Below are 115343 nucleotides of genomic sequence, written 5' to 3'. Positions count from 1 at the left end.
ATAATGCAAGGATTGGGTTACCAGTAGCGTGTTGTACTGGAGTTGTGTGTTGTACAGCTGCTTTAACAGTAGCATTGGTTGCGTTTGTTGTGTTTGTTGCGTTAGGGTTGAATGGGTGTTGTTCGTCATGGTTTGCATCTGGTGGGATGATGTATTTTGATGGAGCTACGTCGGTGTCGTTGGTTACGTTGGTTGTGTTGTTTACATCTGTTGCGTTTACGTCAGTTACTGGGGTTGCGTCGTCTACTTGTGCTACATGTTCAGCAGCGCATACTGATCCTGCTGAAATGAGAACTAAAAATATTGCCATTATTGATAAAATTTTGCTGTTGAGTTTCATTTTTGATTCCTCCGATATTATTAATGTAAGTTTAATTTGAGTTCAAAAAACCGGAAAACAAATTCAATTTTTTTCCGAATTAATTGTCCTCGTACAGTTTAATTATATAAACAAGATAGTATATAAAGTTTTTCGAGTGTAAGTGCCCACTTGCATCGATAAATACAAAAAAACAAATAAATAACAAATATTATCAAAAAATAAATAACATAAAAGAGCTATTAAATATTTAAAAAGTTTTAAAGAAATTTAACTTTCAAAATTATGAATTCAAAAACATGAATTTTAACAAATTAACATGGAATCTCACAGACTTCAAAGATCACTAGCAAAAAATCCCCCATTTTTTTAAGAGAGTACAAGTTTTAATCGCAAGCCATAATCATTATTGTTTCAGAAATTATTAATGTCAAAAAAAAAGTTAAATCGTTTTAAAAAAAAAAATGTAAAAAAAAGAATAAAAAAAAAGATAGGTAGGATGAATCTACCTAACTTCTTTTAATGCTGTATGCACCGATGATAGCAGATACTGCTAATAATGCAAGGATTGGGTTACCAGTAGCGTGTTGTACAGAGATTGTGTGTTGTACAGCTGCTTTAACAGTAGCATTGGTTGCGTTTGTTGTGTTTGTTGCGTTAGGGTTGAATGGGTGTTGTTCATCATGGTTTGCGTCAGGTGGGATGATGTATTTTGATGGAGCTACATCGGTGTCGTTGGTTACATTGGTTGTGTTGTTTACATCTGTTGCGTTTACGTCAGTTACTGGGGTTGCGTCATTTACTTCTGCTACATGTTCAGCAGCGCATACTGATCCTGCTGAAATGAGAACTAAAAATATTGCCATTATTGATAAGATTTTGCTGTTGAGTTTCATTTTTGATTCCTCCGATATTATTAATGTAAGTTTAATTTGAGTCCGAATAACTCGGAAAACAAATTCAATTTTTTTCCGAATTAATTGTCCTCGTACAGTTTAATTATATAAACAAGGCAGTATATAAAGTTTTTCGAGTGTAAGTGCCCACTTGCATCGTAAAAAATTAAAAAACGAATTATTAATAAGTTAAATTGAAAAATAAATATTTTAAAAGATTTATAAAATAAAATATAACTTTTAAAGGATTAGACAACAATCAGATCCAAAGCCCATTTAACAATTACCGACAATCAGCAACCCTCCAATTTTTTTAACAAGATGCAGTTTTAAATTTTTATAAAATGATTAATTTTACGGGAAAATGTCAAAAAAAGCAAAGCTTTAAATGTAATGATAAAATAATATATAATTGTTAGATGCCGGGGTGGCTCAGCTGGTTAGAGCGCACGGCTCATAGGGTAATAAAGCAGTGCTCTGACTTATTCCTGGGATACCGTGAGATCGCGGGTTCGAATCCCGCCCCCGGCATCCATATCCCAGGAATTTTCCATCTAAACTATTTTTTAAAGATATTTTTTTCAAAACATAATTATTTTATACTCGTTTTTAATAATATATCATTTGTTAAGCAATTGAGGTTTGAAAATGTTATATAACACACTTGGAAAAACAGGTCTTGAAGTATCAAGGCTCGGCTTTGGAACAATGAGGCTTCCAACAGTTAATTCCAACTCACAGATTAATGAAAAAGAAGCATCAGAAATGCTTAAATATGGAATTGAAAATGGAATTAATCTTATCGATACTGCATATCCCTACCATAACGATACATTGGAAGGCAGCGGAAACAGTGAAAGGTTCGTTGGAAAATTCTTAAAAGAAAATTCCCTAAGGGATGAAGTTCTGATTTCAACAAAATCCCCCTCATGGGCGATTGAAACCAAACAGGATTTCAACATGTATCTGGACGAGCAATTAGAAAAACTCCAGACAGACTATATCGATATTTACTTATTGCATTCACTTACCGTGCCCGATTGGGAAAAGGTGAAAAATCTTGATGTCCTGGACTTTTTAGATGATTGCCTTTCAAGCGGAAAGGTTAAGCATGTTGGATTTTCATCACATATTGAAGTGGACTACTTAATTGAGATTTTGGACGAATATTCTAAATGGGAAGTTGTTTTAACCCAAATGAATTATCTTGATGAGTATTACCAGTCAGGAGTGATGGGACTTAATTATCTAAAAGAAGTGAATGTCGGTAGCATGATTATGGAACCTCTCCGTGGAGGAAGATTGGTTCAAAACATACCGAAAGAGGTTCAGGAAATATGGGACATGGCTGAAACCAAAAGAACCCCTGTTGAATGGGCTTTGCAATATTTATGGAACCGGGATGATGTTGACTGTGTTTTAAGTGGGATGACAAGCCTGGAACAGGTAAAAGACAATGTCAGAATAGCTTCAACCGAAGACATCATTAGCGACTACGATCAGGAAATAATTAGGGAAGTTGCAAGAACCTATAGAACATTTATGGGAAATAGATGTACCAGATGCGGCTATTGTATGCCTTGTCCTCATGGCGTGGACATCATTAATTGCTTGACAGAATACAATATAGCGCATATGATGGGTGACCCTAAAGCCAGCGCAATGCAATATTTCACTCTGATTGATGATGATTCAAGAGCGGATAGCTGCATAGACTGTAAAGAGTGTCTTCCATTCTGTACTCAAATGTTGAACATACCGGAAGAACTTGTTAAAGTTCATGAATACTTTGGCAGTGAATTTGACCACTTTTAGGTGATGAAATGACAAACAACTTCGATGAAGAAACATATTGGCAAATAGCAACAAGACAAATGAGCATAGTAACAAAAGAAGAGCAGGAAAAATTCAGAAACGGGAAAATTACTGTCATCGGATGTGGCGGAATAGGTGGCCAGACCATCGAAATGCTTGCAAGAATGGGAATCGGCGAGCTGATTCTGGTTGATGAAGATGTGTTTGACTTGACCAACCTCAATAGGCAAAGCCTATCCTCTACAGAAACATTGGGCCTTGAAAAAAGTGAAGTCGCAAAGCAGAAAGTCGAATTGATCAATCCCCATGTTAAGGTAACCAATTATAATGCGCATGTTGATGAATCAAACATTGATGAAATAATCGGAGATTCCAATATCGTTATTGACGCTTTGGACAATATCCTGACAAGGGTTATCGTTTCAAGAAAGGCTAATGAGAAAAGAATCCCATACATTCACGGAGCAGTCCATGGAACTTTAGGCCAGGTTACCGTATTTTTGCCCAACACCAAAAGCTATGAAGAAATGTTCAACTTGCCTTCACTTGGAAAAGAGCTAACTGACGAGGTAATCGGTGAGCTTAAAAATGTGACTTCAGGCAAGCCTCCGGTTATTGGTCCTACTCCAAATATTGTATCATGTCTTGAAGCCATGGAAGCCTTTAAAATATTAACAGGCATTGGAAGAGTGACTGTTGCGCCGAAAATTTTAACATTCGATTTGTTGGATTTCAATTCATTTACAATAGAAGAAATTTAAACAACAAATCATTTATCTATTCTTTTTTTATAATCAATTGAACAAATTAATACTCTTTTTTTAATATATCCTCCAAAAATCAAACAAATATGCTAAAACATAGACATAAATCCAGTAAAATCAAAAGAATAGCTATATCTAACTATTTTTTCAAAATCTTTATATACTACAAAATTAAGATATAATTCTCATAGGAAACGCATTTCCGACTGTGTTTTAAACTCAATTTTATAATTAATGGAGCTTGATTTTAATGGGCGATATTCCTGAAGAAAAAATTAGAAGTATAGAAGAAAGAATGAAAGAGGATAATATCAAATTTATCCGTTTACAATTTGTTGATATAAATGGAACCGTAAAAAATATTGTCATCCCATTTAACGGTGAAGACATGGATGAGCTATTCAACGAAGGAATGTTATTCGATGGTTCATCAATCGCCGGATTTGTTGGAGTAAATGACAGTGACTTATTATTAAAACCGGATATCAACACTTACTCAAGACTTTCCTGGAGACCTGAAGAATCCGCAACCTGCAGATTCATTTGTGACATATGGACACATGAAAACAAACCGTTCATAGGAGACCCAAGAGGAGTGCTTAAAAAATCATTAGCTAAAATTGCTAAGATGGGCTTACAATATAATATTGGTCCAGAACCAGAATTCTTTATTGTAGATATTGATGAAAATGGATATCCTATGCCTTACGATGAAGCAGGATACTTTGATGTGGAACCTCTCGATAAGGGACCTGACTTTAGAAGAGAATTAACCTTAAACCTAGAGGATTTGGACTTTGAAGTAGAAGCTTCCCACCACGAAGTAGCTCCGGGTCAAAATGAAATCGCATTCAAATTTAAAGATGCATTAAAAACTGCAGATGCAGTAATTACATTTAAACAAGCTATCAAAGCAATCGTAGACAATATGGCTACCTTTGACCAATTGGATTATAGGGTAACATTCATGCCAAAACCATTCTTCGGCGTGAACGGTAGTGGAATGCACTGTCACCAGTCCGTATTTAAAGGAGATAAAAACCTATTTTACGACCCTGATTCCGAAACTGGACTTTCAAAAGATGCAATCTACTTCATAGGCGGATTGTTAAAACATGCCCCTGCACTTACAGCAATCACCAATCCTATTGTAAACTCATACAAACGTTTAGTGCCTGGCTATGAAGCACCTGTTTACAAGGCATATGGTCTTAGAAACAGAACCGCATTAATCAGAGTGCCTTCAGCCCGTGGTAAAGCAACCCGTATTGAATACAGATCACCTGACTCTGCATGTAACCCATATTTGGCATTTACCGTAATGCTTGAAGCAGGTATTGACGGTATTGTAAATAAAATTGATCCTGGTGACCCTGTTGAACTCGATATTTTCAAAATGAGTGAAGAAGAAAGAAAAGAACGTGGAATTGAAGTTTTACCTGCAAGTTTATGGGAAGCTTACCATTCCCTTGAAAAAGACCCACTCATATTAAATGCCCTAGGACCTCACGTAAGTGAAAAATTCCTTGAATTGAAATATCAGGAATGGGACGAATACAGAGTTCAAGTATTCGGATACGAACAAAGAAAATATTTAGATATCTAATCTAAATATTAATTTTTTATTTTTAAGTCTGTATTAATAGTGCGGAGATTTTTCATGCCAGAATCCGAACATAGAATGATTGAAATTCTAAGAATATTAAGTGAGCAAGATAAGCCTATAGGATCCAAATTAATAGCTGATGAGCTAAAAAACAAAGGTTTCAATTTAGGTGAGCGTGCAGTCAGATATCACATGCAAATTTTAGATGAAAAGGGTTATACCGAAAGGATGGGATATTCTGGAAGATGCATTACAACTCTTGGTCGCGAAAAATTAGAAAAGGGACTGATATATGACCAGGTCGATTTCATCTATTCAAAATTTGAAGAAATGATTTATTTGACTGACTTCAACTATATGAAACAAAATGGGAATGTAGTTGTCAATACATCAACCATTTATAATGAAGAATCGATTGATATAATTAAAAAGATTATTGAAAGTGGCTTTTCTGTTAGTCCTTATGTTAATTTAAATAGGGTTGGAAACGGAGACGAAATAGAAGTTACAACTTTATGCGGTACAACAATAGATGGAGTGCTGCTCAATGAGGGAATACCATCACAACCGCAATATGGAGGACTTCTGAAAATTGAAGATTCACAGCCGATTAAATTTACAGAATTGATATCATATAAAAAGACATCTATGACTCCCCTAGATGCATTTTCCACCCCAGGATTGACATCAATAATGGATGTTGTGGACACCGGAAGCGGAATAATCCCTGCAAACTTCAGATTGATACCTGGAATCGGAAGAGAAAAGGCAATAAGCATTATTAATAATCTTGACAAAATCGGAATTGGCGGAGTAATAGCCGTTTCTGATGAAGGTAAAGATATCTTAGGAATACCTGTCCCTAAAGGAATGGTTGGAATAGTCATTGTCGGTGGAACAAGCCCATTTTGTGCAGTTCAAGAAAAAGGACAAAAAATCGACATAAAAATAGCTGAAGAAATAAGAGACTTTAAAACATTGGCCCCAATAACTTCAAAGGTAAGGAACTCATTAAAACCTGTAACACATGACATTCAACCGAAAATATCATTTTTACTTTCAAAAACATGGAATCTGATACAGCAAGTTGACTTCAACATAGAAACCAGAAAAGGAGACATCATTTCTAACGTGTCCTATATAGACAAGGATGATTTGGATTCCGCATTAAACATAATGGAAGAAACATATATCTCAAGCCCTAAATACATCAATCCATACTATAAAATTATAAAACACCCAGATGACGATGATAAAATTGGAATTGCAACTATATGCAGCCTGAGTATTGATGGAATTTTAATAGACAATGGAATCATGAGCAATCCGAAATATGGAGGACTGCTTGAACTTACAGAACCTCCCCTATTTATTGAGCTGATTTCATACAACGGTTCAACAGAAGATCCTCACAACATATTCCTATCAAAAAACATGACATCAATAAGCAAAACAGGCAAGCCGCAAAAAATATTAGCTAGTTTTAAAGAAATTCCATACATATCCCGCGATTACAGCGTTCATCTTTTAGATATATTGAAGAATATTGGATTTTCAATTTATAAAATAGGAAAGCCAAGGGAATTGACCTACAATGCAAAAGCAGACAACTATAATTTTGGCGTTGTTACAGGAAGTGGTTTGAATTCAATTGGTGCTCTAAAAGAAAAAGGAATGGACGTGGAAATAAAGGCTATTGAAAAATTATTGCCTTTTGAAAAAATGGATAGACTGTAATTAAATTACAGTAACATCCACGCTTTCACCATTTTTCGGATAGTGGACAAATTCTATAATGTCCTCTTCAAACTCGTAGATATCGATTTCGACGGTTGAGCCAATTTGGCTTTCATCAAGGGAAACAAGCATCTTGAAACCTGGTTCTCCGAAATATTCTGAAAAATCAACGTTAAGAACTTCACCTTCAGCAAAAATCCTGTTGTATGAGATTTCGATTTTATCATGAATTTTTACATTTTCCTTTAAGTAACTTACTGCATCTTTGGTTGTTAATTCTAATTCTTTCATGATAATCAACTCCGATACATAATAATTAACTTCATCATATATAATTGTTTGTATTTTTACGAACAAATTTAATGATTTGTGGAAAATCCTAAAAAAAATAAATATGAAAAAAAGAGAGAAATTACAAAATTTCTATAATAATTTCTTTATCATCAGTAATATGGCGCATTTCAATTAAATCATCTGCAATTTCTTTGAAATCAACTTCAATAGCTTGATTTAAAATTTCACCATTCAACTGAAGACCAACCCTATAACCTTCTCCGGTCTGTTCATCTTCTTCAGTAAAACCTAGAACTTCACCTGGAGCAAAAATACGATTATAGGAAATTTCTAAAGTATCTCCAACTTCAACAACGTCCTTGACATAATCCAATGCTTCGTCAAATGTCATCTGAACTTCTTCTATCATATTACCACATCAAAATATTAAAAAAAAGAAAAGAGAGAGGAATTATAAATTCCTGTATTCTCTGATTGAAGTATATTCGTCGTCTAATTCGCCATATTCAGCTAATTTTTCTTTGTTAGCTTCAGCACCTAAGTAAAGGTTACCTTTACCGTTAAGACCAATATCTCCAGTATATTTAATATATTTACCTTCGAAAGTGATACCGTCTACTTCAGGATCTACAACAATACCGTCGAGAACGAATCCTTCGAGTAATCTTCCAAGGAATCCGTGGATAATGATGTTACCGTTTTTCATTTGTCCACCAGGCCAACGGTTTACGTCACCGTCGATTTCAATGATACCTTTAGTCATGTGAATACCAGCTAAGATATCACAGTTACCTTTAACGTGGATTTTACCACCGGTTAAACATTCACCACATTGTTTACCTGCGTTACCGCCGACAACAATTTCTCCACCGGTCATACCTCTCCATTCACCAATGTAAGAAGCACCAGTGAATTCTTTGGTATTTCCTTCAATTTCAAGGTATCCACCGGACATTTCTCTTCCAGCGTGAGCAGCTGCATCACCTTTAACAAGGATAGAACCGCCAGACATTTCTGCACCAACGTGTAAATCTACACTGCTGTTACATAAAATTTTACCGCCGCTCATTTTACAACCGATGTATTTAACTCTGTTTAAATCACCGTTGAGAATCATTTCAACGTCATCAGGTCCATTAGCTTCTCCTACTACAGTAATGTCGAAGAAATCTGTAATTGGGAATCTGGAGTTTCCGATAGGAACTTGATATTTTGCAAAATCTGCTTCAGTCCATGAATAAATTTCATCAGGAATTAATTCATCAAATTCTAAAGCGATTGAAGAAGTTTTTATTTGATCAAAAGTTATAGTTTTCAAATTAAACACCCCTATTTACCATCAACATCTATTCTAATTGGGTTAGATACGTAGTGGTCGTGTACTGGGTAATTTTCCCATTTAACTGAGTAGTATTGAGTAAAGAACGGCATGATGTTGTTGATAACTTTTTGTTCGTTTTGTTCCCATCCTTTTACGTTAACCCAAATGTTTTGACTTTCTTTAACTTTTACGATTTCTTTATCTTTCACTAAGATTTGACCATCTTTAATAGTGTATTCAGCAACATTGAAACCTTTTTCGATTTCAGCAGCTTGTCTGGATGGATCAATTTCATTAGGATTTATGTCATATACTGCAATGTCTGCTCTGTAACCAGGGGTGAGTGCACCTCTGTCAGTGAATCCGTAGATTCTAGCAGGAGCAGCTCTGGAAATAGTTGCAATTTCGTAGAAATCGTATTCTCTGTCGAGAGTTGGGAGAGTAGTTCTTCTTTGTGCCCATTTGTGGACTTCTCCGTTTTCCATCATTTCCATCCTTCTTTGGTTACTCATCAACCAGGAGATGATTCTAGGATATCTAGTGTATGGTCCTGCGTTAGGGTGGTCAGTAGTTAAACATACTTGCCATGGGTTTTCAATGCCTAAGAACAATTCAAGACCGATAGCCCATTGTAATGTGTTAACTGGGTTTTTACCTGAGTAAATACATGGAATGATACCTGCTGCGGTTTCACATTCAATATCTTTGTTGGTCCATTTGAGACCGGATAATTTGAATAAGTCGTATTCCATTGGAGCATCTGCAGTCATGGTTGTGGTTTCATCTAAGGTTACTTGACCTACGTCACAGGTTACATGTTTGTTTTTGTTAATGTAATCAGCGAGTTCTGGTGCTGCAGATCCTGCGTCTTTCCAGCTGTTACCAGTGTATGCGTGGAATTGTAAGTGACAAACGTGCATAACTTGGTCTCTTATTTCAGCTGCTTTGGAACCTTTTTTAACATCTTTAACAGCATCCATGGTTTCGAGAGTGGTAGTGTAGTTACCAGGGTGTCCTAAATCGTTAGGGTGAATGTGAATAGAGTGAGGTAAGTTCAACATTTCGTTAGCTTTTGCTAAAGCGATAACGACTTCTTTGGAAGTTACGTCAAAGTATGGTGCTTTATCATTTACACCGTGTACGTTCATACCCCATCCCCATGCTTCACTTCCACATGGGTTTACGATTTTAATTCCGTAACCTTTTGAGATTTTTAACCATGCAGATACAAATGCTGCAATGTCTTCAATATTGTTATCTTTTGCGTATTCCATTACAAACCAGTTGTTACCGAATAACGGCATAGCTGGAATATCAATCATTGGAATAGTTGCAATTTCTTCGTGAGTGTGTTTTGCTTCAAGAGGAGGCATAGCTGCTTCTACAACAGTACCGTAACCTAATCTTGAGTATCTGTAACCAGTTGCAGGACAACTTGGGATGGAGAAACCAGATTCAGACCTTAATACTTTGGTCTTTTGAGTAACACCTCTTCTGGAATCTTCAGGTCTGTATAATCTTCCTACTACTAATTTAGGACCTGCAACGTGTGCGTGAGGGTCAATACCTGCTGGCATGACTATTTTATCGGTAACGTCTAATACTTCAGCATCTGCAGAAACATCATCTACAATAATACCGTCTTTGAACATTACGTCCATCTTTTCCCCATTGACTTCATTAGCTGGGTCGTAGACAATACCATTTTTAAGAATATATTCCATTATATCACCTTTAGAGTGCGTTTGGATTTGGCACATATTTTGGAGCTACGTTTGGCTCTTCTCTGAGTTTCATTACTCTTTCTTTCAATTCACGGACAATCCATTCGTCGTCACGACAGGTTTCTGGTTTGTCGATAGCTTTCTTCATGTAGATAGGAACTCCATCCATACGATAACTGGTACCGGCACATTCTACACCGATGAATGAACCTGGCAATACTACGTCAGCAAGTTCGGTAGATGGACCCCAGTGGATATCGATTTGAATAACAGGAATGTTAGCTAAGTGTTGGTTTGCTCCGTTAGGGAAGTGAGCACCAGGGTCAGCTGCAATAACCATGAAACAGTCTGGTTCTTTCCTTACTAATAAATCGATAGTGTTGGTTTCACCCATCATATATCTTGGGTAACCTCTTGCATAGTCAACACCAAATGCAAATCCACATTCGAATGCCATGAAAATGTTGAAACCGTTTACGTTGAAGTGACCTCTCATTGGAGTAAGACCCCATTTACTGTATTTGTTTAAGTCTTGTACCATTTTAATTGCAATATCAATGTTTCTTTGTTTTGATAATGTGTGGGTTAAACCTAAACCGAAGAAGAGAACACCGAATTCAGCGTTTTTCATTTCTTCTGCTAATTCGTAAATGTCTTCTTTAGGAATTCCAGAAATTACGTCTTGGTATAATTCTTTTCCTCTTAATACAGCTCTAATAGCGTTGTAGAAACCGTAGTCACCGTTTTGTTCGAATCCAATCCATTTGTCAGAACATCTTGCAGTGTCTGAGAATTTTGGATCCATGGTAATAACGGTTCTGTCGAATCTTCCTCTTTGTCTGAAGTATCCACGGCAGAATACAGCGTATCTTGCCATGTGTCTTGGGTGAGAGTTCATAGCGTTACTTCCAGAGTATGCAATAACGTCAGCTCTGTTTTGAACTTCTCCTAAGGTTTGAATAGGGTAACCTGCGTTTTGTACAGCTTGGAGAGAAGGACCGTGACAGATAGTAGCTTGGTTGTCTAATACTGCACCGATGTATTCACCTAATGCTACTCCTTCTTTCATACATTCAGTAGAAGTTTCTGACCAACCGTAGAATACTGGTCTGATGGAATTAGCAATGTATTCAGCAGCTTTGTCTAAAGCGGTATCCCAGTCAACTTCTTTGAGTTCTCCGTTTTCATCCCTAATCATTGGAACAATTAATCTTTGATCCATATCTTCCATAATTTTACTTGCACCTAATCTGCATGCGTGTCTTACAGCAACTACATGACCGTTTTTGACTAAGTAGTCTAAGTCGTCACAGTTACAACCACAGAATGCACAGGTACAGTTTTCAACAATGTAATCATAATCAGTTACAGGTGGTTCATAAGTCATGGTCAATCAACTCCTCCCATTTACGTCCGTGATAAACAGGCAATTCACCTAAAGATTCCATGTTTTCAACAACATCGTCATCTTCTTCATCAACGTATTTTTTGTATACCCATCTCATTAAGTCAGCCATGAGTAATACTTTTCTATCAGTTTTTTCAACAGTACATCTAATACCTTTGTAAGTAGGGTCAGAGCAGCAGTAGGTATCGTGGCTTACGATAGTGTTAGCCCATGGACCTTTACAAATGAATACTGTTCCTTCGTGAGGTGCGTCTCTTGATACAGCACAGTTTACTACTACTTCACCGAAATCGGTTTTAACAAGTACGGTATCCCAGTTGTTTACACCTAATTTTGCCATGTCTCTAGGATCCATGTAACAAGTACCTGAAGCGTTTTTGTATTCTTCTTTTAAGGTGGATCCTCTTTTTTTACAAGCACCTTGATAGATGTCAGATCCGGTGTTTAACATACATTTGAGAACATCGGTTGTTCCTTCACCAGTGATTTTTACATCAGGTACTACAGGTTTTTCTAAATAAGTATTAGCATAATGCATATTGTAATCCCCCTATTCTAACCATATAGCATTTACTGGGCAGAACATTTGGCATGTTCCACATTTTTCACATTTTTCCGGACTGAAAAGTTTGATAAATCCGTTTTCTACCATCATAATAACTTCTTCAGTCTTTGCACCATTACCACCAGCATTTTCAGGACTGATAGCTGCATTAACAGGACATGCGATTACACAAATCCCGCATCCTAAACAATTATCTTGATTAACTTTAAGTTCCATCCAATCACCTAGTCTTTAATAGCGTCTAAAGCTTCTTTCCAAGTAGCGGAGTTAATAGGAGTGTGGTCAACTTCAGTTCTTGTTACGGTAATAGCTCCGTTAGGACATGCTTTTGCACATGCTTTACATTTTACACAGTAATCGCTGTTTGCAATAACGTGTTCCATTCTTGAACCAGGACCAGAAGATACAGGGAATGCTAAAGCGTTACATCCACAAATATCTACACAAGCTCCACAAGCTTGACATTTTTCGTCATCGATTTCAATAGAACCTTCAAATGGTTTTTTGTGTTTAGCTGCATCGGTTGGACAAACTCCTTCACACCATCCACAGAATACGCAGAGACTTGAGTCAATTACAGAGTTTCCAGTTACGACAGCTTTAGCAGGATCTAAATCATATTCACCATAACTGCATGCTCTACAAAGTGCTTTAATAGCGTTAGTAGGACAGGATTTTTTACATACTAAACAGTATACACATTTATCTTTGTCAATGACAATAGATTCTTCTCCGGTTTCTTTGTCCACGACGATTGCTTCTGCAGGACATAATTCTTCACAAATGCCACAGTAAATACATTCATTATCATCTACTTCGATTTCACCAGTCACTAAATCAGCACGGTCTGGTAAAATTCTTTCAATGACAATTGCATCACGAGGACATGCGATTTCACATCTTTTACAGTAAATACATTCATCATCATCAATTTCTGAGAAAGCGTTATAATGAGGATATGCTTCAATTTCTTTGATTGGTACGCCGTCAATAGTTAATACTAACGCATCAACAGGACATAAACCACTGCACATACCACATAATACACATTTACTTTCGTCAATGCTTACTCTTTGAACATCAAATTCGTCTTTGAAGTTTTGAGCAATCTTTTCATGACCACTGAAGTAGATGTCGTTTGAGATTCTGTGACGTGCGTCTACAGCAATTGCGTTTAAGGTAATTGCTTCGACAGGACAAGTTGATTCACAAATCCCACAACCTAAACAAGTAGGGTCATTGAAAGACAATTTTCTAACTTCTTCAGCATCTCTTGTGATGTCAAAGTTGTTGTCTTGAACCTCTTTTAAATTTCTAATCATATTCAATCTCCAAAATTTTTATAGAACTTGTTGGGCAGTCTTCACTACATAGCTCACAACCACAACATTGTATGGAGTCTGCATGGGCTTTCAATGATTCTAATTCAATAGCTTTCATTGTACATGCATTTACACATAAGCCGCAACCAATACAAGAATCTTCTATAATTACTTCGAAATCTCTTTCTCTGCAAATATTCACAATTTTTCGACTCTGTTCTGGTTCGTCAAATATCGCCTCGGTCATTCTTAAGAAATCTCTGGGAGATAAGTCAATGATAGTCCTTGCAACATCAATTGAATTCCATGAAAGGTTTCTGCCATTCAAATAATGTGATATTGTGGATCTATCAACGCCCAACTCGTCAGCAATTGCTTGATGACTTTTCCCAGCATCCTTCAACTTGACCGCAGCCAAATATTTAAGACCAGATGCAATATGTTTCGGCATTTTAACCACCAATGTGTAATGATATCACATATGTTTACTTATATAAATATAGTTGCCTACTAGAATTAAATAGAAAGATTTATATACTACTGTGGGAATACTACACAAAAAATTTTTTAAAAATCAATTAAAATTATTTAATTTTAAAAATAATGTTAAATATTAATTGAATCAAATAAAATAACCTTAAATAAAAATATTTTATTCAATAAATCATTTTTATATCTTAAATCATTGAAAAAATGAAAATTTTACTTAAAATTTTTAATACGAATTTAGTCAAAAAGTATTACAAAATCTCAAAAAATTTGTTTTATTTTTTTGGTTAACCTAAAATGTGTAGTAACTACACATAAATTTGAGAAAAATTTCCGAAAAAATGAAAAAAAGTGGTTATATGGTGACAGTTATTATTGGTGAACTTGAAATACTATTTTCCAACAAGAAGTGAATCCAAAATTTCACTCCAGGCTCTGGAATTAATATTGTTTAATTTCATAGCTGTTCTTGAAACAACTCTGATATTTTGTGGACATGCAGTTACACAAGCCCCGCATAAATTACAGAAGTCCAAATTAGTAAATGCTTTTCCGTCAACGATTTCAACGGCATTACATGGACATACATCCTGACATGCATGGCAAGATTCGCCTTTACAGATTTTTTCCTCTTCTTCAATTTCATTTAGTTCTAATGTACCTTCAAATGGTTTGGTAATTGTAATCGCATCTTTAGGACAAATTTCAGAACACCATGAACAGCTTACGCATGAATTTTCAATGATGAATGTTTCACCAGTGACTTCCGGAACTTCAATATCATCTGCATACATACATGTTGAACAGACTTCTCTGATTGCATTTTCAGGACATACCCTTTTACAGATTCCGCAGAAAATACATTTGGATAAATCCACTTCAATTGAATTATTTAAAACATCATTGCTTGCTGTAGGAACATTTTTAACAGTTATAGCTCCTGCAGGACATAAATCAGCACAGAATGAACAGAAGATACATTTTTCATCATCAATGCTTATTTCTCCTCTTACTAATGCAGAACGTTCAGGAAGTTCTCTTTTGAAAATAATTGAATCTTGAGGACAAACCTCATAGCATCTGCCACAGTAAATACAATCTTCATCATCAACAGTTGATTCAACATCCCATTCAGGATAAATATCCAATTCTTTAATGTTTACATCATCAATTGATAAATCTAAGGCATTGAATGGACATGCTACAGAACATAAACCGCAAAATGCACATGAATTTTCATTAACGGATACCAAATCCATTTCTATTAATCCTCGTGCAATAGGTACGGTAGGTCCCAATCTCAATGAATCGGTTGGACAGACTTCGGTACAGATCCCACAACCAACACAATTTTGATCTTTGTAGGACAATACCCTGTGTTCACTACCATCTCTTTCTATATTAAACATAATACTCCTCTCTTACGCTTTTGAAATTGCTTGATTTGGACAATTCTGAATGCATAAATCGCAATCATCACATTTTTCAGGGACAATAGTCACATCACCATTTTCCTCAATAAGTGCTCCTTGTTCGCAAATTTTTACGCATAATCCTTGTACTGGACAATTTTCAATGTGTCCACAAGCTTCTGAATCAATTTTTACTGCCATATTTACTACCTCTCAAAATATTTATAGCTAAGCCAATTAAGATTTTTATCGAATTGTACATATAAACATATCGATTATTTTTTCCTAATTTCGAAAAATTGGCGATTTTTAAGATTTAGGATAACCTAATTTAAGTTTTCCACAATCTATATTAAAAATAAGTAGGTTTAAAGATTTTTTTAAAAAAATTAAATTTATACATATTTATTTGACATGATTCATACCCTATGAAAATTATATTTTAATAACTGGCAGCAAGGCTTCAAGTTAAAATAAAATCCATAAAATACGCATAGTATTGAAAGAAATGAAGAAATTTAAACAGATAAAAAAACGTTATTTTATGTGTAGTAACTACACATAAATGTAAAGAATATAAGACATTTCCAAAATGAGTGTAGTGACAACACCATACATCAAAAAAATATAATTAATACAAAAACCTATATTAAAGTATAAGGGGATTTGAAATGAAAATAGTTTCTATAGTCGGGAGAAAAAATACTGGAAAAACTTCACTGACAGTAAAAATCATTGAAGAGTTAACAAAAAGAGGTTATAACGTAGCCTCCATCAAGCATTCGCACCACTCAATTGAGATGGATAAAGAAAATACTGATACCTGGAAACATAAGCAGGCCGGTGCGAACTTGGTAGTGGGTGTCGGATCAACCACATTCTTCAATGTCCGACAGGAAATGGATCTGAACAGGATACTATTTTTGATAAAGCACATGGATGAATTTGACTTTGTAATTGTCGAAGGCTACAAAAAATACAACTATCCGAAAATCATTACCTCCCCTAATGTAAGAGATGAATACACAATAAAAGAAGTTGATTCATTTACAATTGATGAGCAAGGCGTTAGCGAACTGGCAGACCTCATCGAAGAGAGAGGCCACGACATTGTAGACACCTTATTTGCAAAGAACTGCGGATTCAATAATGGTGAGGCAATAGCCAAGGAAATTCGTCAAGGAAATCTAAGTGTGGGTGATCTGGATAATGTGCATAGCTATCTGTCAATAGACGGCAAGGTAGTCGGAATGAACAGGTTTGTAAGCGATTATCTAAAACAGAGCGTAATTGGAGTAATCAGCACACTAAACCTCGAAGACTATGGTGTTGAAGATATCGGAAAAATAGAGCTGGTAATTCCTAACGATGAAACAGCGAAAAATCCAAGTGATGCAGAATGCAGCATTCTAATCAATGATGAGGACCTTGAAATCAACGAATTTACAAAAACCATTGTTGCAAATTCAATTAAAGGAATGGTTAACTCAATCAAGACCGAAGATGATGTTAAAACCATAGCCATTGAAATAACAGACATTGAAGATGAATTGACTAATGCAAATATCATGCTTAAAACCAATAATCATGACGTTAAACTGAATGAGTTTACCCAAGGAATCCTGAAAGAGACAATTTATGCAATTGTCAATTCCCTGAAAATCGACTCAGAGATTAAAAAAATTACAATCAAAGTGGAAGAATGATACTATGATGGAAAATGTTGTTAAGGATAAATACGAAAGACCGATTCTTTCACTGAGAATCACACTGACAAACAGATGTAATGTTAATTGTCTATACTGCCATCACGACGGAATGGTCAAATCCAAAGATGAAATGACCGCTGATGAGGTGTATACAATCTGTAAAGTGGCCAAAAAGATTGGTGTTAGAAAAATCAGGCTTTCAGGTGGAGAACCATTGCTTAAAAAGGATATTGTCGAAACCGTGAGAAAAATCAGCAGCCTCGACTTTAAGGATATTTCCATGACCACCAACGGAACACTTTTGGAAAAATACGCGCAGGATTTAAAGGATGCTGGTCTTGACCGTGTAAATGTAAGCCTTGATACCCTCAACCGCGAAACATTCGAATTCATCACAAAAAAGGACTATCTTGAAGATGCCAAAAGAGGAATTTTGAAGGCCGTTGAAGTTGGACTGTACCCTGTTAAAATCAATATGGTCATCATGAAGGACATCAATCAGGATGAAATCGATGAGATGTTCAAATTCTGCAAAAAGCACGACATTGTCCTTCAGCTCATCGAACTTATTGAAAGCGAAAACTGTGACGACGACAAATTCAGCGCAGACTATCATTATAAGCTAGATGACATTGAAAAAGAGTTGGCTGATATAGCTGATGACGTGCGTGAACGTGAATTTATGCAAGGACGTAAAAAATATTACATAGACGGTGGAGAAATCGAGGTAGTTAAGCCAGTTGATAACTCTACCTTTTGCGCAAATTGCTCCAGATTAAGGATAACTCCTGATGGTAAAATCAAACCATGCCTTCTAAGAAACGACAATCTGGTTGAATTGATTTCACATGTCAGAAACGGTGCAAGCGAAGATGAACTGGAAGAGATTTTCATAACCGGCATCAACAACCGCGAACCGTTCAACAAATAATTTATTCTTTTAGGAATTTTCATTTTGGGAATTCAATGTATTATAATAATACCCTTTTTTAGCTAGCAGCTCTTCATGGTTTCCCTGCTCAATCACACCGCCTCGTCCGAGCACAATGATTTTATCTGCATTTCTGATGGTTGATAACCTATGCGCTATGATAAAGCTGGTCTTATTTTCCATCAATTTGTCCAGGGATTGCTGAATCAATAACTCTGTCCTTGTATCAACATTGGATGTGGCTTCGTCAAGAACCAAAATCTCCTTTTGAGAAATAATTGCCCTTGCAATTGTCAGAAGTTGTCTTTGACCTTGAGAAAGACTATCCCCCGCCTCATTCAATAGAGTTTTATACCCGTCAGGGAACTTTCTGATAAAATCATCTGTGTTGGCCTGCTTTGATGCAGTTATAATCTCATCATCTGATGCATCCAAATTGCCGTATCGGATGTTTTCTTCAATGGTATCTGAAAATAGCCAAGACTCCTGCAATACCATTCCCATAAATGACCTTAACGAGTGTTTATCATATTCGTTGATGTTTACTCCATCAATCGTTATTTCACCGGAATCGATGTCATAAAGCCTCATAAGCAATTTGATAAGGGTTGTTTTTCCGGATCCTGTCTCGCCGATGATGCTTATCTTTTCACCTTTTTTAACTGTTAAATTGAAATTGTCTATGATTTTTTTGTCTTCAGTGTAACCGAAACTGACATTTTCGAATTTTATCTCGTCATTGAAAGATTTAAGCTCCTTACCGGATGGATTTTCCTCTTCTTCCATCTCTAAAAAGGTAAAAATTCTATCTGCAGCCACCATGCCTGCTTGAAGTTGAGGTAACAGTTTTGTAACATCTTTAAGAGGAGTGTTGAAATTTTTTAAATATTCAATGAATGTCAAGATTCTGCCAACGGACATTGCACCTTGAATAACTAGGATTCCTCCGATAATTGCAACCAAAACATATCCTAAATTAGAACTTAGATCCATGATTGGATAGTTTGTGGCAGAAATGAATTTAAATTTCCATTCCTGATTATTCCATTCTCCTACATTACCAATAAATTCTTCTAATGCCTGTTCTTCATAATTTAGTGAGCGTATCACTTCCTGCCCACTGAATATTTCTTCAATCTGTTCCGTTGCAGTGGTCTGAACAGCTATTTGTTTATTGAAATATCTTTTGGAAAATCTTTGCAGTATTAGAATAACGACCAAAGTCAATAGAACTACAAGAATGATGACCCCGGTCATCGAAATGTTAATGGTTAACATGACTACCAATGTGAATATTACTGTAATGAGAGAAGATGTGAGTTTTGAAAATGATGAGACAAATGCCTCTCTTAGAAAGTCCATTTCATTTGAAAATAGTGATATTACACTTCCTTTTTCTTTTTCATCAATGGAACTCATTGGCAGGGATAAAATCTTAGTAATTATCCTTTCTCTTAATGTATAAAGAATGTCTGTTGTTACTTTACTTGTATAATATTCATATAAGTATGAAAATACGTTGCCGATGAAATATAAAGTTCCTATAATAAATAAAGTATAGTATAATTTAGGAAAATCGATTGTTCCGCTGTGGTCAATTATTCTGGCTGAACCTTCAATGACTATGTTGATTGCATCCCCTAACAGTATAGGAGCTATAACGGCGCAAATAATGGATAATATTGCACAAATGCCTGTAAAAATGAATGCTGCAGTATGCATTCTCATTAAACGAAAGATAATTTTATTAATTTTTCTAAGCCCTAATTTATTTTCTTGTGAACCCATCATATCCCCTCGTTTAATGTTTCGGTTTGGCTTTTTACTATTTCCCTATAGATTTCACAACTTTCGGTTAATCTGTTGTGGGTTCCCCTATCGATTATCTGTCCGTTGTCCAGCACCAGTATCTCATCAGCATCTTTTATGGTTGAAATTCTTTGGGATACTATTAGAATTGAAGAGTCTCCCATTTCTTTCAGATTGTCCCTTATTGCTTTTTCGGTACTCATATCCAAAGCTGAAAATGGATCATCGAATATGTAGAAATCAGCATCCTTTAAAATTGATCTGGCAATGGATAAACGTTGTTTCTGTCCGCCAGAGAAGTTTGAACCTTCGTGCAACACTTCATCCTCTAAACTGTCTATAAAGTTCACATTAGCCCTGCTTAATGCATGTTTAATATTTTCGTCACTTGCATCTGCGTCAATAATTGTCATGTTGGACCTCACTGTTCCTTTGAACAAGTGGGCCTTTTGTGGAGTTAAGCTTATCCTTTCCCTTAAAGTTTTCAGTTTAAGGTTTTTTATGTTTTCTCCATTTATCAGTATTTCACCCGCAGAAGGGTCCTGAAGACGAGGTATTAGATTTAGGATTGTGGATTTGCCACTGCCAATACCTCCAATTATTGCCACGGTTTTTCCCGGCTCTAATTTAAAATTAATATTTGTCAATACGTCCTTTTCACTTTTAGGATATTGAAAAGAAACATTCTTAAATTCGATTGTGGACCTTCCTTCATCAATTGTCTCAATTTCCCCATCAACAATGTTTAATTCTGTATTCAGTATTTCTTTCACACGATTGATGGAAACAAGTAAATCTGGAAGATATGTAAAGAATGTTGCAACCATTAGAACAGCAGCTACAATTTGGCTTGCATATTGAATAAATGCAAGCAAATCACCAGTTAGAATTGTTCCGGATCCTATTTGATGGGATCCGAAGTAAAGTATTGAGACAATCATGATTGATGAATGCAATGCCATTGCCGGATTCATTAATAGAGTTGTTTTCTTAATGAAATATCTTGTCTCTTTGAATTCGTCATTTATATCTTTAAATTTTTTTGATTCATAGTCCTGTCTGACAAATGTTTTAATAACCGCCATGCCCGTAATGATTTCACTAACCCTTTTATTGATATCGTCGAGCAGTTCTTGCATCCTACCCATTTTAGGCAGGGCTTTCCTTAAAAGCATATACATGAAAAAGAGAATAATAATCAATATCATTACTATAATCCAGTATAAGTCTGTTCCCAGTTGGATTGTTTTTATAACGCCCCCAATTGCCATGACCGGCGCGAATACAATCACATCCAATATCCACCATAAAATCGATTGGATATATGACACATCATTTGTTGTTCGAGTAATCAATGAAGCTTTTGGTATGTCATTGAGCTCATGGTTTGAAAATTTCAAAATTTTTGAAAAAAGGATTATTCTTAAGTCTTGTGCAAATTCTGATGCGACCCTATTTGAAAAAAAGTAAACAATTATCCCAAGACTTGTAACAAGAATAGTAAGTGTTATCATTGCTGTTCCTGCACTGTAAATGTATGCCATGTCCGCATTTGCAATACCAATATCCACAATGTTTGCAGTATATTCCGGCAACCTTAATGTGAAGTATGCTTCAAGAACCAGCAATATTATTATAAGGATTATCGTTTTAATATTCTTTCTCAATGGCGACAATAAACTGACCATATTATTTAATTTTTATTTTTTCATTAATAAATATTTAATAAAAAAATAATTAACAACTTATTTTCTATCCAATTAACAAGTATATTATTAGTTATATCTGTAAATGTTCAAAAAATGTTACATTCTTATTTTGAATATAACACTGTTAAGTTAAGAGGGATAAAAAAAAGAAAAAATTGGATATAAGGATAAAACCTTATAACCATTTAGCTTTGGATACGTGATCAGTGAATGGAATTGGATCGTCAGTGACCATACCTGGGATGTATCCGTAGATTTCTCTTACTTTGTTGTTTACGGTACTCCATACTTTAGCTACAGGGATTTCACATGGACATACATCGGAACATTGACCACAGTTAGTACATGCGTCAACCATGTGCACCATACGTGTTAAGTGGAAGAATGGAGCAGCAGGAGTGTATCCACCAGGAACCCATTCAGGACCTTCAGCTTCGAGACAGCAGTCTTCACAGAAACATAATGGACATGCTTCACGACATCCGTAACATTTCATACATTTGGAGAATTCATCTTCGTATTGGTAGAATACATCAATGATGTCTCCGGTAGTGCCTGCGTAATCAACATCTTTTTTAGCTTGGGATTCTTTAAGCATAAAGTTGTTGATGTTTTCCCTGATTTTGATACCTTTTTCGATAGGTTCTTCGGTTGCGATTAAGCCAGCTTCAATAACTTTATCCAATATTTCAGCACCTTTGTCTGAAAATACTTCAACGAAAGTAGCTTTTCCTGCTAAAGGACCGATAACTCCCCAGTTACCTAAAGCTAAGTCGGCATTGGATGGGATTTTGAGGTTACATCTTTGACAGTTTTCTCTTCTTCCCATACCTTGTTCTTCTAATTCATCGATTTTGAAACCTTTTTCACCATCAGCTGTTTCCATGATGAGTTTTCCTTTTGAGATTTCTTCTTTGATAACGTCTTTAGGATCTAATTCGTATACATCTCTAATCATGTTCATAGTTGGAACAGGTGACATTGTTCCACCACAGTTAACACCGATCATAATTACGTTTTCTTCGATGATTTTGCCTTTTTTCATTAATTCTCTGATGGTCATTGCATCACATGGTTTACATGCGACAGCAAGTTTCATGTATCTTGCACCATCTAAGTATTTGGATACAAATTTAGCTATGTTTAAAGTACCACAGTGAATTGAACCAGCGGTTTTGATTACATCAGCTGGGTCAGTTACAAGAGTTGGAACACCATCGTAAATATCGTGACCTTCGGTTACACCTACAACACCGTCAACGATACCTTCTTCTAATAAGTATTTCATGATAGTAGTTACTACTCCACCGTATTCACCTTTTTCTTTGATATCTTCAATAGCAGAGTATGCGTAGTACATATCGTTAATTTTTGCGCTCATTTAAATCTACTCCTCATTTATTTACCTACTTTTACGGTGGTAGTTGCCATGTTTTCAGCTTTAATTTCTGTGTCAGTACCTTCTTTGTAGACTTCTCCTTTCATTTCAACAACTTCAGGGAGTTTTTCTACTTGGATAGCACAAGCTTTTAATTCAACCATTTTAGATTTAGGGTCGAATGAATCGGAGTTGGTTAATACATTTGCAGCACATTCTACGAAGTGCATTGGAATGTTTACAATACCTTCTCTGATGTCGTCAGTTACACGAGCAGGAATTGCGATTTCTCCTCTTCTTGAGAAAGCTCTTACAACTTCACCATTTAAAATTCCTCTTGCTTCAGCATCTTTACTGTTGATTTCGATGAATCCAGTTTTAACTTCGTTGGATAATGTTTCACATCTTCTGGTCATTGCAGCGTGATAGTGGAACAAGATTCTTGTAGTGGTTAATAATAATGGGTATTCATCATCTACGGTTTCAACAGGTCCTTTGTGTTCTAATGCTTGGAAGACACCTAAACCATCAGGGTGTGCGAATTTTTCTTTGTGCATTAATGGTTGACATGGGTCATCTTCGGAAGGACAAGGCCAGTGAAGTGCTTCAGGAGTGTCTAATCTTTCACGGTTCATACCTGCCATGATAGGAGCACATTCTCTGATTTCTTCAAAGATTTCTTCAGCAGATTCGTAGTGGAATAATGGTCTTGGTACGCCCATTCTGACTGCGATTTCTTCCATGATTTTCCAATCTAACCATGCGCCTTCAGGAGGTTCTTGTGCTTTGTGTAAGCATTGTACTCTTCTTTCACCACTGGTGAAGGTACCTTCTTGTTCACCCCAACCTGCTGCAGGTAATACAACATCAGCACATTGTGCGGTATCAGTTAAGAAACATTCTTGTACAACTAACATTTCTAAGTTTTCAAGTGCTTCTTTGGTGTGTTGTACGTCTGCGTCAGAGAGAACTGGGTCTTCCCCGTGGATGTATAATACTTTTAAGTCACCAGCGTGAGCAGCGTTCATCATTTCTACTAAGGTTAAACCAGGAGTGGTTGGTAAGTTTACTTCGTAACCTTCTCCACTGTAGTAGTCGTTGAACCATGCGGTAGTTTCTGGGTCTTTAACTTTTCTGTAACCTACGTAATCGGAAGGTAATGCACCCATATCACAAGCACCTTGTACGTTGTTTTGTCCTCTTAATGGGTTTACACCAGTACCTTGTTTACCAATGTTACCAGTTAACATTGCGAGGTTTGCAGTGGACATAACGTTGTCAGCACCGTGAGAGTGTTCAGTAATACCTAATGAGTATACAATAGCAGCTTTGTCAGCAGATGCGTATTCAATAGCTAAGTGTTCGATTACTTCAGGTTTGATACCGGTAATTTCAGAAGCCATTTCTAAAGTGTATTTTTGAACAACTTCTTTCATTTCTTCGTAACCTTTGGTTCTGTTAGCGATAAACTCATCATCTTGCAAGTCATTGTCGATGATGACTTTAATCATAGCATTCATTAAAGCTACGTCAGTACCAGTTTCAAATTGTACATATTCATCTGCGATTTTAGCAGTAGGAGTAAATCTTGGGTCTAATACAACTAATTTAGCACCGTTTTGTTTAGCTTGAATCATTTTACGTCCAAACAATGGGTGTGCTTCCATGTTGTTTGATCCAATACAGAAAATGTAGTCAGCTTCTTTAATACTGTCGAATCCGTTGGTCATAGCACCTGATCCGAAAGTGGTAGCTAAACCTGCTACGGTAGGACCGTGACAGATACGTGCACAGTGGTCTACGTTTTGAGTACCACAAGCTACTCTTGCTAATTTTTGAGTGATGTAAATGTTTTCGTTAGGTGAACGAGCACATGCGTAGAATCCAACTTTGTTTGGATCTTCGTCAGATACTTCTTTGAGTTTGTTAGCAACTAAGTCTAATGCTTCATCCCAAGAAGCTTCTCTAAATTCACCGTTTTCTTTTATTAAAGGAGTAGTTAATCTGTCTTCCCTATTAATAAATTGGTATCCAAAGTTTCCTTTTGGACATACTTTACCCTCGTTTACAGGGTGTCTTTTTAAAGGTTCTACACCAACAATTTTTCCGTCTTTAACAACGAAGTTGAGTCCACAACCAGTACCACAGTACGGACAGATTGTTGGTACATATTTTATCTCAACCATTTTATAATCTCCAAAATATATATTTTATAAAATAATTTAAAAAAAGAAGCTTTAAAAGCTTCTTATTGTTTAAAATTTACTAGCTTATTCTTTGAGGAAAGTGTACCAGTAGATACATGCTACAAAGACTGCTCCACCGATGATGTTACCGATAGTTACAGGGATTAAGTTATTAATAATGATAGTACCCCAGTTAACACCTTCAGCACCTAAGAACATACCTAATGGTATGAAGAACATGTTTGCAACACTGTGCTCAAATCCGATACATACAAACGCCATGATTGGGAACCAGATTCCCACGATTTTACCGATGACATCGTCGGATGCGTTAGCTAACCATACAGCTAAACATACAAGCCAGTTACAACCAATACCCTTAATCATTGCAGTTAAGAATGGCATTGTAACTTTACCTTCTGCTACAGAAATAGCTTTAGCAGAAATAGCGTATGCTGGTGCGGATGCGTCAGTAGGACAAATACCGCCCATGAAAGCGAGAACGTAAGCAACGAATAATGCACCTACAAAGTTGAATACCCAACTGAGTGCCCAATTTTTAGCGAGACCGCCAACAGTAGCGGAACCGTCTAATACACCGAGAGTCATGAACATTACATTTCCAGTGAACAATTCAGATCCTGCGATTACAACAATAATCAAACCTACAGGGAACACTGCACCGAAAACAAATTTTTCTAAACCGATTGGAGCGCCTGCTTTTAACATACCTGCGCTTGCAACAACAGCTAATAAACCACCAAATGCAATATAAGCTCCTGCTAAGAAGGAGAGCAATATTACATTAACAATATTTGCAGAGTTTTTTGCTCCAGCAGTACCGGAAATTGCTTTTGCGGTTTCTACTGGACTTTTAAAAGATGAACTCATATTATCAACCTCTTTATTCCCTTTAAATTAAATTTTTTATAATACTAATGAATTCCACAATTTAAGATTTTCAAAGTATTATGATAATATATTAGTTGTTTATATATAAAAAGGATTTGTTATTAGGACGTAAAAGAAATATTTAAATAGTACGAGGAAATAAAATTAAACTTAATGATAAATCATGATGAATAGTTTTAATATCGTGATATTCTTCTTTTTTTAACCAAAATATAATTTAAAGATTTTAATTTTCACAAAATCATTGTAAAAATCGTTAATATTGAAAATAGATTAATTTTAGCGAGAATTATGCAATTTGTTGTAAAAACAGCTGATTAAATTTTTTTCGAATTACATGAATTAATTCACATCATGAAAAAAAATAAGAGGATAAAATTAGAAAAGTTAACCCGATGCCATGACCAATTCACCGGTCCTAGGGTCTTCGTAAACTTTTCCAACTTCCCTAAATCCACTATCTTCAAGCCCGCCAGCATCCGTATAATTTTGATTGAACGTATCTGCTGTTGAAACATCCTGTGTTTTAGGAGATTCTGAAATTAAATCGGGATTAGCTGATAAGGCCATTATGGCAAAAATTAAAAATCCCAATGCCAAAACAAGCATGGCATCAGAAAGGTTATTTAAACCGCTCATAGGGTCATCATCAGCAGATTCAGAAATCCTTCTTCTTTTCCTAAGCATTATTTCACCATTTGTTTAAAGTCTCTAACTCCGCTTCGGCAATAGTTTCCACATTAATCAGATCTGATTCATACCACTGCTTTTTATATTTAGAAATCAGGTATGATAATGCACCGACCGATAAACCTGTGACAGTAGTATCGAAAGCAATTGTTAAAGCTTGCGCAAGTACAGATATATCCCCTGTGCCCAATGATGCCAGACCAGGCCCTAATGGAATTAAAGTTCCTAAAAGACCTAAAATTGGACCGACTTTAATCAGGATATCTGTTTTATTGGTTTTTTTAATAAGTCTTGTTTCTTCACTGGAAATCAATTCACTGGCTAATGCTTTTCTTGCATCACTGCCAATATCATGATTATTAGCTATTCTAACTAAAATTTCCTTCTGGTAATCAAATAGATTGCTTTTTTCAATCACGCTTTTCATCTCAGAAACATTATTTGAAAAAGAAACCTTTCTTATTAAGTCCTCCAATTCTTTGGAACTAATCGGTTTTCTTGATATATACTCATTAATGACCCCTCCAAAAGAAAGAATAACGATAATTACTGAAATAACCAGCAAAATAATAACAGGTGTCAGCAGACTTTCTGAAAGGATATGAATTAATGAAGTCAGTGTTTCAGTACCTTGAATTATCATGAATTTCCTCCATTCTCATTTAAAACCACGCCTATGACCATGATGATTGCAACGGCTATAATCATGTATATTATCTGATATGTCGGAGTTAAAATTAAAAACGAGGTGAACATGGTGTAATCCAATCCTCGAGTAGAATTGTAAGTAAAAGCAAAAATAAACATCAATATTGAAAATAAAGTCATATACTCCCCAACAATAACCGGATATGGTCGTTTTGCATGAACTAATAATTTTGTTGTCTTATAAACACAAAATACTATGATAAAAACAAATAAAGAATATAAAACCATGTCAATGAAAACTAGTTTTGATTGACATGCAAACAATAAGGTTGAAATAACAAATAGAATCGAAAGCAAATAGAATGGATATTTAAAACCATATTTTCTATAAGCCAGCATTATGCCAAAAATGGCTATTGCAATGATGAAAAACAGATAGCTATAATAATCCATTAGAAATGAGAAAGCATGAGTCAAATATATAGAGACATTCATTAACACGAATGAAACAATTGAAAAACCTAAAGAAATCATCAATAACCTAATATTATTAATATTATTGCCCCCAAGCAACAGCGCCAAATTCGCCGAAAATAATATTATAATTATTAATAAGTATCCTGCAATCAAATCCATATTTCAACCACTACATTCTATTATTTATAATTGTATATTATTCAACATGAATATATAAACATATCGTAATGAATTATTAAAAAATAAATTACCCAATGGAAATCAGCTAAAAAAAGTAAAAAAGATAATTAAATATTATAAATTAAAAATTAATTAAAAATATCAATAAAATAAGAAAATAAAAAGATTAAATTAATATTTGAAATCATGATATTACTTAATCTTCAATCAATTCATAATATGATCCTTCGGCACAGGAGATGCAAACTGGCCTTCCTCCCCTGATTAAATGTCTGCCGTCAGTAACCTTTTCACCGCAAACGGAACAGAAAGTGGATGTGTGAGGTTTACCTGGCATTTGCGCTTCAGTTAATTTTACCTTAACCTTTTCTACTTTGAATAGCTCTTCAGGAGGGGTGTTTCTGAAACGTGCAACCATTTCTTCTCTTGTTTCTTTGTTTTTTTCCTTTTTGTTTGCATCCGCATCGGAAATTCTTAAGGCCTCATCCGTATCCATATTATAGAAGGTTACGGCAAATTTTCCATAATACATCTGTTTGAGAGCCCTTTTACCCATAGTGCATTTGGTAACGACCTGAACCGCATCGGCCATGCATCTGTCAATTTCCAAAAATACGATTAAATTTTTATGCCTTTGATTCAACTCCATTCCCATCAATTCAAGACCGTACATTGCCAATTTGGTTCCAATAGCTATTCCTCCACAGATTTCTCCGTGAAATTCACCTGCCATTTTTAATTGTTCGTCATAATCTTTTATATCCATCATATCACCTACAAGTCTAATTTTAAATTTGTCTTTAAAGGTACACATACCTTTCTTTCATCGTCCAATTCTATTAATTTAACATTAATTGAATAAGCATTTTTTAAATTTTTTTCAGTTATAACCTCTTCAGGACTGCCGAAATCTATGAATTTCATGTCTTTCATTATTGCTACTTTATTTGAACTCAAAAATGCATGATCCGGAAAATGTGAAGACATTATTATCGAAAGTCCTGATTTTGATAAATTATCGATTATTTCCAAAAGTTTAATCTGATTTCCAAAGTCCAAATGTGAGGTAGGTTCATCCAATATTAATATATCTGGTTGCTGGCATAGAACTCTTGCTAAAAATACCAGCTGCCTTTCTCCACCACTTAAATTTGTGTATTCCTTATCCTTTAAATGCTCGATTCCTAAAGTTTTAAGAGAATCCAAGGCTATTTCAATATCCTCTTTTTTAGGGGAAGAAGTCAAATTTAAATACGGCGCCCTTCCCATTACAACAACATCCAAAACAGTGAACGGAAATGACGGCACATGAGCCTGAGGGATATAACCGATATGCCTTGAGATTTCAGAAAACGATAATTTTTTGATATTTTTACCATTGATTAATATTTCGCCCGAATCGACCTCATGCAATCCATTGAGGCATTTGATTAAAGTAGTCTTGCCTGTTCCATTAGGGCCTAAAATACATAATACATCCCCTTTATCTATAGAAAAGCTGATATCCGAGAATATTTTCTCATCTTCATATGAAAAAGAAATATTTTTAACTTCAAATAATCTAGTATCTACGACCACTCTGAATACCCCTTTTTAAGTAAATATAAAAATATTGGAACACCGATTATTGCGGTTAGAATTCCAATCGGAATTTCAATTGAAATCAATGCGCGTGAAATATTGTCCACCAGAAGCAAGAAACTTGCACCCAAACTCAAAGAAGCGGGAATTAAAACTCTATTATCAGGACCTACAATCATACGAGTCATGTGAGGTATAACAAGGCCTACCCATCCTATAATTCCACTTATGGATACTGCTGCTGATGTGAGCAATGTGCATCCTGCAATAATCAGCAATCGGACTCTTGTAGGGTTTAAACCTAAAGACTGTGCCTCTTCATCACCCATGGCAAGCAAGTTCATATGCCACCTAAGTGCCATCAATATAATTGTGCCTATGATTATTGGAATCAGAATCATGATTAACTTGTCTAAATTAACAGAAGCCAAACTTCCCATCAGCCAATAAACTATTTCAGGCAGTTTATCATCAGGATCTGCAATAAACTTAATGGCTGAAATCAGAGAGTTGAAGAATGCCGAAATGGCAACACCTGATAGGACCAATATCAATATTCCTCCGGCCTTGTATGCCCTTGAAATCAAATAGGTAATTGAAACTGAAATTATTCCAAAAACGAATGCAAATATCTGTGTTACAACACCCGCTCCGCTGATTAAAATAGCTAAAGCCGCACCAAAACCTGCACCGTTGGATACTCCAAGCAAATCCGGGGATACAAGAGGGTTTTTAAAAATGCTCTGAAATGCAGCCCCCGCCATGGATAAGGCAGCGCCAACGACAATGGCTGCAATAATCCTTGGAAGCCTTATTTCATAAACGATTGTAGTTATTGTTGGTGAAACTTCCAATTGCGGGAATATCGGGCATAGTATCGTATTTATTACATCAATCGGACTGACCGGATATCTTCCAAGCAGAAATGATGCAAAAAATAAAATGATTGGGAGGAAAATTAAAAGTACAATGCTGATAATCTCCTTTGACTCCTTATCCATTGAAATTCCTCTATAAATTAGATTCCTTCATTCCTGAACCTATCAAAATTTCTTTCGCTTGATCATCGCTTAAATCAAAATGATAGAAATTACTGTAAAATTCCTTAACCGTGCCCACCATGTTGATATCCTTATAATCGTCAGGGTAAATGACTTTTGCAGTCCATGGAACACCGATAATCATGTTGGCTCCTACCGGCCTATCAAACCATTTGAATGGAGATTGCGGTGAGAGATAAACTTCCTTATTTTGAACCGCTTTAATATGGGCCCAATTTGAATCATTATACACTCCTGCATAGAATTCAGGGTCAGTAGTGATGATTACATCAGGATTCCAACTCATTACCTGTTCTATTGAAACTTGTATGCTGCTTGTTGTATTGCCCTGATTTAATGAATCAGCGGCGTTTTTTGCACCAACCAAATCAATCAATTGCCCATGTGATGAACCGGAAGGACTTGTTTGAAGTCCATCATCACCAGATGCATAGTAAACAGTTTTTTTATCGCCATCAGATAATTTTGATGATTTATCATGCACCATGTCCAAATATTTATTATTAAAGTCATTGAGCTGATTGGCCTTATCTTCAGCGCCTACAATCTTGCCCATGAACAATATTGATTCTCCTACTTTTTCAACATTGGTTGTATCTCGAACGGCGACAACTGGAATTGAACCGAATTTTTCCTGACGTTCATTAACAGTGGACAAATCTCCGTCCCCTCCTTCGTCAATAGATTCTATTACAATATCCGGTTCTGAAGCAATAAATTCCTCATAACTACCATCTTGAGTACCAAACCAACCTCCAACAACCGGCAAATTGGCATATTGACTTGGAACATATTTCAGTTCCTCATCTGTCCATTGAAAGTTAACCGCCTTTAGCTTATCGGGCGCAATCATATAAAGCACAGTGGTCATTGGAGGAGAAGTGGCTACAACATTACCAATCCCCTGAGGTATCTCTACAGACCTATTAATCATATCAGTTATATTTTGAGAACCGGAATTCTCTACAGTTGAAGGAGTTAAAAATATGTGGGTAGCAACACCCAAAACTATTAAAATAGCCAATATTAATAGTATTACCTTCATTTTCTTTTCCATTATAAACCCCCGAATAAAAATCACTTCGATAGGAATATATATTCACTAAGTTATTAAATAACTTTTCCAATAAATAATTTAATTATCATTAATTCAATTATAAAAATGTATAAATATATTTTAAAATAAATATATTGGTTAAATCAAATTTTAATGAGTTATATTTGCTAAAATACAATAATAAAATAAATTATCGTTAGTATTTTGATTAATAAAGCATTGACTTAAATAAACTTAAATAAAACACTCGACATATTAAATATAGGGGAAAAGTATGAAAATTGAAGAAATAGATGCTATTCAATATAGAAATGAAAAAGCATGTGACGTAAAAGAAAATGTCGTGAAAGACGAAACAATCACATTAACAATCAACGGAAGCATTTCGCGTAGCCTATCTGCAATAGAAGATTCACTTGAGGAGTTTGCAGTCGGATACCTATTCAATGAAAATATGGTAAAGTCAATGGAGGACATTAAAAAAATAGAAATTGAAGGCCCTCAAATCAACGCTGAAATTGACGATAAACTCTTAAGAACAAATGAAACCGTGCTCTGTTCCGACTCTGCAGGAGGATGGAGAAGCAAAATAAAAGAGGTAAATCCTGTCGAGTCCGATTTCCAGGTAAGCGTAAAAGAATTGATAGCAAGAATAGAAGAGCTCAAAGACAATGCGGAAATCTGGCAGGCAACCGGAGGAACACACGTTGCAGGAATCGTCTATAAAGACCAATTCGTTGTAAAGGAAGACGTGAGCCGCCATGTTGCAGTTGACAAAGTAATCGGATACGGATTAATACATGGATTCGATTTAAACCATTCCTATGTGATTTACAGCGGAAGAATGCCTGCGGACATGGTTATAAAAATGACAAGAGCCGGCGTTCCAATCTTGGCATCAAACGCAGCTCCCGCTAATTCAGGATACAATATTGCAAAAAAAGGAAATATTACTCTCGTCGGATTCCTAAGAGGCCAACGCTGTAATATCTATAATAATCAAAATAGAGTAATTTTTGACTAAACTACTCTAAAACAGTGTGTCTTGCTTTCAAGTCACTTTCGGTTTGTTGCATTTTTTCCATTAGCTCGGAAACGATAGCATCCAAAAATACTAATGTTGTCAATTCAAATGCGGTACCCAATGGGGTTAATGAAGTGTAGTTTCCATGAATTTGACGTTTTATATAATTTTCATCATCAACTTCTTTTTTGGTCCTACCTTTAACAAGGATATAGCAATCACATAACTGTCCTAAAGTTGAATCAGGATATGAAGTCAAAGCCATAACTTTTGAACCTCTATTTTTAGCTATTTTAGCGGCAGAAACGATGGTATTTGTTTCACCGGAACCTGAAATGGCGATTATACAATCGTCTTCATAAATAGCTGGAGAGATGGTTTCGCCTACAACATAAGCACTTAAACCTAAATGCATCAATCTCATTGCAAATGCCTTCGCTGCAAGACCAGATCTTCCCGCTCCTGTAACAAAAATATTTTTAGACTCTATAATAATATTTTCAAATTTATCAATAGCCTCTTCATCCAAATAGTCTTCAGCACCTTTTATGTTATCTAATATAGCCTCAATAGAAGTTTTCATTATTTCCATTTTATCTAATTCCCAAAATCAATATTATTAATTATGATTACAATTTTATATATAATTAATGAAAATTCAAAGTCAGGGATTGATAAGCCTAAACATTGACGGGAAAATTTATGACTATAAATTATATGAAAGCTTGGAATCCTTATCCAAAACAAAATCCCAAAGGAAATCGGCAAAGGAACTTAACATTTCACATACAGTATTCAACAGAAGGTTATTGAAGGCCGAAGATAAATTAGGGTTCAAAATTACTGAAAAAGTGGGAAATGGGACAATACTTACAAAAGAAGGATTGGGCCTGCTGGAGGAATTCAGGAAATATGATATCCAGATTGAAAAGACATCCAGCATCAACATAGTCGGAGGCCACATCAGCACAGGCCTTCTGGAAAGTATTGAACTGCCATTCGACGTTAACATTTACAGCAGCAACGACGAAGATGCGTTTGAATTGGCAAAAAGAGGTGTTGTTGATATTCTGACACTGGACGATCCTTTGATAGCTTTTGAAAGGGATTTAAATTTCTTTCCGATAGCCTACGATTATCTTGTTCTGGTTTCAAGCCCAAAATCCAAAAAGATTGAAAGCATTTCCGATTTGGAGGGTCTTGATTTTGTGGAAGTGTCCGGATCGGCCCAAAGGCTTGCATGGAACAGTCTAAGGCATTATGATATAGATTTCAATCTCAAAGAAAGCGTGAACTCCCAATTCGATGCCTTCAAACTTGTCAAGAACTCTGAAAATCTGCATACTTTTTTGAATGCCAGTTACTTCAAAGGCAATGAACTTTTAAAATTCGATACACGGCACGTTATCAGCCTGATTAAGGTCAACGACGACAAGCCGGAAGTTAATGAACTGATTACTTATCTGACAAACGAAGGGCAGAACCATCTTGAAAGACAAGGTTTTGCACCTATGTGAAATTACTTTTCAAATGCTCTTAGAAAAATCAGATTTATAATATGATAATATATTATTATCTACATCAATCGGGAAAATTTTTTTGTGATTTATCATGAAGCTGTATTTTCAAAAGATTAAATAATGATAAAAAACAATATTAAATTGAAATATTTAAAGGCGATATTATGGCAAAAAACAGAGATTTACTAGCGATTGGCCACTCTGCTCATGATTATATTATTAGAGTGCCTGAATTTCCAAAAGCAAATTTTTCAGCTCCAATTACTAACTTAAAAACTTTCAATGGAGGAGCTGCTGCAAATGTTGCTTGTGTTGGAGCAAAATTAGGATTAAAAACTTCATTGGTTTCTGCAGTTGGTGGAGATTTCAAAAAAACCGAATATTATGAACATATGCAGAATCTGGGAATCGACACAGAATCACTAATCATTGTTCCGGGTGAAGCAACACCTACAGCATTCGTCTTGACCGACGACAATGAAGACCAGATTAGTTATTTCTACTGGGGTGCGGCACGCGAGTTTGCAGAAAGCAAAGTTCCGACATCTGCAATTAAAGATGCAAATGCAATCCATTTGGCTACCGGAGACCCTGACTTTAATTGGAAATGTTCAGAAGAGGCAAAAAACGAAGACTTGCTTATCTCATTTGATCCGGGCCAAGACCTTGGAATGTATGACACTAAAAAATTAAGAGAAGTCATTGAAAATACCACAATCCTTTTCGGAAATCATCATGAGATTGAAAGGATATTGGATGCCCTCGAAGTTGACTTGGATGGCCTTAGAGGATTAGGTCCAAAAATCATTGTCAAAACCTGCGGGGCAAACGGCAGTGAGATTTATTCAAATGAAGAAAAAATAAAAATCGATGCAATAACCAGAGAGGCAGTAGACCCAACCGGCGCTGGAGATTCATATAGAGCAGGATTCTTATCAAGATTCCTAAATGGAGAATCTCTTGAAGAGTCTGCAAAATTTGCATCATCAGTTTCATCATTTATTGTTGAACATGAAGGCTGTCAAACCAATATGCCTAGTTTTGATGAAGCATTTGAAAGAATGGATGAATTTTACTAAATCTATTCTTTTTTTAAATTTTTTTAAAGTTAACTTTATTTTTATCAATATTGCTTTAATTTCAATTTACTGAAACCAAATGACTATTTTTTTAAAAATCAATTTATTCATATCAATTAATTTGGAATTAAAATAAATCCTACTAATTTAAATAGTAATAAAATAATATAACACAATATCAACTAAATATGAGATTATTATAAAATAAATTTGACTGTTTTAAATCTAATTTGACTATGACGTGATAAATATGACACAAATTAGTGATGCGAAAAAGGGAATTTTAACCGATGAAATGAAACACGTTGCAGAAATAGAAAATGTTTCAGAAGATTTTATCTTAAGATCTGTAGCTGAAGGTACCATTGTAATACCAAGCAACGTGAATAGAGATATTGAAGCATCAGGTATTGGTGCGGGATTAAGAACTAAAGTAAATGCAACTGTTGGAACCTCAACAGACATCGTTAATTTTGATGAAGAAGTTTTAAAAGCTCAAATTGCTATTGATAACGGTGCAGACTGTTTGATGGAATTAAGTATTGGTGGAGACTTAGACGTAATAAGAAATAGAGTGCTTGACATGTCTCCTTTACCAGTGGGTTCCGTACCTGTTTATCAAGCGGCTATTGAAAGCATTAGACGTGACGGTTCTGTAATTTACATGGATGAAGATGATTTATTCAACACCATCGAAAAGCAAGCAAAAGATGGTATTGACTTCATGGCTGTTCACAGTAGTATCAACATCGAAACCTTGACCAGACTCAAAAGGCAAGGCCGTGTAACCGGACTCGTATCCCGTGGAGGATCATTCATGTCCGGATGGATTGTTGAAAATGAAAAGGAAAATCCATTATACGAAAACTTCGATTATGTATTGGAAATAGCTAAAGAGCATGATGTTGTGCTTTCACTTGCAAACGGTATGAGAGCAGGGTCCATTGCTGATTCAACCGACAGGGCACAAATACAAGAATTGATCATTTTAGGGGAATTAATCGACAGATCCCGTGAATTTGGAGTGCAATGTATGATTGAAGGACCAGGACACATTCCAATTAATGAAATTCCAACAAACGTGATGATTCAAAAGAAAATGTGTTCAAACGCCCCATTCTACATGTTAGGACCTATTGTATGTGATGTAGCACCTGGTTACGACCACATCGTATCTGCAATCGGTGCAGCATCCTCCGCAAAAGCTGGAGCAGACTTCATCTGTTATGTAACTCCTGCCGAACACTTGGCTCTTCCAAACCCTGACGATGTAAGGGAAGGAGTAATAGCAACCAAAATCGGAGCTTATGCTGGAGACTTGGCTAGCGGACAAATCGATGGTTCACAAGATTTGGCTATGGCTGAAGCACGTAAAAAACTCGATTGGGAAGCACAATATGAATGTGCAATGTTCCCTGAAGCTGCACGTGCCAAAAGGGATCAAAGACCTCCTGAAGAAGAAGACACCTGTACCATGTGTGGTAACTTCTGTGCGGTAAAAATCGTTAACGAATGGTTAGACCAATCCGATTCTGACTTAATTAAATAGATTCTTAAATCTATTTTTCTTTTTTTCTTTTTTAATCAATCTATTCTACATTGATATTGAATAACTCAATAAAATTTTTCAATTTCACAACAATATTATAAAATTACTTCAATTTTATAAATAAGCATTAAAATAATCTTATTTAGAAATTAATGGGCCAATAATCGTTTATTTTAGAAAATATTTATATACAATTAAATTCATATTAATAACCAACCATACAAGGTGAATAATATGAACGTTGATAAAGACCTTTCCATTGTTTATGACCCAGAAATCCTAACTAAAATCAAGGAAATGATAGAAGAAGGATTTGAAAAACTTAAAACATTTGTTAAAAAAGAACATGATAAAATTATTAACAAAAAACCAAATTTTAAGTTATATAATGAATTAGATCAGAAATTTGATGACATCTCATTCAAATTAAAAGAATTAAAATTATATTCCGAGTTAAATTATTTCATTTCAATTTCAGATTATATTCTATACATTATCCAAGCAAATTCAATTGATTCGACATTTGGATACTGTAATTTTGCTCTTGAACTACTAGAATTCTTTATGGAAATATTCAAAACAAATATAAAATATTACAATTCCCCCCAGAATGTTAATTCTGATGAATATACAATAATACAAGATAATTTTAAAGAAAAATATCATGAGTATAGGCGCGAATTTTATTGGAATATCTATGAATATAGTGATGATTTTGATGAAAAACAAATGTATGAATTCGCAAAAAGTTTAAGGGATTGAAAACATGCCTTTCTTTATAGACACAAATATGGCTGTGGGATATACAGTAATCCATGACAAATGGCATGAGGCTTCAAATAAATTTATCAACTCCAATTCTAACATATTTTGGTCTAATCTAGTTCAGGACGAGTATACAGCAAAATTAGATGATATTCTAGATGATATAAATATTTTTTTAAAAATCACTTTAAACATCCTAAAAAGCAATGAAAAAGATTTTTCTAGTTATTATATTTTTGAAAAAGATATTCTTAAAAGAACTAAAATATGTAATTTAGATGATATTAAAAAACGAAAAATATTGGAATATTTTTGGAGCAACTGTGTAGGGCACGAGGGAATATCTGAAATAATTTATTTAAAATTTAGAAATTTTAACCGAAATTTTAAAAAAATGTACTTAAAAAGAGACAAAGATTTAAATAATCACTTAATTCTCCACAATTGTGGCTTAGACAATTATCTGAAATATCTGGATTATGCAAAACAATTGTATGAATGGGGAGTTCATTCACCTGACTGCAAAATCATTGCCGATGCCCATGATTGCGGACTCAAACATGGGGATTTGATTTTCATCACAGCAGATGCCGAAATGCTTGAAAAGATTGTCTGCCATGACACTTCATTTCTGGAAATCATGGAATTCCAATCTTGTACTTAATATTTTTATATTAATAATTAGAAATATTAATTAGTATAACTTATTTTACGATAATTTTTTTATTAAAACGGTGAATATAAATGACACATTGGATTGAAAATGTAGCTATTGAACTAGCAAAAAGAGATGTAGAAGAGCACATTATTGCAAGCGGAACCTCAATTTCAGGTTCTATTCATATTGGAAACTCATGCGACATATTTATTGCTAACGCGATTGGAAAGAAATTAAGGGAAATGGGAAAGCAAGCAAAAACCATCTGGATTGCAGATGACCACGACCCCTTAAGAAAAGTCCCATATCCTTTACCTGAAGATTACGACAAATACTTAGGTATGCCATATTCAATGATTCCATGTCCTGACGGATGCTGCGCAAACTTCGTAGAACACTTCGAAAAACCATTATTAAGCGTGATGGACGATTATGGAATTGAAATGGAAGCCAAATCCGGTTTTGAAATGTACAAAAACGGAGATTATAACGATTACATCAGAACTTCCCTTGAAAATGTTGAGGAAATCAAGGAAATATTCAACGAATACAGAAGAGAACCTTTGGCTGACGATTGGTTGCCATACAATCCGATTTGTGATGAATGTGGAAGAGTAAATACTACCTACGCCTACGATTTTGACGGAGACATCATCAAATACAGATGTGAATGTGGCCACGAAGGTGAAATGGACATTAAATCTGGAAACGGTAAGCTCACCTGGAGAGTGGAATGGGCAGCAAGATGGAAAATCTTCGGAACCACCTGTGAACCATTCGGAAAAGATCATGCGGCCAGTGGCGGATCATACGATGTAAGTAGCGTAATATCTGAAAAGATTTTCGACTACCCTGCACCTTTCCCTGTGCCATACGAATGGATTACTCTTGACGGTGAAGCGATGAGTAAATCCCATGGAGTGTTCTTTGCTCCTGACGAATGGTTGAAAATCGGACCTGCAGAAAGTCTTAACTATTACCTGTTCAGATCAAAACCAATGAAAGCGAAAGATTTCTCACCAAAAATGCCTTTCTTAGACTTTATTGACCAATTTGACACTGTTGAAAAAGTATTCTATGATGAAGAAGAAGCTCCATCAGAAAAAGAAGGCAAAAAATTCAAGGAAATCTATGAAATCGCTCAAATTCATGAAGGTCAGCCTTTACCTTTCAGACCGCCATTCAGATTCCTGGTCAATGCATACCAGATTGCAGGAGACGACCTTGAAAAAATCTTTGAAATCCTAAAGAAAAACTCACAATTAACTGAAAGCTTTAAGGATAAAGAATTTGGCGACTTGACCGAACTGGAATTATCCCAATACCGTGAAAGGGTTGACAATGTAATTTACTGGTTGGATACCTATGCGCCTAAATTCGTGAAATTCCAAGTGCAGGAAAAAAGCATTCCAAAATTGCCATTGACTGATGAGCAAACAAAATTCCTATCTGATTTGGCTGATTTGATGGAAAACAATGAATTTACAGACGCAACCGAATTGCACGATGCAATGTATGAACTCCTAGAAGCTCAAGGATTAAAACCTCAAAAAGGTTTCCAAGCTATTTATAAAATGATTCTTGGTCAAAAACAAGGTCCAAGAGCAGCATCATTCCTATTAAGCTTAGATAAGGATTTCGTTGTAAAAAGATTAAGACAAGAAGCTTAATCTTTTAAATTTTTCTTTTTTTAAAACAAGGTTTTGAACTCTTTTTTGTACTGGACCTCACCGGCACCATCAACTTTTACATAGTCCAATTTTTCAAAGATGCCTATTAGAATATCCTCTTCACTGTCGAAATTAACGATGATGCTTTTGAAATCGTACTCAATGGCTATCTTTTCCAGCTGCCTGATTAATTTGTAAGCTATTCTTTCACGATCATCATAGGAATTTAAAAATAGTGTAGTGATTTCAGCCGAATCGCTGTCATAGACTTTAAAGCTTGTGCATCCTACAGTCTTGCCGAAGCTTGTTAGCAGCAATACCACCTGCGGCTCTTCTAAAAAGCATCCGAATGAATCGCAAAATTTAATGAATCTTTCATCTCTTTCATCAGTTACTATGATTTCCATTATTTGACCTCAGTTGTGTTTCCGACTTTTTCAAGTTCGCAGTCCCAAATTTCAGAGTTATTGCAAACGAATTCTAAAAACAGATCCCTGCACCTAATGTCATTCAAAACAACAACTTCGACATCGTTGCATTTGAGCAGGTTTTCCGCTCCCATCAATGTTGTATTTTCACCTATTACAACACGAGGGATATTGTATAAGATTACAGCTCCCGAACACATCGGGCATGGAGATAAGGTTGTATAAAGTGTGCATTTGATATAATCTTCATAGTTCAGGCGTCCTGCGTTTTCAATTGCATCGATTTCAGCATGCAAAACAGCAGAATCATTTTGAATTAAACGGTTATGACCTCTGGATATTATTTCACCATCTTTAACTAAAACGGCCCCGATTGGAAGGCCACCTTCCTTTAAGGATTTTTCCGCTTCCCTAATAGCTTCCTGCATGAAAAAATTATCAGATGTCATGTTAAAAAAAGATAGATTTTAGATGAATTTAATCATCTATTTAAATCTATTGAATAGTCCTTTATTGGATTCTTTTTCTAATGCTTCTTCAAGTTGCTTGATTTCGTTGTTTAATTTGGAAATTGTACTTTTGGAATCATTAGACAATTTGTCGTAACTACTTTCTTTAAGTTTGAGTTGAGTTGTAAGGGAAGAAATTTCGCTTTTATAGCTTTCAATTTCTTTTTTGTTTTGGCTGTCAACTTCATCCTTGTAGTTACCGAGATCGATTATTTCTGCTCTTAGCTTGTCGAGCTCTTCAGAAATACTTATGTTTTCTTTTCTAGCACTAGATAACTTGTCTTTCAAATCGTTGACTTCATCAGTTAGTTGTTGATTCTCGTTTTTAACGTCTTCAATGTTGATTGAAGCCAATTTTTCCTTGTATTCATTAATTTGAGATTCAAGCTTTTCCTTAATGGAACCTATTTCATTTTCAAGCTTATCAGCTCTTACCTTATTAACTGCACCTTCTGCACCTAATTTACCAATCTGATTACTTAAATCCGCATTAATGTCAAGCTGATCAAAGTATTTTCTAGTACTTTTTTCTAACGCATCAGTCAATTCCCTTTTAAGCTGCTTTAACTCGGCATTTTCCTTTTTGAGTTTAGGAATGACTTTGTTGGTTAGATAATTAAGTTCACTAGATTGATTAGATAATTTCTTTTCTCTTTCGATTAATTTTGCTTTTAAATCATCTAAAATTTTTGAATCATTGCTTTTTGAGGATTTGTCTTTAGGTTTTTCTTCAGCTGTTTTTTCGACGACCTCTTCAGCAGGTTCCTCAGCAACAGGCTCTTCAACCACTTCTACTTCAGCCTCTTCAACAGCAGGCTCTTCAGCAGGTTCCTCAGCAACAGGCTCTTCAACCACTTCTACTTCAGCCTCTTCAACAGCTTCCTCTTCAACCTCTTCAGCAGTCTCTTCTTCGGCGACCTCTTCGACCACTTCAGCTTCAACAGCCTCTTCAGCAGGTTCCTCAACAACCTCATTTACGACAGGTTCTTCAACTACTTCAGTTTCAACAGTTTCTTCTTCAGTTTTAGAACGACTTTTAATTTTATCTAAATCTAATTTAACTTTTTGGCCATACATGGCATTCATTGGTTTTTCATCTGACATTAATATCACCAAAAATAGCAATAATAATTTAAAATTCAACTACGATATACAAATAATGAATTTGAATTTTAGAATATTTAAGTATTATTGAATAGGCGCTGCAACATTGATTTTGAAAATTACAAATATTATTAATATTATGAAGGTCAATAGATTATATGCTAAATTAATTTTGTAACTTGTGGCGATAACCATGGATTATTTTGATAGATTGGAAGCAGATACCCATCACCTATACGAGATAGCTAATGAAGCAAGGTCTAAAGGTTTGGATGTTGAAACAAAAACCGAAGTACCTCTTGCAAAGGATTTAGCTGAAAGAGTAGAGGGGCTTGTTGGCCCTGAAGGTGTGGCTCAAAGAATTAAGAAATTGGAAGCAGATATGGATAGGGAATCCATTGCATTTGAAATTGCCGCTGAAATCGCATCAGGCGAGTTTGAGCTTGTCGGCGAAAAGGCAAACTGGAATCAGGAACAGAAATGCGACCAGGCTTTAAGAACTGCCCTTGCGATTCTAACAGAAGGAGTTGTGGCAGCGCCTTTGGAAGGGATTTCCCAGGTAAAGATTAAAAAGAACTTTGACGGGACAGAATACATTGCAGTTTACTTTGCAGGGCCCATCAGAAGTGCTGGAGGTACAGCTGCAGCATTGTCCGTGCTTTTGGGAGATAAAATCAGACAGGCCATTGGCATCGATGAATTCAAGCCGATTGATGATGAAATCGAAAGGTATGTTGAAGAAGTTGAGCTATACGAATCCGAAGTTACAAATTTACAGTACTCACCAACACCAGAAGAAGTGAGATTTGCAGCAACACACATTCCAGTGGAGGTTTCCGGAGAGCAAACCGACCAGGTGGAAGTGTCCCACAGGGACCTGGAGCGTGTTGAAACCAACAACATCCGTGGAGGAGCATTGCTTGCGATGGTTGAAGGGGTTATCCAGAAATCCAAAAAAATCAAAAAGATTGCAAACAAGCTAGGCCTTGACTGGGACTGGCTTGAAGAATATTCCAAACCCAAAAAAGATGATTCTGCAGGAGATGACAGCGGTGATTCAGACATTGTAAGCGAACCGAAATACATTCAGGATATCATTGGCGGAAGGCCTGTTTTAGGATATCCTTCAGAGAAGGGAGGATTCAGACTAAGGTACGGCAGGTCAAGAAATACCGGCCTTGCAACCATGGGCGTTCATCCTGCTACAATGGCTTTACTTGACTTTTTGGCCGTTGGAACACAGCTTAAGATTGAATATCCTGGAAAAGGTAACTGTGTTGTTCCTGTCGATTCCATTGAAGGTCCGACTGTAAAGCTTAAAAACGGCGATGTATTGATTCTTGATTCCGTGAAACAGGCACGTGAAGTGAAAAAGGATGTTGTCGAAATACTGTTTCTGGGAGACATGCTTGTTGCGTTTGGAGAATTCCTGAGAAACAACCAGAACCTGTATCCGTCCGGATGGTGTGAAGAATGGTGGATACAGCTGCTGACCGGAAGCGAGAAATTTGATGAAAACAGCAATGATTTGGATTTGGACAGCCTCGAACATGATTACATATCATCAGTAGATGCCTTAAAACTATCAAAAGAATACGGCATTCCGCTTCATCCAAAATACACATACTGCTATAACGACGTGACCATTCAAGATTTGAACTTATTGATTGACCTGATTGAAAAATGCAAATCCGGCTACAAGCCGGGTGAAGAATTGAAATTAGACTTATCCTATCAAAAAAGGATTTTGGAAGTCATCGGTGTTCCCCACCTTGTGCGCGACAACAGAATCGTCATTGACAAGGACCATTCCTATGCGCTTCTGGTGACATTGTCCAAAAAATTGCCTGAAAGGAAAACAACTTTAGAGGCTCTGAATGAAGTTTCACCTGTTGAAATCAAAAACAAGGCTCCTGCCTATATCGGTACACGTGTAGGCAGACCTGAAAAGTCAAAGGAAAGATTGATGAGACCTGCGCCTCACGGACTGATTCCAATCGGCAACAATGGAGGTGCCAGAAGGCTGGTTGCAACAGCCGCTAAAAAGGGAAGCATCAAAGTGGACATATCCAGAAGAAAATGTACAAACCCGGAATGCGGAATCAGCTCATTCGGATCTCTTTGCCCTAAATGCGGCAGTCCGACTGAAATGGGAAAACCTTCCACCAAAACCGTTCCTCTCGGTTCAATGCTTAAGAAGGCATCCGACAATGTTAAGGTAAGAAGGGTTGATGAGGTGAAAGGGGTTATAGGTATGATTTCAGAGTCAAAATTGCCTGAACCTCTTGAAAAGGGAATACTTAGAGCCAAGAATGGAGTATTCACATTCAAGGACGGTACAATACGCCACGATTCAACTGATTTGCCGCTTACACATTTCATTCCAAAAGAGATTGGAGTCACTGTCGAAAAACTATTGGAAATGGGCTATGAAAAGGACTGCTACGGCAATCCTATTGAAAACGACGAGCAAATTATTGAGCTTAGGGTCCAGGACATTGTCATTTCAGAAAACTGCGCGGAATATCTGCTCCATACCGCACAGTTCATTGATGATGAGCTTGAAAGATTCTATGACATGGACCCATTCTACAATGTAAAGGAAAAAAGCGACCTGATCGGGCATCTGGTTGCGGGCCTTGCACCCCACACTTCTGCAGGAGTGCTTGGAAGGATTGTAGGATTTACAAAGGCATTGGGCTGCTATGCGCATCCATATTTCCACTCTGCAAAGCGTAGAAACTGTGACAGTGATGAAGATGCCGTGATGCTGCTTTTGGATGCATTGATTAACTTTTCAAAATCATACTTGCCGAATACTAGGGGAGGAAGTATGGATGCTCCTTTAGTTTTATCTTCAAGAATCGATCCGGAAGAGATTGACGACGAATCCCACAACCTGGACATCTTTGAAAGGTTCCCTGTCGAATTTTACGAAAAGACATACAGTCCTCTTAAGCCTGCTGAGGTTCTGGAGTACATTGACAATGTCGAAAAGCATTTGGGAACCCCTGAGCAATATGAAGGATTGATGTTTTCCCACAACACTTCCAATATTCATGCGGGACCTACAGTATGTCTTTACAAGAGGCTGCCTTCAATGAGAGAAAAGGTTGAAGCTCAAATCAGCCTTGCAGAAACCATCAGGGCAGTTGACCAGAGGGGAGTTGTGGAAAAGGTATTGTCATCCCACTTCCTGCCGGACATCATGGGAAATTCCAGAGCGTTTTCCAAGCAGAAGGTAAGGTGCACAAAGTGCGGCGCTAAATACAGAAGAATGCCTCTTACCGGAAAATGCACATGCGGAGGCAATCTGGTCCTTTCAGTTTCCAAAGGGTCAGTTACAAAATACCTTGAAATATCACAAGAGCTTGTTAACAGATATCCTGTTTCCCATTATCTAAAGCAACGTTTGGAAATTCAGGAATACGGTATCAACTCATTGTTTGAAAGTGACAAATCAAAGCAAAGTTCTTTGGATGTGTTCTTCTAAAGAATTTTGATTACTTTCCAAATGCTCTTGGATTCAAACCTTAAATACCAAAACCATAATAAATATCAGAGTACTTAAATAATGTTCGTTGCAAGACGAACAATTTATATACCATAAGGAATAATGTATTATATAGATGTTCGTGATAATACGAACGATAATTATACAAGTGCCGACATATAGTATAGCATATGCGAGATTACCCTCTCGCGAATTTTTATGCTTTTTTAAAAACGTAGGATAATGGTGTGAAAAATATGGAAAGAATATCAGAATTAGGAAATAACTTAAATGATTCCGTTAAAATCAATGTAGAGAAAAACAACGGAATCAGAGAAAGATTTAGCTATGAAAAATTATTAAAGTCATTGATAATGGTTGAAACTCCATTCTTTGAATCAGATAAAATCGTAGCTACAGTAGTATCTCAATTATATGATGGGATCAAAACCAAAGAAATCAAAAAGATTGTCTACGAATGTCTAGAAGACATTGATCCTGAAATTGCAAACAAATACTTAGCAAGTACCCAACTAAAAGTACGTACTTCAAGAGATACCATTGAAGCATTCGACTTATCCAAAATTGCAAATACCTTGATTGAAGAAACTGGAGCAAGCCAAGAAACTGCTTTTGAAATCGCTACAGAAACCTGGAAAGAACTCAAAAAGTTAAACGTAGAATACTTAACCGCTCCAATGATTAGGGAAATGGTCAACACCAAATTGATCGAATACGGATTAGAAGACTTAAGAAGCCGCTACACCCGTTTAGGTATTCCTGTATACAACATTACCTCCTTAATCGAAAACGGTAACAGAGACAATGCAAACATGATACACAACCCTGAAAGTATTCACAAGCATGTAGCAGACGAAGCATTAAAACAATACGCACTCTTAAAAATGTTGCCTTCACACTTGGCTGACGCACACATGTCAGGTGACATTCACATTCACGATTTAGAATTCTTCGCAGGAAGACCATTGAACTGTCTTCAGCACGACATAAGAACTTTCATCAAATACGGGCTTAAAGTAGATGGTACCGGTGACCACACTTCCATTGCAGGTGCACCAAACCACATGGAAACCTTAATGAACCACACCGGTGAAATCATGCTTGCAGCACAACAGAACATGTCCGGTGGACAATCAATGTCCCTTTGGAACGTATTCGTTGCACCGTTTGCAAGAGGAAGAACCTATTCTGAAATCAAACAAGCCGTTCAAATGCTTATCTACAACTTGAACATGGCTTACGCAGCCCGTGGATCACAAGTTCCATTTACCAGCATGGCATTGGAATTCGGTGTGCCTGATTTCTTGAAAGACGAAACAGCATACGGACCAAAAGGTGAAGTGGTTGGAACCTACGCAGACTACGAAGACGAAACCAGATTAATCCAAAGAGCATTCACTGAAACATTGCTTGAAGGAGACAATGAAGGAAAACCTCATTTATTCCCAAATACCATTTACACTCTCCGTGAAGAAACAATGACCAGTGAATACGAAGACGATCTCCGTTTAGTTCACGAATTATCTGCAAAATACGGTTCATCCTACTTTGTAAACATGTTCCCTGAATACAGAGGAAAAATGGCAAACTATATGGGATGCAGAACCTGTCTACAAGACACCTGGACCGGTGACTGGGATAAAGACTGTTTAAGAACAGGTAACCTTGCTTACGTTACCTTAAACTTACCAAGAATCGGATACCAATCCAAAGACGAATCACAAGTTTTCGAATACTTAGACGAATACATGGATTTAGCTGTTGAAACCTTAATGCTCAGAAGAGAACAAGGATTAAAATGCTTAAATGATTTCCATATCTTGCCGTTCCTAAAACAACAAGTTGGAAATGAATCCTACTACAGAATCGAAAATTCAACTTTATCATTCGGTTTTGTTGGACTTAACGAAATGTTATCATCATTATTCGGAGAAGGCATTGAAAACCCTGATTCCAATAAGTTCGGTTTAAAATGTATCGAATACATCAATGATAGAGCCAACCAATTGAAAGATGAAACCGGACTCAGATGGTCTGTTATTCAAACTCCTGCTGAATCTACCGCTTACAGATTCGCAACTCTCGATAAAAAACAATTCGGCGATCAAGCTATCGTGCAAGGTGAAGGAAACGCTAACTACTACACCAACTCCTCACACGTGCCTGTAGACACCGGATTGTCCTTGATTGAAAAAATCAAAATCGAAGAAAAATATCACGGCTTAACTCCTGGTGGACACATCTTCCATGCATTCATGGGAGAATCCTACTCAGATCCAGATTCATTAATGAGCCTAACCAACAAAATTGCAAGAAAATCCGACATAGGATTCTGGGCTTACAGCTCAGCATTAAGTTTCTGTCTTAAATGTAAAACTTTAATGAAAGGACTAAACAATGTTTGTCCTACCTGTGGTGAAAAAGAAGATGTAGAATGGTATGATAGGATTACCGGATACGTACAACAAGTTGGACGTGCAAAATCTGCATCAGGTGGTTGGAACCCAGGTAAACGTCAAGAATTAATTGACAGAAGAAGATTCGAAGATAACTAAACAGTTATCTTCTTCACACCATTTTTACAAATTTTTCATTAACAAAAAACGCCCTAATTATATTTAAACACATCATCATCCTTTTTTCTAATAATACTTAATTATTATGCCTCTTTTTAATATTTTAAGATGCAAGTAAGCACTTACATGCGAAAAACTTTATATATGAGCCCATTCATATGAATAATTAAGTAGAGAGTTGAAATAACTTAAACTACTTCATTAAAAATTACATCAAAGAAGACAATTGATAAATGCGGCCTAAATAAACCCAAAAAAATTTTAAGTATGAACCATCATACTTTTTTTACTCCCGTTTTTATTAAATTTCAAAATAACACTTCTTTATTGAAAGATGGTTAAATTAATACTATTATCCTATATAATACTCCAAAAAACATTGATAAAGTTTAATTATCCAATACTCATTACGAGTATATTGCCCTAGAAAAAACATTAGAAAATATATGTATGGGCCGAAAGCAATTGTCCTTCATTGATCAAAAATAGAGACTCATTTCTCTATTTTTTAATTTTTAAATAATTCACTAATTTTAATAAAATCTTTAATTTCCTTAAATTATTTTTCTAATCGAACCTGATTTTAAAAGAGGATTTTGCCTGAAAAACCAAGAAGCATAAATCCTCAAAATTAAAAAAAATAGCTCATTAAACTCACTTATTTTGGTAAAAAAATATTACATTCAAAAATATATATATATAGCTCTAAAATAATTAATATTAATTAAATTATGAAATTTTTTAGGGGTTGTTTATTATTTTGAAATTGAATAAAATTTTACTTGTCAGTATAATTTTATTATTTATTTTTACACTCGGTGCCGTAAGCGCGGCCGATGAAAACATTACTGACACGACGGATGAGGTTCTCAGCGCGGACCCTGTTGATGAAGTTTTAAGCATTAATTCTACAGATGAACTTGAATCTGCACAGCAGGGCGATTTTACTGAACTTAAAAGTTTGGTAAGCGGAACTTCAAGCGGAAAAACATTGACACTGGAAAAGGATTATGTAATTGATGAATCTGGAGGATATGTTGAAATTACAAAAGCGATAAACATTGATGGTCAAGGCCATACTATATACGGCAATAACATGAAAAGAATCTTCGTGGTTAACAGCCAAAATGTTGTATTGAAGAATATCAATTTTGTAAATGGTTATTGTGGTATTCTCTCCAATGAAAAAAATTGTAGAGCCATTAATTGTTCTTTTGTAAATTGTTCTAGTGATTATGGTGGTGCAATTGATGGTGGAAATGCATACAACTGTACATTTGTAAATTGCTTTGCCAGAATGTCTGGTGGTGCAATTGATGGTGGAAATGCTTATAATTGTACTTTTGTGAATTGTACTACTAAAAATAGTAATGCCGCTATTGTTTGGGGTGACGATTACAATTGTACATTTGTAAATTGTAGAAATAATGCCGCAATCCAATCAATTTTGGTTAGTTCCGGTAACTATATACGCATTTCTGTTGCAGGAGATGGCAGGGCCCCCGGCAATGTAAACATTACTGCAAATGGGAAAACCAAAGTAGTTAAAACAGGATGGGGGTATTTTGATTTAGGTTATCTTGATGTTGGTTTATATAATGTTACAGTGAGCTATGCTGGAAGCGATAAATTTGAAGCTCAAACAATAACATCCACTTTTGAAGTAACTAAAATCGATCCAATTTACGGCATTGAAGTCAAAGGCATGAACAATGGAGAATATTATTATGACGGTAAAAATGCCACACTTAACATTATGATGAATTATAATAATGTGCCTGGCAATGTGCATATTGAAGTGAATGGCATTACTCAAAAGATTAAAATTAAAACTTCTTATAATATTTATGTTGATTTAGGCGTTTTGAATTTGGGCATAAATAATATTAAAGTGAGTTATGCTGGAAGTGCAAACTATAATGCTCAAACCGAAAACATTTCATTTAATGTTGTTAAAAAAAATCCAATTAAAAGCATTTATGTTACAGGACTTAATGTTAATTACAATAGGAACGTTACTTTTATCAACGAAAATTCCTCACTTAAAATTTTAATGTTTGACGACAGCGTGCCGGGAAATGTCCACATTACTATAAATGGCGTTACTCAAACAATTAAAACCTCTTCAGGCAGCGGTTACAGCTACGATTATTATTTATTGATTCCGTTAGGTGTTTTAAATGTAGGTTCATATGATATTAAAGTAAGCTATGCAGGAAGTGCATACTTTTCAGCGCAAACCAAAGCACTTACCTTTAATGTATTGAAAACCGACCCGATTTTTCTGTTTAGGATTGTAAATCCATACATTTCTGAGAACATGAAAAAAGTTGAATTTTCATTTACCAGTGCTAGACTCGCTATTGCACTGAAAAACAATAATGTGCCGGGTTATTTTAATGTTACCATAGACGGAATATCAAAAATAGTAAATATCAACGGCCGTTCTTCAATTTCTATTCCTTTGGGTATTTTAAAGTTAGGTTCACATAATATTGTAGCAACTTATGCGGGAGATACTAATTACAATGCTCAAACTAAAACAATGGCCTTTAAAGTGAATAAATGTAATCCAATTAGTTATATTAAGGCTTACAATTATTACAATTATGTTTCATATGACAAAAAAGAAGTGGCCTATGATGGAGAAAATCCTACACTTGACATTTCCCTGAAAAGCAATCGTGTGCCTGGCAATCTGCACATTACCGTTAACGGCGCATCCCATAAAGTTTTAAAAACATCCAATACAACTTCCTTAAGCATTCCTTTAAATGTTTTGAAAGTAGGGGTGAATGATATTAAAGTGAGTTATGCCGGCAGCGCATATTTTGCAGCACAGGATGTGACACTTTCAATAACTGTGGTTAAGGCAACTCCAATAAGTTCAGTCAATATGTCCAATCAGGTTGGATTTGGCGATAATGCAACAATTACTGCAATTATGTCCAGCAGCAAAATCAACGGTAATGTATGGTTTACCATTTCGGATGCAAGCAATACTAAAATCTTAACCGATAAAATCCATATTGAAAATGGAGTAGCCACCCAATCCGTTTCAGGCCTTAAATTAGGAAAGTATAAGGTACATATATACTATGCCGGCAGCACCAATTATAATGCGCAAACCATTAAGGACACTTTTGAAGTGGTTAAGGGAACCCCTATCAATTCTGTAGAAGTCTCAAATTGGGCTCCCGGCAAAGATGTGACAGTTAAAGTTAACGTGAAAAATATTAACGGCAACATATGGTTTACAATTTCAGATGCAAACAAAACAACAATATTTTCAAATAAAAGCAGCATTGAAAATAATTGGGCGAATATTTCAATTCCAGGTTTAAGCGTAGGCAGTTATAACCTGCATGTGTATTATTCCGGAAATGCATATTATAATACCCAAACCATAAAAAGCAGCTTTGAAGTGGCAAAGATTTCTCCTGAACTGTCCGTTTCAAAAGCCACTGTGGACGGAAAGACCGTTCTTACTGCAAGCATTGCTGAAGATGCACCTGGAAACGTGAAATTTGAAGTCAACGGAAGCACATACAAAGCTCAAATAGTTAAAGGTGTAGCAACACTCACACTGTCTGATCTGGCACCTGGAACCTACACCCTAAAAACCAGTTATGCCGGCAACTACAAATATCTTGCAGAAACAAAAACACGTTCAATAACAATCAAATAGAGATTCAACTTCTCTATTTTTTTCTTCTTTTTTTAACAAAATATCACTTGGAAAACAAATTTTCCATTCAGAAATATATATTAACTTTAAAAAATTAATCATAAATTAAGTTTTAAAAAAATTTTTTAGGGGTTGTATATTTTGAAATTTAATATGATTATACTGGTCAGTATACTCTTGCTTATTTTTACACTCGGTGCCGTAAGCGCGGCCGATGCAAACATTACTGACACGACGGACGAGGTTCTCACAGCAGAACCAACAGATGAACTTGAAGTTTCTGAAGGTGACTTTGGCGAACTGTCAAGTCTGGTGAGCGGAACTTCAAGCGGGAAAACATTGACTTTAGATAAGGATTATATTAATTCACAATCTTCAAACAGGGTTACAATCTCAAAGGCAATTACCATTGACGGGCAGGGTCATACAATTGATGCAAACGGAAAATCAAACATATTCCATGTCAACAATGCCAAAGTAACCTTGAAAAACATCAATTTTAAAAACAGTTTTACCAAAAACTACTCTGCAGTTTATGGAACATGTACAATAATCAACTGTACATTTACTGACTGCACTTCTGAAAAGGACGGTGGAGCCATTTACAACGGAACCGCATACGATTCCACTTTTACAAACTGTAACGCGTATCGCTATGAAAATGAAAGGCAATATTATAAAAGCGACCATCATATCTGTAAAGGTGGGGCAATATACAATGGTGATGCATACAATTGTAATTTTATAAACTGTTATGCCAAATACTCCTATTATGACGGATGGGAACCTGATTGCGATGGCTTTGGTGGAGCAATATATAATGGTAATGCCTATGACTGCTCATTTATTGAATGCTATTCCGTAGGTGGGGGCGCAATTATAGGTGATGCATACAATTCCACTTTTGAAGAATGTAGAGCTTTTGCTATTTGGACAGCAGGCTGTGGTGGAGCTATCCAAGGTGACGCCCGTAATTGTTCCTTTGTGAATTGCCGGTCTGAATATGGTGGAGCCATTTACGGAGGAAACGCTTATGAATCCTCATTTATAGGATGCTATGTGGTTGACGGAGCTGGAGGGTCATCCGGTGGAGCCATTGAAAGCGGTGACGCTTATAACTGTTACTTTGAGAAATGCTATTCTTATGAAGGTGCTGCAATTTGCATGGGCGATGCATACTCCTGCACCTTTGTCGAGTGCATTTGTGAAATGAGAAATGCCGCAATTATTAAGAAGGGAAATGCATATGATTCCGCATTCATAAACTGCACAACCGAAAGAGGCATTTATATCGACGGAGACTATAGAAACTGTACTTTTATTCCAATAACATTATCCTGTTCAAATTTAACAGTAAATTATGGAGAAGGAGGAAAACTACAAATAAAAACCCAATCCAATGGAATAAACGTTTATGTGCCAGTCAATGTTAAAATCTACAAAGACAATAAATTGACCAATTCATTTTCAACCATTTCAGGTTCCGATTTGCCTATCGATGCTGCCCCTGGAAATTATATGCTCGAATTAAGTTGTGTTGGTGCTAATCCGTTGAATGTCAGTCTTGTTGTCAATAAGAGATCTCCACAGTTAACACTTGCAAACAATTTTGCAAAAACCGGTGAAACAGCAAACGTTAAAGTAACAATGTCTAAAAAAGCAACAGGATATGTTAGAATTACCATTAACGGCGAAACCTACCGTCTGCAAATCAAATCAGGTGCAGTATCCGTTGATGTGCCAAACTTGGCTGACGGAGCATATACCGTTACAGCAACATACGGAGGTAATGCATACCACACTGCAGAAACAATGACAGACACATTCCATGTAGGCAAATTCAAACAGGGAATGCAACTTGAAACAAATAATATTGCAGTGGGTGAAACAGAAAGAATCACAGCCACCCTAGCTAAGGATGCGACAGGATTTGTCAGATTCATAATCGGAGACAACACCTACAAAGTTGCAATCGAAAACGGCGCCGCTTATGTGGATATTAATAATTTAAAGGCCGGAACATACAGTGTTACATTAAAATACGCCGGCAACTACAAATACAATGCAGAAACAGTTTCAAAAACATTTACAGTATCCAAATCATCTCCTGAAATGAGCGTTATGGCTTGGGACACCCTTGTTGGTAGAACTACTGATATTAGAGTCAATTTAGCCAACGATGCACCAGGAAATGTCCACATCATTGTGAACGGAGAAACATACAAAACCCCAATCAAAAATGGTGTTGCAACAATCACCATCTCAGGTTTAAAGGCTGGAACATACAATGTTACTGCAAAATATGCTGGAAACTACAAATACAATGCAGAAACAGTTTCAAAAACATTTACAGTATCCAAATCATCACCTGGACTTAAAGTGACTACAACCCATGTCGAATTCGGGGTTAAAACTATTACAGTCAATCTAGCTGGTGATGCATCAGGAAACGTCCACATCATTGTGAACGGAGAAACATACAAAACCCCAATCAAAAATGGTGTTGCAACAATCACCATCTCAGGTTTAAAGGTTGGAACATACAATGTTACTGCAAAATATGCTGGAAACTACAAATACAATGCAGAAACCAGGACTACTAGTTTTTCCGTGAATAAAATTATTCCAGCACCAATGTCAGTGTCTGCAAAAGCAGTGAACGGAAAAACAGTAATAACTGCTAAAATAAATCCTGATGTGGAAGGTGTAATGAGAATAACCTACGAAGGAACTGCGTACTTTGTTAACATTACAAATGGAGTAGCTACTGCAACCATAGATGGTGTAATACCTGGCACACATAATATTATAGTAAAATACACTGGAAATGACAAATACTCCGTAAGAGTAATATCAAAAGACATAACTATCTAAAATAGAGATTCAACTTCTCTATTTTTTTCTTCTTTTTTTAATATTTTGATTATAACTGTCCAATTAACCAATATTCACCATTAAACAATCTATAAATCCCAATACTTCTTTTAAACATGTTTTAAGATGCAAGTAAGCACTTACATGCGAAAAACTTTATATATGAGCCCGTTCATATGAATAATTAAGTAGAAAGTTGATACAGCTTGACTACTTCATTAAAAATTAAATCAAAGAAGACATGAAAACACGGACAGCAAAATAAACCCAAAAAAAGTATGAGTTCCTGATCGCTCATACTTTTATACTCCCGTTTTTATTAAATTTCAAAATAACACTTCTTTATTAGGATTTATCCTATAATACTCCAAAAACATTGATAAAGTTTAATTATCCAATACTCATTACGAGTATATTGCCCTAGAAAATTATATAACATGCGCTGCCGGTTATTGTCCTTCCTTGATTAAAAAAAAAATAGAGACTTACCTCTCTATTTTTTAATTTTTAAAAATTCTCTGATTTTTTTCAATTGAACCTGTTTTGCATGAAAAGTTTGCTTTTAAAACGAGTTTTCTCTTTCAATCACAAATTCCACATCATATCCTGTTTTTAGGTGTAAAATAATCATTATATTTTTTAAAAATATATATTTCTGAAATTCAAAAAAATGAGAATATCATATAAACGCTTTTTATGTTTTACATATCATTTTTTAACAATGCCAAAAATTTTCTGTAAATTAACTATATATGTCTCTTTTGATAATAAATTAATTATAATTTAATTTTTCAATTGTTGGGGCGATTATCTTGAAATTTGATAAGCTGTTGATAGCCGGTTTATTTTTGCTGGCCATTTTAACAATGGGGGCTGCAAATGCGGCCGACAACAACATTACGGATGCATCAGATGACGTTTTGAGCGTTGATGCTTTAGATACTGACGGACTTGAGGCGTCACCTGGTGACTTTGATGAACTTCAGAGCTTGGTGGACAATACAGAAAGCGGGAAAACATTGAAGTTGCAGAAGGATTATTCAAACGACAAGCAAGACTCTGTTGTTCGCATCACTAAATCCATAACCATTGACGGACAGGGACACACAATAGATGGAAAAAAATCACTTACAAACATTTTTTACATTACCACTATCCAAAAGGTTACATTGAAAAACATAAAATTTGTAGATAATAAAAATACAACGGTTGTAGGTTACGGCAATAGCTATAAATGCACTGTTGATAATTGTTCCTTTGTAGGTTGTTCCATCTCCTGTAATGAATATGGGGTTAATGCTTATGGCGGCGCTATTGCTTATGGGAACGCCTATAATTCCACTTTCATAGAGTGTACTTCCTGGACAGTCGGTGCTACTGCTTATGGTGGTGCTATCTATAAGGGTTCTGCTTATAATTGTTCCTTTGTGGATTGTTCTGCTGTCGGCAGATTTAATTATGGATATGGTTATGGTGGCGCTATTTGTGAAGGTTCTGCTTATAATTGTTCCTTTGAAGATTGTTTCGCTTCTTGTGATCGTGAATATGCTTATGGCGGCGCTATTTATCATGGTGATGCCTATAATTGTTCTTTTGTAGATTGTTCTGCTACTATTGGCGGTGCTATATATAATGGCAGTGCTCATGACTGTTCTTTTCTAGATTGTTCTGCTTCCGGCGGCTATGAGAGTTTTGGTGGTGCTATCCAACATGGAAGTGCCTATAACTGTTCCTTTGTAAATTGTTTTGCTTCCGCTAATTTTGGTGCTTACGGTGGAGCTATTCGTTCTGGAGGTGCCTATAACTGTTCCTTTGTAAATTGTTCTGCTTCTAATGGTTTTTATAATCGAGGCGGAGCTATTTCTGGAGGTAGTGCCTATAATTGTTCCTTTGCAGATTGTTATGCCACTAATGCCGGCGGTGCAATTTATAATGGTAATGCCAAGGATTCCATTTTCAGGAACTGTTCTTCTAAAGATTCTAATGCAGCCATATGTAAAGGTACTGATACCAATTGCACTTTCATCGAATGCCAAGCCCTTGCTGCAATCAATTCCATCAGAACAAGGGATGTAAATTATGGAGAGTCAGCCTATGTCTTTGTTGATGGTGAAGCCAGTGCAGGTTATGTGAACATCACAGTAAACGGAAAAACTAAAAAAGTCAAACCCGAATCATCAGTTTATTTCTCCGATTTATCTTCTGGCACATATGAAGTCCGGGCCACTTATCAGGGAAGTAATGACTACAAAGCCCAAAACGTAACAACCACATTAAAAGTAAACAAAGTTGATTCGATAAGAAGCATTAGTGTCAAACGAGAAAAATATATTCATAATAATGACAAAATCCAATTCTCATACAATCAATCCAGACTTTATGTATACTTGAGAAACACAGCTGTTCCCGGTTCCATCACAGTTAAAATCAATAATTTAACTTATATAAGAAATACTACCGGCCATTCCGAAATGTCATTCTCGTTAGGCATCATGAAACCCGGAACATATGATATTAAAGTTATTTATGACGAAAACGTTAATCATAAGGCTCAAAATGAAACACTTAACTTTGAGGTAGTCAAGGCAAAACCAATCAGTTATCTTTATCTTTCCCCATATGATTATTACTCATTTGACAATTTCTCAAGGCAAATCAACTATGACGCTAAAGATACATCACTCGATATTTATTTGAATAGTGACCGCATTGTAGGCAATGCCCATGTAACCGTAAACGGCGCATCCCATAAGGCTTTCGCCATAAAGGGAAAATCTGAAATATTAAACATTCCGTTGGGCATCTTGAATGTTGGAGAGAATGTGATTAAGGTGACCTACGGCGGAAGCGCATATTTTGATGCTCAAGAAGTCTCATTCAATATTAATATGCTTAAGGCAACCCCAATAGCTTCTGTGGAAGTTTCCAATTGTGCTGTTGGCTCAGATCCTACAATAAAGGTCAAAGTCAACAATGTCAACGGGAACATCTGGTTCACCGTCTCTGATGAGAATGGAAACAATATTCTGACTGACAAGATTCACATCGAGAACGGATTGGCAATAGCTTCAGTTTCCAGCCTTGCCTCAGGAAAATATCGCCTGCACATCTACTATGCCGGAACCGCCCGCTACAATGCCCAAACAATCAAGACCAACTTTGAAGTGACAAAGATTTCACCGGAACTGTCCGTTTCAAAAGCTACAGTGGACGGCAAGACCGTCCTTACTGCAAATCTGGCTGAAGATGCACCTGGAAACGTGAAATTTGAAGTCAACGGAAGCACATACAAGGCCAAAATAACTAAAGGTGTGGCAACCCGTACACTGCCTGATTTGGCACCTGGAACCTACACCCTAAAAACCAGTTATGCCGGCAACTACAAATATCTTGCAGAAACAAAAACACGTTCAATAACAATCAAATAGAGGATTTTTATTCTCTATTTTTTCTTCTTTTTTAGTCATGATTTCACGGACTCTCCGATGAAATTTGAATTTCAATAATAATCCAAAATTCCACAACCAAAACACCCAAAAACTAAAAGTATATTAATACCATTAAACTAAAATTATAATATTATCATATCACTGATGGTAATAGTTATTTTCACATCCTATGTTACTAGTATTTATGGGCTTTTTTGATACTAGGCAGCTGATAACATAGATTTATATACCCAGACAGAACTGATTAGAGGTTATATCATGCAAAGATCAAGAGGATTAAAAAGCAGATCAAGAAAAAAAATGACAAAGGTACAAAGACCGGGCAGAACCAACCCGATTACCAACAGAATGCAAAGATTTGAAGAAGGAGATTTAGTTCACATTACTATTAACCCAAGTATCCAAAAAGGCCAACCTGCACCTAGATTCCACGGTAAAACCGGAAAAGTCATTGGTCAAAAAGGAAAAGCATACATCGTAGCTTTAAAAGATGGAAACAAAGCAAAAGAGTTAATAGTAAGACCTGACCACTTAAAATTACAAAACTGATTTCTATGATTGGAAAAGAAGTTATCGAAAGCGAACCGATTTCCGGTGCTGAAGTCAAAAAAGTTCTTGAAGACTTTTCTGAGGACAACGAATTGAACTATGAACAGAACCTTACATTGAACCACCTTGCAAGGTTCAAAAGATATTCCGTTGAGGATTCAAAGGAAATCGTTGAAAAGCTCCAGGACGAATTTGGCCTAAGGCCTAAAGTCGCTGTTCATATTGTTGATTTAGTTCCTAAAGATTTGGCGGACATGAGACTTATTTTTGCCAAGGAACCTTCCAAAATCGACAAGGAAGACATGGAAAAGATCCTTGAATTTTTGGAACAATATGATGTTGAAGAATAGTTTCAAAACTATTCACTTTTTTTATTATTTTTTATACTATTTTTTTATCCCAGTGTAGCTTTTTTTAGATATCTTTATTACACTTGAAAAATAAAACTATTTATAAGTTTGAATTAATAGCTAATTCAAGTTTTAAAAAAACAATAGTGAGTGATAAAGATGGATAATAGAAGAAAAAGAGAGAATAAACCAGCAGTAAAAAAGGAAGAATATGCTGTTGTACTTGATTATCTAAGCCGAGGCTATGTTAAGTCTGATATGTCTAAATTCGGAGGCAAACCTATTGCTCAAGCTATTGGTACAGAACAATTCACTTTACTCGAATTAGCTCCTAAAAACGGTGTTGATTTGGAAATACAGGACACCGTGTATATTGGAAGAGGAAAAAGAGACAAAATATACAGAGTGCTTGGAAAGCTCGATTATGAAAACTTGACTGCAACAAGCAGAATAGAACTGGACTACGCAATTCGCGATATCGTTGAAGCAAACGAAGACAAATACGTTGAATTCTTCAACAAGACAGAAGCGCTAAGCACAAGACTTCATTCACTAGAGTTAATTCCAGGAATCGGCAAAAAATATATGTGGGACATCATCAAAGCAAGAGAGGAAAAGCCGTTCGAATCATTTGAAGACATCTCCGAAAGACTCCCTACATTGGCCGACCCTGCAGGTATGATTGTAAACAGAGTTAAACAGGAATTGGATACAACAACTCCAAGAAGAGGTAAAAACAAATACTACATATTTACACAACCTCCAAGAAGACCTAAAAATACTAGATAAAAGTGATAAATTGACTGGTGGAACTTCCCAATCCTTATCTAAAATAACCAAATCTATTTTAAATCAGTATGGGATTAAGCTGAATAAAAATCTTGGTCAGAACTACCTGATTGACAAGAACAAAAGAGACCAGATTATCGGCTTTGGAAACATCAATAAGGATGATGTTGTTTTGGAAATCGGGACTGGGATAGGAACACTGACAATTGAAATTGCCAAAAGAGCTAAAAAAGTAATAGCCATCGAACAGGACAGAGGGATTTCAGACATCCTTGCCCAAAGGCTTAAAGACGAAAAGATAGATAATGTAGAGCTTATAAACGATGACGCACTGAAGGTTGAATTTCCGAAGTTCAACAAGATTGTGTCAAATCTACCTTATCAAATCTCATCACCGATAACTTTCAAATTTCTGGACTATGATTTTGACTTGGCCGTTTTGATGTATCAGAAGGAATTCGCTGACCGCATGAACGGTGAAGTCAGTACCAAAAACTATTCCAGACTTTCAGCAATGCTTTATTTTAAATGCGACGTTTTGAAACTGACCGATGTGAGCGCCGAAAGCTTTCTTCCGAAGCCCGAAGTCGATTCCACTGTCGTCTGCCTGAAGCCTAAGGAAACCCGTATTCCGGAAGAGGATTTTAATTTTTACTCCAAAATCACAAAGGCACTATTCCAGCACAGAAACAAGAAAATAAGAAATGCGCTGATCGATTCCAGGCATGTGTTCTGCAGCCTTGACAAGAAGGAAATGAAAAAAAGGCTGAACTCCATCGAGGATGAGCGGCTGGAAGACTATCTCAAAAAGAGGGTGGTCATGCTTACGCCCGAAGAGATTCTGTTTTTGTCAAAAGAGATTAACGAGATTTTAAGGGAGTAGGTATAATGGCTGATTTTATTATAAATACCGATGACAATGTTTATGTTCCGGCTGAGGACAGCTATCTGCTGGCCGATAATCTGCAAATCAAGGAAGGCCAGAGTGTTCTTGAAATAGGAACCGGATCAGGAATAGTTGCGATGTATGCATCAAGGCTGACCGACAGGATTACTGTAACTGACATCAACTTCGATGCCTGTCTGCTTTGCGAGAAAAACTTCAAGGCGAACAGCATTGAAAACATTGAAATCCTATTCGGAAACTTATTTGAACCGGTGAAAAACAGAAAGTTTGATGTAATTTTATTTAATACTCCATATCTACCTACCGAAGATGACGAAGTTTTGGATGACACTATAAATTATGCATTCGATGGTGGATTAAACGGTAGGAAAGTCATTGACTTATTCTTAAATGAAGTGGGAAATCATTTAAATGATGGTGGAATTGTCCAGCTGATACAGTCTTCACTTTCGGGCAACGACGAAACCTTGGAAATGCTCGACAGGCTGGGCTTTATAGCTGAAATTGCCGCTAGCGAACACTTCTTTTTTGAAGACATAACGTTGATTAATGCTTATAAAATATGATTAGGTGATTTGAATGGAAGAATGGAAAAAATTAGTTTATATAGGAGCCATACTCATAATATTAGCAATAATGTTTGCCATATTAAGGAAAGAATTTAACATTTGGATTATAATGATAATCATTGTTGCGGCGCTTGACATTGCAGTGGGATTATACAGGAAAAAATTGGGAAGATAACACTCCCATAAATAATTAATACCTCATCTACTTGCTTATTTAATCAATTAAACCCTATTTTTGGTTGTATAGCTTGATGTTTGTTTTTTGTAGCGATTGCTATTTATTTTATAATATAATAAATATAATAATAAGTAGGTGATAAATAATGGGAAAAATTTTTTGTACAGAATGTGGTGAAGAATTAGATGATTCAGTAATGTTCTGCTCCAAATGTGGAAATCCTATTGAATCCGATAAATCCAATAATACCAAACAAAATGTTTCAGCAAATACTGATAATACCGTGAATAATTTACTTAATAACCTCTTAAATGAACCTAAAATCCTTATACTTCTTGCAGCCGTTATTTTATTGATTATTGGTGTTTTTGCTCTTATGAGTGGAGGCGGTGATCTGGTTGATGTTAGTGAAGTAATATTTGAAACTGGAATTCATTATGGAGATACACCATTTGGAGGAGCTATAGAATCTGCTGCAACACAATATGCTGATGAACAACAAGAAAAAATATTCAAGGAAACTGGTAAAGTTTTGACAGAAAAAGAATACAAAGAACTTGAAGACAAATATATACAAGAGCATGGTGGTGCCACTAATAGTGGAGGTGGAAGTTACGTATCAGCAGTTGCCTTTAAAATAATCCCTAAAGAAACAATTTCTGGAGTAAATGCATTCAAACTTAATAATTTGAAAGTTACTTATGAAAATGGGGCTACTGAGGATTTTGACACTATAACCTTTAACAATAAGAACACTTATTTTGAAAATAAGGAATATGGTTTCCATTATAAATTCTATACTGATGAGGATGTCCGTGGTCAAAACGTCCATATTAGTGCAGATATTGTTGTAGATACTCTTAATCAACAAAATAAAGTTATTGGCCATCTTGATTATGATACAATTGCTGATGCATGGTCTGCAACATATGCTTAAAAATATTTTTTATAATGTAGTGAGGAGTTGTCAATTCGATGACTCCAACTTTTTTTAAAAACTTAATTGAAAAATAAGGAATCATTAAAAAAAAATAGAAAAATTGGGAGAATTAGAATTCTCCATCGAAAACAAGCTCTGCAGGGCCTTCCATGAAAGCTCCAAGAGCATCTTCTTTTTCATAAACGTTGAATTTCAAGTCTCCGCCAGGCAAGTGAAGCAAAATATCACTGTCAAACAGGCCTAGCTTGTAGCCGGAAATGGCTGTTGATGTGGCTCCGGTACCGCAGGCCAATGTTACGCCTGCACCCCTTTCCCAGGTAATCATCCTGCCCTCTTTTTTGGAGATGACTTCCACGAAGTGGACGTTGATCTTTTCAGGGAAAACTTCATGTGCTTCAATGGCCGGACCGTATTTGTTGATGTCAACTTCATCAACATCATCGACGAAGATTATCGCATGAGGGTTTCCGACGCTGATTGCTGTCAGTTTGAATGTTGTGTCAAGAACCTCCAATTCACCGTCGAGGAATTCGTCGACATCTGCAGTCATTGGAATTTCAGGAGTTTTAAATGTTGACAAACCCATATCCACCTTGAACAGTACAGGTTCATCGTCTTCCAAAGTGATTTCAATTGTCTTGATTCCTGCCCTTGTTTCTACAGTCATTTTTTCCTGCTTGAGAATGCCTTTTCTATATACAAAGTCTCCAAAGCATCTTATGCCGTTTCCGCACATTTCGGCTTCGCTGCCGTCAGGATTGAACATTCTGTATCCGATATCAGCAACTTCAGACGGTTCGACGAAAAGTACGCCGTCCCCACCGACGCCGAAGTTTCTGTGGCATAGCATTCTGCATGCTTCTGGTTTGTCCGCTTCAGGTATGACTTCCCCTTTGCTTTCGTCTATTATTGGGAAATCATTTCCTATTCCGTGCATTTTTGAAAATTTTAATCCTTTTAAATCAACCATAATATCAACTTATTTCAAATGTGGTGGTATTGTTTGTTTTCTGTACAGGTCTTCAAAGGTTTCCCTTTCGCGCACAAGGATCGGTTCTCCGTCGCTGACCAACACTTCACTGGTAAGCGGCCTTGAGTTGTAGTTTGAAGACATTGTAAAACCGTATGCTCCTGCGTTTAGGATACCCAATACATCTCCTTCTTCAACATCAGGCATTGGCCTGTCACGTGCGAAAAGGTCTCCTGATTCGCAGACATTACCTGCAATGTCGACTTCCTGGGTGTTTGGAGCATCCATTTTGCTTGCATTTACGATATGGTGGTATGAATCATACATTGCAGGTCTTAGGAGTGTGTGGAAACCTGCATCAACACCGATGAATTTTCTGTAGCTTTGTTTTAAACTGTTGACTGTCACAAGAAGCACGCTTGCATCTCCGACTATGTATCTTCCAGGTTCAAGATACATTGTTGGGTTTCCCATGTCATACTGTTCAAGTTTCTCTTTGAAGAGTCCCACGTTGACTTCTGCGAACTTGTCCAAGTCCACAATGTTTTCTTCAGGTGTGTAAGGGATTCCTACGCCTCCACCGAAATCAACGAATTCGAAGTCTATTCCTGCTTCCTGGTGGACTTTTCCTGCAATATCCATTGTGGATTCGATGGCAAGTTTGAATGGTTCAGGGTCCAATATTCCGGAACCGATATGGGAATGCATACCGATAGGGTTGAATCCCAATTTTTTTGCCATTTCATATACTTCAACTGCTTCATTGTCCATTATACCGAATTTACTCATTACTCCACCGGTTATGCAGTGGTCATGGTGTCCTGCACCTACCATAGGGTTTACCCTGAATGAGATTTTCAATCCTTCAGGATCGACCATTTTGGCCAGCCTGTTGAGTGCTGATACTGAATCGATGTTGAGGACTGCACCTTCATCGTGGACATATTTCAATTCGTCATTGGTAATGTTGTTACCTGTGAAAAGTATTCTGTCCCCGGAAAATCCTACCATTTTTGCTATGTGGACTTCTCCAGGTGAAACCGCATCAATGCAGCATCCTTCAGATTCCAATATTTTCATGACTGCAAGGTTGGTGTTGGCTTTGCATGCGTAAAACACTTTGAAATCAGAGTAGTATTTTGAAAATGCAGAATAAAATCTGTTATAATTGTCTCTTATCCTAGCCTCATCGATGACATAGGTTGGAGTTCCGAATTCTTCTGCAATGTCTACTGCATCGGCACCACCGATATCAAGGTGGTTTTTATCGTTTACTTTAATATTCAAATCCATGATTAAAACTCCTAAAAAAGTTACATTATGTATTTAGTTATTTATTTCAAACTATTTAAAATTAGTGAAAAAATCAGGCCTAATGTTTAATATTTATTCCAAAAAGTTATATTATTAAAAAAAAGAAAGGATAAATCAATGAGAAAAACCTATTGGGCTGGCCTGGCGAAACCGGCCGTGGGCGGAATTATAGCCATTAAGATTATATTCATTGGCAGATGAGATTGAAACTTTCACTGCCCCAAATCTCAATGGCACACATTAATCCAACAATCCATAGAATGAATGAGTGATAAAATGCATAGAAAATACGGACTTACAATGCGCGGAATAATCAAGAACGATGACGGCAAAATACTGATTTTAAAAAGGCATCCACTCTCAAAGACCGACCCTGACACCTGGGAGCTTCCGGGAGGCAAAGTGGATCCCGGCGAATCCTTTGATGATGCTCTTGTTCGTGAGATTAAGGAGGAAACAAGTCTGGATGCTAAAGTTGGAGACTTTGCAGAAGCCGTACAGAACGATTATGCCCACAAAAGGACCGTGCAGCTGATAATGTATCTTGATGATGTTGAAGGTGATGTCAAAATCAGCGATGAGCACATTGACTGGATGTGGGCTGATTTGGGTGATGTTGAATCCTTGGAACTGTCCAGTTCATTTAAAAAAGTTTTGAAAAAAAGAAATTGGAAAATTTAATCAATCAAATCTTCCATCTCAATGATAAATTTGCCCTGTCTGCATTTTGTGCATGTTGAATTCTCATGCAGATAGTATACTTCCTCACCGCAATCAGGACACAGGTCAAAATCGCGGCGAATGAAAATTGTCAGGTCATTTGTATGGTCTTCAAGAATGGCCTTAATCTCGGAATCTGTTAACTCCGCATTGTTTTCGCTTATGACAAATTTGTTGATCTGCTTTTTGCAATGGGAACAGAAATATCCGTGATATTCACCGGCAAACTTATAGTTCTGTCCGTTTGAAAAGTCATAAAGTGTTTCGCCGATATGGAACTCATCGTTTTCATCCAATACAAATGAATACTCCGCCCTTGTAGGCAATTCAGTACCGCATTTTAGACATTTCTGGAAAACATCATCGAACTGGATGATTTTTGCAGAATCATCGAACTGCTCCAGCAATTGAATGACCTTTCCGTCATCTATTTCAGGTGACTTTTTATAAATGATAAATTTGTCTACGAATTTATCGCAATTATAACAGTAATATTCAGCAAAATAGCCTTTTATAGGGGCTTCGGAACTTTCTGCTGAAGTGGATTTCAACAAAGGCTCGACATGAACCATCAAATCGTCATCGATCCAGAATATCTTATCGATTGATTTGAAGCTGTATCCACATGAATCGCATACAAATTCCAGTTCTCTTGCCATGATTAACGCCTCCTTGAGAAATTAAATTTATAATATTTCATCCAAAGCCTTTACGAATTCATCGATTTCTTCTTTTGTAATTATAAGCGGTGGGACAAATCTTAAAACCTTGTCGGCAGTACAGTTGATTAGGAATCCTGCTTCTCTTAGCTTGTCAACGTATTCCGCACCAGGCTTGGTCAATTCCAAACCGACCATCAAACCTTTTCCTCTTACTTCCTTGATGATTTCCTTATCCAGTTTTTTAAGCTCGGCGATGAAATAGTCTCCGACTTCATTGACATTGTCGAGGATGTTTTCCTCATCGAATGTGTCAAGAACAGCGTTTGCTGCTGCACAAACGAGCGGTCCTCCACCGAAAGTGGTTCCATGATCTCCAGGTACGAATGCGGCGGCTACCTTTTCTGTTGCAAGGATTCCACCCATTGGAACTCCTCCTCCGATTCCTTTAGCCATTGTCATGATGTCAGGTTTGACGTCGAATAATTCGTGTGCAAACAATGTTCCGCATCTGCCGAAACCTGTCTGGACTTCATCCACAATGAATACGATGTCCTTTTCATGACAGATTTCTTCTATCTGCTTCAAGTAGTCCTTATCCGGAACGTTCACTCCACCTTCACCTTGGATAGGTTCGACTATGATTGCTGCGGTATTTTCTGTAATGGCCTGCTTGATTGCGTCAATGTCGTTGTATGGGACATTGATGAAGCCTTTTGGCAAAACGCATTTGAAAGGTTCATGGTATTCCTCATGTCCTGTTGCGGCCAAAGTAACCAATGTTCTTCCGTGGAATGAATCTACAGTTGATATAACTTCGCTTTTACCTGTGTATTTGATGGCGAGTTTTATGGCTCCTTCGTTTGCTTCAGCTCCGCTGTTTGCATAGAATATTCTGTCGAAACTGGTTTTGTCAATCAATTTTTTGGCATATACCAATGCAGGTTCGTTATAGTAAATGCTTGAAATGTGGATGAGCTTTTCTGCCTGATCCTGGATTGCCTTTACAAGTTTTGGGTGGTTGTGGCCTAATGCGTTAACGGCAATACCCGCAAACATGTCCAAGTACTCATTTCCATCAATGTCTGTGACCTTAACACCTTCACCATGGTCCAATACAATTGGCTGTCTTGTGAAAGTGTTTATGAAATAATCATCTTCAATTTTAATTAATTCCTGAGTATTCATAATATCCTCCTTGAACTATCTAATCACTAAATATATTTGATTTCATCAATAATAAATACTTCTACGACTTATGAGGTGTTAATCCAAATATTGTCAGCTTTCAATCAGATTTTCGAAACTGAAATGAAATTCAAGATGATTTCAATAATGGCATAGAAGTTCATGTTTATGATTTAAATATTTTAAAACCATTTGTTTTCAATTTATAGATTAATTATCTTGTTTTATTGTATTTTACGATGCAAGTGGGCACTTACACTCGAAAAACTTTATATACTGCCTTGTTTATATAATTAAACTGTACGAGGACAATTAATTCAGAAAAAAAATGAATTAATTTTTCCTGTAATTCGAACTCAATAAAACTTACATTAATAATAATCGAAGGAATCAAAAATGAAACTCAACAGCAAAATCTTATCAATAATGGCAATATTTTTAGTTCTCATTTCAGCAGGATCAGTATGCGCTGCTGAACATGTAGCAGAAGTAAACGACGCAACCCCAGTAACCGACGTAAACGCAACAGAAGTAAACAACACAACCAACGTAACAAACGACACCGATGTAGCTCCATCAAAATACATCATCCCACCTGACGCAAACCACGACGAACAACACCCATTCAACCCTAACGCAACAAACACAACAAACACAACCAATGCTACTGTTAAAGCAGCTGTACAACACACAACCCCAGTACAACACGCAACCGGAAACCCAATCCTCGCATTATTAGCAGTATCTGCAATCATCGGTGCATACAGCCTCAAAAGAAGATAGGTGAACCCCCCAAAACCTATCTTTTTTTATTCTTTTTTTATTCATAACTTCTTTTAACATTAATGATTTTTCTTATGATCTTTTCCGGATTTTGAATTCATAATTTTGAATGTCAAATCATCATCAAAACATTTCAAATATTAAATAACTTATTTATCCTATTTGTTTTCCAATAATAATTGTTGATTATTTGTTTTTTTATATTTATTGATGTAAATAGGCACTTACACTCGAAAAACTTTATATAGTGCCTTTGATAAAGTAATAAACAGACAGGGAAAGTCAGAAGACACAAAAACCCTGAATTTAAAAAGGTGATAAAATGTTCTTAATCTCCTACACGATTGAAAGCTATGAACTCTAGAAGGCAACTAACAAACAGAACGACAAAAATTCAAAAACAGCAAAAAACCCCCAAATAACAAAAACTCAAAAACAGCAAAAAGGTGATAACATAATCTGCTGCGAAATGATGAAAGAACCCTTGAACATGTCGACGAAAAACCTCCAATGAGGGTTCAACAATAACTATCGCAACACTAATGCGACTACACTAAAAAAACATAGACTACTGCAAAGCAAATAAATTTTAAAGAAAACAATAACCCTCCATATAAACCAAAAAAATATTAAGGTTTCAAAAATCTTAATATTTTTTCCTTCCATTTATCCAACCAACCACCATATCTTTTTGAAAATTAAATACTTGTTTTTAATGAAATCAGTTTTAAAACATGATGGCCTGGAAAATTGAAAGGTTAAAAAAAGAATTAAGGTTAAAATGAGAATTATATTAAATAATCCTCTTCAAGTTGGGCTTCCACCCCCACCATCATCACTGCCACCGCTATCCGGCACAACAGCAGGCGTGTAATCATCACTGCCACCGCCATAGTCATAATCATAACCACTATAGCCATTATCATAGCTATAATAATCATTGGTTGATTCCCAATATCCATCAGAATAGCCGAAATAATATGCATTCAGAAGGTCATCTTGAGAATACATGTTTTTATCATCATTAGGATTTTTGGTTACATTCTTTTTAACCGGGGCGGAAGCGGAACTGCTGCCAACGGGTGTTGCACTAACCCCTTCCTTAGGAGCTCCCAAAGTGAGGCTGTCAAGCATGTGCTTGAGAATATCCATATCACCGCAGCCTATGATAATGTTGTCATGTGTCTCATTGCTTGAAATATTGACGAGATAATAGTGAGTTCCGTTTAATGTGTTTTCCTTGATTTGATAACCTTTGTATGTTTCAACGTCATGTGCACCTGTCAGAAGTGCCTCCCTTGCCATTGCAAATGCTGCCGCTCCTACCAGAGTCAGATTATCTGCGCTGTTATATGAGATGACGGAAACCTTTTTGGACGGGCAGGCGTATGTTCTGATTCCGTTTTCATCCTCCTGCCAGACCACATCATCTGCCTTTGGAGCTTCCATTGTGGATCCGCTGCTGATTTGGATTGTCTGATATTCAACAGACTGGAAAAATAGGAAATAGCTGATTCCTACTGCAAGCACTGCAATGACTGCAATCAATCCGATTATAATATATTTCTCATTGTCCATTTTACCACATCATTGCCATATTATATATAAATGTTTAGAATCTCAAGGTTAAAAAGATTGCATTTTTCAATCCATTAATTATAATAATGGACTAAACCAAATAATAATTAGGTGATAAAATGAAAGTCGCGATAATCGAAACTGACAAGGGAAACATCGAACTTGAACTTTTCCCAAATGAAGCGCCTGGAACTGTAGCTAACTTTGAAAAATTGGCCAACGAAGGTTTCTATGACGGTTTGACCTTCCACAGGGTAATTCCTAACTTTGTGATTCAAGGCGGATGCCCTATCGGAAACGGTACCGGCGGACCTGGCTATACCATCAAATGTGAAACCGAAGGAAACCCTCACAAGCACGGTACTGGTGCATTGTCAATGGCACACGCAGGTAAAGACACCGGTGGAAGCCAATTCTTTATTACACACTGCCCACAACCACACTTGGACGGTGTCCACACCGTATTCGGTCAGGTCATCAAAGGTCAGGATGTTGTTGATGCTATCCAGCAAGGCGACGTCATGAACAAAGTGACCGTTGAAGAAAGATAATCATTATCTTTCAATTTTTTTCTTTTTTTTTAGATTGCTTCAATCCTTTAAAGCTGTAGAAAAACAAGTTAGGGTTTAGAGACTAATCAATGTTATTTATGAAACGATTTTTTTTCTGATTTTTAAAAAATAAGATCATGGCCCTGCGGCCGATTTGATAGAACAGATAATTCATTAGGTTAATTGCACTACCAGCCCTTAAGTAGTGCATTAAATCCTAATGGTCAACATTATGTGTTTTGAAGGGGCTGCATGGCCAAATGACCCCCATAGACCTGCAAGCCCGACTTCAATCTTTTTTAACATTTTTCCGTGTTTAGGAAAGTGAATTTGACACTTTCCTCAAGCCCTTATTTAAGTTCAACTTGCCAAATATCCCATTTTTTTACCAAATGTCTCAAATAAGAGTTGTTGATTTTTTTTATACTTACCTTAAGTTTCAGGCATTCGCCTCGTGTTTCGTCAAATATCCCAAATAAAAGTTGAATATTATTAATTACTTCATTAAATATAAATTCCGCAACATCGGCGGATGATGTTATGAGAATACAATGAGATGAAGGGAAGTGATGTGGCACTTGCCTCAATCTCATCGAATTTCAAAAACACTTCATTTTACTCCATTTTTTCTATTCGAAGCGAGGAAAGAAGATGAAGACTTTCCTCAACCCTTTTCGAATTTCAACCCACCTCGCACCCATATTTTTTTCAAAATAGCTCCACGAAAAGCAAATGACGGCTTTCCAAATAATTAGAAATTCGAAATCCGGGCAAGCGACGTTTAGATGACCACCTCCCGTTGGCATAAGGCGTGCGCACCGTCATTGGATAAGCTAAGTGTGGATTGTCCAATCACAAGTGAATCGGCCAGAATAAGATCTACGGCAACTATTTCACTTTCCCATGAAATGAAGAATGATGAAATAGCATTTATGCAAAAAATAGTAGCATTTGAACTTGAATTATCGTCGACGATGCAATCGATTATCGGCAATTCCAGATTAAAAGCGGATTCGCAATTACAGTCATTGCCTAAAAATGAGTTATTAAAAGCCAGTGTTTCGGTAATGGTATTTCTTGCATCGAAGTATTTTAAGCAGTGTTTATATATATTGTTGTTGAATGTCAGAGTGCCTGTTGCAGAAAAGTCATAGGCATCCCTACAGCCAGTGCTTGAATTTGCGATAATCAAGTCGGGGTTTGCAATTATTGAATATTCCAGATTGTAGTCTGTAACGTCCAGTCTATCGCAGTATAAATTTACCTTCAATCCATCATAATCAAAGCCTGAAGAGTTATTGTACAGCGAATCGGCGTAATCTATAACGGCATTTCCGTTCATATCCATGCCTGAAGAGGTGAGATTGCCTTCGCAGTTTGACTCTGATAACCCTTGGCTGCAGTCAATTGCCAATATGCTTTTTAGATTGCGGATTCTTGTTTCATCCTCATCCACATTTCTTGGAACGATCATGACGCTGGCGGTACATATCTGAGTATAATAACCGTATGAATGCACCATATAATCGCCAATGCCCTCTCCGGCGATTACTGCGTTGTATTTGATGTTGCCTTTCATATCATGACTGCAATCTCCGTGTTCACATAATCCTTGTGTTTCCACGGACTGTTCAGGGCTGTTTGCAAAAATAGGGTTGTCAGTGTTGTTTATGGACAATTGGGTGCTGAAAACATCATTTATGGCCCAGCCTAACGATTCGTTGGATACCTGTGCTTCGGACTTCATCTGTGAAACATCATCCGGCAGAATGTCTGCTACACTGCCCACGAAACTGCACATGAAACATTCATCCGCAACCGGGCTTTCCGCTGCACATCCTGTAAAACCGCACATGGAACTTTCTTCCATGACTGGGATGTCAACATCCACTAAGCTTTGATTATTGTCATTTACACTATCGGAATCGGCCGCATAAGTGCCTGATGCGCATGCAAAAAGGCATATGCATACAGTCAATACCAACAATGCTTTGAATTTATATGTAAACTTAAAACCTCCATATAATAACTACTGCATGATTAGATTTGAAAAGTGTTTTATATAAATATTTTCGCAAGTAAGCACTTGCTTGCACTTCGTTTTTGAAAAAAAATCGTCCGATAATCAATAATAGAATAAACAGATGCTGGAATAATTTTTAAATGATTTGGGACAAATTAAATTAACTTTAAAATCATGTCTTTTCCCTTTGATGCAGGCAAAGATTTTCAAAATCGCCGCAAGCCATATCGGCCGTCAAAAGATATTTAAGAAAGAAAGCATATGGAGAAAAAGGGAAAAACAACGAGTTTTTCCCGAGTTATGAATAAATATGAGTTTTTATAAGAATAATAATTTGCAATAGATTATATGGAGAAAATTGGGGAAAAACAATAAGTTTTTCCCGAGTTATGGATAATATGAGTTTTTATATGAATAATAATTGTTAAATGGGGGATTTTAAATCCACATATACATTAACCTCCTAATAGCGCGTGTCATGATTTTCACCTCTTGATATTTATTTTATTGAGTTTGGAATTTCGTAGGCCTCATCCTACCTACTATTTAGTTTATACAAGCTCATATATAAAGCTTTTCGAATGTAAGTGCCTACTTACATCTTAAAATGGAAAAAATAAAGAAATTAAAGCTTTATTTAAAATTTAAAGTTAAAATATGTAAAAAAATTAGAAAAAAAGAGTTAAACATTGATGAAATAGCTATCTCAGCTGAAAACATCTACTCGCTTTCAAGGTGTCTAATCAATTCCTGAAGCTTATCAATCTGGAGCTGGAATTCCTCTTCTCTTGGTGTGCCTTTGACCTTTTCCAGCTTGTTTTGAAGTTCATCTAATTTGTTTTTTGCAAGTTCCAATCTTTTGTCTGCCATCTAATCACCTGACTGATTAAATATATGGTAACAAGCCATTATATAGTTAATGAAGGCCCATGAAGTGTTCGGTCATGGCGAACTTAAACACATAATAACTATAAAGTACATATAATATATTATGGAAAACGAAAAGAAAATAATAGTGGCCATGGTAGCAGTGATTGCAGTCCTCCTGATTGTTGCAGGATACTTTGCACTTACCCCTCATCAGGATGACGGAAAGCCAATGGCCAACAACACTACACTGAAAAACAAGACCGTGAAAAATGCTACATTGGTTGAAAAGACATCCACCAGCAGTTCTGAAAGCGGACAATACGGCTACTGTGCGATTTGCGGAAAGGCATTGAGCGCTTCAGAGGCAAATAATGAATTTACCCAAGGAAAAGTATGTACCAGCTGTGCAAAAAATCCGTATTACCAGACAGGGGAAGGCGCTGAATACGCAAACCAGAAACTGTTTGAAGCATATCCCGAAGAGTATGGTTGGATGTATGATGATACCCCTACCGTTGAGCACACATACGATTATTATCCTGATGATGGTGGAGATTCTGGGGACAATTACTATTAATTAGAGCTTTATTTAAAATTTAAAATTAAATTATATAGAAAAATGGGAAAAAAAAGATTTAATCGTGCGGTTATGAAGGTGGTTAATTTTCATCTTCAACTATTTTTTCTAAATAATGGCCTAATTTTTGAACAACACCAACAACTAATGCATTGCCCATCATGAAATATCTTCTTCTTTCAGTCATGGCCTTAGATTCTATATTTGTCCAATTATCCGGAAACATTTGGATTCTTTCTGCTTCAACTGGAGTTAATGTTCTTAGATTACCTGAAACCTTATCTTTAACAACGTGTGAACTCCTATTTGTTGTACTTTCACTTGTAAGCATTGTTCTTGCTGGAACATCTAACTTATCAGGAAATGCGAGTTGCCCTTCCGAAAAATAATATTTTTCACCATTAGGTTTTGTTCTTTCAATTTTCTTTGATCCCTTTAAAAATGTCCATTTTTCTAGTTTTTCATCTAGAAGGAAATATTTTTCATCAACTTCACCTTTCTCAAGAATGTCACCCAATGTAGTTATTTCTTTACACTCTTTTGGTTCGACTTTATATGTATGAATAATTCCATTGACCATTATTCCCGCATTAAAAAAGTGGAAATTAAATTCATCACTAATATAAACAATGTCTTCAAACTCTTCTTGTGAAATAATAGTATTTCCTTTCTTTAATTTGACATCCTTAATCGGGAACTCTTTTGCAAAAATACCATTAGAGTAAACTATTTGTTCTGGAGAATATTTTTTCATTTCCTTAAAGTAATTAGTAGATTCATGATAAGCAAAAATAAAGACTCTTCTTCTTTTTTGAGGAAATCCATATTCTGCAGCGTTAATTACTCTCCACTCAACAGCATAACCATTATCCAAAAGTGATCTTAACATTATGCCAAAATCACGGCCTCTTTGAGTTGAAGGAGATCTTAAAAGTCTATCAACATTTTCAAGTAAAACAAAAGGAGGTTGCTTTGCCTCTAAAACTTCAGCAATTTCCCACCATAAAACTCCTTTTTTACCTTCGATACCTTTTTCATTGGAAAGAGATCTTGCAACAGAGTAATCTTGACATGGAAAACCGCCAACCAAAAGAGTGTGGTCTGGAATTGTGGTCTTATCAACTTCACCAATATCCTGACATACACATGAATTTTCACCAAATCTTTCAATATAACAATCAAATGCCGCTTGTGTTTTAGTAGATGGTTCCCATTGATTGGCCCAAACAAAATTCCAATTATTTTGTTCTTTAACTGTTCCGCCATCGAATTCAACATCATTGAATCCACAACGGAAACCTCCAACACCTGCAAATAATTCTACAACAGTTTTTTCCATATCAATTTCTCCAACATATTATATATTGGTTTATCAATATATTAATATTAATCAGAGCATTTGGAAAGTAATGATTAAAAATGAAATTCAAAACTGAAGAAGAATTACTTAAATATACTGAAAATATTAAAGGAAAAACATTTAAAGAAATCGATTCTAAACATCTACTTGATACTGCTAGTTTAAAGCAGGCTAAAGGATTATTAGGCCATGTTGTTGAAAGTGGATTTTATGACTATCAAATAAATAGTGATAGTCGTGCTGATTTTGAAGAACTTGACATTGAACTAAAAGTTACAGGTTATGTTAAAAACAAAAATGGAAGTTTAAGAGCAAAAGAAAGACTTGTTTTAAGTAAAATTGATTACAATAAGATTATTAATGAAACTTTTGAAAACAGCCATGTTCTTGGAAAATGCAGGAAAATGCTCCTCATATGGTATGAATATGACTCAAAAAAAGAAGCTAAAGACTTTTTAATCACAGATTACCAGTTATACGATATGAGCAAAGATATTGAAATCTTTAACAACGATTTTGAAATAATAAAAAGGAAAGTTCTAGACGGGAAAGCACATGAACTTTCAGAAGGAGACACATCTTATCTAGGCGCCTGTACTAAAGCAAGAACATCCTCTGACAGAACAACACAACCTTTTTCGGATATCTTACCAAAACCAAGAGCATATTCACTTAAAAATGCCTATATGACAGGTATCCTAAGAGAAAATCTTGAACCTAAATTAACAACAATTACAAACTTCAAAACCGTCGAAGAATATGTTAAGGATAAATTAAAGCCTTATTTTGGAAAAACACAATTGGAAATTCTTGAAGAGATTACTGGTATAGACCATAGCAATAATGTTCCAAAACATATCAGCAAAATGATATCTGATGAGTTAATTGGAAAAGATAATGAATTAGCTGAAAAAGATGAATTATTTGCAAAAACTAATTTTATAATTAAAAATTTGCCTATTAAGGAAGATGGAACTCCCCGTGAGAGAATGTCATTTAAAACTATAAGTTTAAGTGATTTTGAAGAAGAGTGGAAGGATTCTTACTGGAAAAATTATTTCGAAGAAACTACTTTAATCGTGATATGCTATCAAGAAGTTAATGGTAGCAGAAATGGATTTAGGATTTTAAAGGATGTTAAAAAGATAACATTTGATGATGAAGATTTGGATGCTTTCGAAAAAACATATAATCAGATTAAGATAGCTATCAATAAAGAAGATGTCAAATTACTGCCTACTTCAACTAATGGATTTAAAAATCAATTATTAGAAATAGCTCCAAAAGGAGTGAAAGGTGATAATGCATATGTTAACTTCTTTAAAAGAGATAAAACAAAAGTAGCTTTTATGATTAGTAAAAAATTATTAAATAAAAAAATTAAAAAAGGAATAAATTAAATCATTCCATGCTCTTCAATATATTCTGCTTCCGCCATAACGTCATCATAAGTTCTACCGGCTATTGTAGGATAATGACCATTTACGTCAACAACAATTCCCTCATCATTATAATAAAAATTATATTTTTCATTATAATTTAGTGAATTAGAAGAACTTGAAGACCCGGATGAAGTTTGTTGAACTGCAACTTCCTCTTTAACAACTTCCTCAATTGTTAATTTTTTCTGAGTACTGTTTCCAGTATAATTCTCATTTACACCATAAGTGCAGTTAACAGTATATTTTCCAGCAGTTTTATTTAATTTAAGTACTCCCACACCTTTAGAATCTGTGACAACAGATTCGTAATCTTTTGAATTATTTTCATCAATGATTGTTATATTAACAGTTTCACCACTAATTGAAGTTCCATTCATGTCTGTTAATTTAACAGTTAAATTATCTCCATTATATAAAGTTTCATTGCTTGTAATAGCTATTTACAGTCTTGTTTTGCGTTGAGTGCTGGTAAAAGAGTAAAACCCAATGCTATTAAAAGAATAGCAATTACAACTATAAGAATTATAATTATGTTTTTATTATCCATTTTAACACCTATTATAATATTGTGTATAAAACAATATAAATCCAACATAAAACAATTAATAAATATGTGATGCAAATGAAAATGCCTACCCAACTTGCACTAAACACCACGAATATAACTTATTCAACGAAATTAAAGAAAATCCTAATCAAACTTTATAGTATTACCCATTTCCTTAATCAGATTCAAATCATCGCCGATGACATACACCAGCTCATTTCCGCTTGTTTTTACTACAACCGGATAGGTATCACCATCATCGTCGGCCTCGAATATTATCAGATCTCCCTCCGGACCTTTATGATTAAGGTTCATCGGATAAATCGCTTCAAATATCACCTTGAAATGGTCTGTTGCATTTTTATCAAAATCCTTTGTTGAGTTCAAGTACACTATCTCCAAATCGCCTCCCATGAAGACCGCCACTACCTGTGTTGTTCCGTTTTCAGCAGAGATTATTGTCTCATTTGAAAAGTCAGTGCCTTTAGGCACGTCCATTGAAAAGTAGTCGCCAAAGTCATGGCTTTCCAATTCGGCGGCGCCGACGCTTCCGATAACGAGGGATACTAAAAACATCATGCACAATAAAATCCATTTTTTATCCATGCTTACACCTCAATATTTATTAATTTAGGCCTTTTCTGATTTAATCCTTGCGAAAAATGTAAAATTTAATATACAGAGCGCAATAAAATATTAACATTGGGAGGTTATCTTATGAAATTTGATAAGGTGATGGTAATCGGCCTGTTGATTCTGGTTATCATCACAATGGGAGCCGTTAGTGCAGCTGATGAAAATGCTTCGGCTGATGAGGTTCTAGGTGAAAGTCCTCTTGAAGAGACCGGAAGCTTTGCTGATTTGGCAAGCCTGGTTGAAAACGCTTCAAGCGGCCAGACAGTGTACCTGGAAAACGACTACGTCAATGACGGGTCACACAAAAGCGGCATCGACATTGGAGATGCAATAACGGTTGACGGTAAAAATCATACCATTGATGCAAGCAGGGCATCAAACGTTTTCAACGTGAAAAACACTAACGTCATATTGAAAAACATCAATTTTATCAACACCATCAATTCCGCAGTGAACGGAACATGCACAATCTATAACTGTTCTTTCAAGGACTGCTCCTGCGATAGTCTTGGCGGGGCAATCTATACCACAGTCAGAGGCAATGCCTATGGCTGCTGCTTTGTGAACTGTTCTGCTGGAGCAGGTGGTGCCATTTACAACTTTAATGCATATGAATGCTCATTTGTGAACTGTTCTGCCAATAATGGCGGTGGAATCGTTAACGGAAATGCAAACAACTGCTCTTTTGAAAACTGTTATGCAACCAAATCCGGTGGCGGCGTTTACTTTTCTGCAGCCAACGGAAATGTTCAAAACTGTTTGTTTGTGAACTGCCATTCCGGTGGAAAAGGAGGGGGCATTTTATATTTCGGGAAGCTGAATGTGAAAAAATGCTCTTTTGAAAACTGTTCTGCCGAAGAAATCGGCGGAGGAATCTATGCAACTTCCAATCTGGAAGACTGCATTTTCACCAATTGCCATTCCGGTGGAAACGGGGGAGCATTCTATTCATACAATACCATAAGCAATATTCGCAACTGCACTTTTGACAACTGTTCCGCCGTCAAATATGGAGGCGGAATCTATTCGGCGAATGCCAACAACTGTTTTTTCACAAACTGTTCTGCCGAAAAGAATGGTGCTGCAATCTTTAACGGGAATGCCACCGACTGTTCCATTATAGGATGGTATTCTCCGGGCGGTCCAATCTATAAGGGAAATGCATACAACTGCACAGTATTGGAATCACCGCACATAATCATATCCACTGATTTTGCGCTTCCTAATAAAAGTTTCGACATTGAAGTTGCCATATCCAAAAACGCATATGGGAATGTGAGGATTGCTGTAAACAACAGAACATATACCTCTGCCATCAGCTCAGGCAAGGCAATTGTTACTGCAGACGCTTTAAGTGAGGGAACCTATGAAATTGTGGCAAGCTATGACGGAAACTCAAACTGCAGCGCCCAAACCGTTTCAAGCAACCTTGTCGTGGGAAAAACATATCAGGGAATCACTGTTTGCCCATCCGAAAAAACATATTTCGGCGAATCCACTATGATTGAAGTCGAAACGGCCAAGGATGCCACCGGTTATGTGCATATACTAATCGAAGGCAAGGACTACAAAGCAAAAATCACAAAGGGAAAGGCAGTTGCATATGTCAGCGGCATAAAGGTAGGAACACATAACTTTACCATAAAATACGGTGGAAACTACAGATACTATGCTGAAGAGGCTTCATCTTGCTTTGAAGTTCTTAAAGGAACTCCAATGACTTCAATTTCCGCCCCTTCAATTACCTACGGCAATGACGAAACAGTCACCGTTGAATTTTCAAGCTACGTCAACGGCTTTGTCAAAATCATTGTAAACAGCAAGGCTGTCAGGACCCAAATCATTAACCATACTGCAAACACTTCATTTTCAGGTTTAAGAGTCGGCACATATGAAGTCACTGCAATCTATGCAGGCACCTCAAACTACAATGCCCAGACCTTAAACGCTACCTTCAACGTCAGCAAAGGAACTCCAATCAAATCCGTTTCCGTCAAAAGCATCAAGGTTGGCCATGACGCCGTCATCAATGTCAAAATGGCGGACAATGTCAACGGGTTTGTAAAAATCACCGTTAATGGCGTCACTAAAAGGGTTCAAATCGTTAATGGTACCGCAACCTTAAGCGTTTCCGGATTAAAGGCCGGCAGCTATTCCGCAAGTGTAGCTTATGCAGGAAGCAACAACTTTAGGGGACAAACAAAAACAGCTTATTTCACTGTAACAAAATACAAGCCAAGAATTCAGGTTGGCACAACCTATTATGAAAGTCCAAGGTTTACACGTATCACAGTTAGCATAAACAGTGATGCAACAGGCTATTTAAGAGTTACCTATGAAGGAACAACCTACAGGCTTGCGATAGGCTCAAACGGCAATGTCTACTTTGATGTTGACGGAATCATAAATCGATTAACCGTTGTTGTTGCATATGGAGGCAACTACAAATACACTGCGGTAAACGAGACAATTACATTTCCATTTCCTAGACAATAGAGATTAATTTCTCTATTATCCTATTTTTTTCCATCAATTAGATTACTGTTCCAGCTAATTTTCAGATTTAATGCCCACTAGCGAAGCGAATACTGAAGCCAGACAAAGCGCTACACAGATTATGCAGGTTATCTGACTGCTGCTTACAAGCAGAGGATAAACTTCAGGAGATATGGCTACGTTTCCCATGACAAAGGCAAACACCAGAGTCAGGATTCCCATACTCATCGCCTGGCCGACGGTACGCATGGTTGCAACTGCTGCTGATGCGACTGAAGTGTCCTTTGGCGGAACCGAACCCATTATGACATTCGTATTCGGCGGTGAAAAGAACCCAAATCCGACTCCATAGAGTATCATGGACACCACAAGGAATTCCACCGAAGTGTTGAAGTCCAGGAATGTGAACATGACCAATGAAAGTGTTCCGAGCCCCATTCCGATAGCTGCCAGAATCTGCGGAACATACTTATCGGAGAGCCTTCCTGCAATCGGAGCCAAAACCACCTGGCACAGCGGCGCCACAAGCAGGATCATTCCTGTTAACTGTGAATCGAATCCCTTTATGTACTGAAGGTGATAGTTCAGGATTGTTGTAACCGCAAAGGTGGCCAGATATGCGCATAGGGATGCGAAGTTGGCTGAAAGGAACTTGCGGTTTTTGAAAAACCTCACGTCAAATACAGGATGGTCCTCCTTCAGTTCTATCATTGCAAACATCGCAAAAATGATTATTCCGAGAACTGTCAGTACCACCCCCAGTGTCTCGTTTAGAATCGTGAAGCCGTACATGAAAAGCACCATTCCAACGCCGTAGAAAAGTGATCCCTTCAAATCAAGGGGGATGCCTTCAAAGGTAATCCATTCCTCATCGATTTTTGTCAAAAGAAGGGCGAGTATTACAAACAGAAACGGAACGCCGAAAAGCACTACAGACCTCCAGCCAAGCTGGTAGTTTAGAATTCCCCCTAAAACCGGCGACAGGGAAAGTCCTATATATACTCCCGTGATGTTTATTCCAAGGGCCTTTCCCCTCTCTTCGGGAGCAAATGCTGAGACTATCATTGCCATTGAAGTGACGTTGATGAATGACAGTGAAATTCCCAAAATCACACGGCACAGCAGGAACTGCTCGGAATTGGTTACAAGCACATTGACTATGGAAATTATGATAAAAAGAATTACGCTTAGGATTGTGACCTTCTTAAGGCCATATTTTCCTGAAATCTGGCCTGCGGGAACAGACAGTACGGCCACAACCAATAAAAAAATAATTATAACCCAGTTTTGAACAATATTGCTCATGTGAAATTCACTGGCAATTGACGGAACGACTACCATCACTGCATTGACGGCAAAAACAGTGAAAAACGACAATACTGAACAGATTAACAGGATTAGATTTTTTGTCTGCATCAAGATAATATATAAGAATTATGATTAATAATTTTTTGCTTGGCAAAAAATCTCCAATTTTCCATTTCCTAAAAGTGAAGTTATTTCACAATCAAAGCAATTTAACGAAGTAAAATTAATATTAAATTAAATATAATATGTATTTTAATAAAATAACCTTTAAAATTTATTAATTATAAAATACAAGTTAAATTATGGATTATATTTTTATCGATGAATCAGGAGATTTGGGAAAACAAACAAAAAGAAATTGAAAATTTCAATGAATATTTTGAATCTAAGTTAAATAATTACAAAAAGTATCCAGTTATCATCAAACATGCAAATTCTATGAACTATAAGGGTTTACAAATTTCAGATCTAATCGCATGGTCAATATTTCAAAGTGTTGAGTATAATAATACGGAATATATTGATTTAATTAAAAATAAACAAATAAAAGAAGTATATAAAGAATGAAGAACCTACAGCCACCTAATTGACCAATAATATAATTATGGAAAGTCGTCGCCTGTGGCGACAAGGACATGTAGGCTAAATCATGAAGATTTTTACCTTCCACTCTTTCAATTGAGCATATGTGTTCACTAAATATTTAAATGTTTTTAAAAATTAGATGAAAATCCTAGATTAATTACACAATCAGAGCAATTTTACAAAGTAAAATCAATATAATAATATCGTATAATTCTATTTTCAATATATGCTAAAATATTGCCTTTAAATAGGAAAAATAAACTAAAATTAAGATAAAAATTTAAATAAAACTTCTCAAATAGCAAATCCTAGATTTCAAGGAAAATGAAAAACAAACTATTTCAATTTCGCCATCAGACCTGACTTGCGCGCATAATGAAACATATAGAGCTGCACATAGCCTGCATATTCTCCGAACTCTTCCATTCCAAAGTCACGGACTTTGGCAACACTGATGTCCCTGCCGTCAAAATATAAATGAGATACTATCCTTTTTATCCAAACATCGCTTGGAAAGGCCTCCCTGAAGTTGAACCCGTAAAGCAAAATGCAGTCGGCAACTTTAGGGCCTACTCCCGGAACTTCAAGCATTGTTTCAAAGGCTTCATCATAGCTCATTTCAAATATTTCGCAAAGGTCAATTTCATCTGTAAAAAGCTCGCTTGCCCTTCTCATGTATGGTGCTCTATATCCTACGCCGCAATTTTTAAGATTATTGCTGCAATCGCAAATATCTTGAACATCCGATAGATTAAATTCATCCTCTTCATCCAAGTATATGTTTGACATGACGTTGCTTTTAGGAAACGTATAGTAATCGCCATATCTTACTCCCCAATTCTTCTTGATTTCAGAAACGGATTTTGTCCATCTTTTAATTGAATTGTTTGCAGAGCATATTGACGAGATTACGCACTCGAAGGGGTCTGGCGCCAAAAACAGTCTCAAGCCCCTGCAGAATCCGGACATGTCCCTAAGCTCTTCATGATCGTTTAGATAGCTGTAGAACTTGTCCAAATCAAAATCCAAATCAAAAATGTAGTTCAGCCTGGAAAGGGCCCTCTTGTCATCCAAGTTGAAAACCAAATAATCCCCTGACTGCCTGACGTTGAAAATTAAAGGTTTGCCGTCTGTCACAACGACATTTGAAAATGAATCGCCGTTTTGTATCCATGGGGGTTGTGAAGTCTGGCCTGAATTTATTGTCAAATCCAGGTCAATCGGAGATTTAATTATCATAAGCGAACAGCCACGTTGTTTTCTTTCAGGTACTCCTTAACTGTGCCGATTGAATACTGGTTAAAATGAAATATGCTTGCCGCAAGAGCCGCTGAAACATCTGTCTTTTCAAAGACTTCCAGAATATGTTTCGGTTCGCCGACACCTCCGCTTGCAATGACCGGGATGTCAACAGCATCGTTGATTGTCCTGTTCAGCTCGATATCGTATCCGTTTTGGGTTCCGTCCCCATCCATGCTTGTCAATAGAACCTCTCCGGCACCCAAATCCTGGCATTTCTGTGCCCATTGTATTGCATCGATGCCTGTAAATTCGCGTCCGCCGTAAATGCTTGTATCAAACCAGCAGTACCCCTTATCGGTTTCGATGACTATCTTGTCCTTTGCATCGTCGGGATGGTCGACATATCTTCTTTTTGCATCGATTCCTATTACGACCGCCTGTGATCCCACTACTTTTGAAGCTTCAGTCAACAGTTCCGGATTCTTGATGGCCGCCGTATTTGTTGAGCATTTGTCCGCTCCGGCCTTAAGCATTTTAATGTAGTCGTCAACTTTCCTTATTCCGCCGCCTACACAGATTGGCATGAATACGTTTTCTGTCAATCTGTCGATTACATCGGCCATTGTGGCCCTTCTTTCATGGGATGCTGTGATGTCTAAAACGACTACCTCATCTGCTCCTTCTTCGTAATAGCGTGTTGCAAGGTCAACAGGATTTCCTGCGTATTTGATTTGCTTAAATTCAACGCCCTTTACAACCCTGCCTTCCGGAACCTGCAGGTCACAGTCTAAACATGGAATAATTCTTTTAGTCAACATGATATCATAAATAAAAAAAGTAGTATTGTTTTTTAAAAAAACAATATTTTTAAGCTGAATACCTTAAAACGAAACAGAATATAGCTAGGATAATTGTAGCAACAATAATGTGCTCAGGAGCAAGTTTTGGACCGAGACTTTCTTCATCAAAGTATCTTACTAACCCTGCACCGGTTTGAGGCATGGAAATCTTGTCATTTTTTTTCGCCATAAATAATCTCCTTAAAATTTAATCAATGAAAAATAACGTATATAAGTATTATTTTCATAGTATATAAAGTTTAGATTTTCTCTTTCTTAATTACCTTAATGTCGCTTATTCTTGTATCCGGGTACTGTCCATTCTCATCCTTTTCAACTGCCTTTACCATATCCCATACTGTAAGCAACGCCACACTGACTCCGGTTATTGCCTCCATTTCAACGCCGGTTTTTCCTAATGTATTGACCGCACATGTTGCAATGATTTCATCTTCCTTAACCTCAAAATCAAGTTCTATTCCGGTCAAGGCCAATGGGTGGCAAAGCGGGATTATTGAAGAAGTGTTTTTTACGGCCTGAATTCCTGCAATCTGAGCAGTTGTCAAAACGTTTCCTTTCTTGATTTCCTCATTCTGGATCAGATTGATGGTATTCCTATCCAAAAATATGCTGCCTTCTGCAATAGCTCTTCTTTTCTGGTCAGGCTTTCCCCCGACTTCAACCATATGTACGCCGCTGTCTGTCAAATGTGTAAATTCATCTGCCATAATATCTACTTCTCGCTTACTTCAATTACGTCCAATTGTTCGCAAATAGCTTTAACGCCCAATATTTCAGACACGTTCGGATTGCTTCGTCCGTCATCGCCTGAAATCAATTCCTTAATGTACAATCCGCCTTCTGTCTTTATTCGCATAGTGAATGTTGTCTCATCGATTATCTCATAGGACAAATCCAGAACATGCTTAATGCGCACCTTGTCTGCGCGCCTTCTTAAAACCCTCAATGGGGTCTGCTGGTGGATTTCATCCAATTTCAAAAGTTCTTCCAATTTGGATTCGTCAAATGCCTCGCTGCATTTGACCACTGCACTGTAAACCTTGTATGTGTCCGGTGAAGACTGCTTTATTTCGGCTTTTCTTCTCCTTTCACAAACATGCAAATCATGATATGAGGTTTTTCCCTCGTTGATCTTATTTATTTCATCTTCCAAATCCTTCAGGTCAAGTTTTCTTATTTTCGGCTCTTTTATCTCCAGAACGAACGGCCTTCCTGAACCCAGCATCAAAACGTCAATGTCTTCACGGCCTGCACCGTGGAATTTGGCCTCCCTTCCTTTGGTTGCCTTAAGGAAATGCTCGGAAATAAGCTCTTCAACGGATTCTGGGTATTGCTTTCCTGTGAAATTGCACTCTTCACATCCCCTTCCCTTGCATTTGGTGCATGGCCATTTTGTCTGAGGTATTCCACGCTTCAGCTTATTGTATCTTCCCTCAATGTATAATGGGTTAATCTGGATTCTGACTTTCGGCTCGCCGATTAAATCGATGCTGAATACTATGTCCTGTGATTCGAATTCCGCTTCCTTGTCGAACCTTTCCCATATTCCAAGACCGATTATCCTGTTGACCTCTTTTTTGATGGTTTCAACTGTCAAACCGAACTTTTCGGAAAGTTCCTCATCCCTTTTCATGATGGCTTTGTCTATCTTTGAACCTACAAGGAATGTGTCGAATTCGACTCCAAGCTGGCTGACCTTATCGGCTATCCTTTCGTATAAGTCATCATTGATTTTGTCAAAAAGGTTGTTGCATACAACACATTCTGCACCGTCCAAATCGATGCCAATCTCCTTGCAGACCTTATCTGCCCTTTCGATGTTGTTGGAGCCTTCAACAGTTTTGGATAGCTTGCGTCCAAGACAATTTTTGCATATCTGACCATTGGTTTCGTCTATAATCTGTTCAGCTAGTCTCATGTTATCTGTTCATAAATTGTCCCATCATACGGTTCATTGAACCGCCACCGCCGCGCAGACGGCCGCCGCGTTTTCCAATGCCTTTCATGGTCTTTTTGGTATTGTTGTAGTATTTCAAAAGCTCCTTGACTTCGCTTTCCTGCACACCTGCTCCGCGGGCAATCCTCTGAATGCGTGACTGCTTGATGATTTTCGGATTCTTCATTTCCTCTTCGGTCATTGAAGACATCATTATCTTGTAGGACTCTATCTTGTCTTCGGTCATCTTTGAGGCTTCTTTTGATATCTTGTTTCCCATGCCCGGAATCATGTTCAGGACCTGCTGCATCGGTCCCATCTTGTTCATCATTTCAAACTGGTTTTTCATGTCTTCCAATGTGAACTTTCCGGTGAGCATGTTGTTCATGGTCTTTTCTGCAATGTCCTCGTCGATGGTCTCTTCAGCCTTTTCTATAAGGGACTTGATGTCTCCCATTCCAAGCAATCTTGAAATGAACCTTTCAGGGTCGAATAATTCAAAGTCATCTATTCTCTCACCTGTACCGATGAACTTGATTGGTGCGCCGGTTTCTGCAACTGCAGACATTGCGCCCCCACCTTTCGCTGAACCGTCAAGCTTTGTAATTATGATTGATCCGATGTCGGTTGCCTGTGAAAATGCCCTTGCCTGTTCACCGGCCTGCTGACCGATAGTACCGTCAATGACAAGAATGGCTTCATTCGGCTCGATTATATTGTCCAGTTCATTCATTTCGGCAATAAGGTCCTCTTCCTGCTTGTGCCTACCGGCTGTATCGAAAATGATAACCTTTCTGTTCTTGAATTCCTGCAAACCCTTTTGCGCCAAATCAAGCGCATCCTTGTTGTCAGGGTCTCCGTATAGCGGAACATCCATCTCTTCAGTCAACTGCCTTAACTGCTCGTAAGCCGCTGGCCTCCATGTGTCTGTACAGACAACGGCAGGATTGAAACCTTTCTTCTGCAGATATCTGCATAGCTTACCGATTGTTGTGGTCTTACCACTACCCTGCAAACCAAGGAACAGGATTTTATAAGGCCTGTCATTAATCTCCAGTCCTGCAGCTTCGCTGCCCAAAAGATTTACCATTTCCTCATAGATAATTGTTATTACATGTTCCCTTGGAGTGATTCCTTTCGGAGGTTCCTCTTCAAGGGCCCTGCTTTCAATTTTTTTTGATAAATCCAGAACTAATTTAATGTTAACGTCAGATTGAATTAAAGCACGTTGTATATCCTTTACAACTTCTTTTATAGTCTTTTTATCAATTACGGACATTCCTACTAATTTCTTCATCGTATTAGTAAGATTTTCTCCTAAATTTCCAAGCATATCAATCACTTTATAATAAATTATATAATTATAATAAACTATATTTATAATTAATAAGTTTTAATATTTTGTGTGAGAGTATGTTGGAAGAAGTAATTAAATCATTGGAATCATCACCGGTAGTAAAAAAAGGAGAGTATAATTATTTTGTAAATCCGATAAGCGATGGAGTTCCTGCAATGGACCCTAAAATGCTTAGGGAACTGTCACTTGAAGTCTACAAGCATGCGGATTTAAACATTGATAAAATTGTTGCTGTGGAAGCTATGGGAATTCATTTGGCAACTGCATTGTCCCTTGCAACAGACATTCCATTTGTAGTGATACGCAAAAGGGAATACGGCCTTGAAGGAGAAACCCAAGTCTATCAGAAAACCGGATACGGCTCATCAAACCTTTTCATAAACGACCTGCATCCTGGAGAAAGGATTCTTCTCATTGACGATGTTGTAAGCACTGGCGGAACCCTAATAGCCCTGCTCAATACCCTGGATGATTTGGGTCTGGACATCAGGTCAACCGTGGCGGTAATCGAAAAGGGTGAAGGAAAGGAAATCGTCGAAAAGGAAACCGGCCACGAGGTACTCACTATCGTAAAACTGGATGTCATTGATGGAAAAGTCGTGATTGAAAAGACAATTGAAGATTAAAATGTCAATGTACAATATGGATTTGGACAAGGCAATCCGTAAAATCCAGTCAAAAGACGCTAAAACCGTTGGTCTCCAGTTTCCGGAAGGCCTGAAGATGCAGGCAGTAAAGATTGCCCGCGAAATAGAAAGGCAAACCGATGCGACAGTCATCATATCAGGAGACCCGTGTTTCGGAGCATGCGACGTAAGCGACTATAAGATGAAAGGTTCCGTCGATTTGATTATACATTACGGACACACCCCCCTTCCCTTAAGATACGAAGTGCCTACCCTGTTCATAGAAGCCTTCTCAAATATAGATGTCAAAAAGGACCTTGAAAAATGCCTTGAAGAGCTTAAGGACTATTCAAGAGTAGGGCTTGTCACAACAACACAGCACCTGCACCTTTTAAATGAAATTTATGATTATCTTGAAGACAATGGAAAGGAAGTTGTCGTCGGCTCATCACCTTCAACCAGAAAGGGCCAGGTTCTCGGATGCAACTTCTCATCAATAAAGGATCTGGATGCCGAAATAATACTTTTTGTCGGAAGCGGAAATTTCCACCCGCTGGGAATCAACCTGTTTTCAAACACCCCTGTTCTGGCCATCGATCCATACAACAATGAAATCAGGAGAATGGATGATTACACAGACAGGATCTTAAGAATAAGATTTGCAAGAATCACAAAGGCAAAATCTGCTAAAAAATGGGGAATACTGGTATCCACAAAGGAAGGCCAGTACAGGATGAAGCTTGCAAAGGAAATCAAAAAGACACTTGAAGAAAGCGGGATGGAAGCCTACATCATCATGGTGGACAATGTCACACCCGACATTTTGCTTCCTTACCTTGAACTGGATGCCTTTGTCGTGAGCGCATGTCCTAGAATAGCTATCGATGACTCTCAAATGTATAAAAAGCCACTTCTAACACCACAGGAACTGGAAATAGTATTGAACAAGCGTGAATGGGAAAACTATCAGTTGGATGAAATCTTATTCCATGAGCGCTACAAATAGCTTTAAATATTAATATGGATAAAATTATTATATTAAAGAAATTTTTATAAAATCTTTATTTTGGTGATTTTAATATGAATATAGAAGATGAACAGATAGTAATGCCTGGTGATAAATTAGGAATTATTGAACAATACCTTCCTGGAGAAGGTACCTATGACGACAATGGTGAAATTAAATCATCAGTGCTTGGAAATGTTAAAATTAATCAAAAAATGAAGGTTATTTCTGTTGTGTCAGATGCAAAGCCTGCTCTTTTAAAAGTTGGAGATATAGTATACGGTCAGATTACCGACATCAAGCCACAAAGAGCAAACGTGAATATTGAATGTATAAAAGACAACGCAAGGCCATTGGCATTGCCTTACATGGGTGCCATACACATCTCACAAGCCAAAAAAGATTACTTGGAAAAATTATCAGATGCTTTTAGAATAGGAGACATTATTCAAGCAAAAGTTATCAAGATTACTGGAGATAATGTCGATTTAGGTACTGTAGATGATGATTGCGGAGTCCTAAAAGCCATGTGCACCCGCTGCAGAGACTTTATGCATACTACACAAAAAGTAAATGAACTTCAATGTAATACATGTAACAAGAAAGAAAAACGTAAAGTATCAAACAACTACGTTAATGATTAATTAAGGTCGATAAAATGGAAAATTTTGAAATTATAGAAGATAAAACTTTAGAATTAACTTTTATTGTAAAAGATGAAAGCCATGGAGTTTGCAATGCATTAAGACACATTCTAATGCAAAACCCTGATGTTGAATATGCTGTTTACAATATTGATCACCCTCTTACCGGCAAACCGGAAATGACCATCAAAACCAAAAGAGGAAAAAGACCTAGAAAAGCGTTGAAAAAAGCAGCAGAAGAACTCCAAAAGGAAAGCGCTGAATTTAAAAAAATTATTGATGAAGCTTTATAAAGCTTCCAATTATTCTTTTTTTATGTGGTTTTATGACCAAATACAAAATACCCTCACTTACTACCGACATACTTATTTTTGACGATGACTTCAACTTTATTTTAATCAAAAGGAAAAACGACCCATACAAGGATTGCTGGGCATTGCCGGGAGGTTTCGTTGAGTACGGGGAAACCGTGGAAACAGCAGCCGTACGGGAAGCAAAAGAAGAAACAAGCATTGACGTTGAACTCAAAGATTTAGTTAACGTTTATTCAAATCCAGACAGAGACCCACGCAGACATACAGTAACCATTGCATATACTGCAAAAGGTGATTTCAACACCAGGAAAGCGGACAGCGATGCAAGTGATATCGGCATCTTTTCGGCTGAAGAATTAGATGAAATCAATCTTGCTTTTGACCATGAGAAAATAATAAAAGATTGTTTAAATAAAGCTAAAAATGAAGAATAATGCTATATATTTAAATAATTTAAAAAAGAAATTTAATGATTATATAAATTAATGGGTGAGAGTTAAATGGAGTTTTGTCCTAAATGTAATGGAATCGTATTTCCAACAAAAGATGGGATTTTAAAATGCAATAACTGCGGATATTCAAACGAACTTAAAGAAGAGGATATCGGCAAATTTGAGTTTTCTAAAAAAATAGAAGCTACTGAAGAAACCGTGAAGAATTTGGGCGAAGATATAGACATGCGCTCAACAATAACCGAAACCTGTCCGGAATGCGGACATGATGAAGCTTATTATGAATTAAAACAGACCCGTAGTGCTGATGAAGCACCTACTCGTATTTTTACATGCGCCAAATGCAAGCATACTTGGAGAGCATATCACTGAGGTTTTTTTATGAAAGATTCTAAAGAAAAAGAGCATAGGATTTCAAACCTGAAGGACATGATCGATAATGTAAAGGATGAAAATGTCTATCAGTTTGATGAAATGGAAGAAGATGAAGAATTAATTGAATATCTCAACAAAGATGCTGCAGATTTTGATGATTTTGAAATTGATGATGAGTTCATCTACCGCCCTGGAGATGAAACAGACCCTGACGTCAATCTTGAAGAAAACCCGATTGATGAAAACTACATTATAAAAACACCTAAGGAAAGCAGCATCGAAGACGGCAACGATTCTTTTGAAAACGAAGAAATAGATGATATCGTAAGCGATGTGAGCAACAATTTCGATGCGCTTCTAAACGCGAAAATCGGAAGAACCTCTATTTTAGGTATTTTAAGCACACTTTTAGGATTGATTCTTGTTGTAGTTTCAGCAATCATCTTCCAGTCACGAAGTGATAGGGTAATCGACAATGTTGTTTCCGGAGAAACAAACTTCATATCCATAATAATCCTTGCAATAGGAGTTTTATTATTAATCTACGGATTATATAAGGTACTGCATATCAGAAATCCACTGAGCAACATTACAAGCACTATTGATTCAATAGACCTTGATGAAAACAAAAGTGCTTCAAAAGATAATGTTTCAAAAAGCCAGCCGGATGATGATACCTACAAAATAGGCGAATTCGGTATTGATGAATTAAAAGCTAAATTTAGAAAAAACAAAAAAACCAAAAACCAACCAATCACCGAAGAAGATTTTGATAAGATTCCTCCAGCAAGAGAGAAGGAAGAAAGCAAAAAGGGCTTGACTGCTGAGGAAATTGAAGATATTGAATACAAGCAAGCAAAGCTTGATCATGAAAGTATCGATGAGATTTTTGCAGAAGTTGAAGCTATCGAAGATGTTCCTTTAGATTTCGAAGATAAATAATTTTTTATAATTATTTATCCTTTTTTGGGCCTGTGGTCTAGTCAGGAATGACGCAGGACTTCGGATCCTGAGATCGGGGGTTCAAATCCCTCCAGGTCCGTTATTTTTTTACTCTGACAACTGCCTCCTTGAAAAAGTCAGGAATCAGTGACCGGTACATAGGACTTTTGAAAAGCATGTTGATGTCGCTGTCAATGATATATGTGTAGCATGAATCGTCTTCAGCTCTCATTCCGCGCCCGTATGCCTGCATCAATGTCATTACTGTCTTATAGGCATACCATTTCTTATCCCTTTTCATCCTCATGTTTACCTGCTTATCCCCAAGATACGGGAACGGCACCTTGTAGATTATCTGGAACCTGCATTTGTCATAGGGCAAATCGACACCTTCGCTCATTGAAGGTGATACTAAAACCAGTGGATTTTCATCCTTTTCAAAGAAGTTCAATATCTGCTCTCTGTTTTTTGATGAATGTGAAATCAGCCTTGAATTATAAAGGTTATTGACAATATACTGCTGGCACTTGTAGCTGTGGGTGTGAATCAGACCCTTGTCTCCCTCATGCTTCTTTAGAATCTCCTGCAGTATAGGTATTGTTTTCGGAGCGGTCTTTTTTATTCTGTTTGCAGACATCTTTCCGGCCAAATTAAGGATTATTGGCCTTTTTTCCTTTGAAAACGGACTGTCAACCTTGATATGATAGACTTCGTTAGGATTCAAGCCCAGCCATTTGGAAAACATCTTGTGGGACAGTATTGTTGCACTCATGAATATTACAACATCACCGTACTTCAGCAGGTTGTCCTTGGCATAATGATGAACCCTTAAAGGCTTGAATGAAACTCCTGTTTCCTCGCTGTCGATGACCCAATTTTTGGGTTCGCTATCAAGGTTGTTTCTTAGGGTTTTCAATCTGGCGATTGTTGATCTGATTCTGTCAGCTTTGTTTTTGGCCACATCCTTCAGGTCAATGTCTTCATAGCTGTCGCAGATGGCTTCAATTTCCATCTTCCAGTCTTCAAGCTCCCCATCCTTTAATGTTTCGGGGCTTATGTGCTTGTTAATGTCCTTTTCAAGAGTCCTGTTGTACAGGTTGACTTCCATTGTTGCCATCAGCTTGTTTTCAATGTTGTGGGCTTCGTCCAAAATCAGAAGTGAGCGGGTTCCGAAGTGCTTGACGTAGTTGAGCTCCACGATTGCATAGTCATAGTTCATCAATGTAATCGGCGAATTGACGGCATTGGCCTTTTGGTTCCAGTAGTGGCAGTGGTCAGCTGACTGATAGAAAACCGTGCCGCCGAAGGAATCTTCAAAAGCTAGTTCCGCATCCAATGTCGGGTTTTTGGCCACCCCATAAGGACAGAAGAATTTGCTTGAGGTAGGTGTTGTCTTGCAGGCTCCGATGTCACATGTGGATTCCAGATTGTCATTCAGGCAGGCGAAATTGTTTCTTCCCTTGACAAGCGGGAATTCGAATTCGTCGCAATACTGTGACTGGAGCTGCTTTGTCATTGTCAGAATGTATGCTGATTCATACATTTTCGCAAGGGTTGTTGCTATTGCGGATTTACCTGTTCCTGTCCCCGCTTCCAGAATAATGTACTTATAGCCCTTTCTGATTGCATCGTTGATGTCCTGGATGATGTCAAGCTGGCCTACCCTAGGCTCCTTGAACGGGAAATTTTCAATTATGTCATCGTCGATGTGGGGGTATATCTCCTTGAGGTATGCGGCTGTTCCCTCATCCTGCTTGTGGTCATCAATCGAATAAACCTCAGGAATTTCGTCATCCAAAATTGAAGAGCTTCTGGGTTTGGAAAAACTAAAAAGATTTGTCGGACCTTTAGATTCCTCTTTTGGATATTTTCCACAGGTACAGTTACTTTTAAGCATACCGCAATTTGGGCAAAACATAGAATTAGACATTAAAAATATATTAGTTATGTATACTATAAATAAATTATAGAAAGAGCATTTGAAAAATAAAACTTAAAATAAACTATTCAAAACTAAAGTGATTATATGGCTGAAAAAGGAAAATTATATGGAATCGGTGTTGGACCTGGGGACAGTGAATTGATAACTCTAAAAGCGGCAAGGATATTAGGAACAGTCCCGGTCATCTTCTCACCAAAATCCTCAAAAGAAAAAGACAGCATTGCATTATCAATTGTCAGACCTATACTTGAGAAAAGAGATGATTATAAAAGATTAATGATTGTTGCACCTATCTTTCCAATGATAGAGGACAAAGCTGAACTTGAAAAGATTTGGGACAGCGCATCTGAAATGATATCACAGTACCTTGACAGCGGAAGGGATGTCGCTTTCGTCACACTTGGAGACACTTCCATATTCAGTACATACTCATATGTACAGAAAAGACTGATTGGAAAATACGAAATCGAAACCATTCCTGGAATTACTTCTTTTACTGCATGTGCAGCTGCTAAAAACGAAGCTTTGGTGGAGCAGAACCAAATCCTGACTGTTGTTCCAAAAATCGATGACAGGCTAGAGCAAGTTCTTGAATACAGCGATTCAATAGTGCTTATGAAAGCTTCAAGAAACACATCTGCACTTGAAGCAAGCATTGAAGAAAAAGATAGGAAAAAAGAGATTTATTCTGTTCAAAACTGTACCCGCGAGGACGAAAAGATTATTGAAGGCTTTTCTCACGAAAAACCTTATCTCACCACCACAATCATCAAATTTGACGATGATTAGTAGGCTTTGATGTGTTGGGGTTCTACCTCAAACACACACTTTCCATCGCCCATAGTAAAGCATTGGGTTTCAATTACGCTTACGGGCAAATTGAAGAACTCTGTGAACAAACCTTCGAAAATTCCAGTGTCTAAAAAGCAGGCCGGCTTTCCGGTTTTAGGAAGCAGTTCGCATTCGAAACAGTCGTAGGTTGTGATTTTGATAATCTGGCCAACTTCAAAGGTCAGTCTTCCCAAACCTTTCCTTTGCCAGAAATCTGCAATATTATCCAGGAAAATATCCAAATCGTCATCATACAGCATGTCAAAAATAGATCTGCCTATGCTATTTCCTGTTGACTGTAGAATAGGATCTATATTTACACCTTCCTGAATGAGCATTGCCTTTAATGTATGGAACAGTAATGTGGAGAATTCCGCATCCTCTTCGACAATGTTTTTAATCAGATAATCTGATTGGGTTTCTTCAATCTCCTTAGGCTCTGATATGTTTACGGATCCGAGATACTTGGAATTGATGTAGAATATTTTTTTCCTATTGTCTTTAGGATGAACTCTGTAAGAGATAATGCCGTCTTCTCTTAAACCTTTTAGATGTACAGAAACTGTTGATTTTGATTTTCCTGTGTTGCTCACTATTTCATCGAATTCCATTTCGCTATCGCGCAACATTTCTAGGATTGTAAGTTTTACTGGACTTTTGACAACATTGACACCAATGTTTTCGTTAACGTTAGAAAAAATCTGAATGGGTTTTTTTTCACTCATAGCTATATCCCCCAATGTATATAGGTATTTTATTAGTTATTTGTTAATAAATGTATCTAAAAGGCAATAATTGTTCAAATTAGCAAAAAAACATGCGAAAAACTAAACATTTCAAAAAAATTAAAAGTAAAAAATACGAACTGTTCGTTTAAAACGAAATAAAAATCGATATGCTTATCACATCCCGAATGCTGAAGCTATAAAAAAATAGCTAAGAAAAAACAATTCGGACCCACAAATCAAACACCGGCAATATCCTTTACAACTTCACCTGCAATTATCAGACCTGCAACTGACGGCACAAATGAAACGCTGCCCTTCACCTTATATTTCCTGTCCTGATTTATTGCACAATCGTTCGTGTTTATGGGGTTTTCCTTTGAATAGACCACCTTCAGCTTCTCTATATTCCTCTTTCTAAGGTCCTTTTTCATTATCCTGGCAAGCGGACATACAGAAGTCTCGTAAATGTCTGCCACTTCAAACATTGAAGGGTCCAATTTGTTCCCGGTGCCCATGGAAGAGATGACCGGAACATCAAGGGCATCGCATTTGCAGATTATTGCAATCTTGGCCATTATGGTATCCACACAATCGACAACATAGGACAGGTCTTCGGTAATGATGTCTGTCTTCGAATCTGCCATATAGAATTCCTTATACACTTCAACGTTTGCTTTAGGATTGATTTCTAAAATCCTCTCTTTCATCAAATCGACCTTGTATTTGCCGATTGTTTTGACTGTTGCAATCAGTTGCCTGTTGATATTGCTTTCATCCACCTTGTCAAAGTCTACCAGGATAAAATTGCCCACTCCGCTTCTTGCAAGCCCTTCGCAAACAAATGAGCCGACGCCGCCAAGGCCAAAAACGGCCACTTTGGCATTGCCCAGCTTTTCCATTCCTTCATTTCCAACCAACATTTCTGTTCTTGAAAACTTCTCATCCATGTTCCGGTCACCAAAAAATTTAATTTAATTTAATAATTATATAATAATTGAAGCCAAAACAATAAAAACTTAATGCAAAAATCTTTTTAAGTGAGGATTTCATGATAATAGATACACATTGCCATATTTATAACAGTGAAATGGAAAATGCCGAAGAAACAATAAGGCAGGCTGCAAAAAACGACATACATATGATATTGAACGGCACCGACCCCCTAAGCAACGGGGAGGTATTGGAACTGTCAGAAAAATATGAAAATGTCCATGCCGCATTGGGATATCTGTATCCCTTTGCAGACAAAGCAACAGACGAAGACATCTCCATATTGGACAATCAGCTTAAAAATGACAATGTAATAGCAGTAGGTGAAATAGGCCTTGACTATTACCATAGAAAGGACAATAAGGACAGACAGAAGGAACTGTTTGAAGAGATGTTAGGCCTATCTGAAAAGCACAACCTGCCTGTGATAGTGCATTCAAGAAAAGCGATGCAGGACACATTTGACATTCTGAAAAGCCATGACACAGTGGGATCCATGCATTGCTATCAGGGTTCGGCAGAAATGGCTCAGGAATTTATCAAATTAGGTTTCTATATAGGAATTGCAGGTCCGATTACCCACACCAACAACAAGAAAACAAGAAGAATGGCAAAGCAAATCGATATTGGCCATATGCTTGTGGAAACCGATTCCCCCTATTTGAGTCCGCAGGAAAAAATGGGAGAGAAAAACACTTCGCTCAACTTAAAATACGTAATACGAAAACTAGCCGAAGAGTTGGATATGGGCGAAGATGAAGTCATTGAAATAACCACGGAAAATGCAAAAAGATTATTTAAAATATGATGCAAACAATTATTTTTAAATTAATACTGGTACTGGAAAAACACCCCTGAATACCATGGAAATAGGCTTACCTTCTAAAATTCATATACCCAATCTAAAATCAGATGCTATTTCCAAAAACGTTGCCGTTAATGTTAATGACCATGCATTTAATTTAAAGAAGAAAAGCATCCCTCAATTTGCATTAAGCTCCCATCCATTATTCCATAAGGAAGTTATAATTAAGATTTCACATTACATTGCTATTTGAAAGTACTATAAAAATCCCTTAGATTTTTTTTATCATCATCGGACAGGTCGTGCCAGCGAATATTCTGTACAGCGCCTTCCAGTGCCATTAACCTATTTATACATGCACTTTCATCCACTTCCCTAATTCTTAACCAGGCTTCTTTACTGCCAATGTCAATCAACTCATCAGCAGTGTTTATTCCAACATCGTTTAACTGTTCCTCAAGCACCTTACCAATATTTGGAAGTTTAGACAACTCACCCATTTCAATACCTCAAAAATTATCTCTTTAAGAAATTTAGTGTTTTTAAGATTTATATTTTCCGTTATAGTTCAGGAAAATAAAATAACATTGACTTGTAGCAATTCAAAACTCATTCCCCATCATTACATGCAATATAACATTTTTCGCTACCGGCAATACTTCCCCAAGATCATTGTCTTTGAAAAAAGAATGTTGTGGAATTGCATATGATGAAGCGCCTAATGATTTGGAAACACCCCGATACGCAATTACATGTTGAGATAAAATCTGTCCAGAATCCATCTGATTTGGGCATATCCAATGTAACATATTTTTTAACAAATAATGATAAGAATAAATCATCAAATATGTAAAATCAATTTAAATGCGGAAAAAAATCAAGGATTGAAAGAATTTTCGATATTGCGCCTTTAATTTGGAATATTTAATCAAGATTAGCATATCGAAATTAGGATTAATTTATCAAAAAGTAATACCAAGGCATGCCATACTCTCATTTTCTGATTAGGTTATTTTGAATATTACATTTTAGATAATTTTATATATAAATCCGATATTCAATGGTTCATTTATAGATTTCTCTTTAAAAATTCGTTTGTGCGTACAAATAAGGATAAACATGCTCTATTTCATGCAAGTAAGCACTTACATGCGGAAAACTTTATAAATAACGAATTAAAAGTTATTAAATAACATATTATCAAATTGCCAAATATCCCAAATATTAGTCTTTAATCAAATAATAAATTTGATTATGCAATTTTAATATGTTTTATAAAACAAATATGGAGAAAAAATTATGAAATTAAATTCAGATAGACTTTTAAGTAAGACAAATTTGATTTTTGCTGCATTAGCAATCTTTTCAATAGTTGTTGGTTTAAGTTGCGTTTCAGCAACAAGTGATGTTTCTGGACCAATATTAGATAACGGTGATTTCACCATGTCCGTACCATACAATGCTGGTACCGGTTACCACTGGGAAATCAGTGAGTCCACTGGTGTTGACTTCGTTGATGTAAACTACGTTGAAGATAACCCAGGACTCTGCGGTTCCTCAGGAACAGCATACTTCAGTTTCCACGCAAACAGTAACGACTATTACGTAAAATTAGTTTTAATTTCACCAGCTGGCGACATTGTTGATGAAGTTGATTCAAACATGTTAAACTAATTTTATTAATAAAATAATGAATTAGATTTGGATTAATATTTAATCCAAACCCCCCCTTTTATTTTTTTGAATTTTTTTACTTATAACTCTTTTTAAAATAATGATCTTAAACACCATTATCCTGCAGTTTCTTGACTGATTTTTGAAAAAACCACTTCATCCAATTATCTGACTCTATTGCAGTTGAATTTAAAACCTGATTATTCCAGCAATATCTTACGGCTTTTGAAAATCGGATCCCGCCCAATTTCATACAAAAAGGAAACAATTTCTGCAAAAATTTTTCCAAAACCATTAACTATCTCACATTAATATCCATTAAATCACTATTAATTACTTAAAAAATGTTATTTTTTAAAATTACCCTTAATTAAATCTTATTTTAACAAATAAGAATGCAAGTAAGCACTTTCATTCGAAAAACTTTATATATGAGTACTTTAATATGTTTAATCAGACTTTGAAGGGGCATCTATTAAACATCCTCCTCAAATTCATAGCAAAAAAAGATGTGATAAAATGGACGCGAAAAAAATAATATTTGCATTAATGGTTTCAGCACTTCTAATAGGCAGTGCCTGTGCCGCATCAGTAAACAGCTTTAATATAGACAAAAACTACAAAAACATATACAGCAGCGACTACTATTCAGTATACGCAGACAACAATCAAGACAGTGGAATTTTAGTCTTCAAAAACGTTGACGACGACGTCTATGATGACAAAGTAAACGATGACATTTTTGATCACACAATCCAACACGACGGCAGAGAATACATCGTTGCGGATGATGACTTAAAACTTGATAAAAACTCAGACAATACTGCAAACTTCACCGACTATGAACACGCAACCCATGGTGTTTCAGAAGTAATAAAAGTTGACGGCGAACAATTCATTGTAGTTTCCTGGGCAAAAGATTCAAGCAACATTGACACTGCTAAATTAATTTCAATTTTAAATGATTTTAACAAAAACAATAAAGTTGAAGCAATAGCATTCTAAAATTTAAAAGTATTTGTCTTAAATTTATCGAAAGATTATATCCTACCTGTTTAGTTTCAGAATGCCTAAACAGGTAGTTAAATTCCTATTTTTATAACATTATTCAGTTAATATATCCATAAGATATCCTGTTTTTCATCAGTTGAATCTCAAAACTTATTCAAATTTTAAAATCGTATTTACCCCTTTGTGATCTTTCGAAGTAGGTTAGGGCGATTGTGACTGGAATAATAATATATTTAAGAGCAATAAACCAAGGCATGCCTCCCATCACATTAAATACTAATACAATAAAACCGGAAATAAGAGCAATTAACATTGCAAAGTTAGCAACCTTATAATTAATTCTATATTCACGCAAGAAAAAGATAATACAAACCAATGTTATTACTGTAAGCATGCTGACCGGATTTTTCAAATCGAGTGTGTTTGCTAACAATCCGAATAGGATTAAAACAATATATAATATTATTGCAGCTACAAAAAAGGCTTCCTGATTCTTTTTAGCATTAAAACCATAAAATGAATAAACCAAAAGGGAAATACAAACAAGCAATGAAATTATATTTGTTATATAACTAAGAGTGAACGCCCGATTTGCTTCAAAAATACCCCATATACTGATAATTGCCGCAAATATCACCAATATGCTTTGGGCAAGTAGACCATAAGCCAATTTTGAAGAAATTCCAAAACGAGCTAAAATTTCATCATTATTCATAATACTGAACTCCTTACATTGATATTAATATATATTATTTACTTTAATATTTAATTTTTTACCCTTTTGGACATATTTGAATATTAACCGTGAATATTGATAAGAAAATTTAAAGAAAAAATTTAATAATGTTTAAAACAAATTTTTTCGAATGAAATTTCCCTAATAAGTCTGACATGGTTCAATGAACACTTCAACTGAAAAATTTATTGAAAAACTAATTTTCAAACGCTTTCATGTAGATATCCAAGTCCAAAACAGGATTGGCTAATGAAAACATTGGCGTTAATGTTAATGTCACCTAATTAAATTAAAAGAAAAAAAGCAGGTAGCTACTTAAAAAAGGGTAAATGAGAGATAAACTCCCATTATTTTTTAATCTTTTTATCCGTCAGCCGGAATGTCAGAACAAAAATGATTGCCATCAGAACCGCCGTTACATACATTACGAATTGCATGGAATCCTTAATTATGATATTTACAACATTCTGAACAGTGCTGTTTTCTGAATTAACCTCGTTTATACTGCCTATTGACTGGAAGTAATCATAGACGCCTTGCTCGAATGCCTGATCACCGGAATGCTCCGGAACATAGGTATTGACTCCATCACTAATACCTCCAATAACTCCAAGAATTAAAATTACACCGATAATTGCGGTACCCATTGACTGACCTAATGTCTGACCGGTTGTAACAATACCTGATGCGTTATTCTGACCTTCCTCAGGAATATTGCTTAATGCAATGTCCACACCTAAAGCCATTACAAAACCAAGCCCTGCTCCTAATATGAACAGTCCAGGCATTAATTCAAGCATTGTAGTGTCCATTGTAAACTGCTGGCTTAAAATCAGACATCCGATTATTGATATTATACATCCTACTGACATGAGTATCTTGTGATTCAATTTTGCAGACAATTTTGGAGCTGCCAATGCAAAAAGAAGCAAACCTAATGTCATCGGAAGCAAAGTCAAACCTGTATTGAATGCAGATAAAGCCAATACGCTTTGCAGATAAACAGAAACTGCAAACAATGTTCCGCCCATAGCAAGATTAACCATTAACCTAAGGATAGTACCTACACGCAGATTTCTGTCCTTTAACAATTCAACATCAAGCAACGGAACGTTGCCTTTCCTTTTTCTTTTGATTTCAAACAATGCAAAGACCGCAAGGACAATTAGGCCTGCAACCATTGCAGCTATACTGAAAGTGGTATCATCAGTCAGCATCAAAATACCGATAACAAACAGCACAAGACCTACAAACGAAACTATAGCGCCTGTGATATCCAATTCGCTTTTGGATCCTGTTGCTTCGAAATAAGGTATTTTTCCAGACAGTGCTAAAACAACTAAAACGATTACAAATTCAACAGCAAATCCTAATCTCCAAGTGAAGTATGTTGTCACAACCCCACCGAAAAGTGGGCCGATAGCGGCCGCAATTGCAACCAGTGCGCTTTCAATTGCAAGGGCTAATGTACGTTTGTCTCCATGATAGGTTCCGCTTATTATGGAAACGGCTGTAGGTGTCATTAATGCGCCACCAAGACCTTCCAGTAATGCCCAGCCGATAAATAACATTAAAACGCTGGAACTTAATGCTGCAGTCAAGGTACCAACACCATAAATCACGGCACCGATTAAAAACAGTTTCTTTTTACCAACTATGTCTTGAAGCTTGGTACTTAACAGCATGAATGATGCAGTGATGAGAGTATAAAATGATGAAATAGTTTGAATTGTACTCACATCAGTATTCAAATCAGCAACAACTGAAGAAATACTAACATTCATGAATAGTATCCAAAGCTATAATAAAGGTAGCAAAACAAACAAGGATTAAAGGAATCCAAGAGTGCTCCTTAATAGTTTCATTCATATAAATTAATCCTCCACATATTAACAATTCTAAATTTATATTAATAATTATTTAAGTATATATGATTAAAGTATTCCAACACCTTCAAGCATCGCTTCAATACCTAAAATGATAATGGCCACGCCTCCGATGATTTCGATGTAGTCCGCATACTTAATGGCCATTTTAGTTCCATAGCTTCCTATTAACAACCATATTACAACAGCAATTAAGCTTAAAATGAGAAGGATATATGGATTTACATGAGCTGTAGCACCTTGTGATGCTAGAATCAGGTTTTCAATGTTTCCGAAAATAAGCAAAGTGGAAAATTGGGCATAATTCTTTAAGTCAACCATGATTATGCACCACCTTTTGATCTGATATTTTTCACTGCTCCATAAACCGCCTGAATACCTAATATGAATATTGCAAGTCCACCGATAAAGTTAATGACATTTGAATATTGCATGGCAGCATCAGTCAAAATTACACCTATTATTTGCCAGATTATTACAACGATTATGCTCAAACCACCCAATACTTTGGGATTAACACCTTTAACAACACCTTGTGAAGCTAAAATCAGGTTTTCAATATTTCCAAAAATTATTAACCACATAAAAGGTAAATATTCTTCCAACATGATATTTTTCCACCATTATAATTTTTTATCATCAAATATTTAGTTAACAACATTGATAATATATTAAACAAAATATTTATTACTTTGTATCAGAACTCCTTTTTCAAAACGTTTGCATTATTATATCCAATCCCCAAACTGATTACATCTCAAAAAAAACTGCCGTTAATGCGATTCGACCGATTAGCTGAAAAGATAAAAATAAATTTTATCTTTAATAGCTAAGAATGCCTAACTTAGTGAAAAGGTCTATGAACCTTTGCTTCAGGCAAGGAGTTCAAATCATTCCTGTTAGAAACAAAGTAAAATTTGCAATGGTTGCGGAACCGAGGTAAGTTCCAGTTATTACAATTAAAGCAACAATGATTCCTCTCCAACCGATCTTTTTAAACTCATCCCAATCCTTACCGATTGAAATACCAACATAAGCAAGGAATGCAGTACAGATTGTAGTCAATTCAACATTGGAAACATAATGAGCTACAAAATCAGAGGTTGGCATGCCTGGAATAGCTATAAGCAAACCGATAATACTTATAAAGATAATTGATTGGATATGGACTGGACAGACCCTTTCAAGAGCCATTCCTGTAAGGGTAACGATTGAAATAATCATCATTCCAATAAATGTGTCAATTAATGGAGTGTGAAATCCCACATAATTTCCAACAGTTACAATGACTGAAAATGCAAAAAGCAATGCGCCCCATCTTTTAAGTTTTCCGGAACTTAATCCGTCTGAAGCATCATCATCCTCTTTTATTTCATCTGGAACATTCTCCTCATCAATGTGCGCTTCGCCTTTACCTAAAATTGGAGATAACCATTTGTACAATTTTTCTGCAATAGGCAATGAAACAAACATACACATGTAAATTCCCAAACAGAATGAAAGAATATTACTGCATCCTGCAAAAGCTTCCAATTGAGTGGCCATATCCGGGTGCAAATGCACCAATGGAACCAATGCAGCGGCATTCATACTTGCACTTCCTATACCTGATGCCATTGCAAAGGCATACGGATGATATGGTATGAGTGAAGTACATATGCTTGACAGGAAACTGATGAATGGAGTACCAATGATTGATCCTATAACAAAAATGGCTAAAACTCCACGTGCCTCTGGAGACTTGAAACCGTATTTATCAATGATGATTCCCAGGTTAGGTTCACGGCAGATGGAACTTGCCATACCGATAACTTCCCTTCTAAAACCTAAAAGCAAAGCAACGGGCAACGCTATGAGAGTGCCCAAATCACCCAAAAGCTGCAAGACCAAGGCAGGCCCTACCTGAAAAATGGCAGAAATGGACTGGCCACTTGAAATGGCTAATTTGGCAAGTAAAACACCAATGAGTAAAACCATTACACCCTCAGCCACATTGGCTTGCTCGGGACCTATAAATTTAACGGATTTCGCCAAATAAAGAGCTAATCCCAATACCAATGAGTATATTAAAGGCAATAACAAGAAACTGATAGTGTCGGTTATCTTAATATCTATAACACCAATGGCCATTGAGATAATGACTAAAATCAATATGGTAATATGTAAATTATACTCTTTCCATGGTGGGCTTTTCTTAATGGCCCTATCCGCTCGACGCCTATACCTGTGTCGCCTATACCTGTGTTGCCTTTGTTGTAATCGTGAATGACTTTTAGAAATAAAATCCCTCCAATAGTCTTGAGCAATACCTTATCAAAACAGATACATTATCAGTTGATGCATCTTAAGTCGCATATGAACAGGTCAAAAACAATATATTCTGTCTTTTTGAAAAGATATTTTATCCCTAAACACTTAATATTGTAATATTCTGATATTTTTCGATAAATTTTAAACATTCGTAAATATAATTCATTATTTACATATAAATATTAATACTTGTTTATATATAAAAATTCACATATGAACTATAAAATCTGTACATTCCAGTACTAAAAAGATATTCGGGTGAAAAAAAATGTCTTCTGATGATGAAAAAACATTTCAAGAAAAAGTCAATGAAATTAAGGACACCGACGAAATCAAAAGAGAAGAAACAATATTAAAAGCCAGCGAAAGAGGTGCAAATGCCAAAATCAGATTCCAGGAAAGAAGACTGGAAAGGAAAAAATCCAGAAATGAAAAAAAACTACAATCCTACCTTAAATCAGCGGAAAAAAGCGTTGATAAAGCTTTAAAAGATGCTGATTTGGAAATTGACGAGTTATCAGAAGAAATTGCTTTAGAAATTAAAAATGAAGAAGGGCCTGAAGACATGATTCTATATAAGGCATCCAGCATTCTAGAGGAAATATACTTAAGGACACAATTAAAAATATTAATGGCTAAAAATGATTTGATTACAAATCTTCAGGATGTTTATGAGGATAATCTTGAATTAGCTGATTATGAAGAAGATGTTGCGGCCCTTAAAGAAAAAACAGACCATTTAATAGGTACCCTGGAAGGAAAAATCGCAACCGAAAAAGAAGAGCTGAAAGAAAAATACGGTGGGGAATAACCCATTTTTTATTTTACTTATAAGAACCGTCTTTCTAATAATTTTTTAAACCATGAAAATAAAAAGTATCAATCATGGCAAACCCAAAAGTACACATAATTTATGCTCATCCAAGTAAAAAATCAATCACACATGAAATAAAAGAGGGATACATTCAAGGGTTAAATGAAAATAATATTCAATACACGATAACAGATTTATATGAATCCAATTTTAATCCAGACATCACAGAAGAAGAATACCTGAGAGAAAACAATAATATCCCCTCACCATTATCCGAGGATATACAGATTGAACAGGAAAAAATAAACAATGCAGTAATATTGACATTCATATTTCCATTATTCTGGATGGATGCACCGGCAAAATTAGTAGGATATTTTGCTAGAGTATTCACCAAAGGATTCAAATACGAGCATGAAGATGGAAGTCCGGCTACAATGAAAACCATGGATGTGACAAATTTCTTAATTAGTGCAGGAAGCAGCTATGAAGATTTAAAAAATGATGGAAAGATAAAAGCATTGGAAACAATATTCATAAAAGACCGCATGGCCGGAAAAACCAAAAAAACTAATATCCATATATTCGACGAAACCACCTATCATAAGGAACTGATATTAAATAATCGTGAAAATTACAAGTTAAAAGCTGAAAAAATAGGCAAAAATACAAACTAATCTTATTTTAAAAAAAAAAGAAAAGAAAAAGTGGAATTATTTTAATTGATAAAATGTAAACACTGATATATTATATACCATCATTAATACAAATGATATACAGAGCAATACTAAACCAACGATAATGATATATTTCGCATGCTTTTTGATATATGCGTCATCGCCTTTAGCGAAGTATAATATCAAACCATAGATTATACCAATTAGTGGGAAACATATTGCAAGAAGATAACCAATGATTGCAAGAATTTTTCCGGAATCCATATTTTCACCTCCAAAAACCCTCTTTATAAATAGGTATTAAAAAAAACATAAATAAAATTTTCGTTTAAAATACTTGACCAAAAAAGAAACAAATAATTTCCATACTTACTAACTTTTTCATTTTGGAAAATCAGTGATGGGATGTGGAATGTTTCATCTTCCTTTTGATAATGATAAACCATTTAAATAAGTAAAATAAGAAAGAATATTAAGGGTTTAATTTAATTCTTTAAACAAACATTTAACGAAAGATAATTTTGTGAAACTCGTTATAGGGTTATAAAAAGAACCCAAAAATAAAACAAATGATAGGAATTATTTATCATGACTAATATGGACAGGATTATCATAAATTTTGCTCCGACAGGAGTGTTGATGCAAAAAAAGATACCCCATTTATCCCAATATCACCTGAAGAAATAATCGAAGACGTTCGTCGCGCTTGTGAAATAGGCATAACCAGTGTTCATTTGCATGCTCGTGACAGAACTACAGGAAAACCTTGCTGGAAAAAAGAGGAGTTTGAAGAAATTATTTTAGGAATACGCGAGTTTGCTCCAGATTTAATTATTGCAGTTACTACAAGCGGCAGAGCGTATGGCGAGTTTTCCAAAAGAACCGATGTATTGAACCTGTCAGGTATGGCAAAGCCTGATATGGCCAGTCTTACACTTAGCTCATTGAATTTTAACAGAACAATCAGTACAAATGAGCCACAGATGATACAGGATATAGTGGCCAAGATGAATGAGAAAGGTATCAAGCCAGAGTTGGAAATTTTTGATCTTGGAATGATAAATTATGCAGAATATTTGACAAAAAAAGGAATGCTGCATCCACCACATTACGCAAATATCATTTTAGGAAATATTGCCGGAGCACAACCCACACTTTTACAGTCCGGGGCTTTAGTGGTAAATTTACCTAAGGATACAATATTTTCTATGGGTGCTATCGGTAGATTTCAGTTACCAACAAACGCCATATCCATAGCAACAGGACACGGTGTCCGCGTAGGATTGGAAGATAACATTTGGTACGATGACGAACGAACAAAATTAGCAAGCAATGAAGATTATCTAATAAGAATTCATCAAATAATGGACCTCTTCAGTAAAAAGTTGTGTCCAAGCAGCGAACTGAGAGAAAGATTAAACTTACAAGAAGGATATGGCAAATACGGAACAAAAACAAAGTAGTATTGTATAAAATTTAATAGTTACCAAGAACTATCTTAAAATGAGATTAACCATAAAATCAATGCGATTTCTTCATTTCTCTCAATAATTTTTTACGGGTAGTCAGCAAATGCAATCCTAGAAATATTAGACTGAAAATTGAAGAGGATTTGTGGATATGTGAAACTTTATGATTTCCAATTTTCAAACTTTTTAATGATTTTTGGCTGGAAAGAATACCTGAAATGATGGTTATTGATAAAGAAATCAGCAAACCCATATTTACGATAAGATCTATGGTTCTTTTAAGATTGTATTTTCCTTTAGGTATTGCTTTAAAATAGTTTTTATTGAATTTTAAATGTAATATAATTAAAAATAATAATCCTATTCCCACAATTTCATGAATTAAAATAGGAAGACTAAGGAATTCCAATATAATTGCGATACCCATTAAAACATCTACAGTAATTTTTTTATTCATCCAATCACCCTTAATATTAATGTTCGTTTACTTCTTATTTATATTTTTAGTCATACCTAAATATTTATTAAACTAATAAAAAAATTATTTTATTATAATAAAGACTAAAAAACACGAACAATTCGTATAAAACGTATGATATAGTTAGCAACCTTATCGATTTCAAGTACTAAAACTCCAAATTATTAATTTTTATAATATATTTGCCGAATTAATCTCTACTTATTTTAAACAACCTATCGGAATAACTTTAATACCATCTGGACGAGTATGTGCTACCTCTCCTCCAGTTAAAACTGCTAAAAAACTAGGATTTCTAACCTGGTCGTTAGCTTCAATCAATTTATTTACTTTCAGTAAATTTTGAGCACCTTCCTCTATCTTAGTTTTGCCTAATTTACATTCAATTAAAGCATATCTTCCATCATTAAGGTGTACAACACAATCGACCTCAACATCGGAATTATCATGATAATAAGATATTGAACCTCCAAATTTAGAAGTATACACGCTCAAATCACGAATACACAAATTTTCAAAAATAAAACCAAAAGTTTTTAAACCATCAATTGTATCAAAAGCTTCGGGACTCATATTTAAAGCAGCTACTGGAATTGAAGGATCTATGAAAACTTTTTTATTGCCCGACCTCATTGATGACTTTGACCTAATATTTGGAGCCCAACCCCTTAAATCTTCAATAACAAATAAGCGTTTTAGGGAATCAACATAGGAATAATAAGTCGGTTTGCTAATATCCCCAAAGTTAGCAGAAATATCAGCCATTATTGTAGTATCCTTAGCTAAAGTAGAATTATTCCTAGCAATAGCTTTTAAAATAACTTTAACCCTATCAGGATCACGTTTAACACCATCAACATTAGAAATATCAGTTTCACATATATTATCTAGATAATTATAAGCAATTAATAATTTATCTTTATTATTTTTTTTGTTTATGGAATCTGGCCATCCTCCACGGCATGCCGCAAAAATCAAATCCTCAATTGTTAAATCGGATTCAATCCCATCAATGTCAATATCTGGATTATTAAATATGCCCTCAATAGAAATTTTTCCGTTCGATTCACCGCTTTCATATAGGCTCATTGGTCTCATAAGCAGCCTATGAATTCTACCAGTTCCTGAATGCATAATTTTAGACTCGTCAACAACTGTGGAACCTGTTAGGATATATAATCCTTCACCTTGTAGTTCATCAACACTGTTTCTAACACCGTCCCATAAAATCGGTGCCATTTGCCATTCATCAATCAACCTAGGTTTTTCGCCCTCCAATAATTTTGAAGGTCTGATGTCCAGCCACATTTGATATTCTTCTTGCCTGTCAATATCTTGAAGTTTTAAAACACTCTTGGCATATTGTTCAGCGGTGGTTGTTTTACCACACCATTTAGGGCCAACAATAAGCACAGCACCAATAACATTCATCCATTGCTCTAGTTCATCATCCAAATACCTATCCATATATTCCATAGAACTGCCTCATTTAACTATTTTTTGATAATATATTTAACTATTTTTTGGTAATATATTTAACTGTTTTTTGGTAATATACTTTTCATTATTTCCATATTTCATTTTACTGTTTGGCCTTCACCAGTGAAAATAAATATATTATCCTAAACTCAAAGCATATATATGGATAAGAAGATTAAATACTTCATTCTTTTAATACTATTAATCGCAAATTTATGTTATCAATGCACTTATAATTTCGGTTTATGGAATATTTTCGTATCTTCTTTAGTTATCATTATTTTATTTTACCAATTTGCAATTTTAGACCTAAATAAAGTTTATAAATTCTTACATTACATTATGATAGTAGTTTGTTTCATTGAAATATATATCGGACTAAAAAACGATGATTGGATTTTGACTTATGGATTTTTCGGTTTTTTATTATTTTTATTATGGGTGTGTCTTGAACCTACATTAAACAGTTTAGCTAGTTTTTTTCTTAGACAAGACCATTTTTCAATCGCTTTAAAATTTGCCAATATTTCCATATTTATATTTGGAAAAAAATCTTATATTTTAGCTATAAAAGGAAGTGCTTTAAATATGTTAAATCGCTACGATGAAGCTTTAGTCTGCTTGGAAGAATCTCAGGAATTGGGATATAATCATCATTTTCTTTATTCGAATTTAGGTTATTGCTGTATTTATTTGGAGGATTATGAAAAAGCACTTGAATACTTTAAATTAGCATCAGAAATTAATCCTAACGAATTTGCATATTTATATAACATTTCACAATTATTAATTCAATTAGAAAAGTATGATGAAGCTTTATCTTATATTAATAAAGCATTTGAATTGAATGAAAATAATGAATTATTAAGTGAACTAATTGAAGTAATCAATAATAAATCTGATTAAGATTAACCTCTGACTTAGCTATTGAAATATTAACTTTTAAAAACAATTTCATATAATGAAACCCAAAAATAACACGAACAATTCGTATAAAACGTATGATATAGTTCGCAACCTTATTGATTTCAACACAACTCCAATAGAAATTTATTCATTAAAATATATTTCATAATTTGCACAGATGTCCTGTATTCTTTTTTTGTTTTCTATTTCCTGTTTGGATTTGTAATAACATTCTGTGAAATATATTATGTTATGTTTTCTGCTTAATATGAATATGAATCTGAATGGTGATCTGTTTCCTTCCTTAATTGATTTGCAACGGAATTTCTTGATTTTGAAAACCGGAAATTTCACTTTTGAACCTAAACCCGGAATCTGATTATACCTATCTTGGGTTAATCTATGGTCTCCCCTTTTCAAATCCAGAAGTAAAACCTTTTTTAACCTTTCAAAGTCCTCTTCAAGTGATGGGCACTTTTTGGTGAGTTTTTTAAATTCCTTATCAAATTTAGGATAAGTCTTAATGGTGTATTCAGTTGTCATATTCTCTAACGCTGTATTCAGGGTCCCTGTAGAAAACATATTCGTAGTCTAAATCCTCATTATCCTCTGCAATCATCCAAGGCATGTCCCCATGGGAGTATTCACTGACTTCTTTTGCAGACAAATCGCCTAAATCATCGATTACTTCATTTATGACACTCAACTCTTTAGTGTTTAGGGCTGATAGGTCTGGAACATCTTTTAAATAGTGTTTATGGATAGTAGTTCCAAAATAAGGTTTTTTTTCGATTGTGATGGATTCGTCATTTATCATCTCATCGATTATTTCATCAATGTGTTGTGGGTATGGACCCCTTTCATATTTGATGTAGGTTTCATTGGTTATGGAGGTTTCATATTTCTCATAATAATTGAAATCTGAAAAATACAATAATTTGCAAATCACGGTTTTTCCAACATTCTTTTTATTTTCACATCTGTTGATAATGTATGAAAGAACTGTTTTGAACTTCTCTTTATCAAATTCCATTGTTTATACCCTCCTTTAATTAAATAATTTAAGATTACACTACGTTGTTTAACTTATTGTTTCTCTTAATTTAAATATTTATGCTTTTTACGAGTTTAAAGCAATTTTGAAGTCATATGAAAAGCAATAGTTTAAGCCATAGCTATGTATACAATAGCCATGATTATATAACAACTCTGGATTTCCTTCCAAACTATGTAACATTAGATGATGAACATAATATTCAATGGATGGATGTTGATGTTAAAAAAAAGAATGGGTTAACAGTAATGTTAACAGAATTTAAATTTCATAAACCTTTGGAGGTTCTCCAGAAAAGTCGGCGATAGTAGCTTTGCCTTCTTTAATGGTAAATACTTCAAATGTCGGATTGTCACCAGATTCATATAATGCCTTTACAAGATCATTAGCATCAATTACCTTTTGTTTTATTTCCAAATCATCGACGAATTCGACTTTTCCAGCAATTCTGATCCATTGGAATTCAGGAGTGGCTGCAGTCATTTCAAAGTTAGGGTTTGCATCCAATTCCCTATACATTGGCTTTTGATTGCTGGTACAGAAGTATGGTTTGTCATCTTCTGCAAAGTAGAATAATATAGGTCTTACTTTTGCATTTCCGTCAAGTCCTGTAGTTGCGAGATATTGCTGAGGGTTTTCAGTTAAGAATTTAATTACGTCTTCCATTCATATCACCTTTATTTATAATACTAAATCTCTTTATTTTGTTTAGCATTAATTATAAATTGGTTTTATACTAAATATAAGCTTTTTGTTACTTTAAAGTTACTAATAACTGATTAGAGTCTTTGGTTACTTTTTCGTAACTAAAATTTTATTAATAATCATCAATAGATAAATTCATATCCAAAATGGAAAGTGTGATATCATGGCTAAATTCGAAAGCAATTACTGTCCGGTAAACGAAACCTTAAAAATCATCAGCGGAAAATGGCACCTTCTAATAATAAGGGATTTGTTTTTCGGTAAAACAAGATTCAAAGAATTTAAGGAAGACAAACCTGCTTTAAGCAATAAAGTTTTAACAGAATGCCTAAAGGATTTGGAATCAAACGGACTGATTTCAAAAACCAATATAGATGACTCCAAAATAACTGAATATTCCCTGACTGAAGAAGGAAAAAGAATGAATAGAATTCTTTATGAACTGGCCATGTTCACTTTAGAAAAAGATGATACCGCAACAGATGACGAATCTGAAGAAATGACAAACATCTTTAAGAACACCCTGAATATTGATTAATACAGGAGAATCATATGAATAAAGAAGAACAGCTTGATTTTCTAATTAATTATTTGATTGATGAGAGAAACGAATCTATTGAAATTCCACAAGACTACAAATCTAAAAGAGATTTGCTTCGATCCTTAATGAATGTAAGAATGCCTTTAAAAATTTCAGATGAATTTCTAAAAGTTCAGGACGATTTCCTAACTGCCGAAACATTAAGTAAAAATTTAACTTCAGTTGAAGATATCAAGGATGTTGCCGGCAAAATCATGCTTTGGCAAGGCGATATTGTAACCTTGAAAGTTGACGGGATTGTCAATGCTGCAAATTCAAAATTATTAGGTTGCTTTATACCTCTTCACAATTGCATTGACAACATGATTCACTCAGCAGCCGGATTACAGCTCAGAGAGGAATGCAACAAAATAATGCAGTTGCAGGGACAAGATGAAAAAGTGGGCGAAGCTAAAATCACAAGCGCTTATAATCTGCCTTCAAAATATGTAATCCATACTGTCGGCCCCGCAATCCCCCATGGCTCAAAGCCTTCCAAAAGCGACTGTGAAGCACTGAAAAGTTGCTACATTTCATGTTTAGAAATAGCCGATGAAAATAATCTTGAATCATTGGCTTTTTGTGGCATTTCAACAGGAGTATTTAATTTTCCACGAGATTTAGCGGCCAAAATAGCTATTGGTACTGTTAGAGAATATTTGAACTCAAATGAAACCAGCTTAAAGCATGTGATTTTTGACGTATTCTCAGATGACAGCTATACAACATACAGGAATTTATTATTCTAGGAGAAGAATATGGAACATTTCGTTAAAAGATTAGACAAGGCATATGATGCCATAAATGATGCAGAATATATTCTTGTTGGTGCAGGTGCCGGATTTTCTGCAGCTGCGGGCATTGAATATTCGGGTAAACGTTTTGAAGACAACTTTAAGGACTTCATTGAAAAATACAGCTTGACCGACATGTATTCTTCCGGATTTTATCCATTCAAAACTTCCGAGGAAAAATGGGCCTACTGGTCCCGTCATGTTTTTATGAACAGATACTCCGTTGGCAAAACCGAATTATATGAACAGTTATTGAATCTGGTTAAAGATAAGGATTATTTCATCCTGACAACCAATGTCGAACATCAATTTTGGATAAATGGCTTTGAGGATGATAGAATCTTTGCAACACAGGGAGACTATGGCATTTTCCAATGCAGCGAACCCTGCCATGAAAAATTATACTCAAATAGGGATTTTGTCTTTAAAGCCGTTGAAAACATTAACGATTGTAGAATCCCTTCCGATTTAATACCAAAGTGTCCAGTCTGCGGAAAGGAAATGGCTTTGAATCTAAGAGTCGACAATACATTTGTTGAAGATGAGAAATGGACGGAAATGTATAATAATTATTCAAAGTATTTGGAACATGTTGATGAAGACAAAAACATTGTATTCTTGGAGTTGGGCGTTGGCTTTAACACACCTTCGATAATAAGATATCCATTTGAACAGATGACATATGAAAACCCGAACACCACATTAATTAGGTTAAATAGAAGCTCATCACAAGCAATACCTGAAAACAAAGATAAGACCATTTGTTTTGATGAAAATATTTCAGAAATATTTGCATATTGGCTTTCAAGGATTTAAATTATCAATTATTCATGGACACATAATTCTTGAATTAACACTTGAAAATACGAACATTTCGTATAAAACTTATAAAAAAGTTCAGATGCTTATCAAAATCAAGTACTAAAACTCGATATGGAATTTATTTTTTTTTAGGATTATAAAATTTTTGAAAGTTATCCAAAATATTAAATCTAAAGGTAACTTTCAATTATTTTAGTTGCGGATTCAACCATCTTTGGACAAAACTCTTTAAATAGATTATTATCCAATGCATATTTAACACCATCTTCAGTTCTAATGTCACAATTAAGTAATTCTCTACAGATATATGATCCGTTTTCCTTTTCGAATTCATCTAAAAATTTTTCACATACTTCATTACTTTTAGTTTTACTTTCTCCATATTTAAGGCCTAATGCCATTAGTGCACCTGTGCAAGCACCACAAACTTCACCTTTACGCATACCACTACCAAAGCATGCGCCGATTTTCAAGGCTTGTTCTTCTGAAAGGCCTAAATTTTGTGAAAATGTTGCAAATACCGCTTGTGAACACACATATCCATTTTCAAATAATTGAACTGCTTTTTCTATATTTTTCATAAATATAATTTTAATTATTTT

The 115343-nt window shown here is 36.0% G+C and carries 114 protein-coding genes, 2 tRNA genes and 1 pseudogene (1 of these 117 cut by a window edge); 53 read left to right on the top strand and 64 right to left on the bottom strand.

The genetic code is table 11. The features are described 5' to 3' along the window. Positions 1–340: the 5' portion of a hypothetical protein gene (locus TL18_RS01030; protein WP_067040081.1), read on the bottom strand. Its footprint begins 47 nt before the window's first position; the window shows 340 of its 387 coding nt (coding positions 1–340); the start codon lies at positions 338–340; its stop codon lies off the left edge, out of view. 488 nt (positions 341–828) lie between these two features. Further along, positions 829–1215: a hypothetical protein gene (locus TL18_RS01025; protein ID WP_067040078.1), complete on the bottom strand. Its 387-nt coding sequence runs from the start codon at positions 1213–1215 to the stop codon at positions 829–831. 421 nt (positions 1216–1636) lie between these two features. On the opposite strand from TL18_RS01025, the gene TL18_RS01020 reads away from it, so the two are divergent. The 5 genes from TL18_RS01020 (at position 1637) to TL18_RS01000 (ending at position 7137) form a co-directional block, all read left to right on the top strand. Continuing rightward, positions 1637–1746, top strand: a tRNA-Met gene (locus TL18_RS01020). A gap of 117 nt (positions 1747–1863) precedes the next feature. Then, positions 1864–3030, top strand: coding sequence for an aldo/keto reductase (locus TL18_RS01015; RefSeq protein WP_067040074.1), 1167 nt, complete (start codon positions 1864–1866; stop codon positions 3028–3030). Between the two features lie 8 nt (positions 3031–3038). After that, complete coding sequence (locus TL18_RS01010; protein ID WP_067040071.1) at positions 3039–3791, top strand: HesA/MoeB/ThiF family protein; 753 nt, start codon at positions 3039–3041, stop codon at positions 3789–3791. A gap of 253 nt (positions 3792–4044) precedes the next feature. Beyond that, complete coding sequence (gene glnA, locus TL18_RS01005) at positions 4045–5400, top strand: type I glutamate--ammonia ligase (protein WP_067040068.1); 1356 nt, start codon at positions 4045–4047, stop codon at positions 5398–5400. Positions 5401–5454: 54 nt separating this feature from the next. Further along, positions 5455–7137, top strand: a complete 1683-nt coding sequence (locus TL18_RS01000; RefSeq protein ID WP_067040065.1) for a DUF128 domain-containing protein — start codon at positions 5455–5457, stop codon at positions 7135–7137. Here TL18_RS01000 and TL18_RS00995 read toward each other — a convergent pair whose 3' ends face one another. The 11 genes from TL18_RS00995 to TL18_RS00945 form a co-directional block, all read right to left on the bottom strand. Next, positions 7138–7428: a DUF2097 domain-containing protein gene (locus TL18_RS00995; protein ID WP_067040061.1), complete on the bottom strand. Its 291-nt coding sequence runs from the start codon at positions 7426–7428 to the stop codon at positions 7138–7140. A gap of 121 nt (positions 7429–7549) precedes the next feature. Then, the gene (locus tag TL18_RS00990; protein WP_067040059.1) at positions 7550–7840 is read right to left on the bottom strand and encodes a DUF2097 domain-containing protein; all 291 of its coding nucleotides are present in this window, start codon (positions 7838–7840) and stop codon (positions 7550–7552) included. 42 nt (positions 7841–7882) lie between these two features. Continuing rightward, on the bottom strand, positions 7883–8758 hold the full coding sequence (locus tag TL18_RS00985) for a formylmethanofuran dehydrogenase subunit C (RefSeq protein ID WP_067040056.1): 876 nt from the start codon (positions 8756–8758) through the stop codon (positions 7883–7885). Positions 8759–8760: 2 nt separating this feature from the next. Beyond that, a complete protein-coding gene (locus TL18_RS00980; RefSeq protein ID WP_082706470.1) occupies positions 8761–10479 on the bottom strand; it encodes a formylmethanofuran dehydrogenase subunit A in 1719 nt (572 codons plus the stop codon). A gap of 7 nt (positions 10480–10486) precedes the next feature. Next, positions 10487–11863 (bottom strand): formylmethanofuran dehydrogenase subunit B, encoded by a 1377-nt coding sequence (locus TL18_RS00975; protein WP_067040050.1) that lies wholly within the window; start codon positions 11861–11863, stop codon positions 10487–10489. Next, entirely contained in the window at positions 11853–12422 is a 570-nt protein-coding gene (locus TL18_RS00970) for a molybdopterin dinucleotide binding domain-containing protein (protein ID WP_067040048.1), read from the bottom strand. Before TL18_RS00970 ends, TL18_RS00975 begins: the two co-directional genes overlap by 11 nt. A gap of 12 nt (positions 12423–12434) precedes the next feature. Beyond that, the gene (locus tag TL18_RS00965; RefSeq protein WP_067040044.1) at positions 12435–12665 is read right to left on the bottom strand and encodes a 4Fe-4S binding protein; all 231 of its coding nucleotides are present in this window, start codon (positions 12663–12665) and stop codon (positions 12435–12437) included. A gap of 8 nt (positions 12666–12673) precedes the next feature. Further along, complete coding sequence (gene fwdF / locus TL18_RS00960) at positions 12674–13771, bottom strand: tungsten-dependent formylmethanofuran dehydrogenase subunit FwdF (RefSeq protein WP_067040040.1); 1098 nt, start codon at positions 13769–13771, stop codon at positions 12674–12676. After that, entirely contained in the window at positions 13764–14234 is a 471-nt protein-coding gene (locus tag TL18_RS00955; RefSeq protein ID WP_082706310.1) for a 4Fe-4S dicluster-binding protein, read from the bottom strand. The genes fwdF (TL18_RS00960) and TL18_RS00955 overlap by 8 nt, the downstream gene beginning before the upstream one ends. 418 nt (positions 14235–14652) lie before the next feature. Further along, entirely contained in the window at positions 14653–15669 is a 1017-nt protein-coding gene (gene fwdF / locus TL18_RS00950) for a tungsten-dependent formylmethanofuran dehydrogenase subunit FwdF (RefSeq protein WP_067040036.1), read from the bottom strand. A 12-nt stretch (positions 15670–15681) separates the two neighbouring features. Further along, positions 15682–15873, bottom strand: coding sequence for a 4Fe-4S binding protein (locus tag TL18_RS00945; RefSeq protein ID WP_067040033.1), 192 nt, complete (start codon positions 15871–15873; stop codon positions 15682–15684). Between the two features lie 470 nt (positions 15874–16343). On the opposite strand from TL18_RS00945, the gene mobB reads away from it, so the two are divergent. Together mobB and moaA are read left to right on the top strand one after the other, a co-directional pair. Beyond that, the gene (gene mobB / locus TL18_RS00940) at positions 16344–17378 is read left to right on the top strand and encodes a molybdopterin-guanine dinucleotide biosynthesis protein B (protein WP_067040030.1); all 1035 of its coding nucleotides are present in this window, start codon (positions 16344–16346) and stop codon (positions 17376–17378) included. A gap of 7 nt (positions 17379–17385) precedes the next feature. Then, positions 17386–18312 carry a GTP 3',8-cyclase MoaA gene (gene moaA / locus TL18_RS00935; protein WP_156064696.1) on the top strand — a complete coding sequence of 309 codons (927 nt, stop codon included), beginning with the start codon at positions 17386–17388 and terminating at the stop codon, positions 18310–18312. Positions 18313–18321: 9 nt separating this feature from the next. Here the strand turns inward: moaA and TL18_RS00930 are convergent, their stop codons facing one another. The 12 genes from TL18_RS00930 to TL18_RS00875 all read right to left on the bottom strand — a co-directional run bounded on the left by TL18_RS00930 (position 18322) and on the right by TL18_RS00875 (position 32000). Continuing rightward, the gene (locus tag TL18_RS00930) at positions 18322–20100 is read right to left on the bottom strand and encodes an ABC transporter ATP-binding protein (RefSeq protein ID WP_197031827.1); all 1779 of its coding nucleotides are present in this window, start codon (positions 20098–20100) and stop codon (positions 18322–18324) included. After that, positions 20100–21788, bottom strand: a complete 1689-nt coding sequence (locus TL18_RS00925; RefSeq protein WP_197031826.1) for an ABC transporter ATP-binding protein — start codon at positions 21786–21788, stop codon at positions 20100–20102. The genes TL18_RS00930 and TL18_RS00925 overlap by 1 nt, the downstream gene beginning before the upstream one ends. A gap of 217 nt (positions 21789–22005) precedes the next feature. After that, the gene (locus TL18_RS00920) at positions 22006–23211 is read right to left on the bottom strand and encodes a Coenzyme F420 hydrogenase/dehydrogenase, beta subunit C-terminal domain (RefSeq protein WP_067040019.1); all 1206 of its coding nucleotides are present in this window, start codon (positions 23209–23211) and stop codon (positions 22006–22008) included. 17 nt (positions 23212–23228) lie between these two features. Beyond that, entirely contained in the window at positions 23229–25394 is a 2166-nt protein-coding gene (gene fdhF, locus TL18_RS00915) for a formate dehydrogenase subunit alpha (RefSeq protein ID WP_082706308.1), read from the bottom strand. 84 nt (positions 25395–25478) lie between these two features. Next, entirely contained in the window at positions 25479–26285 is an 807-nt protein-coding gene (locus TL18_RS00910; protein ID WP_067040016.1) for a formate/nitrite transporter family protein, read from the bottom strand. A gap of 408 nt (positions 26286–26693) precedes the next feature. Then, the gene (locus TL18_RS00905; RefSeq protein ID WP_067040013.1) at positions 26694–26993 is read right to left on the bottom strand and encodes a DUF2149 domain-containing protein; all 300 of its coding nucleotides are present in this window, start codon (positions 26991–26993) and stop codon (positions 26694–26696) included. 4 nt (positions 26994–26997) lie between these two features. Continuing rightward, entirely contained in the window at positions 26998–27639 is a 642-nt protein-coding gene (locus TL18_RS00900; RefSeq protein ID WP_067040009.1) for a MotA/TolQ/ExbB proton channel family protein, read from the bottom strand. Continuing rightward, on the bottom strand, positions 27636–28280 hold the full coding sequence (locus tag TL18_RS00895; protein ID WP_067040006.1) for a hypothetical protein: 645 nt from the start codon (positions 28278–28280) through the stop codon (positions 27636–27638). The genes TL18_RS00900 and TL18_RS00895 overlap by 4 nt, the downstream gene beginning before the upstream one ends. A 217-nt stretch (positions 28281–28497) precedes the next feature. Then, complete coding sequence (locus TL18_RS00890) at positions 28498–29070, bottom strand: FmdE family protein (RefSeq protein WP_067045307.1); 573 nt, start codon at positions 29068–29070, stop codon at positions 28498–28500. 5 nt (positions 29071–29075) lie between these two features. Then, positions 29076–29879 carry an ABC transporter ATP-binding protein gene (locus TL18_RS00885; RefSeq protein WP_067040003.1) on the bottom strand — a complete coding sequence of 268 codons (804 nt, stop codon included), beginning with the start codon at positions 29877–29879 and terminating at the stop codon, positions 29076–29078. After that, positions 29870–30883, bottom strand: a complete 1014-nt coding sequence (locus TL18_RS00880; protein ID WP_067040000.1) for an iron ABC transporter permease — start codon at positions 30881–30883, stop codon at positions 29870–29872. The genes TL18_RS00885 and TL18_RS00880 overlap by 10 nt, the downstream gene beginning before the upstream one ends. Before the next feature lie 10 nt (positions 30884–30893). Continuing rightward, on the bottom strand, positions 30894–32000 hold the full coding sequence (locus TL18_RS00875) for an ABC transporter substrate-binding protein (RefSeq protein WP_067039997.1): 1107 nt from the start codon (positions 31998–32000) through the stop codon (positions 30894–30896). 274 nt (positions 32001–32274) lie between these two features. Between TL18_RS00875 and fdhD the strand changes: the two genes are divergently transcribed. After that, positions 32275–33024, top strand: coding sequence for a formate dehydrogenase accessory sulfurtransferase FdhD (gene fdhD / locus TL18_RS00870; protein WP_067039995.1), 750 nt, complete (start codon positions 32275–32277; stop codon positions 33022–33024). 1 nt (position 33025) lies between these two features. On the opposite strand, the gene hxlB is transcribed toward fdhD, so the two are convergent. Next, positions 33026–33616 carry a 6-phospho-3-hexuloisomerase gene (gene hxlB, locus TL18_RS00865; RefSeq protein ID WP_067039992.1) on the bottom strand — a complete coding sequence of 197 codons (591 nt, stop codon included), beginning with the start codon at positions 33614–33616 and terminating at the stop codon, positions 33026–33028. A gap of 58 nt (positions 33617–33674) precedes the next feature. Between hxlB and TL18_RS00860 the strand changes: the two genes are divergently transcribed. From TL18_RS00860 to lysS, 6 genes are all read left to right on the top strand, one after another. After that, positions 33675–34541, top strand: a complete 867-nt coding sequence (locus TL18_RS00860; protein WP_067039989.1) for a LysR family transcriptional regulator — start codon at positions 33675–33677, stop codon at positions 34539–34541. Between the two features lie 167 nt (positions 34542–34708). Further along, entirely contained in the window at positions 34709–35623 is a 915-nt protein-coding gene (locus TL18_RS00855; RefSeq protein ID WP_067039986.1) for a carbohydrate kinase family protein, read from the top strand. A gap of 250 nt (positions 35624–35873) precedes the next feature. Continuing rightward, complete coding sequence (thiC, locus tag TL18_RS00850; protein ID WP_067039983.1) at positions 35874–37172, top strand: phosphomethylpyrimidine synthase; 1299 nt, start codon at positions 35874–35876, stop codon at positions 37170–37172. A gap of 234 nt (positions 37173–37406) precedes the next feature. Beyond that, positions 37407–37934, top strand: coding sequence for a hypothetical protein (locus TL18_RS00845; protein ID WP_067039980.1), 528 nt, complete (start codon positions 37407–37409; stop codon positions 37932–37934). A gap of 4 nt (positions 37935–37938) precedes the next feature. After that, positions 37939–38601, top strand: coding sequence for a hypothetical protein (locus tag TL18_RS00840; protein WP_067039977.1), 663 nt, complete (start codon positions 37939–37941; stop codon positions 38599–38601). An 80-nt stretch (positions 38602–38681) separates the two neighbouring features. Beyond that, complete coding sequence (gene lysS, locus TL18_RS00835; RefSeq protein WP_067039974.1) at positions 38682–40265, top strand: lysine--tRNA ligase; 1584 nt, start codon at positions 38682–38684, stop codon at positions 40263–40265. A gap of 20 nt (positions 40266–40285) precedes the next feature. Here the strand turns inward: lysS and TL18_RS00830 are convergent, their stop codons facing one another. Genes TL18_RS00830 through TL18_RS11155 form a run of 3 tightly spaced genes read right to left on the bottom strand, consistent with a single transcriptional unit; the run spans position 40286 to position 42306 of the window. Next, a complete protein-coding gene (locus tag TL18_RS00830; RefSeq protein WP_067039971.1) occupies positions 40286–40672 on the bottom strand; it encodes a hypothetical protein in 387 nt (128 codons plus the stop codon). Beyond that, positions 40672–41142 carry a nucleoside deaminase gene (locus tag TL18_RS00825; RefSeq protein WP_067039968.1) on the bottom strand — a complete coding sequence of 157 codons (471 nt, stop codon included), beginning with the start codon at positions 41140–41142 and terminating at the stop codon, positions 40672–40674. The genes TL18_RS00830 and TL18_RS00825 overlap by 1 nt, the downstream gene beginning before the upstream one ends. A 36-nt stretch (positions 41143–41178) precedes the next feature. Further along, on the bottom strand, positions 41179–42306 hold the full coding sequence (locus TL18_RS11155; RefSeq protein ID WP_067039966.1) for a hypothetical protein: 1128 nt from the start codon (positions 42304–42306) through the stop codon (positions 41179–41181). Positions 42307–42487: 181 nt separating this feature from the next. On the opposite strand from TL18_RS11155, the gene polC reads away from it, so the two are divergent. From polC to TL18_RS00765, 12 genes are all read left to right on the top strand, one after another. Next, positions 42488–45799: a DNA polymerase II large subunit gene (polC, locus tag TL18_RS00815; protein ID WP_082706307.1), complete on the top strand. Its 3312-nt coding sequence runs from the start codon at positions 42488–42490 to the stop codon at positions 45797–45799. Between the two features lie 257 nt (positions 45800–46056). Continuing rightward, positions 46057–48375: an anaerobic ribonucleoside-triphosphate reductase gene (gene nrdD / locus TL18_RS00810; RefSeq protein WP_067039960.1), complete on the top strand. Its 2319-nt coding sequence runs from the start codon at positions 46057–46059 to the stop codon at positions 48373–48375. 781 nt (positions 48376–49156) lie between these two features. After that, positions 49157–52084 (top strand): Ig-like domain repeat protein, encoded by a 2928-nt coding sequence (locus tag TL18_RS00805; RefSeq protein ID WP_067039956.1) that lies wholly within the window; start codon positions 49157–49159, stop codon positions 52082–52084. A gap of 141 nt (positions 52085–52225) precedes the next feature. Next, positions 52226–54958 carry an Ig-like domain-containing protein gene (locus tag TL18_RS00800; RefSeq protein WP_156064477.1) on the top strand — a complete coding sequence of 911 codons (2733 nt, stop codon included), beginning with the start codon at positions 52226–52228 and terminating at the stop codon, positions 54956–54958. A gap of 812 nt (positions 54959–55770) precedes the next feature. Beyond that, positions 55771–58386 carry an Ig-like domain-containing protein gene (locus tag TL18_RS00795; protein ID WP_067039950.1) on the top strand — a complete coding sequence of 872 codons (2616 nt, stop codon included), beginning with the start codon at positions 55771–55773 and terminating at the stop codon, positions 58384–58386. A 279-nt stretch (positions 58387–58665) separates the two neighbouring features. Further along, positions 58666–58956 (top strand): 50S ribosomal protein L21e, encoded by a 291-nt coding sequence (locus TL18_RS00790; RefSeq protein WP_067039948.1) that lies wholly within the window; start codon positions 58666–58668, stop codon positions 58954–58956. A 5-nt stretch (positions 58957–58961) separates the two neighbouring features. Further along, positions 58962–59306 carry an RNA polymerase Rpb4 family protein gene (locus TL18_RS00785; protein WP_067039945.1) on the top strand — a complete coding sequence of 115 codons (345 nt, stop codon included), beginning with the start codon at positions 58962–58964 and terminating at the stop codon, positions 59304–59306. A gap of 159 nt (positions 59307–59465) precedes the next feature. After that, positions 59466–60095, top strand: coding sequence for a DUF655 domain-containing protein (locus TL18_RS00780; protein ID WP_067039942.1), 630 nt, complete (start codon positions 59466–59468; stop codon positions 60093–60095). Between the two features lie 10 nt (positions 60096–60105). Further along, positions 60106–60978: a 16S rRNA (adenine(1518)-N(6)/adenine(1519)-N(6))-dimethyltransferase RsmA gene (rsmA, locus tag TL18_RS00775; protein WP_067039939.1), complete on the top strand. Its 873-nt coding sequence runs from the start codon at positions 60106–60108 to the stop codon at positions 60976–60978. A 5-nt stretch (positions 60979–60983) separates the two neighbouring features. Next, positions 60984–61568 carry a HemK2/MTQ2 family protein methyltransferase gene (locus TL18_RS00770; protein WP_067039936.1) on the top strand — a complete coding sequence of 195 codons (585 nt, stop codon included), beginning with the start codon at positions 60984–60986 and terminating at the stop codon, positions 61566–61568. Positions 61569–61581: 13 nt separating this feature from the next. Next, positions 61582–61746 (top strand): hypothetical protein, encoded by a 165-nt coding sequence (locus tag TL18_RS10880; protein ID WP_156064474.1) that lies wholly within the window; start codon positions 61582–61584, stop codon positions 61744–61746. 148 nt (positions 61747–61894) lie between these two features. Next, a complete protein-coding gene (locus tag TL18_RS00765; protein ID WP_067039933.1) occupies positions 61895–62686 on the top strand; it encodes a zinc ribbon domain-containing protein in 792 nt (263 codons plus the stop codon). A gap of 112 nt (positions 62687–62798) precedes the next feature. Here TL18_RS00765 and dapF read toward each other — a convergent pair whose 3' ends face one another. Beyond that, positions 62799–63659 (bottom strand): diaminopimelate epimerase, encoded by an 861-nt coding sequence (gene dapF / locus TL18_RS00760; RefSeq protein ID WP_067039929.1) that lies wholly within the window; start codon positions 63657–63659, stop codon positions 62799–62801. Positions 63660–63668: 9 nt separating this feature from the next. Further along, positions 63669–64952 carry a diaminopimelate decarboxylase gene (lysA, locus tag TL18_RS00755; protein ID WP_067039927.1) on the bottom strand — a complete coding sequence of 428 codons (1284 nt, stop codon included), beginning with the start codon at positions 64950–64952 and terminating at the stop codon, positions 63669–63671. 297 nt (positions 64953–65249) lie between these two features. On the opposite strand from lysA, the gene TL18_RS00750 reads away from it, so the two are divergent. Beyond that, the gene (locus TL18_RS00750; protein ID WP_067039924.1) at positions 65250–65654 is read left to right on the top strand and encodes an NUDIX domain-containing protein; all 405 of its coding nucleotides are present in this window, start codon (positions 65250–65252) and stop codon (positions 65652–65654) included. Here the strand turns inward: TL18_RS00750 and TL18_RS00745 are convergent. Together TL18_RS00745 and TL18_RS00740 are read right to left on the bottom strand one after the other, a co-directional pair. Next, positions 65651–66352 (bottom strand): hypothetical protein, encoded by a 702-nt coding sequence (locus TL18_RS00745; protein WP_067039920.1) that lies wholly within the window; start codon positions 66350–66352, stop codon positions 65651–65653. The two genes, TL18_RS00750 and TL18_RS00745, sit on opposite strands and share 4 nt — an antisense overlap. A 27-nt stretch (positions 66353–66379) precedes the next feature. Beyond that, entirely contained in the window at positions 66380–67540 is a 1161-nt protein-coding gene (locus tag TL18_RS00740) for an acetylornithine transaminase (RefSeq protein WP_067039917.1), read from the bottom strand. A 396-nt stretch (positions 67541–67936) separates the two neighbouring features. On the opposite strand from TL18_RS00740, the gene TL18_RS00735 reads away from it, so the two are divergent. After that, positions 67937–68323: a hypothetical protein gene (locus TL18_RS00735; RefSeq protein WP_067039913.1), complete on the top strand. Its 387-nt coding sequence runs from the start codon at positions 67937–67939 to the stop codon at positions 68321–68323. 807 nt (positions 68324–69130) lie between these two features. On the opposite strand, the gene TL18_RS00730 is transcribed toward TL18_RS00735, so the two are convergent. Then, positions 69131–69901: a hypothetical protein gene (locus TL18_RS00730; protein WP_067039910.1), complete on the bottom strand. Its 771-nt coding sequence runs from the start codon at positions 69899–69901 to the stop codon at positions 69131–69133. A gap of 119 nt (positions 69902–70020) precedes the next feature. On the opposite strand from TL18_RS00730, the gene TL18_RS00725 reads away from it, so the two are divergent. Continuing rightward, the gene (locus TL18_RS00725) at positions 70021–70452 is read left to right on the top strand and encodes a peptidylprolyl isomerase (RefSeq protein WP_067039907.1); all 432 of its coding nucleotides are present in this window, start codon (positions 70021–70023) and stop codon (positions 70450–70452) included. Between the two features lie 781 nt (positions 70453–71233). On the opposite strand, the gene TL18_RS00715 is transcribed toward TL18_RS00725, so the two are convergent. Together TL18_RS00715 and TL18_RS10875 are read right to left on the bottom strand one after the other, a co-directional pair. After that, entirely contained in the window at positions 71234–72439 is a 1206-nt protein-coding gene (locus TL18_RS00715) for a hypothetical protein (protein WP_156064472.1), read from the bottom strand. A 756-nt stretch (positions 72440–73195) separates the two neighbouring features. Beyond that, a complete protein-coding gene (locus TL18_RS10875; RefSeq protein ID WP_156064469.1) occupies positions 73196–73345 on the bottom strand; it encodes a hypothetical protein in 150 nt (49 codons plus the stop codon). Between the two features lie 121 nt (positions 73346–73466). Here TL18_RS10875 and TL18_RS00710 point away from each other — a divergent pair, with 121 nt between their 5' ends. Continuing rightward, positions 73467–73922 (top strand): hypothetical protein, encoded by a 456-nt coding sequence (locus tag TL18_RS00710; protein WP_231483621.1) that lies wholly within the window; start codon positions 73467–73469, stop codon positions 73920–73922. A gap of 82 nt (positions 73923–74004) precedes the next feature. On the opposite strand, the gene dcm is transcribed toward TL18_RS00710, so the two are convergent. Further along, positions 74005–75261 (bottom strand): DNA (cytosine-5-)-methyltransferase, encoded by a 1257-nt coding sequence (gene dcm / locus TL18_RS00705; RefSeq protein WP_067039899.1) that lies wholly within the window; start codon positions 75259–75261, stop codon positions 74005–74007. 80 nt (positions 75262–75341) lie between these two features. Here dcm and TL18_RS00700 point away from each other — a divergent pair, with 80 nt between their 5' ends. Continuing rightward, entirely contained in the window at positions 75342–76682 is a 1341-nt protein-coding gene (locus TL18_RS00700) for a Sau3AI family type II restriction endonuclease (RefSeq protein ID WP_067039896.1), read from the top strand. Here the strand turns inward: TL18_RS00700 and TL18_RS00695 are convergent. Then, positions 76679–77101: a hypothetical protein gene (locus tag TL18_RS00695; RefSeq protein WP_067039893.1), complete on the bottom strand. Its 423-nt coding sequence runs from the start codon at positions 77099–77101 to the stop codon at positions 76679–76681. The two genes, TL18_RS00700 and TL18_RS00695, sit on opposite strands and share 4 nt — an antisense overlap. Before the next feature lie 314 nt (positions 77102–77415). Beyond that, positions 77416–77877 carry a hypothetical protein gene (locus tag TL18_RS00690; RefSeq protein ID WP_067039890.1) on the bottom strand — a complete coding sequence of 154 codons (462 nt, stop codon included), beginning with the start codon at positions 77875–77877 and terminating at the stop codon, positions 77416–77418. Positions 77878–77988: 111 nt separating this feature from the next. Between TL18_RS00690 and TL18_RS00685 the strand changes: the two genes are divergently transcribed. Continuing rightward, positions 77989–80403 carry an Ig-like domain-containing protein gene (locus TL18_RS00685; protein ID WP_067039887.1) on the top strand — a complete coding sequence of 805 codons (2415 nt, stop codon included), beginning with the start codon at positions 77989–77991 and terminating at the stop codon, positions 80401–80403. Between the two features lie 54 nt (positions 80404–80457). Here TL18_RS00685 and TL18_RS00680 read toward each other — a convergent pair whose 3' ends face one another. Both TL18_RS00680 and TL18_RS11150 read right to left on the bottom strand, forming a co-directional pair. After that, positions 80458–81780 carry an MFS transporter gene (locus tag TL18_RS00680; protein ID WP_231483680.1) on the bottom strand — a complete coding sequence of 441 codons (1323 nt, stop codon included), beginning with the start codon at positions 81778–81780 and terminating at the stop codon, positions 80458–80460. Continuing rightward, the gene (locus tag TL18_RS11150; protein ID WP_231483715.1) at positions 81716–81865 is read right to left on the bottom strand and encodes a hypothetical protein; all 150 of its coding nucleotides are present in this window, start codon (positions 81863–81865) and stop codon (positions 81716–81718) included. The genes TL18_RS00680 and TL18_RS11150 overlap by 65 nt, the downstream gene beginning before the upstream one ends. A 167-nt stretch (positions 81866–82032) precedes the next feature. Between TL18_RS11150 and TL18_RS00675 the strand changes: the two genes are divergently transcribed. After that, entirely contained in the window at positions 82033–82278 is a 246-nt protein-coding gene (locus TL18_RS00675; RefSeq protein WP_067039881.1) for a DUF3800 domain-containing protein, read from the top strand. Positions 82279–82632: 354 nt separating this feature from the next. Here TL18_RS00675 and TL18_RS00670 read toward each other — a convergent pair whose 3' ends face one another. The 6 genes from TL18_RS00670 to TL18_RS00645 all read right to left on the bottom strand — a co-directional run bounded on the left by TL18_RS00670 (position 82633) and on the right by TL18_RS00645 (position 87673). Then, complete coding sequence (locus TL18_RS00670; RefSeq protein WP_067039877.1) at positions 82633–83535, bottom strand: DNA glycosylase; 903 nt, start codon at positions 83533–83535, stop codon at positions 82633–82635. Continuing rightward, positions 83532–84356 carry an imidazole glycerol phosphate synthase subunit HisF gene (gene hisF, locus TL18_RS00665; RefSeq protein WP_067039874.1) on the bottom strand — a complete coding sequence of 275 codons (825 nt, stop codon included), beginning with the start codon at positions 84354–84356 and terminating at the stop codon, positions 83532–83534. The genes TL18_RS00670 and hisF overlap by 4 nt, the downstream gene beginning before the upstream one ends. 49 nt (positions 84357–84405) lie before the next feature. Then, positions 84406–84567 carry a preprotein translocase subunit Sec61beta gene (locus TL18_RS00660; RefSeq protein ID WP_067039872.1) on the bottom strand — a complete coding sequence of 54 codons (162 nt, stop codon included), beginning with the start codon at positions 84565–84567 and terminating at the stop codon, positions 84406–84408. 70 nt (positions 84568–84637) lie between these two features. Beyond that, positions 84638–85105 (bottom strand): cyclic pyranopterin monophosphate synthase MoaC, encoded by a 468-nt coding sequence (moaC, locus tag TL18_RS00655; RefSeq protein ID WP_067039869.1) that lies wholly within the window; start codon positions 85103–85105, stop codon positions 84638–84640. 5 nt (positions 85106–85110) lie between these two features. Continuing rightward, positions 85111–86316: a tRNA pseudouridine(54/55) synthase Pus10 gene (locus TL18_RS00650; RefSeq protein ID WP_067039866.1), complete on the bottom strand. Its 1206-nt coding sequence runs from the start codon at positions 86314–86316 to the stop codon at positions 85111–85113. Position 86317: 1 nt separating this feature from the next. Further along, positions 86318–87673, bottom strand: coding sequence for a signal recognition particle protein Srp54 (locus tag TL18_RS00645; RefSeq protein ID WP_197031853.1), 1356 nt, complete (start codon positions 87671–87673; stop codon positions 86318–86320). Positions 87674–87747: 74 nt separating this feature from the next. On the opposite strand from TL18_RS00645, the gene hpt reads away from it, so the two are divergent. The 8 genes from hpt to TL18_RS00605 all read left to right on the top strand — a co-directional run bounded on the left by hpt (position 87748) and on the right by TL18_RS00605 (position 92150). Then, the gene (gene hpt / locus TL18_RS00640; RefSeq protein ID WP_067039860.1) at positions 87748–88317 is read left to right on the top strand and encodes a hypoxanthine/guanine phosphoribosyltransferase; all 570 of its coding nucleotides are present in this window, start codon (positions 87748–87750) and stop codon (positions 88315–88317) included. A 1-nt stretch (position 88318) separates the two neighbouring features. Then, the gene (dph2, locus tag TL18_RS00635) at positions 88319–89323 is read left to right on the top strand and encodes a diphthamide biosynthesis enzyme Dph2 (protein WP_067039857.1); all 1005 of its coding nucleotides are present in this window, start codon (positions 88319–88321) and stop codon (positions 89321–89323) included. Between the two features lie 74 nt (positions 89324–89397). After that, complete coding sequence (locus tag TL18_RS00630) at positions 89398–89967, top strand: exosome complex RNA-binding protein Csl4 (RefSeq protein WP_067039855.1); 570 nt, start codon at positions 89398–89400, stop codon at positions 89965–89967. A 14-nt stretch (positions 89968–89981) separates the two neighbouring features. After that, on the top strand, positions 89982–90260 hold the full coding sequence (locus TL18_RS00625) for a DNA-directed RNA polymerase subunit L (RefSeq protein ID WP_067039853.1): 279 nt from the start codon (positions 89982–89984) through the stop codon (positions 90258–90260). Positions 90261–90292: 32 nt separating this feature from the next. Further along, on the top strand, positions 90293–90715 hold the full coding sequence (locus TL18_RS00620; protein ID WP_067039850.1) for an NUDIX hydrolase: 423 nt from the start codon (positions 90293–90295) through the stop codon (positions 90713–90715). Positions 90716–90781: 66 nt separating this feature from the next. Then, positions 90782–91105 carry a transcription factor S gene (locus TL18_RS00615; RefSeq protein ID WP_067039848.1) on the top strand — a complete coding sequence of 108 codons (324 nt, stop codon included), beginning with the start codon at positions 90782–90784 and terminating at the stop codon, positions 91103–91105. A 9-nt stretch (positions 91106–91114) separates the two neighbouring features. Beyond that, entirely contained in the window at positions 91115–92050 is a 936-nt protein-coding gene (locus tag TL18_RS00610) for an ABC transporter permease (RefSeq protein ID WP_067039844.1), read from the top strand. Positions 92051–92076: 26 nt separating this feature from the next. Next, a tRNA-Arg gene (locus TL18_RS00605) sits at positions 92077–92150 on the top strand. Here the strand turns inward: TL18_RS00605 and TL18_RS00600 are convergent. Further along, on the bottom strand, positions 92151–93980 hold the full coding sequence (locus tag TL18_RS00600; RefSeq protein WP_067039841.1) for a helicase C-terminal domain-containing protein: 1830 nt from the start codon (positions 93978–93980) through the stop codon (positions 92151–92153). Between the two features lie 96 nt (positions 93981–94076). Here TL18_RS00600 and cobI point away from each other — a divergent pair, with 96 nt between their 5' ends. Next, positions 94077–94781: a precorrin-2 C(20)-methyltransferase gene (gene cobI, locus TL18_RS00595; protein ID WP_067039838.1), complete on the top strand. Its 705-nt coding sequence runs from the start codon at positions 94077–94079 to the stop codon at positions 94779–94781. Here the strand turns inward: cobI and TL18_RS00590 are convergent. Together TL18_RS00590 and TL18_RS00585 are read right to left on the bottom strand one after the other, a co-directional pair. Continuing rightward, positions 94778–95548 carry a V4R domain-containing protein gene (locus TL18_RS00590; RefSeq protein ID WP_067039836.1) on the bottom strand — a complete coding sequence of 257 codons (771 nt, stop codon included), beginning with the start codon at positions 95546–95548 and terminating at the stop codon, positions 94778–94780. The genes cobI and TL18_RS00590 overlap by 4 nt on opposite strands. Positions 95549–95787: 239 nt before the next feature. After that, complete coding sequence (locus tag TL18_RS00585) at positions 95788–96498, bottom strand: ThiF family adenylyltransferase (protein ID WP_067039833.1); 711 nt, start codon at positions 96496–96498, stop codon at positions 95788–95790. A 101-nt stretch (positions 96499–96599) separates the two neighbouring features. On the opposite strand from TL18_RS00585, the gene TL18_RS00580 reads away from it, so the two are divergent. After that, positions 96600–97349: a TatD family hydrolase gene (locus TL18_RS00580; RefSeq protein WP_067039830.1), complete on the top strand. Its 750-nt coding sequence runs from the start codon at positions 96600–96602 to the stop codon at positions 97347–97349. Between the two features lie 55 nt (positions 97350–97404). Further along, positions 97405–97599 (top strand): hypothetical protein, encoded by a 195-nt coding sequence (locus tag TL18_RS00575; RefSeq protein WP_067039828.1) that lies wholly within the window; start codon positions 97405–97407, stop codon positions 97597–97599. On the opposite strand, the gene TL18_RS00570 is transcribed toward TL18_RS00575, so the two are convergent. Both TL18_RS00570 and TL18_RS00565 read right to left on the bottom strand, forming a co-directional pair. Further along, positions 97592–97846, bottom strand: coding sequence for a TfoX/Sxy family protein (locus TL18_RS00570; protein WP_067039825.1), 255 nt, complete (start codon positions 97844–97846; stop codon positions 97592–97594). The two genes, TL18_RS00575 and TL18_RS00570, sit on opposite strands and share 8 nt — an antisense overlap. A 102-nt stretch (positions 97847–97948) precedes the next feature. Next, complete coding sequence (locus TL18_RS00565; protein WP_067039822.1) at positions 97949–98155, bottom strand: hypothetical protein; 207 nt, start codon at positions 98153–98155, stop codon at positions 97949–97951. Positions 98156–98645: 490 nt separating this feature from the next. On the opposite strand from TL18_RS00565, the gene TL18_RS00560 reads away from it, so the two are divergent. After that, positions 98646–99020: a protease inhibitor I42 family protein gene (locus tag TL18_RS00560; RefSeq protein WP_067039820.1), complete on the top strand. Its 375-nt coding sequence runs from the start codon at positions 98646–98648 to the stop codon at positions 99018–99020. Between the two features lie 519 nt (positions 99021–99539). Next, positions 99540–100025, top strand: a complete 486-nt coding sequence (locus TL18_RS00550) for a hypothetical protein (RefSeq protein WP_067039815.1) — start codon at positions 99540–99542, stop codon at positions 100023–100025. A gap of 160 nt (positions 100026–100185) precedes the next feature. On the opposite strand, the gene TL18_RS00545 is transcribed toward TL18_RS00550, so the two are convergent. From TL18_RS00545 to TL18_RS00525, 5 genes are all read right to left on the bottom strand, one after another. Continuing rightward, positions 100186–100746 (bottom strand): hypothetical protein, encoded by a 561-nt coding sequence (locus TL18_RS00545; RefSeq protein WP_067039813.1) that lies wholly within the window; start codon positions 100744–100746, stop codon positions 100186–100188. Positions 100747–101114: 368 nt separating this feature from the next. Beyond that, complete coding sequence (locus TL18_RS00540) at positions 101115–102551, bottom strand: MFS transporter (protein ID WP_067039810.1); 1437 nt, start codon at positions 102549–102551, stop codon at positions 101115–101117. 150 nt (positions 102552–102701) lie between these two features. After that, positions 102702–102974 (bottom strand): hypothetical protein, encoded by a 273-nt coding sequence (locus TL18_RS00535; protein ID WP_067039807.1) that lies wholly within the window; start codon positions 102972–102974, stop codon positions 102702–102704. A 2-nt stretch (positions 102975–102976) separates the two neighbouring features. After that, positions 102977–103261: a hypothetical protein gene (locus TL18_RS00530; protein ID WP_067039805.1), complete on the bottom strand. Its 285-nt coding sequence runs from the start codon at positions 103259–103261 to the stop codon at positions 102977–102979. Positions 103262–103538: 277 nt separating this feature from the next. Continuing rightward, the gene (locus tag TL18_RS00525; protein ID WP_231483620.1) at positions 103539–104783 is read right to left on the bottom strand and encodes a DUF3100 domain-containing protein; all 1245 of its coding nucleotides are present in this window, start codon (positions 104781–104783) and stop codon (positions 103539–103541) included. A 448-nt stretch (positions 104784–105231) separates the two neighbouring features. On the opposite strand from TL18_RS00525, the gene TL18_RS00520 reads away from it, so the two are divergent. Both TL18_RS00520 and TL18_RS00515 read left to right on the top strand, forming a co-directional pair. Then, positions 105232–105774 (top strand): hypothetical protein, encoded by a 543-nt coding sequence (locus TL18_RS00520; RefSeq protein ID WP_067039800.1) that lies wholly within the window; start codon positions 105232–105234, stop codon positions 105772–105774. Between the two features lie 74 nt (positions 105775–105848). Continuing rightward, entirely contained in the window at positions 105849–106454 is a 606-nt protein-coding gene (locus TL18_RS00515; RefSeq protein WP_067039798.1) for an NAD(P)H-dependent oxidoreductase, read from the top strand. A 36-nt stretch (positions 106455–106490) separates the two neighbouring features. Here the strand turns inward: TL18_RS00515 and TL18_RS00510 are convergent, their stop codons facing one another. Beyond that, the gene (locus TL18_RS00510) at positions 106491–106718 is read right to left on the bottom strand and encodes a hypothetical protein (protein WP_067039796.1); all 228 of its coding nucleotides are present in this window, start codon (positions 106716–106718) and stop codon (positions 106491–106493) included. Between the two features lie 383 nt (positions 106719–107101). Here TL18_RS00510 and TL18_RS00505 point away from each other — a divergent pair. Continuing rightward, a pseudogene (locus tag TL18_RS00505) lies at positions 107102–107917 on the top strand (3-keto-5-aminohexanoate cleavage protein); the annotation flags it as partial. Between the two features lie 58 nt (positions 107918–107975). On the opposite strand, the gene TL18_RS00500 reads toward TL18_RS00505, so the two are convergent. Both TL18_RS00500 and TL18_RS00495 read right to left on the bottom strand, forming a co-directional pair. Then, positions 107976–108380, bottom strand: coding sequence for a DUF4405 domain-containing protein (locus tag TL18_RS00500; protein ID WP_067039778.1), 405 nt, complete (start codon positions 108378–108380; stop codon positions 107976–107978). 222 nt (positions 108381–108602) lie between these two features. Beyond that, the gene (locus TL18_RS00495) at positions 108603–109877 is read right to left on the bottom strand and encodes an ATP-binding protein (protein ID WP_067039775.1); all 1275 of its coding nucleotides are present in this window, start codon (positions 109875–109877) and stop codon (positions 108603–108605) included. Between the two features lie 165 nt (positions 109878–110042). Between TL18_RS00495 and TL18_RS00490 the strand changes: the two genes are divergently transcribed. Further along, on the top strand, positions 110043–110786 hold the full coding sequence (locus TL18_RS00490) for a tetratricopeptide repeat protein (RefSeq protein ID WP_067039771.1): 744 nt from the start codon (positions 110043–110045) through the stop codon (positions 110784–110786). Between the two features lie 144 nt (positions 110787–110930). Here the strand turns inward: TL18_RS00490 and TL18_RS00485 are convergent, their stop codons facing one another. The 3 genes from TL18_RS00485 to TL18_RS00475 form a co-directional block, all read right to left on the bottom strand. Beyond that, positions 110931–111329 (bottom strand): hypothetical protein, encoded by a 399-nt coding sequence (locus tag TL18_RS00485; protein WP_067039768.1) that lies wholly within the window; start codon positions 111327–111329, stop codon positions 110931–110933. Beyond that, on the bottom strand, positions 111319–111819 hold the full coding sequence (locus tag TL18_RS00480) for a Panacea domain-containing protein (protein ID WP_067039765.1): 501 nt from the start codon (positions 111817–111819) through the stop codon (positions 111319–111321). The genes TL18_RS00485 and TL18_RS00480 overlap by 11 nt, the downstream gene beginning before the upstream one ends. A 282-nt stretch (positions 111820–112101) precedes the next feature. Then, on the bottom strand, positions 112102–112506 hold the full coding sequence (locus tag TL18_RS00475) for a pyridoxamine 5'-phosphate oxidase family protein (RefSeq protein WP_067039762.1): 405 nt from the start codon (positions 112504–112506) through the stop codon (positions 112102–112104). Positions 112507–112708: 202 nt separating this feature from the next. Here TL18_RS00475 and TL18_RS00470 point away from each other — a divergent pair, with 202 nt between their 5' ends. From TL18_RS00470 to TL18_RS00460, 3 genes are read left to right on the top strand one after another with little or no spacing between them, the layout of a single operon-like run. Further along, positions 112709–113083, top strand: a complete 375-nt coding sequence (locus TL18_RS00470) for a helix-turn-helix domain-containing protein (protein ID WP_067039746.1) — start codon at positions 112709–112711, stop codon at positions 113081–113083. 14 nt (positions 113084–113097) lie between these two features. Beyond that, positions 113098–113874: a protein-ADP-ribose hydrolase gene (locus tag TL18_RS00465; protein WP_067039744.1), complete on the top strand. Its 777-nt coding sequence runs from the start codon at positions 113098–113100 to the stop codon at positions 113872–113874. Between the two features lie 9 nt (positions 113875–113883). Beyond that, positions 113884–114735: a Sir2 silent information regulator family NAD-dependent deacetylase gene (locus tag TL18_RS00460; protein ID WP_067039742.1), complete on the top strand. Its 852-nt coding sequence runs from the start codon at positions 113884–113886 to the stop codon at positions 114733–114735. A 176-nt stretch (positions 114736–114911) separates the two neighbouring features. Here TL18_RS00460 and TL18_RS00455 read toward each other — a convergent pair whose 3' ends face one another. Beyond that, on the bottom strand, positions 114912–115322 hold the full coding sequence (locus TL18_RS00455; RefSeq protein WP_067039740.1) for a C-GCAxxG-C-C family protein: 411 nt from the start codon (positions 115320–115322) through the stop codon (positions 114912–114914). Positions 115323–115343 lie beyond the last annotated feature (21 nt).

This window comes from Methanobrevibacter sp. YE315 (assembly GCF_001548675.1).
Lineage (GTDB): Archaea > Methanobacteriota > Methanobacteria > Methanobacteriales > Methanobacteriaceae > Methanocatella.
The sequence above is the reverse complement of the archived record's forward strand: the minus strand, read 5'-3'. Positions and strand labels throughout refer to the sequence as shown.

Excerpts from the sequence above, each read along its gene's own strand:
- TL18_RS00535 (WP_067039807.1), bottom strand. The coding sequence starts at position 102,974 with ATGGTTGACTTAAAGAATTATGCCCAATTTTCCACTTTGCTTATTTTC.
- thiC (WP_067039983.1), top strand. The coding sequence starts at position 35,874 with ATGACACAAATTAGTGATGCGAAAAAGGGAATTTTAACCGATGAAATG.
- TL18_RS00690 (WP_067039890.1), bottom strand. The coding sequence starts at position 77,877 with ATGGATAAAAAATGGATTTTATTGTGCATGATGTTTTTAGTATCCCTC.
- TL18_RS00785 (WP_067039945.1), top strand. The coding sequence starts at position 58,962 with ATGATTGGAAAAGAAGTTATCGAAAGCGAACCGATTTCCGGTGCTGAA.
- TL18_RS00615 (WP_067039848.1), top strand. The coding sequence starts at position 90,782 with ATGGAGTTTTGTCCTAAATGTAATGGAATCGTATTTCCAACAAAAGAT.
- TL18_RS00700 (WP_067039896.1), top strand. The coding sequence starts at position 75,342 with ATGAAATTCAAAACTGAAGAAGAATTACTTAAATATACTGAAAATATT.
- TL18_RS00660 (WP_067039872.1), bottom strand. The coding sequence starts at position 84,567 with ATGGCGAAAAAAAATGACAAGATTTCCATGCCTCAAACCGGTGCAGGG.
- glnA (WP_067040068.1), top strand. The coding sequence starts at position 4,045 with ATGGGCGATATTCCTGAAGAAAAAATTAGAAGTATAGAAGAAAGAATG.
- TL18_RS00845 (WP_067039980.1), top strand. The coding sequence starts at position 37,407 with ATGAACGTTGATAAAGACCTTTCCATTGTTTATGACCCAGAAATCCTA.
- TL18_RS00735 (WP_067039913.1), top strand. The coding sequence starts at position 67,937 with ATGAAACTCAACAGCAAAATCTTATCAATAATGGCAATATTTTTAGTT.
- TL18_RS01025 (WP_067040078.1), bottom strand. The coding sequence starts at position 1,215 with ATGAAACTCAACAGCAAAATCTTATCAATAATGGCAATATTTTTAGTT.
- TL18_RS00545 (WP_067039813.1), bottom strand. The coding sequence starts at position 100,746 with ATGAATAATGATGAAATTTTAGCTCGTTTTGGAATTTCTTCAAAATTG.
- TL18_RS00825 (WP_067039968.1), bottom strand. The coding sequence starts at position 41,142 with ATGACATCTGATAATTTTTTCATGCAGGAAGCTATTAGGGAAGCGGAA.
- TL18_RS00610 (WP_067039844.1), top strand. The coding sequence starts at position 91,115 with ATGAAAGATTCTAAAGAAAAAGAGCATAGGATTTCAAACCTGAAGGAC.
- TL18_RS00975 (WP_067040050.1), bottom strand. The coding sequence starts at position 11,863 with ATGACTTATGAACCACCTGTAACTGATTATGATTACATTGTTGAAAAC.
- TL18_RS00570 (WP_067039825.1), bottom strand. The coding sequence starts at position 97,846 with ATGGGTGAGTTGTCTAAACTTCCAAATATTGGTAAGGTGCTTGAGGAA.
- TL18_RS00465 (WP_067039744.1), top strand. The coding sequence starts at position 113,098 with ATGAATAAAGAAGAACAGCTTGATTTTCTAATTAATTATTTGATTGAT.
- TL18_RS00790 (WP_067039948.1), top strand. The coding sequence starts at position 58,666 with ATGCAAAGATCAAGAGGATTAAAAAGCAGATCAAGAAAAAAAATGACA.
- dcm (WP_067039899.1), bottom strand. The coding sequence starts at position 75,261 with ATGGAAAAAACTGTTGTAGAATTATTTGCAGGTGTTGGAGGTTTCCGT.
- TL18_RS00910 (WP_067040016.1), bottom strand. The coding sequence starts at position 26,285 with ATGAGTTCATCTTTTAAAAGTCCAGTAGAAACCGCAAAAGCAATTTCC.
- moaC (WP_067039869.1), bottom strand. The coding sequence starts at position 85,105 with ATGGCAGATGAATTTACACATTTGACAGACAGCGGCGTACATATGGTT.
- TL18_RS00580 (WP_067039830.1), top strand. The coding sequence starts at position 96,600 with ATGATAATAGATACACATTGCCATATTTATAACAGTGAAATGGAAAAT.
- TL18_RS00585 (WP_067039833.1), bottom strand. The coding sequence starts at position 96,498 with ATGGATGAGAAGTTTTCAAGAACAGAAATGTTGGTTGGAAATGAAGGA.
- TL18_RS01010 (WP_067040071.1), top strand. The coding sequence starts at position 3,039 with ATGACAAACAACTTCGATGAAGAAACATATTGGCAAATAGCAACAAGA.
- TL18_RS00740 (WP_067039917.1), bottom strand. The coding sequence starts at position 67,540 with ATGAATACTCAGGAATTAATTAAAATTGAAGATGATTATTTCATAAAC.
- TL18_RS00490 (WP_067039771.1), top strand. The coding sequence starts at position 110,043 with ATGGATAAGAAGATTAAATACTTCATTCTTTTAATACTATTAATCGCA.
- TL18_RS00470 (WP_067039746.1), top strand. The coding sequence starts at position 112,709 with ATGGCTAAATTCGAAAGCAATTACTGTCCGGTAAACGAAACCTTAAAA.
- TL18_RS00475 (WP_067039762.1), bottom strand. The coding sequence starts at position 112,506 with ATGGAAGACGTAATTAAATTCTTAACTGAAAACCCTCAGCAATATCTC.
- TL18_RS00920 (WP_067040019.1), bottom strand. The coding sequence starts at position 23,211 with ATGAGCGCAAAAATTAACGATATGTACTACGCATACTCTGCTATTGAA.
- TL18_RS00510 (WP_067039796.1), bottom strand. The coding sequence starts at position 106,718 with ATGGATTCCGGAAAAATTCTTGCAATCATTGGTTATCTTCTTGCAATA.
- TL18_RS00880 (WP_067040000.1), bottom strand. The coding sequence starts at position 30,883 with ATGGATAAGGAGTCAAAGGAGATTATCAGCATTGTACTTTTAATTTTC.
- TL18_RS00745 (WP_067039920.1), bottom strand. The coding sequence starts at position 66,352 with ATGGCAAGAGAACTGGAATTTGTATGCGATTCATGTGGATACAGCTTC.
- TL18_RS00550 (WP_067039815.1), top strand. The coding sequence starts at position 99,540 with ATGGACGCGAAAAAAATAATATTTGCATTAATGGTTTCAGCACTTCTA.
- TL18_RS00900 (WP_067040009.1), bottom strand. The coding sequence starts at position 27,639 with ATGATAATTCAAGGTACTGAAACACTGACTTCATTAATTCATATCCTT.
- TL18_RS00780 (WP_067039942.1), top strand. The coding sequence starts at position 59,466 with ATGGATAATAGAAGAAAAAGAGAGAATAAACCAGCAGTAAAAAAGGAA.
- TL18_RS01000 (WP_067040065.1), top strand. The coding sequence starts at position 5,455 with ATGCCAGAATCCGAACATAGAATGATTGAAATTCTAAGAATATTAAGT.
- TL18_RS00710 (WP_231483621.1), top strand. The coding sequence starts at position 73,467 with ATGGAAAACGAAAAGAAAATAATAGTGGCCATGGTAGCAGTGATTGCA.
- nrdD (WP_067039960.1), top strand. The coding sequence starts at position 46,057 with ATGGAAAGAATATCAGAATTAGGAAATAACTTAAATGATTCCGTTAAA.
- TL18_RS00990 (WP_067040059.1), bottom strand. The coding sequence starts at position 7,840 with ATGATAGAAGAAGTTCAGATGACATTTGACGAAGCATTGGATTATGTC.
- hpt (WP_067039860.1), top strand. The coding sequence starts at position 87,748 with ATGTTGGAAGAAGTAATTAAATCATTGGAATCATCACCGGTAGTAAAA.
- TL18_RS00855 (WP_067039986.1), top strand. The coding sequence starts at position 34,709 with ATGGCAAAAAACAGAGATTTACTAGCGATTGGCCACTCTGCTCATGAT.
- TL18_RS00675 (WP_067039881.1), top strand. The coding sequence starts at position 82,033 with ATGAATCAGGAGATTTGGGAAAACAAACAAAAAGAAATTGAAAATTTC.
- mobB (WP_067040030.1), top strand. The coding sequence starts at position 16,344 with ATGAAAATAGTTTCTATAGTCGGGAGAAAAAATACTGGAAAAACTTCA.
- TL18_RS00930 (WP_197031827.1), bottom strand. The coding sequence starts at position 20,100 with ATGGGTTCACAAGAAAATAAATTAGGGCTTAGAAAAATTAATAAAATT.
- TL18_RS00460 (WP_067039742.1), top strand. The coding sequence starts at position 113,884 with ATGGAACATTTCGTTAAAAGATTAGACAAGGCATATGATGCCATAAAT.
- TL18_RS00565 (WP_067039822.1), bottom strand. The coding sequence starts at position 98,155 with ATGTTACATTGGATATGCCCAAATCAGATGGATTCTGGACAGATTTTA.
- TL18_RS00650 (WP_067039866.1), bottom strand. The coding sequence starts at position 86,316 with ATGAGACTAGCTGAACAGATTATAGACGAAACCAATGGTCAGATATGC.
- fwdF (WP_067040036.1), bottom strand. The coding sequence starts at position 15,669 with ATGTTTAATATAGAAAGAGATGGTAGTGAACACAGGGTATTGTCCTAC.
- lysA (WP_067039927.1), bottom strand. The coding sequence starts at position 64,952 with ATGGATTTGAATATTAAAGTAAACGATAAAAACCACCTTGATATCGGT.
- TL18_RS00765 (WP_067039933.1), top strand. The coding sequence starts at position 61,895 with ATGGGAAAAATTTTTTGTACAGAATGTGGTGAAGAATTAGATGATTCA.
- cobI (WP_067039838.1), top strand. The coding sequence starts at position 94,077 with ATGGCTGAAAAAGGAAAATTATATGGAATCGGTGTTGGACCTGGGGAC.
- TL18_RS00630 (WP_067039855.1), top strand. The coding sequence starts at position 89,398 with ATGAATATAGAAGATGAACAGATAGTAATGCCTGGTGATAAATTAGGA.
- TL18_RS00515 (WP_067039798.1), top strand. The coding sequence starts at position 105,849 with ATGGCAAACCCAAAAGTACACATAATTTATGCTCATCCAAGTAAAAAA.
- TL18_RS00670 (WP_067039877.1), bottom strand. The coding sequence starts at position 83,535 with ATGATAATTAAATCTCCGATTGACCTGGATTTGACAATAAATTCAGGC.
- TL18_RS00895 (WP_067040006.1), bottom strand. The coding sequence starts at position 28,280 with ATGGATTTGATTGCAGGATACTTATTAATAATTATAATATTATTTTCG.
- TL18_RS00860 (WP_067039989.1), top strand. The coding sequence starts at position 33,675 with ATGAAAATTCAAAGTCAGGGATTGATAAGCCTAAACATTGACGGGAAA.
- TL18_RS00725 (WP_067039907.1), top strand. The coding sequence starts at position 70,021 with ATGAAAGTCGCGATAATCGAAACTGACAAGGGAAACATCGAACTTGAA.
- dapF (WP_067039929.1), bottom strand. The coding sequence starts at position 63,659 with ATGGTTGATTTAAAAGGATTAAAATTTTCAAAAATGCACGGAATAGGA.
- fdhF (WP_082706308.1), bottom strand. The coding sequence starts at position 25,394 with ATGGTTGAGATAAAATATGTACCAACAATCTGTCCGTACTGTGGTACT.
- TL18_RS00540 (WP_067039810.1), bottom strand. The coding sequence starts at position 102,551 with ATGAATGTTAGTATTTCTTCAGTTGTTGCTGATTTGAATACTGATGTG.
- TL18_RS00495 (WP_067039775.1), bottom strand. The coding sequence starts at position 109,877 with ATGGAATATATGGATAGGTATTTGGATGATGAACTAGAGCAATGGATG.
- TL18_RS00525 (WP_231483620.1), bottom strand. The coding sequence starts at position 104,783 with ATGGCCATTGGTGTTATAGATATTAAGATAACCGACACTATCAGTTTC.
- TL18_RS10875 (WP_156064469.1), bottom strand. The coding sequence starts at position 73,345 with ATGGCAGACAAAAGATTGGAACTTGCAAAAAACAAATTAGATGAACTT.
- fwdF (WP_067040040.1), bottom strand. The coding sequence starts at position 13,771 with ATGATTAGAAATTTAAAAGAGGTTCAAGACAACAACTTTGACATCACA.
- hisF (WP_067039874.1), bottom strand. The coding sequence starts at position 84,356 with ATGTTGACTAAAAGAATTATTCCATGTTTAGACTGTGACCTGCAGGTT.
- TL18_RS00600 (WP_067039841.1), bottom strand. The coding sequence starts at position 93,980 with ATGTCTAATTCTATGTTTTGCCCAAATTGCGGTATGCTTAAAAGTAAC.
- TL18_RS00485 (WP_067039768.1), bottom strand. The coding sequence starts at position 111,329 with ATGACAACTGAATACACCATTAAGACTTATCCTAAATTTGATAAGGAA.
- TL18_RS00560 (WP_067039820.1), top strand. The coding sequence starts at position 98,646 with ATGAAATTAAATTCAGATAGACTTTTAAGTAAGACAAATTTGATTTTT.
- TL18_RS00685 (WP_067039887.1), top strand. The coding sequence starts at position 77,989 with ATGAAATTTGATAAGGTGATGGTAATCGGCCTGTTGATTCTGGTTATC.
- TL18_RS00590 (WP_067039836.1), bottom strand. The coding sequence starts at position 95,548 with ATGAGTGAAAAAAAACCCATTCAGATTTTTTCTAACGTTAACGAAAAC.
- TL18_RS00500 (WP_067039778.1), bottom strand. The coding sequence starts at position 108,380 with ATGAATAAAAAAATTACTGTAGATGTTTTAATGGGTATCGCAATTATA.
- TL18_RS00945 (WP_067040033.1), bottom strand. The coding sequence starts at position 15,873 with ATGGCAGTAAAAATTGATTCAGAAGCTTGTGGACACATTGAAAATTGT.
- TL18_RS00530 (WP_067039805.1), bottom strand. The coding sequence starts at position 103,261 with ATGTTGGAAGAATATTTACCTTTTATGTGGTTAATAATTTTTGGAAAT.
- TL18_RS00520 (WP_067039800.1), top strand. The coding sequence starts at position 105,232 with ATGTCTTCTGATGATGAAAAAACATTTCAAGAAAAAGTCAATGAAATT.
- TL18_RS00905 (WP_067040013.1), bottom strand. The coding sequence starts at position 26,993 with ATGCTTAGGAAAAGAAGAAGGATTTCTGAATCTGCTGATGATGACCCT.
- TL18_RS00455 (WP_067039740.1), bottom strand. The coding sequence starts at position 115,322 with ATGAAAAATATAGAAAAAGCAGTTCAATTATTTGAAAATGGATATGTG.
- TL18_RS00480 (WP_067039765.1), bottom strand. The coding sequence starts at position 111,819 with ATGGAATTTGATAAAGAGAAGTTCAAAACAGTTCTTTCATACATTATC.
- TL18_RS00995 (WP_067040061.1), bottom strand. The coding sequence starts at position 7,428 with ATGAAAGAATTAGAATTAACAACCAAAGATGCAGTAAGTTACTTAAAG.
- TL18_RS00620 (WP_067039850.1), top strand. The coding sequence starts at position 90,293 with ATGACCAAATACAAAATACCCTCACTTACTACCGACATACTTATTTTT.
- TL18_RS00830 (WP_067039971.1), bottom strand. The coding sequence starts at position 40,672 with ATGGAAATCATAGTAACTGATGAAAGAGATGAAAGATTCATTAAATTT.
- TL18_RS00750 (WP_067039924.1), top strand. The coding sequence starts at position 65,250 with ATGCATAGAAAATACGGACTTACAATGCGCGGAATAATCAAGAACGAT.
- moaA (WP_156064696.1), top strand. The coding sequence starts at position 17,386 with ATGGAAAATGTTGTTAAGGATAAATACGAAAGACCGATTCTTTCACTG.
- lysS (WP_067039974.1), top strand. The coding sequence starts at position 38,682 with ATGACACATTGGATTGAAAATGTAGCTATTGAACTAGCAAAAAGAGAT.
- TL18_RS00625 (WP_067039853.1), top strand. The coding sequence starts at position 89,982 with ATGGAAAATTTTGAAATTATAGAAGATAAAACTTTAGAATTAACTTTT.
- TL18_RS00965 (WP_067040044.1), bottom strand. The coding sequence starts at position 12,665 with ATGGAACTTAAAGTTAATCAAGATAATTGTTTAGGATGCGGGATTTGT.
- hxlB (WP_067039992.1), bottom strand. The coding sequence starts at position 33,616 with ATGGAAATAATGAAAACTTCTATTGAGGCTATATTAGATAACATAAAA.
- TL18_RS00875 (WP_067039997.1), bottom strand. The coding sequence starts at position 32,000 with ATGGAAAAGAAAATGAAGGTAATACTATTAATATTGGCTATTTTAATA.
- TL18_RS00695 (WP_067039893.1), bottom strand. The coding sequence starts at position 77,101 with ATGAATGGAACTTCAATTAGTGGTGAAACTGTTAATATAACAATCATT.
- TL18_RS11155 (WP_067039966.1), bottom strand. The coding sequence starts at position 42,306 with ATGTCAGATGAAAAACCAATGAATGCCATGTATGGCCAAAAAGTTAAA.
- fdhD (WP_067039995.1), top strand. The coding sequence starts at position 32,275 with ATGAAAATTGAAGAAATAGATGCTATTCAATATAGAAATGAAAAAGCA.
- TL18_RS10880 (WP_156064474.1), top strand. The coding sequence starts at position 61,582 with ATGGAAGAATGGAAAAAATTAGTTTATATAGGAGCCATACTCATAATA.
- TL18_RS00840 (WP_067039977.1), top strand. The coding sequence starts at position 37,939 with ATGCCTTTCTTTATAGACACAAATATGGCTGTGGGATATACAGTAATC.
- TL18_RS00575 (WP_067039828.1), top strand. The coding sequence starts at position 97,405 with ATGGAAATAGGCTTACCTTCTAAAATTCATATACCCAATCTAAAATCA.
- TL18_RS00970 (WP_067040048.1), bottom strand. The coding sequence starts at position 12,422 with ATGCATTATGCTAATACTTATTTAGAAAAACCTGTAGTACCTGATGTA.
- TL18_RS00890 (WP_067045307.1), bottom strand. The coding sequence starts at position 29,070 with ATGATGGATATAAAAGATTATGACGAACAATTAAAAATGGCAGGTGAA.
- dph2 (WP_067039857.1), top strand. The coding sequence starts at position 88,319 with ATGTCAATGTACAATATGGATTTGGACAAGGCAATCCGTAAAATCCAG.
- TL18_RS00770 (WP_067039936.1), top strand. The coding sequence starts at position 60,984 with ATGGCTGATTTTATTATAAATACCGATGACAATGTTTATGTTCCGGCT.
- TL18_RS01015 (WP_067040074.1), top strand. The coding sequence starts at position 1,864 with ATGTTATATAACACACTTGGAAAAACAGGTCTTGAAGTATCAAGGCTC.
- TL18_RS00730 (WP_067039910.1), bottom strand. The coding sequence starts at position 69,901 with ATGGACAATGAGAAATATATTATAATCGGATTGATTGCAGTCATTGCA.